Source organism: Rhizobium sp. ARZ01, assembly GCF_014851675.1.
Lineage (GTDB): Bacteria > Pseudomonadota > Alphaproteobacteria > Rhizobiales > Rhizobiaceae > Mycoplana.
This window is the reverse complement of sequence record NZ_JACVAE010000001.1, coordinates 2802290-2917632: the sequence shown is the minus strand read 5'-3', so window position 1 is coordinate 2917632 and position 115343 is coordinate 2802290. Positions and strand designations below refer to the sequence as shown.

General features: G+C 63.3%; 98 protein-coding genes (2 of these 98 running past the window's edge). 51 read left to right on the top strand and 47 right to left on the bottom strand.

The window, feature by feature from the left end:
- The 13 genes from IB238_RS13760 to IB238_RS13700 form a co-directional block, all read left to right on the top strand.
- Window positions 1-1731, top strand: partial view of an aminotransferase class III-fold pyridoxal phosphate-dependent enzyme gene (locus IB238_RS13760; RefSeq protein ID WP_192247096.1) — the 3' portion only. Its footprint begins 1326 nt before the window's first position; only the last 1731 of its 3057 coding nucleotides appear in the window; its start codon lies beyond the left edge, outside the window; it ends in the stop codon at window positions 1729-1731.
- Window positions 1732-1831: 100 nt separating this feature from the next.
- Window positions 1832-2842: an amino acid ABC transporter substrate-binding protein gene (locus tag IB238_RS13755; RefSeq protein WP_192247094.1), complete on the top strand. Its 1011-nt coding sequence runs from the start codon at window positions 1832-1834 to the stop codon at window positions 2840-2842.
- 441 nt (window positions 2843-3283) lie between these two features.
- Window positions 3284-4294 (top strand): TAXI family TRAP transporter solute-binding subunit, encoded by a 1011-nt coding sequence (locus IB238_RS13750; RefSeq protein WP_192247092.1) that lies wholly within the window; start codon window positions 3284-3286, stop codon window positions 4292-4294.
- A gap of 69 nt (window positions 4295-4363) precedes the next feature.
- Window positions 4364-6424 carry a TRAP transporter permease gene (locus IB238_RS13745; protein ID WP_192247090.1) on the top strand — a complete coding sequence of 687 codons (2061 nt, stop codon included), beginning with the start codon at window positions 4364-4366 and terminating at the stop codon, window positions 6422-6424.
- 135 nt (window positions 6425-6559) lie between these two features.
- Complete coding sequence (locus tag IB238_RS13740; protein WP_192247088.1) at window positions 6560-7012, top strand: YqaA family protein; 453 nt, start codon at window positions 6560-6562, stop codon at window positions 7010-7012.
- A gap of 182 nt (window positions 7013-7194) precedes the next feature.
- Entirely contained in the window at window positions 7195-7530 is a 336-nt protein-coding gene (locus IB238_RS13735) for a hypothetical protein (protein WP_246723546.1), read from the top strand.
- A 137-nt stretch (window positions 7531-7667) separates the two neighbouring features.
- The gene (locus IB238_RS13730) at window positions 7668-8123 is read left to right on the top strand and encodes a DUF411 domain-containing protein (RefSeq protein WP_192247086.1); all 456 of its coding nucleotides are present in this window, start codon (window positions 7668-7670) and stop codon (window positions 8121-8123) included.
- A gap of 242 nt (window positions 8124-8365) precedes the next feature.
- Window positions 8366-9112, top strand: a complete 747-nt coding sequence (locus IB238_RS13725; RefSeq protein WP_192247084.1) for a transporter substrate-binding domain-containing protein — start codon at window positions 8366-8368, stop codon at window positions 9110-9112.
- Between the two features lie 71 nt (window positions 9113-9183).
- On the top strand, window positions 9184-10839 hold the full coding sequence (locus IB238_RS13720; protein WP_192247083.1) for an amino acid ABC transporter permease: 1656 nt from the start codon (window positions 9184-9186) through the stop codon (window positions 10837-10839).
- Window positions 10820-11539: an SDR family oxidoreductase gene (locus IB238_RS13715; protein WP_192247081.1), complete on the top strand. Its 720-nt coding sequence runs from the start codon at window positions 10820-10822 to the stop codon at window positions 11537-11539. The genes IB238_RS13720 and IB238_RS13715 overlap by 20 nt, the downstream gene beginning before the upstream one ends.
- A 16-nt stretch (window positions 11540-11555) precedes the next feature.
- Window positions 11556-14588 carry an aminotransferase class III-fold pyridoxal phosphate-dependent enzyme gene (locus IB238_RS13710; protein ID WP_192247078.1) on the top strand — a complete coding sequence of 1011 codons (3033 nt, stop codon included), beginning with the start codon at window positions 11556-11558 and terminating at the stop codon, window positions 14586-14588.
- Window positions 14589-14610: 22 nt separating this feature from the next.
- Window positions 14611-15645 (top strand): LacI family DNA-binding transcriptional regulator, encoded by a 1035-nt coding sequence (locus IB238_RS13705; RefSeq protein WP_192247076.1) that lies wholly within the window; start codon window positions 14611-14613, stop codon window positions 15643-15645.
- 114 nt (window positions 15646-15759) lie between these two features.
- Window positions 15760-17772, top strand: coding sequence for a beta-galactosidase (locus tag IB238_RS13700; protein ID WP_210333579.1), 2013 nt, complete (start codon window positions 15760-15762; stop codon window positions 17770-17772).
- 42 nt (window positions 17773-17814) lie between these two features.
- Here the strand turns inward: IB238_RS13700 and IB238_RS13695 are convergent, their stop codons facing one another.
- A complete protein-coding gene (locus tag IB238_RS13695; protein WP_192247074.1) occupies window positions 17815-19041 on the bottom strand; it encodes an ROK family transcriptional regulator in 1227 nt (408 codons plus the stop codon).
- Window positions 19042-19252: 211 nt separating this feature from the next.
- Here IB238_RS13695 and IB238_RS13690 point away from each other — a divergent pair, with 211 nt between their 5' ends.
- The 6 genes from IB238_RS13690 (at window position 19253) to ugpC (IB238_RS13665) (ending at window position 25410) form a co-directional block, all read left to right on the top strand.
- Window positions 19253-20491: an extracellular solute-binding protein gene (locus tag IB238_RS13690; RefSeq protein WP_192247072.1), complete on the top strand. Its 1239-nt coding sequence runs from the start codon at window positions 19253-19255 to the stop codon at window positions 20489-20491.
- A gap of 177 nt (window positions 20492-20668) precedes the next feature.
- Entirely contained in the window at window positions 20669-21553 is an 885-nt protein-coding gene (locus IB238_RS13685; RefSeq protein WP_192247070.1) for a sugar ABC transporter permease, read from the top strand.
- Window positions 21553-22398, top strand: coding sequence for a carbohydrate ABC transporter permease (locus IB238_RS13680; protein WP_192247068.1), 846 nt, complete (start codon window positions 21553-21555; stop codon window positions 22396-22398). The genes IB238_RS13685 and IB238_RS13680 overlap by 1 nt, the downstream gene beginning before the upstream one ends.
- A 2-nt stretch (window positions 22399-22400) precedes the next feature.
- On the top strand, window positions 22401-23417 hold the full coding sequence (locus tag IB238_RS13675; protein WP_192247066.1) for an SIS domain-containing protein: 1017 nt from the start codon (window positions 22401-22403) through the stop codon (window positions 23415-23417).
- Entirely contained in the window at window positions 23417-24346 is a 930-nt protein-coding gene (locus IB238_RS13670) for a PfkB family carbohydrate kinase (RefSeq protein ID WP_192247064.1), read from the top strand. Before IB238_RS13675 ends, IB238_RS13670 begins: the two co-directional genes overlap by 1 nt.
- Window positions 24343-25410 carry a sn-glycerol-3-phosphate ABC transporter ATP-binding protein UgpC gene (gene ugpC / locus IB238_RS13665; RefSeq protein WP_192247062.1) on the top strand — a complete coding sequence of 356 codons (1068 nt, stop codon included), beginning with the start codon at window positions 24343-24345 and terminating at the stop codon, window positions 25408-25410. The genes IB238_RS13670 and ugpC (IB238_RS13665) overlap by 4 nt, the downstream gene beginning before the upstream one ends.
- A 73-nt stretch (window positions 25411-25483) precedes the next feature.
- Here ugpC (IB238_RS13665) and IB238_RS13660 read toward each other — a convergent pair whose 3' ends face one another.
- The 10 genes from IB238_RS13660 to IB238_RS13615 form a co-directional block, all read right to left on the bottom strand.
- Window positions 25484-26611 (bottom strand): P1 family peptidase, encoded by a 1128-nt coding sequence (locus tag IB238_RS13660; protein ID WP_192247060.1) that lies wholly within the window; start codon window positions 26609-26611, stop codon window positions 25484-25486.
- Between the two features lie 63 nt (window positions 26612-26674).
- Window positions 26675-27943 (bottom strand): glycerate kinase, encoded by a 1269-nt coding sequence (locus IB238_RS13655; protein WP_192247058.1) that lies wholly within the window; start codon window positions 27941-27943, stop codon window positions 26675-26677.
- Between the two features lie 6 nt (window positions 27944-27949).
- The gene (locus tag IB238_RS13650) at window positions 27950-28267 is read right to left on the bottom strand and encodes a Dabb family protein (RefSeq protein ID WP_192247056.1); all 318 of its coding nucleotides are present in this window, start codon (window positions 28265-28267) and stop codon (window positions 27950-27952) included.
- A gap of 9 nt (window positions 28268-28276) precedes the next feature.
- Window positions 28277-29932: a GMC family oxidoreductase N-terminal domain-containing protein gene (locus IB238_RS13645; protein ID WP_192247054.1), complete on the bottom strand. Its 1656-nt coding sequence runs from the start codon at window positions 29930-29932 to the stop codon at window positions 28277-28279.
- Window positions 29933-30095: 163 nt separating this feature from the next.
- Complete coding sequence (locus tag IB238_RS13640; RefSeq protein ID WP_192247053.1) at window positions 30096-30896, bottom strand: 3-ketoacyl-ACP reductase; 801 nt, start codon at window positions 30894-30896, stop codon at window positions 30096-30098.
- On the bottom strand, window positions 30893-32401 hold the full coding sequence (locus tag IB238_RS13635) for a GMC family oxidoreductase (RefSeq protein WP_192247051.1): 1509 nt from the start codon (window positions 32399-32401) through the stop codon (window positions 30893-30895). Before IB238_RS13635 ends, IB238_RS13640 begins: the two co-directional genes overlap by 4 nt.
- Window positions 32402-32410: 9 nt before the next feature.
- On the bottom strand, window positions 32411-33526 hold the full coding sequence (gene ugpC, locus IB238_RS13630) for a sn-glycerol-3-phosphate ABC transporter ATP-binding protein UgpC (RefSeq protein ID WP_192247049.1): 1116 nt from the start codon (window positions 33524-33526) through the stop codon (window positions 32411-32413).
- 4 nt (window positions 33527-33530) lie between these two features.
- Entirely contained in the window at window positions 33531-34412 is an 882-nt protein-coding gene (locus IB238_RS13625) for a carbohydrate ABC transporter permease (protein WP_192247047.1), read from the bottom strand.
- Window positions 34409-35290, bottom strand: coding sequence for a sugar ABC transporter permease (locus tag IB238_RS13620; RefSeq protein ID WP_192247045.1), 882 nt, complete (start codon window positions 35288-35290; stop codon window positions 34409-34411). Before IB238_RS13620 ends, IB238_RS13625 begins: the two co-directional genes overlap by 4 nt.
- A 267-nt stretch (window positions 35291-35557) precedes the next feature.
- Window positions 35558-36772, bottom strand: a complete 1215-nt coding sequence (locus IB238_RS13615) for an ABC transporter substrate-binding protein (RefSeq protein WP_246723659.1) — start codon at window positions 36770-36772, stop codon at window positions 35558-35560.
- Window positions 36773-37151: 379 nt separating this feature from the next.
- On the opposite strand from IB238_RS13615, the gene IB238_RS13610 reads away from it, so the two are divergent.
- The gene (locus IB238_RS13610; protein WP_348648234.1) at window positions 37152-38204 is read left to right on the top strand and encodes a LacI family transcriptional regulator; all 1053 of its coding nucleotides are present in this window, start codon (window positions 37152-37154) and stop codon (window positions 38202-38204) included.
- A 44-nt stretch (window positions 38205-38248) separates the two neighbouring features.
- Here IB238_RS13610 and IB238_RS13605 read toward each other — a convergent pair whose 3' ends face one another.
- From IB238_RS13605 to IB238_RS13585, 5 genes are read right to left on the bottom strand one after another with little or no spacing between them, the layout of a single operon-like run.
- Window positions 38249-39757: an aldehyde dehydrogenase family protein gene (locus IB238_RS13605; protein ID WP_192247041.1), complete on the bottom strand. Its 1509-nt coding sequence runs from the start codon at window positions 39755-39757 to the stop codon at window positions 38249-38251.
- Window positions 39757-40536 carry an enoyl-CoA hydratase/isomerase family protein gene (locus IB238_RS13600; RefSeq protein ID WP_192247039.1) on the bottom strand — a complete coding sequence of 260 codons (780 nt, stop codon included), beginning with the start codon at window positions 40534-40536 and terminating at the stop codon, window positions 39757-39759. The genes IB238_RS13605 and IB238_RS13600 overlap by 1 nt, the downstream gene beginning before the upstream one ends.
- Window positions 40529-42142 carry an acyl CoA:acetate/3-ketoacid CoA transferase gene (locus IB238_RS13595; protein WP_192247037.1) on the bottom strand — a complete coding sequence of 538 codons (1614 nt, stop codon included), beginning with the start codon at window positions 42140-42142 and terminating at the stop codon, window positions 40529-40531. The genes IB238_RS13600 and IB238_RS13595 overlap by 8 nt, the downstream gene beginning before the upstream one ends.
- An 8-nt stretch (window positions 42143-42150) precedes the next feature.
- Window positions 42151-43152, bottom strand: a complete 1002-nt coding sequence (locus IB238_RS13590) for a Gfo/Idh/MocA family oxidoreductase (protein WP_192247035.1) — start codon at window positions 43150-43152, stop codon at window positions 42151-42153.
- Complete coding sequence (locus IB238_RS13585; RefSeq protein ID WP_192247033.1) at window positions 43149-44195, bottom strand: LacI family DNA-binding transcriptional regulator; 1047 nt, start codon at window positions 44193-44195, stop codon at window positions 43149-43151. The genes IB238_RS13590 and IB238_RS13585 overlap by 4 nt, the downstream gene beginning before the upstream one ends.
- 560 nt (window positions 44196-44755) lie before the next feature.
- Here IB238_RS13585 and IB238_RS13580 point away from each other — a divergent pair.
- Window positions 44756-45922, top strand: coding sequence for a dihydrodipicolinate synthase family protein (locus IB238_RS13580; protein WP_192247031.1), 1167 nt, complete (start codon window positions 44756-44758; stop codon window positions 45920-45922).
- Window positions 45923-45984: 62 nt separating this feature from the next.
- Here IB238_RS13580 and IB238_RS13575 read toward each other — a convergent pair whose 3' ends face one another.
- The 4 genes from IB238_RS13575 to IB238_RS13560 all read right to left on the bottom strand — a co-directional run bounded on the left by IB238_RS13575 (window position 45985) and on the right by IB238_RS13560 (window position 51202).
- Window positions 45985-46779 carry an inositol monophosphatase family protein gene (locus tag IB238_RS13575; protein ID WP_192247029.1) on the bottom strand — a complete coding sequence of 265 codons (795 nt, stop codon included), beginning with the start codon at window positions 46777-46779 and terminating at the stop codon, window positions 45985-45987.
- A gap of 36 nt (window positions 46780-46815) precedes the next feature.
- Entirely contained in the window at window positions 46816-47874 is a 1059-nt protein-coding gene (locus IB238_RS13570; RefSeq protein WP_192247027.1) for an ABC transporter ATP-binding protein, read from the bottom strand.
- Window positions 47871-50093 (bottom strand): iron ABC transporter permease, encoded by a 2223-nt coding sequence (locus IB238_RS13565; protein WP_192247025.1) that lies wholly within the window; start codon window positions 50091-50093, stop codon window positions 47871-47873. Before IB238_RS13565 ends, IB238_RS13570 begins: the two co-directional genes overlap by 4 nt.
- Window positions 50094-50182: 89 nt before the next feature.
- Complete coding sequence (locus IB238_RS13560; protein ID WP_192247799.1) at window positions 50183-51202, bottom strand: ABC transporter substrate-binding protein; 1020 nt, start codon at window positions 51200-51202, stop codon at window positions 50183-50185.
- Between the two features lie 194 nt (window positions 51203-51396).
- Between IB238_RS13560 and IB238_RS13555 the strand changes: the two genes are divergently transcribed.
- Window positions 51397-52407, top strand: coding sequence for a substrate-binding domain-containing protein (locus IB238_RS13555; RefSeq protein WP_192247023.1), 1011 nt, complete (start codon window positions 51397-51399; stop codon window positions 52405-52407).
- Between the two features lie 30 nt (window positions 52408-52437).
- On the opposite strand, the gene IB238_RS13550 is transcribed toward IB238_RS13555, so the two are convergent.
- The 4 genes from IB238_RS13550 to IB238_RS13535 form a co-directional block, all read right to left on the bottom strand.
- Entirely contained in the window at window positions 52438-55638 is a 3201-nt protein-coding gene (locus IB238_RS13550) for an efflux RND transporter permease subunit (protein ID WP_192247021.1), read from the bottom strand.
- Window positions 55635-56597, bottom strand: a complete 963-nt coding sequence (locus IB238_RS13545) for an efflux RND transporter periplasmic adaptor subunit (protein WP_192247019.1) — start codon at window positions 56595-56597, stop codon at window positions 55635-55637. Before IB238_RS13545 ends, IB238_RS13550 begins: the two co-directional genes overlap by 4 nt.
- 16 nt (window positions 56598-56613) lie before the next feature.
- Window positions 56614-56814 carry a DUF2892 domain-containing protein gene (locus IB238_RS13540; RefSeq protein ID WP_192247017.1) on the bottom strand — a complete coding sequence of 67 codons (201 nt, stop codon included), beginning with the start codon at window positions 56812-56814 and terminating at the stop codon, window positions 56614-56616.
- A gap of 175 nt (window positions 56815-56989) precedes the next feature.
- Window positions 56990-57418: a TIGR01244 family sulfur transferase gene (locus IB238_RS13535; protein WP_192247016.1), complete on the bottom strand. Its 429-nt coding sequence runs from the start codon at window positions 57416-57418 to the stop codon at window positions 56990-56992.
- Between the two features lie 272 nt (window positions 57419-57690).
- Here IB238_RS13535 and IB238_RS13530 point away from each other — a divergent pair, with 272 nt between their 5' ends.
- Together IB238_RS13530 and IB238_RS13525 are read left to right on the top strand one after the other, a co-directional pair.
- Window positions 57691-58983 (top strand): FAD/NAD(P)-binding oxidoreductase, encoded by a 1293-nt coding sequence (locus tag IB238_RS13530; RefSeq protein WP_192247014.1) that lies wholly within the window; start codon window positions 57691-57693, stop codon window positions 58981-58983.
- Between the two features lie 14 nt (window positions 58984-58997).
- A complete protein-coding gene (locus IB238_RS13525; protein WP_192247012.1) occupies window positions 58998-59363 on the top strand; it encodes a DUF5368 family protein in 366 nt (121 codons plus the stop codon).
- Window positions 59364-59504: 141 nt separating this feature from the next.
- Here the strand turns inward: IB238_RS13525 and IB238_RS13520 are convergent, their stop codons facing one another.
- From IB238_RS13520 to IB238_RS13505, 4 genes are read right to left on the bottom strand one after another with little or no spacing between them, the layout of a single operon-like run.
- Window positions 59505-60215 (bottom strand): ABC transporter ATP-binding protein, encoded by a 711-nt coding sequence (locus tag IB238_RS13520; protein ID WP_192247010.1) that lies wholly within the window; start codon window positions 60213-60215, stop codon window positions 59505-59507.
- A gap of 4 nt (window positions 60216-60219) precedes the next feature.
- A complete protein-coding gene (locus IB238_RS13515) occupies window positions 60220-61353 on the bottom strand; it encodes an ABC transporter permease (RefSeq protein WP_192247008.1) in 1134 nt (377 codons plus the stop codon).
- Window positions 61350-62513 carry an efflux RND transporter periplasmic adaptor subunit gene (locus IB238_RS13510; protein WP_246723545.1) on the bottom strand — a complete coding sequence of 388 codons (1164 nt, stop codon included), beginning with the start codon at window positions 62511-62513 and terminating at the stop codon, window positions 61350-61352. The genes IB238_RS13515 and IB238_RS13510 overlap by 4 nt, the downstream gene beginning before the upstream one ends.
- On the bottom strand, window positions 62510-63121 hold the full coding sequence (locus IB238_RS13505; protein ID WP_192247006.1) for a TetR/AcrR family transcriptional regulator: 612 nt from the start codon (window positions 63119-63121) through the stop codon (window positions 62510-62512). Before IB238_RS13505 ends, IB238_RS13510 begins: the two co-directional genes overlap by 4 nt.
- A 307-nt stretch (window positions 63122-63428) precedes the next feature.
- Here IB238_RS13505 and IB238_RS13500 point away from each other — a divergent pair, with 307 nt between their 5' ends.
- A complete protein-coding gene (locus tag IB238_RS13500; protein WP_210333489.1) occupies window positions 63429-63725 on the top strand; it encodes a metalloregulator ArsR/SmtB family transcription factor in 297 nt (98 codons plus the stop codon).
- An 83-nt stretch (window positions 63726-63808) separates the two neighbouring features.
- Here IB238_RS13500 and IB238_RS13495 read toward each other — a convergent pair whose 3' ends face one another.
- Window positions 63809-64750 (bottom strand): helix-turn-helix domain-containing protein, encoded by a 942-nt coding sequence (locus IB238_RS13495; RefSeq protein WP_192247794.1) that lies wholly within the window; start codon window positions 64748-64750, stop codon window positions 63809-63811.
- 284 nt (window positions 64751-65034) lie between these two features.
- On the opposite strand from IB238_RS13495, the gene IB238_RS13490 reads away from it, so the two are divergent.
- The 8 genes from IB238_RS13490 to ung all read left to right on the top strand — a co-directional run bounded on the left by IB238_RS13490 (window position 65035) and on the right by ung (window position 74436).
- Window positions 65035-66783, top strand: coding sequence for a hydantoinase B/oxoprolinase family protein (locus IB238_RS13490; RefSeq protein WP_192247002.1), 1749 nt, complete (start codon window positions 65035-65037; stop codon window positions 66781-66783).
- Between the two features lie 22 nt (window positions 66784-66805).
- Window positions 66806-68890: a hydantoinase/oxoprolinase family protein gene (locus tag IB238_RS13485; RefSeq protein WP_192247000.1), complete on the top strand. Its 2085-nt coding sequence runs from the start codon at window positions 66806-66808 to the stop codon at window positions 68888-68890.
- A gap of 4 nt (window positions 68891-68894) precedes the next feature.
- Window positions 68895-69626 (top strand): ABC transporter ATP-binding protein, encoded by a 732-nt coding sequence (locus tag IB238_RS13480; protein ID WP_192246998.1) that lies wholly within the window; start codon window positions 68895-68897, stop codon window positions 69624-69626.
- Window positions 69626-70351 carry an ABC transporter ATP-binding protein gene (locus tag IB238_RS13475; protein WP_192246996.1) on the top strand — a complete coding sequence of 242 codons (726 nt, stop codon included), beginning with the start codon at window positions 69626-69628 and terminating at the stop codon, window positions 70349-70351. The genes IB238_RS13480 and IB238_RS13475 overlap by 1 nt, the downstream gene beginning before the upstream one ends.
- Window positions 70348-71256 (top strand): branched-chain amino acid ABC transporter permease, encoded by a 909-nt coding sequence (locus IB238_RS13470; RefSeq protein ID WP_192246994.1) that lies wholly within the window; start codon window positions 70348-70350, stop codon window positions 71254-71256. The genes IB238_RS13475 and IB238_RS13470 overlap by 4 nt, the downstream gene beginning before the upstream one ends.
- 16 nt (window positions 71257-71272) lie before the next feature.
- The gene (locus IB238_RS13465) at window positions 71273-72325 is read left to right on the top strand and encodes a branched-chain amino acid ABC transporter permease (RefSeq protein WP_192246992.1); all 1053 of its coding nucleotides are present in this window, start codon (window positions 71273-71275) and stop codon (window positions 72323-72325) included.
- 43 nt (window positions 72326-72368) lie between these two features.
- Window positions 72369-73550: an ABC transporter substrate-binding protein gene (locus tag IB238_RS13460; RefSeq protein ID WP_210333487.1), complete on the top strand. Its 1182-nt coding sequence runs from the start codon at window positions 72369-72371 to the stop codon at window positions 73548-73550.
- A gap of 190 nt (window positions 73551-73740) precedes the next feature.
- Window positions 73741-74436: a uracil-DNA glycosylase gene (gene ung / locus IB238_RS13455; protein ID WP_192246990.1), complete on the top strand. Its 696-nt coding sequence runs from the start codon at window positions 73741-73743 to the stop codon at window positions 74434-74436.
- Between the two features lie 3 nt (window positions 74437-74439).
- On the opposite strand, the gene IB238_RS13450 is transcribed toward ung, so the two are convergent.
- The 6 genes from IB238_RS13450 to IB238_RS13425 form a co-directional block, all read right to left on the bottom strand.
- On the bottom strand, window positions 74440-75393 hold the full coding sequence (locus tag IB238_RS13450) for a nucleoside hydrolase (protein ID WP_192246988.1): 954 nt from the start codon (window positions 75391-75393) through the stop codon (window positions 74440-74442).
- Between the two features lie 29 nt (window positions 75394-75422).
- Complete coding sequence (locus IB238_RS13445; protein ID WP_192246986.1) at window positions 75423-76661, bottom strand: FAD-binding oxidoreductase; 1239 nt, start codon at window positions 76659-76661, stop codon at window positions 75423-75425.
- A 165-nt stretch (window positions 76662-76826) separates the two neighbouring features.
- Window positions 76827-77690 (bottom strand): metal ABC transporter permease, encoded by an 864-nt coding sequence (locus tag IB238_RS13440; RefSeq protein ID WP_192246984.1) that lies wholly within the window; start codon window positions 77688-77690, stop codon window positions 76827-76829.
- Window positions 77687-78517, bottom strand: coding sequence for a metal ABC transporter permease (locus IB238_RS13435; RefSeq protein ID WP_210333577.1), 831 nt, complete (start codon window positions 78515-78517; stop codon window positions 77687-77689). The genes IB238_RS13440 and IB238_RS13435 overlap by 4 nt, the downstream gene beginning before the upstream one ends.
- Before the next feature lie 32 nt (window positions 78518-78549).
- Window positions 78550-79431 (bottom strand): manganese/iron ABC transporter ATP-binding protein, encoded by an 882-nt coding sequence (locus IB238_RS13430; protein ID WP_192246980.1) that lies wholly within the window; start codon window positions 79429-79431, stop codon window positions 78550-78552.
- 2 nt (window positions 79432-79433) lie between these two features.
- Window positions 79434-80330, bottom strand: a complete 897-nt coding sequence (locus IB238_RS13425; RefSeq protein WP_192246978.1) for a metal ABC transporter substrate-binding protein — start codon at window positions 80328-80330, stop codon at window positions 79434-79436.
- Between the two features lie 287 nt (window positions 80331-80617).
- Here IB238_RS13425 and IB238_RS13420 point away from each other — a divergent pair, with 287 nt between their 5' ends.
- Window positions 80618-81292, top strand: coding sequence for a hypothetical protein (locus IB238_RS13420; RefSeq protein WP_192246976.1), 675 nt, complete (start codon window positions 80618-80620; stop codon window positions 81290-81292).
- A gap of 171 nt (window positions 81293-81463) precedes the next feature.
- On the opposite strand, the gene lysS is transcribed toward IB238_RS13420, so the two are convergent.
- From lysS to IB238_RS13395, 5 genes are all read right to left on the bottom strand, one after another.
- The gene (gene lysS / locus IB238_RS13415; RefSeq protein ID WP_192246974.1) at window positions 81464-82960 is read right to left on the bottom strand and encodes a lysine--tRNA ligase; all 1497 of its coding nucleotides are present in this window, start codon (window positions 82958-82960) and stop codon (window positions 81464-81466) included.
- Window positions 82961-82970: 10 nt separating this feature from the next.
- On the bottom strand, window positions 82971-84440 hold the full coding sequence (gene gltX, locus IB238_RS13410) for a glutamate--tRNA ligase (RefSeq protein ID WP_192246972.1): 1470 nt from the start codon (window positions 84438-84440) through the stop codon (window positions 82971-82973).
- Window positions 84441-84635: 195 nt separating this feature from the next.
- Window positions 84636-86408, bottom strand: coding sequence for an SLC13 family permease (locus IB238_RS13405; protein ID WP_192246970.1), 1773 nt, complete (start codon window positions 86406-86408; stop codon window positions 84636-84638).
- Window positions 86409-86726: 318 nt separating this feature from the next.
- Window positions 86727-87488, bottom strand: a complete 762-nt coding sequence (locus IB238_RS13400; RefSeq protein WP_192246968.1) for a TerC family protein — start codon at window positions 87486-87488, stop codon at window positions 86727-86729.
- 154 nt (window positions 87489-87642) lie between these two features.
- Complete coding sequence (locus IB238_RS13395; protein ID WP_246723544.1) at window positions 87643-88365, bottom strand: TetR/AcrR family transcriptional regulator; 723 nt, start codon at window positions 88363-88365, stop codon at window positions 87643-87645.
- Between the two features lie 152 nt (window positions 88366-88517).
- Between IB238_RS13395 and IB238_RS13390 the strand changes: the two genes are divergently transcribed.
- Both IB238_RS13390 and IB238_RS13385 read left to right on the top strand, forming a co-directional pair.
- On the top strand, window positions 88518-89717 hold the full coding sequence (locus tag IB238_RS13390; protein WP_192246964.1) for an HlyD family secretion protein: 1200 nt from the start codon (window positions 88518-88520) through the stop codon (window positions 89715-89717).
- Between the two features lie 165 nt (window positions 89718-89882).
- Window positions 89883-91415, top strand: a complete 1533-nt coding sequence (locus IB238_RS13385; RefSeq protein WP_246723657.1) for a DHA2 family efflux MFS transporter permease subunit — start codon at window positions 89883-89885, stop codon at window positions 91413-91415.
- 5 nt (window positions 91416-91420) lie between these two features.
- Here the strand turns inward: IB238_RS13385 and IB238_RS13380 are convergent, their stop codons facing one another.
- The gene (locus tag IB238_RS13380) at window positions 91421-92305 is read right to left on the bottom strand and encodes a PhzF family phenazine biosynthesis protein (RefSeq protein WP_192246961.1); all 885 of its coding nucleotides are present in this window, start codon (window positions 92303-92305) and stop codon (window positions 91421-91423) included.
- Window positions 92306-92426: 121 nt separating this feature from the next.
- Between IB238_RS13380 and IB238_RS13375 the strand changes: the two genes are divergently transcribed.
- Window positions 92427-93542 (top strand): metallophosphoesterase, encoded by a 1116-nt coding sequence (locus IB238_RS13375; RefSeq protein WP_192246959.1) that lies wholly within the window; start codon window positions 92427-92429, stop codon window positions 93540-93542.
- A gap of 22 nt (window positions 93543-93564) precedes the next feature.
- On the opposite strand, the gene IB238_RS13370 is transcribed toward IB238_RS13375, so the two are convergent.
- The gene (locus tag IB238_RS13370) at window positions 93565-94662 is read right to left on the bottom strand and encodes a hypothetical protein (RefSeq protein ID WP_192246957.1); all 1098 of its coding nucleotides are present in this window, start codon (window positions 94660-94662) and stop codon (window positions 93565-93567) included.
- Between the two features lie 272 nt (window positions 94663-94934).
- On the opposite strand from IB238_RS13370, the gene IB238_RS13365 reads away from it, so the two are divergent.
- From IB238_RS13365 to IB238_RS13345, 5 genes are all read left to right on the top strand, one after another.
- Window positions 94935-95999, top strand: a complete 1065-nt coding sequence (locus IB238_RS13365) for a LacI family DNA-binding transcriptional regulator (protein WP_192246955.1) — start codon at window positions 94935-94937, stop codon at window positions 95997-95999.
- Window positions 96000-96008: 9 nt separating this feature from the next.
- Complete coding sequence (xylB, locus tag IB238_RS13360; protein WP_192246953.1) at window positions 96009-97463, top strand: xylulokinase; 1455 nt, start codon at window positions 96009-96011, stop codon at window positions 97461-97463.
- A gap of 43 nt (window positions 97464-97506) precedes the next feature.
- Complete coding sequence (gene xylA / locus IB238_RS13355) at window positions 97507-98817, top strand: xylose isomerase (RefSeq protein WP_192246951.1); 1311 nt, start codon at window positions 97507-97509, stop codon at window positions 98815-98817.
- A 350-nt stretch (window positions 98818-99167) separates the two neighbouring features.
- The gene (locus tag IB238_RS13350; protein ID WP_192246949.1) at window positions 99168-99548 is read left to right on the top strand and encodes a VOC family protein; all 381 of its coding nucleotides are present in this window, start codon (window positions 99168-99170) and stop codon (window positions 99546-99548) included.
- A gap of 119 nt (window positions 99549-99667) precedes the next feature.
- Window positions 99668-100138: a cupin domain-containing protein gene (locus tag IB238_RS13345; protein ID WP_192246947.1), complete on the top strand. Its 471-nt coding sequence runs from the start codon at window positions 99668-99670 to the stop codon at window positions 100136-100138.
- Between the two features lie 63 nt (window positions 100139-100201).
- Here IB238_RS13345 and IB238_RS13340 read toward each other — a convergent pair whose 3' ends face one another.
- Window positions 100202-100636 (bottom strand): DUF2721 domain-containing protein, encoded by a 435-nt coding sequence (locus IB238_RS13340; RefSeq protein WP_192246945.1) that lies wholly within the window; start codon window positions 100634-100636, stop codon window positions 100202-100204.
- 159 nt (window positions 100637-100795) lie between these two features.
- On the opposite strand from IB238_RS13340, the gene IB238_RS13335 reads away from it, so the two are divergent.
- Entirely contained in the window at window positions 100796-101455 is a 660-nt protein-coding gene (locus tag IB238_RS13335; protein ID WP_192246943.1) for a hypothetical protein, read from the top strand.
- Window positions 101456-101536: 81 nt separating this feature from the next.
- Here the strand turns inward: IB238_RS13335 and IB238_RS13330 are convergent, their stop codons facing one another.
- Complete coding sequence (locus IB238_RS13330) at window positions 101537-102568, bottom strand: LacI family DNA-binding transcriptional regulator (RefSeq protein WP_192246941.1); 1032 nt, start codon at window positions 102566-102568, stop codon at window positions 101537-101539.
- 169 nt (window positions 102569-102737) lie between these two features.
- Here IB238_RS13330 and IB238_RS13325 point away from each other — a divergent pair, with 169 nt between their 5' ends.
- The 4 genes from IB238_RS13325 (at window position 102738) to IB238_RS13310 (ending at window position 107687) form a co-directional block, all read left to right on the top strand.
- Window positions 102738-104264, top strand: coding sequence for a sugar ABC transporter ATP-binding protein (locus IB238_RS13325; protein ID WP_192246939.1), 1527 nt, complete (start codon window positions 102738-102740; stop codon window positions 104262-104264).
- Window positions 104265-104327: 63 nt separating this feature from the next.
- Window positions 104328-105338 carry an ABC transporter permease gene (locus tag IB238_RS13320; protein ID WP_192246937.1) on the top strand — a complete coding sequence of 337 codons (1011 nt, stop codon included), beginning with the start codon at window positions 104328-104330 and terminating at the stop codon, window positions 105336-105338.
- 114 nt (window positions 105339-105452) lie between these two features.
- Window positions 105453-106403: a substrate-binding domain-containing protein gene (locus IB238_RS13315; protein WP_192246935.1), complete on the top strand. Its 951-nt coding sequence runs from the start codon at window positions 105453-105455 to the stop codon at window positions 106401-106403.
- Window positions 106404-106634: 231 nt separating this feature from the next.
- A complete protein-coding gene (locus IB238_RS13310) occupies window positions 106635-107687 on the top strand; it encodes a sugar phosphate isomerase/epimerase (RefSeq protein ID WP_192246933.1) in 1053 nt (350 codons plus the stop codon).
- 2 nt (window positions 107688-107689) lie between these two features.
- On the opposite strand, the gene IB238_RS13305 is transcribed toward IB238_RS13310, so the two are convergent.
- Complete coding sequence (locus IB238_RS13305; protein WP_192246931.1) at window positions 107690-108325, bottom strand: CatB-related O-acetyltransferase; 636 nt, start codon at window positions 108323-108325, stop codon at window positions 107690-107692.
- 186 nt (window positions 108326-108511) lie between these two features.
- Between IB238_RS13305 and IB238_RS13300 the strand changes: the two genes are divergently transcribed.
- A complete protein-coding gene (locus tag IB238_RS13300; RefSeq protein WP_192246929.1) occupies window positions 108512-109696 on the top strand; it encodes a Gfo/Idh/MocA family oxidoreductase in 1185 nt (394 codons plus the stop codon).
- Window positions 109697-109884: 188 nt separating this feature from the next.
- Here the strand turns inward: IB238_RS13300 and IB238_RS13295 are convergent, their stop codons facing one another.
- Window positions 109885-110682 (bottom strand): DUF1194 domain-containing protein, encoded by a 798-nt coding sequence (locus tag IB238_RS13295; protein WP_192246927.1) that lies wholly within the window; start codon window positions 110680-110682, stop codon window positions 109885-109887.
- A gap of 133 nt (window positions 110683-110815) precedes the next feature.
- Window positions 110816-111253, bottom strand: a complete 438-nt coding sequence (locus tag IB238_RS13290) for a cytochrome c (RefSeq protein WP_192246925.1) — start codon at window positions 111251-111253, stop codon at window positions 110816-110818.
- Window positions 111254-111930: 677 nt separating this feature from the next.
- Between IB238_RS13290 and IB238_RS13285 the strand changes: the two genes are divergently transcribed.
- The 3 genes from IB238_RS13285 to IB238_RS13275 form a co-directional block, all read left to right on the top strand.
- The gene (locus tag IB238_RS13285) at window positions 111931-113511 is read left to right on the top strand and encodes a DUF1254 domain-containing protein (protein ID WP_246723655.1); all 1581 of its coding nucleotides are present in this window, start codon (window positions 111931-111933) and stop codon (window positions 113509-113511) included.
- A 426-nt stretch (window positions 113512-113937) separates the two neighbouring features.
- On the top strand, window positions 113938-114966 hold the full coding sequence (locus tag IB238_RS13280) for a DUF1254 domain-containing protein (protein WP_192246923.1): 1029 nt from the start codon (window positions 113938-113940) through the stop codon (window positions 114964-114966).
- A gap of 279 nt (window positions 114967-115245) precedes the next feature.
- Window positions 115246-115343, top strand: the start of a protein-coding gene (locus tag IB238_RS13275) for a metalloregulator ArsR/SmtB family transcription factor (RefSeq protein ID WP_192246922.1). The gene runs 220 nt beyond the window's last position; the window shows 98 of its 318 coding nt (coding positions 1-98); the start codon lies at window positions 115246-115248; its stop codon lies off the right edge, out of view.

Sequence of the window (115343 nt, the reverse complement as noted above, 5' to 3'; positions counted from 1 at the left end):
CATCTCGGCCTCGACCTGTTCATGGCCGCCGGCACCAAGCTTTACACCCCGATAGCCGCCACGGTGAAGAGCGTCGAGATCGAAGAAGATCCGCTCGGCTACGGCTGCCTGATCGCGCTCGAGCATCGGCCGGAAGGCTGCCCGCCGTTCACTACCCTCTGGGGGCATCTCGCCCATGAGGCGATGAACCGGCTGAAGCCGGGCGATCGTCTCGAAGCGGGCGCGCTGGTCGCCGAAATGGGCGCGCCGGAGGAAAACGGCGGCTGGGCGCCGCACCTGCACCTGCAGATCTCCACCGACACCAGCCTGTCGGCCACCGCGATCCTCGGCGTCGGTGAGGAGCGCTACCTCGACGTCTGGGCCGAGCTTTTCCCCGATGCGAGCGCCTTTGCCGGCATCGCCCGCGAGTTCTACGAGCAGCAGGGTCGGTCGCATGAGGAGATCGTCAGGCTGCGCAAGGAGTTGCTGGTCCCGAACCTATCGATTTCCTACGACAAGCCGATCAAGTTCGTGCGCGGCGAGGGCGTCTGGCTGATCGACGATCGCGGCCGGGCCTATCTCGATTGCTTCAACAATGTCTGCCACATCGGCCACGCCCATCCGGCCGTGGTCGAGGCGATGGCGAGGCAGGCGGCGACGCTCAACACCAACACCCGCTACCTGCACGACAACATCGTCGCTTATGCCGAGCGGCTGACGGCGACGCTGCCGAAGGAGCTGACGGTCGCCGGCTTCGTCAACAGCGGCTCGGAAGCCAACAGCCTGGCGCTCCGGATGATGCGGGCCCATACCAGTCGCGAGAATGCCGTCGTCATCGATTGGTCCTATCACGGCACGACGCAGGAGCTGATCGACCTCAGCCCCTACAAGTTCCAGCGCAAGGGCGGCAAGGGTAAGAAGCCGCACATCCATGTGGCCTGCGTGCCCGACAGCTACCGTGCGCCGGCCGACTGGCCGCTCGAGGAGCACGGCAAGCGCTACGCCGAAAGCGTCGCCGAGCTGATTGCCGCGATGCAGGCGAAGGGCGAGGCCCCCGGCTTCTTCATCGCCGAGTCGATCCCAAGCGTCGCCGGTCAGGTGTTCCTGCCGGAGGGTTATCTCAAGGAAGTCTATCGGATGGTCCGCGAAGCGGGCGGTGTGTGCATCGCCGACGAGGTGCAGGTCGGCTTCGGCCGGGTCGGCAGCCATTGGTGGGCGTTTGAGACCCAGGGCGTCGTGCCCGACATCGTCACCATGGGCAAGCCGATCGGCGACGGCCATCCGCTGGCCGCGGTGGTCACCACCCGCAAGATTGCCGACAGCTTCAATAACGGCATGGAGTACTTCAACACCTTCGGCGGCAACCCGGTCTCCTGCGCCGTCGGGCTTGCGGTTCTCGACGTCATCGAGGGCCAGAACCTCAGGCGGAACGCGCTTGAGGTGGGCAATCACCTGATGGCCGGTTTCCGCGACATGGCGAAGCGCTACGAGACGATCGGCGATGTTCGCGGCATGGGTCTTTTCCTCGGCATTGAACTGGTGACCGATCGCAAGACCAAGGCGCCGGCGACCGATGTCGCGCGGGCGGTCTGCAATGGCGCCCGACAGCGCGGCATCCTGATGGGTACCGAAGGCCCGCATGACAACGTGCTGAAGATGCGCCCGCCGATGATCTTCAGCATGCGCGACGCCGATCATCTGCTCGCCGTTCTCGAGGAGACTTTCGCCGACGTCGCGAGAACGCAAGGCTAGACCCGAACGACGCCACCGCTCAAAACCTTACAGCCGCGAGGGGACATCCCCTCCCGGCCGGGACGACGCATGCGAAAAATCAACCAAGGAGGAGGACCACATGAAGATCAGAGTTCTGGCAACGGCTGTAGCGGCGCTTGCCGCCGGTACGGCTGCCAATGCAGGCACACTTGACGTCGTCAAGCAGCGGGGCGAACTCCGTTGCGGCGTCAGCCAGGGCGTGCTCGGCTTTTCCGTGCCGGACAAGAACGGCGCCTGGAGCGGCTTCGACGTTGATTTCTGCCGCGCCGTTGCGGCCGCGACGCTCGGCAATCCGGACAAGGTGGCCTATGTGCCGCTTTCCACGAAGGACCGTTTCACGGCGCTGCAATCCGGCGAGGTCGACCTGCTCTCGCGTCAGACGACCTGGACCCTCTCGCGCGATTCCGATCTCGGCATGAGCTTCGTTGGCGTCAACTATTATGACGGACAGGCTTTCATGGTCAGCAAAGAGATCGGTGTGAAGAGCGTCAAGGAAATCTCCGGCGCCTCGGTGTGCACGGAAACCGGCACCACGACCGAACAGAACATGGCCGACTATTTCAGCGCCAACAAGATCGAATACGAGGTCATCGCCTTCGAAAAGCCCGACCAAACGATCCAAGCCTTCAACACCGGCCGCTGCGATGTCTATTCCACCGATGCCTCGGCGCTCTATGCCCAGCGCCTCACCCTCAACGACCCTGACCGTTTCGTCGTGTTGCCTGAGGTGATCTCCAAGGAGCCGCTTGGCCCGGCCGTCCGCCAGGGCGACGACCAATGGTTCAAGATCGTGCGTTGGACGCTCTTCGCGCTGATCGAGGCCGAGGAAATGGGCATCACGAAGGAGAACGCTGCATCACTGCTTGAGGACGGCACTGTCATCCAGAAGCGTTTCCTCGGCATCGAAAACGAAGCCGGTAAGTCGCTCGGTCTCGATCCCAAATGGGCCTATCAGGCAGTATCCGTAGCAGGCAACTACGGAGAGATTTTCGAGCGCCATCTCGGCAAGGATAGTCCGCTGAAAATCGACCGCGGCCTCAACCGGCTTTGGAGCGACGGCGGACTGATGTACGCACCGCCGGCTCGCTGATATCGGCAGGCACATAGAAGGAAGAGCGCCGCCCATTCACCGGCACGGTCTGGGCGGCGTTCTGAAACATCCCAACCTGGCTTTATGGCATGCCGGGTGTTGACCAGATCGGCATCGATGGCAGCCTGGTCAGACCTGAATTGCGACCTGTATTCGTGGATGGCGTGGGCGGTAAATAGCTGCAATTTCAGCATCTTCTCGGAAGATTTACACGACCCTGACGCTGGACGACAGGGGGCTTGTCTGAATGTCGTTGGACTTCTGACAATGGCGATTACGCCCGGCGTATATCTCGTCAAGCTGATAAGATGCGCAGATCATCTCAATGCCGTGGAAACATCCTTCCCGGGCTGGACCCGCTTCAACCTTTCTGACTAGTGTCCGCGAATGACCGCCGGAAAGGTGGTGTCGACGACCAATGGTTCTTGCTGGGAGAAATACATGAAACTCTTTTCGTTCAAGGCGATGGCTGGCGCGGCGCTTGCCGTGGGCATGATGTTCCAGGGGGCCGCCGCCCAGGACATCCAGTTCTTCCGCATTGGCACTGGCGGCACCGCCGGCACCTATTACCCGATCGGAGGCCTGATTGCGAACGCCATCTCGAACCCGCCCGGCTCGCGTGCCTGCGACCAGGGCGGCTCCTGCGGCGTGCCTGGCCTGATCGCCACCGCCGTTGCCTCGAACGGCTCGGTCGGCAACGTCAACTCGGTCAAGGGCGGCACGCTTGAGGCCGGCTTCAGCCAATCCGACGTGGCCTATTGGGCGCAGACCGGCACTGGCCTGTGGGACGGCCAGCCAGCAGTCGAGAATCTGCGGCTGATCGCCAATCTCTATCCCGAGAGCATCCATCTGGTCGCGCGCAAGGATGCGGGCATCGCTTCGGTCGCCGATCTGAAGGGCAAGAAGGTCTCGCTCGACGAACCGGGCTCTGGCACGCTGGTCGACGCCAAGATCATCCTCGAAGCCTTCGGTCTGTCGGAAGCCGATATCACGCCCGAATATCTCAAGCCCGATCAGGCCGCCGACCGCATGCGCGACGGCGCGATGGATGCCTTCTTCTTTGTCGGCGGCTATCCGGCGGGTGCAATTGCGGAGTTGGCCAGCCAGCATGAGGTCGTGCTGGTGCCGATCACCGGTCCCGAGGTGGACAAGCTGCGTGAGACGTTCAGCTTCTTTGCGACCGACAACGTCCCTGCCGGAACCTACAACGGGCAGGATGCCGACGTCGCGACGATCTCGGTAGGGGCGCAACTGGTGGCCTCGGCCGATCTGTCGGAGGATCTGGTCCATGGCATCACCCAGGCGCTGTTCAACGAAACCACGCAGAAGCTCTTCGCTGCCGGTCATGCCAAGGGCAAGCACATCACGCTGGACAATGCTGTCAAGGGCGCGGGCATCCCGTTCCACCCCGGCGCGGAGAAGTTCTACCGCGAGGCCGGCAAACTGAAGTAAGGGCCTGAGGCTCTTTGGGGACGCGGCATGTCCGCGTCCCACCTATAAACATGCTTCAGGGGGAATTGCATGACCGATCAGACCCGCCAACTGTCAGAGCAGGAACTGAGGGTTCTCGAGGAAGAATTTGATCCCGAGTCTCGGTTTCGTACGGTGCTTCGGCCCGTGGCGATACTGGCGGGGGTTATCATGTTCCTGCTGTCGTCCTATCATTTCTATACCGCCGGATTCGGCATCCCGCGCGCCACCGTCCATCGCGGTTTGCATATGGGCGTCACGCTGTTTTTGGTCTTCCTCAGCTTCGCGGCCTTCAATCGGGGCCGGACCAGAACCACGGGTTTTGTGATCCTCGGCTTGCCGGTCATCGACTGGCTCTTCGCAATAAGCGGGGCGATCAGCGCCTTATATGTGCCCTGGATCTACGATCAGTTGCAGTTCCGTATCGGCAATCCCAACCAGTTGGATATCGTCATGGGGACGGTGCTGCTGGTGACACTGCTGGAGGCGGTTCGCCGGTCCATGGGGTGGCCGCTGCCCGTCATCGCGATCCTGTTCATCTGCTACGCGTGGTTCGGGCGGGCGATGCCGGGGATATTCGTGCATCCCGGCGCTGACTGGTCGGGGATCATCAACCATCTTTACCTGTCCTCGCAGGGTATCTACGGCACTGCGCTGGGCGTGATCGCAACTTACGTATTCCATTTCGTGCTGTTTGGCGTGATGGCGCAGAAAATCGGGCTGGGGCAGCTGTTCATCGACCTGGCCACGGCGGTGACCGGCCGTTTCGCCGGCGGACCTGCCAAGGTCTCGGTGATTTCCTCGGCGCTGCTGGGCACGATCTCCGGCTCGTCCATCGCCAACACGGTGACGACGGGCGCGCTGACCATCCCGGCGATGATCAAGATCGGCTTCAAGCGCCACTTCGCCGCTGCCGTCGAGGCCGCTTCATCCACCGGCGGCCAGATTACTCCGCCGGTGATGGGTGCCGTAGCCTTCCTGATGGTCGAGTATCTGGGCGTGCCCCTGCGCACCATTCTGATCGCTGCCATCGTGCCTGCCTTCATGCATTTCTTCGGCGTGCTGGTGCAGGTGCATCTGGAGGCTAAGCGCCTCGGCATTCGTGGCTTGCGGCAGGAAGAGTTGCCGAAAGCCTGGAAAGTGTTGCGCGAGGGCTGGCTGTCGGTGTTCCCGCTGCTGCTGCTGGTCTGGATGCTGATGTCCGGCCGCACGGCCTTCCTCTCGGCCTTCTGGGCGATCACCGCCTGCATGGCGGTCTATGCGATCCAGACGGTGAGGGCCTCTGGCCCGGTCGGCGGCGCGAAGGAATGGGCGGCCGGCATCTTCGAAGGCTTCGTCTCGGGCGCCAAGAGTTCCCTTTCAGTCACTGCCGCGGCGGCGCTGGTGGGGGTGGTGATCGGCGTGGTGACGTTGACCGGCATTGGCTTCAAGATCGCCTTCATGGTCACCAGCATCGCGCAGGGCTGGGCAGGCTCGGTGCATGAGACCCTGTCCTTCCTGCCCTTCGAGTTGTTCAGCCTGCAGACGCTGGCGCTGCTGTTCACGCTGATCATGACCGCCGTGGTCTGCATCCTGATGGGCTGCGGCATCCCAACCACGGCGAATTACATCATCATGGTGGCGGTAGCCGCGCCGGTGCTGGGCATGATGAATGTCGAGCCGCTGGTGGCGCATTTCTTCGTGTTCTACTACGGCGTGCTGGCGGATGTGACGCCACCGGTGGCGATGGCGGCCTATGCGGCCTCGGGGATCGCCGGAGCGAATGCGTTCAAGGCGGGCAACACCGCTTTCCGGCTGTCAATGGGCAAGGCGCTGGTGCCGTTCATGTTCGTGTTTTCCCCCTCGCTGTTGCTGGTCACGCACGGCTTTACCTGGGGCGCGTTCCTGCTGACGTTCAGCGGGGCGGTGCTTGGGATCATCGCGCTGTCAGCGGCCATCACCAACTGGCTTATCGGCCCGCTGTCGTGGATCGAGCGCCTGCTGCTTACGATCGCGGCGCTGCTGATGATCGCGCCGGAGCTTGTTTCTACGCTGATCGGCGTGGCAATGCTGGCGCTGATCGCCCTGCGGCAGACGCTCGCAGGCCGCGCACCCGCGTCGAGCACAGCCTGAACGACTTGCCTCCGCCGCTCCATCGGCGGAGGCCGCTTTTGTCCCCGCCTGCCGCAGGTGTTCCGCGCCGCTCTACTTCAGCGGATCTTGGAAGTATGAGACAACGGGTGCCAAATTGACTGCGGAAGAGACTTGATGATTGGCTTGGGCGCATATTTCGGCCTGTTTTTTGCAGCCGTTGGCGCTGCGACCGTGCTGCCGCTCCAGTCGGAGCCCCTTCTTGTCGGCCTGCTGGTGTCCGGAGAGTTTTCCACTTTCACCCTCGTGCTGGTCGCGAGCCTTGGCAACATTCTCGGCGCGGTTTGCAACTGGTTTCTCGGGCGTTTCATTGATCGCTTTCGCGGTCGCGCCTGGTTTCCCGTCAGCCAGCCTTCGCTCGAAAGGGCTGGCGGATGGTATCGCCGATACGGGCGTTGGTCACTCCTTCTGTCATGGATGCCACTGTTCGGCGACGCGCTGACCGTGCTCGCGGGTGCGCTACGTGAGCCGCTGTGGTCATTCCTGTTGCTGGTGAGCGTTGCCAAGACGGGACGCTATGTTGTTCTCGCCGCCGCAACAATGGGGGCACAATCGGCGATCGGATACTAGCGCGGCTTGTCGGACATAAGCCGCCCATCTGCATGGCTCAAGCTACGCTGCTCGTTGCCTTCATTATTGAACGTTCGGTGCTTGCGGCTGTCGGTCGCAACGATCGCAACCGGCTTCCCTCTGATGTCGCCGCGTGTCATTCTGCGACTATGTTCGCAGTTGCGCTCCGACGATTCCTGTTGTTGCTGGCTCTGCTCGGGATCGTGCTCGGCCCGGCGAACGTCAGTGCTGCTGTACGAGCAGTGACGCTTCCGGCGGACATGCAGCAGAATGCCATGCCGGGGATGACCGGGCACGATGATATGTCCTGCTGCCCGGACGAGCAGCCGGGACAAAAGGGCGACTGCGGCAGTTCCTGCCCCCTGGCGCTTGTCTGCTTCTCGGTCAAGCTGGCCTGCCAAAGTGACGTGCCCTGGTCTGTCCGGCGAACGGCGCGCCCCGTCCTGCATGGCCTGCTGAAGGATATCCAACGTCCGTCGGCTCTCGTCGAACCGCCTACTCATCCGCCCAAGGCCTGATCTGTTTCTAACCGTTTGTCGGCTGCGCTCCCGTGCCGCCGTGTCGAGCATCGCCGTGTCTACGACACTGGGTCTTGACCTACGGAAGTGGGTACCAGCCAAATGATATGCCTCCAGATACGAATGGAGAAATGAAGATGAAAAGAAGACAGTTCTTGTGCTCGGCCGTCGCAGTCGGTTCGCTCTTGCTGGTGGGGTCGGCTCGAGCCGCCCGCGAAAGCATGGTGGTCTACAAGGACCCGAACTGCGGATGTTGCGAGGCCTGGGCGGAGGCGATGAAGGCGGCCGGGTACTCAGTGACGATCGAGAACGTCGATGATCTCGACGCGATCAAACAGCGGTACGCAATTCCGGCGCAACTGCACGGCTGCCATACGGCTATCGTCGCGGGGTACTACCTCGAGGGCCACGTTCCTCTCGAGTCCGTCACAAGGCTGCTTGCCGAACGGCCTGCCATCGTCGGGCTTGCTGTGCCCGGAATGCCGGCAGGGTCGTTGGGCATGGGCGACGATCCCCGCGCCACCTATGATGTCCTGGCCGTGGCGAAGGACGGATCGAGCACGGTCTATCAGGAAGTCAGGCCGAAAGGTTGACGTCACTAAGGGCGCAGCCTGCGTTAGCGAGGCACCGCCGCGGAGTAGTGCCTCGCTCTGAATTGCGCAATAAAAACGTTTTTATTCCCTATTGAAAACGTTTTTATTGCCTGTTAGCGTTTTATGGCGGGGATAGAGAGAGGAGCGGCGGCTGCCAGCACTGTCGTCCCGGCTGGAGGCGATCGGGCGGGCTGAGGATGACCTGTTTGCGATCGGGCCATGTGCTAACGGAGGAGGAAAGAATGAAAAGACTGGTTGCCACTTTTGCCCTTGCCCTGTTTGCGGCGAGCGCTGCGCATACGGCCGATCTCGGGGGCAAGCTGCTCAAGATCGGTTCCGATACGACTTCGCCGCCGATGGAAAGCGTCGATCCGGCAACGGGCCAGATCGTCGGCTTCGACGTCGACGTCGTCAATGCGATCTGCGCCAAGATCAACTGCCAGGCCGAGTTCGTGACAACGGGCTGGGACGGCATCTTTGCAGCACTCGATCAGGGCAGCTTCGATCTGGTCGCATCCGGTGTCTCGATCACCGATGAGCGCAAGAAGGCGATGGACTTCTCCGATCCGTACATCGTCAACAGCCAGGCCGTGCTGACGCGCGCCGAGGATCAAAGCCTGACGCTCGATGAGTTCAAGGCGCAAGGCCGCAAGCTTTCCGCTCAGGCCAACACCACGGATGCGCAAGTCGCCGAAGGTGTGGTCGGCAAGGAAAACGTTGTCGCCTATGACAGCTTCAGCGCCGCGATCATCGCGCTGAAGAACAAGGACGTCGATGGCGTCGTGATCAACGGTGCCAATGCCGCCGCCTATGAGCGGGAATTCGCAGGCGAGCTTGTGACCGCCATCAGGGACCTGGAATCCGACCCGCTTGGCCTCGTCTTCCGCAAGGGCGACGAAAACGTTGCCGCTTTCAACGAGGGGCTGAAGGCGATCAAGGACGACGGTACCCTCGATCAGCTGATCAACAAGTACTGGGGCCTCAAGTAAGCTCAGCCGTCTGGAGCCGGCACACGGCCGGGCTCCAGACCCAACGTTCCTGATCGTGCCCGGAGACCGGAATGTCCTTCGTTCGAAGCATCAGGCCCAGCAATCTGGTGATCCTGGCCGCGCTGCCCTTCATCGTCTATCTGTTCGCCTCTTCCGCAGACTACCAGAGGTCCCTCCGCGCCATTCTCGGGGTCGAGCCCGGATCGTCGGCGTTCGTGCCGGGGTTCCTGCTGCTGGCGATCGCGTTTTCGTCCGGTTTTGCCGCCCCCATCCTGTTGCGGGCGAAGGCGATGCGACCACGGCTTGCGGCGGCAGCAGCGCTGATCGGCCTGATCGCGACCGTGCTCATCATCACGGGCGATGCGGTCCATGCGTTCATGTCCTCGGTCGTTGCCAACGGCGTCGATCCGTTCAAGTCCAACCTGGTGGTCAAGGGGGTGACGCCGCGCCAGTTGACGGAAGCCGCCGAGACGATGGTCCGTGGCGTCGAGGCCTGGTTGTGGCCGGTCTACGCGGTGTTCCTTGTTCTGGGGCTGGGCCTTCTTTTTGTCGGTTCGCGGTCATCGGCTACACCTGAAAATGCAGTGCGGAAAGCCGGTGCATGGACGCTGGGCCTGGTCAATGGGGCCGGGCTCGTCTTCATCTTTCTCTTTGCCCACATCGCTTTCGCATCGGGCCTCGCCACGACCATTCGCGCCGCGATAGCAGCCTATATACTTGCGGCCATCCTCGGGCTCGTTTGGGTCGGACTGTTAAAACTGCGCTATACGCGGCGGGGGCTGCTGTCCTTTGCGGCGATGACGGCGATCCTTGCCGGCCTCTCGGCATGGTTCCTGCTGCAGCCGCGTGACGCCTATGTGCTGGCCGGCACGCTCAACGGCAAGATCGGCATCGTCACCGGCACGCCGTCGGGGCTGATCGGTGCCGTTCGTTTCGGCCAGTACGAAGGCGCCCCGCAGACCGAAACGCCAGTGCGCACCTTCGTCGGTCCCGCGGAAGCGATTGCCGCCGTGGCGAAGAAAGAGGACGTCAGTGGCGCGCTGCTGCCCGCCGCGACGGTTCCGGCGGAATGGCCGGTGCTGTGGCGTGTCGAGGCGCTCAACAACGGCGATCGCGCCGCTGGCATCACCCTTGTGGTTCTCGCCATCATCACCGGCCTTTTGACATTCGGCGGCTTCCTTCACCGGCGTCATCCGCTCTCGGTCGGATCGGAATTCATCGTCGACACGATCCGCGGCATCCCGATGCTGGTCATCGTGCTCTATGTCGGCCTGCCCCTCAGCGGCGCACTGAAGGACGCAACCCAAGGCATCTTCGATCCGCCGAACCTGATGCGCGGCATCGTCGCCATGGCGTTGGCCTATTCCGCCTATCTCGCCGAGATCTTTCGGTCGGGCATAAATGCGATCCCGGTCGGCCAGATCGAGGCTGCGGCCAGCATCGGGCTGAACCGCTGGCAGACGGCCCGCCTCATCATCCTGCCGCAGGCCTTCCGCATCGTCATCCCGCCGCTTGGCAACGAGCTGATTGCGATATTGAAGGACACATCGCTGCTGTCGATCCTTTCCATTCGCGATATCACGCAGCGAATGCGCGAGTTCCAGTCGGCGAGCTTCCTGCCGTTTGCGCCGTACAATTCGGCGGCGATCCTCTACATCCTGCTGACGCTGGCAGCGGCAAGCCTCATCAGCCTCATCGAGAAGAAATATGACATCAAGCACCGCTGAACCAAGACGTGGCGGTACGTCCGGCCGCCGGACAGTCCTTGTCACCGGCGCCTCAAGGGGGCTCGGTCGCGCGCTCGTCGATGTTTATGCACGAGAAGGCTGGAGCGTGATCGCCTGCGTTCGATCGGCGCCACCAGCGCCGACTGACTCCATCGTCTACGAGCAGCTCGACGTATCCGATCCGGCGTCGATTGCCGCGCTGGGGCGGAAGTTGGATGGCCTTGCGATCGACGTGCTGATCAACAACGCGGCAATTCGCGGCGATACCGGCGGACTGCCGTCGTTGGACACCGAGGATTTCCTTGCGGTGATGCGGGTAAACGCGCTTGCGCCGCTGCTGATTGCCCGCGAACTGCGCGCCAATCTGGCCGCTAGTGGACGCGGCATCATCGCCAATGTCAGCAGCCGCGCCGGCTCGCTCGCCGAAGGCACGATCGATGACGAGGACGGCGACTATGCCTATCGCTGCTCGAAGGCGGCATTGAACATGGCGACGGTGAAGCTTGCGCAGGATCTGCGCGCGGACGGAATTGCGGTCATATCGCTGCATCCGGGCTGGGTGCAGACCGACATGGGTGGCGAAGGGGCGTGCGTCGATGCTACGGACAGCGCAGCTGGCCTGATAGCGATCATCGATCGGACGGACATGGCCGCTAGCGGAACGTTTCGCGCTTATGACGGGCGCCACGTAAGCTGGTAATGGAGTCGGTACTGAAATGACGGACGCAAGAAGTGAAGCCGGCCATGAATTCGAGGCGATCGGCGCGCTCCTGCGCGACAGCTATGCCATGGCGGGCGAGGTGTCGGCCCTTCCAGGCGAACACGACCTCAACTATCGTATCCGCAGGACCGACGGCGCTACGTTTCTGCTCAAGCTTCATGCGCCGGGCGCACCGCTCGATCTGGCAATGCAAATGGCCGTCCTCGACCACCTAGCGAATGTCGCGCCGGATCTGCCGATCTCGCGTGCGCTGCCGGGTGTGAACGGTGCCGCGATCACGACGGCGCGCGTGCGCGGGGAGCGCATTGCGCGCCTGTTGACCTGGCTGCCCGGTGAGGTCTGGTCGCGCTCGGCTGCGCGCGTTGATGAGAGCGTGGCAACGCTCGGTCGCTTGCTCGGTGAGCTGGACAGGAGCCTTGAGAGCTTCAGTCATGCCGGTGCGGTCCGCCACTACGCCTGGGATATCGGACGTGCCGGCATGCATCTGGAAAATGTCGATCTCATCGAGGACGATGACAAGCGCCAGGCCGTCCGCTCCATACTCGCGCATTTCGTCGAGAGCGTGCTGCCGCGCCTCGAAACCTGCCCCCGACAGGTCATCCACAATGACGCCAACGACTACAACGTGCTGCTCGATGCCGCGGGGCGTGTTAGCGGTCTGCTCGATTTCGGCGACATGGTCGAGACATGGCGGGTGATCGAGATCGCCGTCGCCGGCGCTTATGCGCTGATCGGGACTGCGGATCCGGTCGACACGCTTTGCCGCCTCGCGGCCGCCTACCACGCGGTGAACCCGATCAACGAGGCCGAGGCAGAGGTCATCTTCGACCTCGTCCGCACGCGCTACGCGGTCAGCATGTGCATGGCCGCCAAGCAGATCCGCGACAATCCGGAAAACACCTACCTCCTGGTCAGCCAGGAAGATGTGTGGCGCGAACTGCTGCGATTGCAGCGGGAAAACCGGTCGATTGCCGTCGCCCGGATTCGTGACGCCTGTGGCTTTTCCCCCATCCCGCACGCCGCTCGCGTCGAACGCTGGCTGGAACGACACGCACACACATTTTCCCCGATCATCCGGCCAGAGGTGGCAAAGCCGAAGGTGCTTGCGCTGGACCTCACCGAGAACGGACCGGACGCGCGGGGGTGGGCCAAGCTCGACGCTGTCGCGGCCGAGAACTTGATTGACAAGCGCGTTCGCGAAGAGGGGGCCGCCTTCGCCATCGGCCTCTACGGCGAAGACCGCGTCATCTACAAGGGCGATGCCTTTGAAACCGCGTCGGCCGGTGCGCGGCGCACCGTGCACCTCGGCGTCGACATCTTCGCCCCGGCGCTGGAGCCCGTGCATGCGCCGTTTGATGGAAAGGTCGCGTTCATCCACGACGACGCGGTCGATTTCGGCTTCGGTCCGACCGTCCTTCTCGAGCACCGGACGGACGAGGGCGACGTCTTCTGGACGCTCTACGGCCACCTTTCCCGGGACAGCGTTGCAATACTCTCCATCGGGCAGCCGATTGCCAAGGGCGAGGCGTTCTGCGCCTTTGGAGCAGCCTCGGAGAATGGCAACTGGGCGCCGCACCTGCATTTCCAGATCGTCACGGATCATCTCGGGCTCTGCGGACGCATGCATGGCGTCGGCGTGCGCAGTCACTGGCAGGTCTGGCGCGAGGTCAGCCCTGATCCGAGCGTCATCTTCGGCTTTTCCGTGCCCGCCTCTGTCATCGTCGCGCGCGACAAGGACTTTCTTGTCCGCGAACGCCATCGGCGGATCGGCCGCTCGCTGAGCATCGCCTATTCTGCCTCACCGTTGAAGATCGTCAGCGGCGAGGGGGCGCACCTGATCGATGAAGAGGGCACGCGCTGGCTCGACATGGTCAACAACGTCTGCCACGTCGGCCATTGTCACCCGCGTGTCGTCAAGGCGGCGCAGGCCCAGATGGGCAGGCTCAACACCAATTCGCGCTACCTGCACGACTCGCTGGTCGAGTACTCCAGGCGGCTGGCCGCTCTCTTCCCCGATCCGCTCAATGTCTGCTTCTTCGTCAACTCCGGCAGCGAGGCCAACGACCTGGCGCTTCGCCTGGCGCGCGCCTACACCGGCAACCGCGATATCATCACGGTCGACCACGCTTATCACGGACACCTGTCGAGCCTGATCGAAGTCAGCCCCTACAAGTTCGCCGGCAAGGGCGGCGAGGGCCGGCCTGCGCATGTGCGCATGGCCGAGATGCCCGATCTCTATCGCGGTCGTTTCCGTTACGGCGATGAAGATGCGGGGCGCAAATACGCCGAGGACGTGCTCAATCAAGTTCGGGAACTGGCAGCCGCCGGCCGCCGGCCGGCGCTGTTCTTCAGCGAGGGCATCCTCGGAACCGGCGGACAGCTGACGCTTCCTGCTGATTATCTGAAGGAAGCCTATGCGCATGTGCGCGCCGCCGGCGGGCTGTGCCTGGCAGACGAGGTGCAGGTCGGCTTCGGCCGTGTCGGCAGCCATATGTGGGCGCACGAAATGCAAGGGGTGGTGCCTGATATCGTCACCATGGGCAAGCCGATCGGCAACGGCCACCCGATGGCCGCGGTCGTCACCACCGAGGCGATCGCCGCCTCCTTTGCCAACGGCATGGAATACTTCAACACCTTCGGCGGCAACCCCGTCTCGGCCGAGATCGGCCTTGCGGTACTCGACGTGATCCGCGACGAGCGGCTGATGCACCATTGCCGCGTTGTCGGCGACCGGCTGATGGACGGCGCCCGGGAACTCGCCACCCGCCATGCGATCATCGGCGACGTTCGCGGCCACGGCCTCTTCAACGGAATCGAACTGGTACGGGACCGGCAAACACTGGAACCGGCGGCGCAGGAACTCGACCATGTGATTGCGGAGATGAAGCACAAGCATCGCATCTTGCTCAGCAGCGAGGGCCCCCATCACAATGTCCTCAAGGTCAAGCCGCCGGCACCGTTTAGCACTGAAGACTGCGACTACTTCCTGAATGCGCTGGGCGACACGCTCTCCAGCCTGAGTTACTAACGAGACGATGAGCCGAAACGCCATGCAAAGGCCGACGATCAAGACTATTGCGCAGGAAACCGGGCTGTCGATCGCCACCGTTTCCAAGGCGTTGAACCAGTCCCCGCAGGTGCGGCTGGAAACGCGCGCTGTCGTGATGGCTGCGGCGGAACGGATCGGCTATCAACTCAACGTGCACGGGGTCCAGTTGCGCACGGGCAAGACCTACCAGGTCGCCGCCATCATGACTGCGCCGGGGCCGAAGGAAAACGAATGGGAGGGCGTCGAGTACGCCCAACTGCTCAGCGGCATTTCCTGGGCTTTGGAAGACAGCCCTTATCGGGTGTCGCTCTATGCAGTCAGGAATTTCGAGGAGAGCCAGGCCGTTGTCGAGCAGATCGTGTCGCTGAAGAAGGCCGACGGCATCATCATTACCGGCACTCGCCCCGACGACCCGCGCATCCGCACGATGCAGGAAGCCGATTTTCCTTTCGTTACCTATGGCACGAGCATTCACAACGCGCCCCACGCCTATGTGGATACTGATAACGAGCAGGTTATCCGTGTGTCGATGGCTCGCCTTGTCGAGCGCGGCCATCGGCGCATTGCGCTGCTCAACCCGTCCGCGGAACTGACGTATGGGATCACCCGCCTCTATAGCTACAGGCGTGTACTGGAGACCGCGGGGCTGTCCTACGATCCGGCGCTCGTCGCCAATGGCAGCCTGACGCCGGCCTATGGGCGCGAAATCGTGCTCGAAATGTCGCGGTTCGCAGATCCGCCGACGGCCTATATCTGCGCCAACGAAGCCAGCGCCCTTGGCGCCCTTTCAGGCTTCCACGAGCGCGGTCTCGTGCATGGGCGCGATGCGGTCGTCAACGCCACGGACGACCTCAACGTCAGCCAGTACTTCGCGCCGCCGATCACCACTTTCTACCTGCCGATTACCGAGTCTAGCGCGCTGCTCGGCGCCTATATCCTGCGTCGGATGGAGGGCGAGGCGCCGGAGGCCCTGCAGACATTGCTCATGCCGAACCTCGTCGAGCGCTGCGACGATCGGCTCAACCCGGAACGCTGAACTGAAACCGCTCGCCACTGTTTTCGGCGAGAGAGGATATAAACGTTTATATCTGCGGCGAGAGCCCAGATGTGCCGGCTGGAACCGGCCAAGAGAATGATGAAGGACGAGATCTTGCACATGCCCCTGACCAAGCCGAACCACTTCAATGCCGACGAGCAGGCCGCCGACATGCTGGAGCTTGGCGTCTGCTACTACCCGGAGCAGTGGCCGCGGGCAAAGTGGGAGGAGGACGCGCGCCGGATGGTCGAACTGGGGCTCGCATGGGTGCGCATCGGCGAATTCGCCTGGGCCCATATCGAACCGCGCCCGGGCGAATTCCACTGGGAATGGATGGACGAGGCGATCGAGGTGCTAGGCCTTGCAGGCTTGAAAGTCATTTTGGGAACGCCGACGGCGGCGCCGCCGAAATGGCTGGTGGATCGCCACCCCGATATCCTGCCGGTCGATGCGAAGGGCGTGGTGCGGAAGTTCGGCGCACGTCGGCACTACTGCTTTTCGAGCCGCCGTTATCGTGTCGAGTCCGCCCGCATCGTCGAGGCGATGGCCGGGCGCTACGGCAACAATCCGTTCGTCCACGTCTGGCAGACGGACAACGAGTATGGCGATCACGACACGATCTACAGCTACTCTGACGAGGCGCAGCGCGCCTTCCGGGAATGGCTTGCAGCCCGCTACGGCACCGTCGAGGAACTCAATCGCGCCTGGGGCACGTCGTTCTGGGCGATGCACTACAATAGCTTCGGGGAAGTGGACCTGCCTTACAATCTCGTCGAGGAGCCGAGCCCGACCCATCTCGTCGATTTCATGCGCTTTTCCTCTGACCAGGTGGTGAGCTTCAATAAGGCCCAGGTCGACATCATCCGCCGGCATGCCCCGGGCCGCCCGGTGACGCACAACTTCATGAACCAAAACACTGACTTCGATCACTACAAGGTCGGCGACGACATCGATATCGCCTCGTGGGACGTCTATCCGATGGGTGGGTTGATCAATGGCCGTCTCAGCGCAGAGGACAAGGCCCGCTATCTTCGCGTCGGAGACCCGGACCAGACGGCCTTCCACCATGACCTCTACCGGGCCGTTGGCCGGGGTCGGGTCTGGGTGATGGAGCAGCAGCCGGGCCCGGTCAACTGGGCGACGCACAACCAATCGCCGGCGGACGGCATGGTGCGGCTATGGACCTGGCTCGCCTATGCGCACGGCGTCGACATGGTCTCCTACTTCCGTTGGCGGCAGGCGCCGTTCGCGCAGGAGCAGTTCCACGCCGGCTTGCTGCTGCCCAACAGCGCGGAGGATCAGGGCTATCTCGAAGTGGCGCAGGTCGCGGCGGAAATGAAGCGTCTGCCGAAGGGGGAGCTCAGGGGCAGGGCGCAAGTTGCCATCGTGCTCGACTATGAATCCCGCTTTGCGACGCGCGCGCTGCCGCAGGGGAGGGGCTATCTGGCGTCCGCGATCGCACTCGACTGGTATTGCGCGGTTTCGCGTCTCGGCGTGGACGTCGACTTTATCGGCCAGCATTCCGATCTCAACGGATACAAGCTGGTGCTTGCGCCCGATCTGGTCATTGCCGATCCTGCCTTCGTGACCCGGCTCGCAGCGTCGGGCGCCAAGGCCATGTTCGGCCCGAGGAGCGGCAGCAAGACGCGCGACATGCACATCCCCGAAGGCCTGCCTCCGGGGCCGCTGGCCGAACTTCTCGATCTGTGCGTGACGCGCGTCGAGTCGCTGCCCGATTTCCATCGCGAGACCGTTCTCTATGGCAATACCAGTCACCGGGCCGGCGCTTGGCGCGAGACCGTCCGGACAGGCGAAAAGGTGCTTGCGACCTTCGAGGGCGACTATCGCACCGGGTCGCCGGCGATGGTCGGCAACGACAAGGCGCGATATCTGGCGACGCTGGCGCAAGGCGATTTCTTGCTGAAACTCATCGGCGACACGCTGACCTGGGCCGGTGTCGAAACTTTGCCGGACCTCGGAGACTTGCGGATCGCCCGGCGTGGCAAGCTAAATTTCGCGTTCAACTACGGCAGCGCGACCGCGAGCGTGCCGGCGGCGTCGGACGCTACTTTTCTCGTCGGCGGAAGAGAGCTCGACCCTGTCGACGTGGCGATCTGGACGGAGTGACAGGACTGGCCGGTTGGCGGCGTGACCCACCTCACCGTGCCGTCAGGCGACCGCATCCTCGCTACGCGCATCTTTCATGATGGCCGAAAATCTTGGGTCGAAGGCGCGGCCGATCGGTTCGGCGGCGGCGCCGAGTGCGACCGACCATGGATCCGTCATGCCGAGCTGAAGGCGGGGCAGGGGGCGTCCGGGCCGGTCCGCGACGGATGGCGGCAAGGGTTCGATGGCCGCCAGCAGTCGGCGGGCAAGCGGTTCAGGCGCACCGCCGCACAAGATGATGGTCTGCGGGTCGAAGATCGTCTCGATCAGATGCACGCCCCAGCGCAAGTCGGCTGCGGCAAGCGCGATCCATTCCATGATGCGCGGATCGTCGGCTGCGGCGAGCTGAGCAATCTTGTCGTAGACGCCATGCGAAGCGGGGCTGATATCGAGGTGCTGGTAGAGCGAGGCAAGCGAGGCACGGTGCTCGAGCGCGGTCCGCTTCGGCCCGGCGGGCGAGAGCAGGGCCATGCCGATCTCGCCGGCATTTCCGTTCGCGCCGCTGTAGAGTTCCGAGTTGAGGATCAGGCCCGCACCGATACCATAACCGAGATAGAGGCAGACGGCGTGGTCGAGACCATGGGCCGCACCCACAATGCGTTCCGCCGTGGCACAGGCGGCGGCGTCGTTTTGCAAGCCGACATTGAGTCCGGTACCGTCGGCAAGCGTTTTCAGGAGCGGGAACTTCTGCCAGGCCTGCATCATCCACTGGTCGTTGTCGGCGCCATCGATGCCGAAGGGGCCGGGCATGGCGACGCCGAGGCCGACAAGGCGTTTTTCCGATTCCGCGGCGATCTGCGAAAGGTCGTCGCGGACCTTCGCGATCAAGTCGAGCACCACTTTTGCGCCGCTGGCCGGACCGTTTGGCGGCAGGTCTGTTTCTGCCCTGGTCAGCACCGTGCCAACCAGATCGACCGCAACCGCCCGCGTCACATGCCGATCGATCTGTAGCCCGATCGCGAACGCTCCTCCCGCCACCAGCGCGTAGGGCGTCGAGGGTTGTCCGCGGCCCTTGCGAACGGTCTCCTTCGGCACCACCAGTCCGTCGCGTTCCAGTTCCTCGATGATGTTGGAGACCGTCTGCTTTGTCAGCCTAGTCGCGCGGGAAAGGTCCGCCCGGGAAAGCGCGCCGTTGACCCGCAGCGCATCGATCATCACGCGCCGGTTATGGGCACTCGTACCTTCGTGGTTGGTGCCGCTCATGGCACGGATCGGACGGGGATCGGTCATCGCGCAATTCCTCTTGACAGGAATAAAAGACTGGGAAAGATTTAAGTCAAGGCATTTGACTTAATGAGGGGTCGAAAGAACTCCAGGGAACATGGCCGGTGGATCCGGCGAAATTGACCGTAGGATTCGGCACCGCAATTCGGGGTGCCGTCGGTGCTGCCGTCATCACGGCGCCACCATGCTGATCGCGATCGAAACTAGGAGGCTAGACATGTCGAATTCCATCACCAAGGCCCTTATCGGGGCGGCGCTGCTGAGCGCCTCCTTCGCCCATCATGCGCTGGCAGAAACCACGCTGAACGCGCTATTCATGGCGCAGGCCGCCTATAGCGAGGCGGACGTGCGCGCCATGACCGAGGCCTTTACCAAGGCCAATCCGGACATCAAGGTCAATCTTGAGTTCGTCCCCTACGAAGGCCTGCACGACAAAACCGTGCTGGCGCAGGGTTCGGGTGGCGGCTACGATGTTGTGCTGTTCGACGTGATCTGGCCGGCGGAATACGCGGCCAACAACGTTCTTGTCGACGTTTCCTCCCGTATCACCGACGATATGAAGAAGGGCGTGCTTCCGGGCGCCTGGACGACCGTCCAGTATGACGGCAAGTCCTACGGCATGCCCTGGATCCTCGACACCAAGTACCTGTTCTACAACAAGGAGATCCTGGAGAAGGCAGGCATCACGGCGCCGCCGAAGACCTGGGATGAACTGGCCGAGCAGGCGAAGATCATCAAGGACAAGGGCATTCTGCAAACGCCGATCGCCTGGAGCTGGTCACAGGCGGAAGCCGCGATCTGCGACTACACCACGCTCGTCAGCGCCTATGGCGGCGACTTCCTGAATGACGGCAAGCCGGCCTTCCAGAGCGGCGGCGGTCTGGACGCGCTGAACTACATGGTGACTAGCTACAATTCGGGCCTCACCAACCCGAACTCCAAGGAATTCCTGGAAGAGGACGTGCGCAAGGTCTTTGAAAACGGCGAAGCCGCCTTCGCGCTGAACTGGACCTACATGTACAACCTCGCCAACAGCGGCGCGGACAGCAAGGTTACCGGCAAGGTCGGCGTCGTTCCCGCCCCGGGCGTTTCCGGCAAAAGCGAGGTGTCGGCCGTGAACGGCTCGATGGGTCTCGGCGTTACCAGCGTCAGCAAGCATCCGGACGAGGCTTGGAAGTACATCGTCCACATGACCTCGCAGGACACGCAGAACCAGTATGCCAAGCTCAGCCTGCCGATCTGGGCCTCATCCTATGAGGATCCGACCGTGACCAAGGGTCAGGAAGAGCTGATCGGCGCTGCCAAGCTCGGCCTTGCCGCCATGTATCCGCGCCCGACGACGCCGAAGTACCAGGAGCTCTCGACCGCCCTGCAGCAGGCGATCCAGGAGGCGCTGCTGGGGCAGGCTTCCGCCGAGGACGCGTTGAAGTCGGCTGCCGACAACAGCGGGCTTTGAGACAAGGCAGATCAAACGCGGGCGGCGGTCGTCGCCGCCCGTTCTCACAGTGGGTACCTCGCCTCAGGCGGATGGACCGAGTTTTGACAAGACCGCGCCAACCGTGATTCTCTTTCGGAACCAAACTGGTCCGACGGACCGCTACAGGCCGCATTGACGACTGGGAAGGCTTGCCCGATGTCCGGCACCTGGATGACGACCCGAGCATGGCTGCTTCTGGCGCCGCTGCTTGTGGTCATGATCGCTGTGATCGGCTGGCCGCTCGTCGATACGGTCGGGCTGTCCTTCACCGACGCCAAGCTCGTCGGCACCGCCGGCAATTTCGTCGGCCTCGACAACTACACGAAGATGCTGTCGAGCTCGAACTTCCAGCGCACCCTGGTGACGACCACGTGGTTCGCCATCATCTCGGTCGCCGCCGAAATGGTGCTCGGCGTGCTCGCAGCGCTGCTGCTGAACCAGGAGTTTCGCGGCCGCGCGGCACTTCGGGCCCTGATGATTTTGCCTTGGGCGCTGCCGACCGTTGTCAACGCAACGCTGAGGAGGCTGATCTACAACCCCGAATACGGCGCATTGAACGCGGCGCTGACGCAGATCGGCCTGCTCGACAGCTATCGCTCGTGGCTTGGCGAGCCGGGCTCGGCTCTGACGGCGCTGATTGTCGCTGATTGCTGGAAGAACTTTCCGCTGGTCGCATTGATCGCACTTGCCGCCCTGCAAGCTGTGCCACGCGACATCACCGCCGCCTCGCTCGTCGATGGCGCCGGTCCGTTTTCCCGCTTCCGCTTCGTCATCCTGCCCTATCTCGCCGGTCCCCTGATGGTGGCGCTGGTGTTGCGCACGATCGAGGCCTTCAAGGTGTTCGACATCATCTGGGTGATGACGCGCGGCGGTCCGGCCAACAGCACGCGTACGCTTTCCATCCTCGTCTACCAGGAGGCATTCTCGTTCCAGCGCGCCGGCTCGGGGGCGTCGCTGGCGCTGATCGTCACGCTGATCGTCACGGTGTTGGCGCTCGCCTATGCCGCGCTGGTACGCAGGACGGCGGGGAGGGCTGCCTGATGGAGCGCAAGAGCCTCGCCTTTTCCATCTTCATCCATCTGGCGGCTCTACTGCTGGCCGCAGTCATCCTCGCGCCGCTCGCCTGGCTGTTCGTGATGAGCATCTCGCCGGCCGCCGATCTTTCCGCCAAGCCGCTGCGCTGGTGGCCGCAGACGGCCGATTTCTCACGCTACCAGTTGCTGCTGTCGACCGTGCCGAACAGCGCCGGTGCCGCATTTACCGCGTCGCTCCGCAACAGCCTGATGGTTTCGGGCATGGCGACCGTTGCGGCAATCGCGCTTGCCATTCCCGCCGGCTGGGCCGTGTCCCGCACGCCGCGGATCGGATGGTCGCTGTCGCTGGTGATCGCCACCTACATGCTGCCGCCGGTAGCGCTCGCCGTTCCCCTGTACATGGGCCTCGCCTACTTCGGCATGCTGAACAATGTCTTCGGGCTGGCGCTGGTCTATCTGACGATCCTCGCGCCGTTTACGACATGGCTGATGAAATCCGGCTTCGACACGATCCCGCGCGAGATCGAGGCCGCGGCGATGATCGACGGTGCCGGCTTGTGGGAGACGCTTCGCATCATCATGCTGCCGCTCGCAGCACCTGTCATGGCGACGTCGGCGCTGTTTGCCTTCCTGCTTGCCTGGGACGAGTTCTTCTACGCGCTGCTGTTCACCTCCGACCAGCGCGCCAAAACCCTCACGGTCGCCATTGCCGATCTCGCCGGCGGCCGTGTCTCCGACTACGGACTGATCGCGACTGCCGGTGTGCTCGCCGCCCTGCCACCGGTGCTGATCGGCTTTCTCATGCAACGGGCCCTGATTTCCGGGCTGACCAGCGGCGGCGTCAAGGGATGACGATGACTGACCAGAAAACCCGCCCTGCCGGGCTTGTCGCGATCGACCGCGAAATGGCGCGCCAGCGCGCCGATGGGATAGCCTCCTTCCACGATATGGGCGAGATGGCGGGGCAGGTCGCCGCCTCGTTGCGGAAGACGGGCCAGCTGCTGCTGCTCGGCATGGGCGGTTCGCATGCGGTCGGCCGTGCCGTCGAGCCGCTTTATCGCGCGCTCGGGATAGACGCGATCGCGCTGCCGCTCTCCGAGCAGCTCGCCCAGCCGCTGAGGCTTGCGGGCAGGACGATCCTGATCACGTCGCAATCGGGTGAAAGCGCCGAGGTGTTGCGCTGGTTCGGTGAGACCGGCGGGACGCCGGAGACCTTCGGGCTGACCCTTGAGGCCGGTTCGTTCCTGGCGAAGCAGGCGCCCTGCCTCGTCGGGGCAGGCGGTACGGAGCTCGCCTTTGCCGCAACGCGCAGTCTGACGATCAGTTTTGCCTTGCACCTCGCCGTTCTCGCAGCCCTCGGCGACGATCCGACCGCCGCGCTCGCCGCCCTTGCCGACACGCAGGAGCCGGATGTCGCCGCGGCGGTCGCTGCACTCGCAAGCGTTTCCGCTGTCGTCACCTCCGGCCGCCGCCTGCAGGGCGCCGCCGAGGCGCTGGCGCTCGGCTTCACCGAGCTTTCCCGGCGTCCCTGCTTCTCGCTGGAAGGCGGGCAGTTGCGCCACGGGCCGATGGAGATGCTGGGGCGGGATGTCGGTGTTGTGCTCTTTCGTGGCGAAGATCCGACCGCCGACCTCGTCACGGCTATGGCCGCCTCTGCGATCGAGACCGGTGCGCCCGTGGTGATCTTCGATTCCTCGGGACAGGCTGCCGTTTCCGGTGCGGTGACGCTGTCTTTCAAGCCTGCGACCGGCCTCGCGGCAACGCTGGCCATGTTGCCAGTGGCGCAACGGCTGATGATCGCCTTCGCCTGGGAACGAGTGGAGGATGTCGGAACCCCGGTGCGCACCACCAAGATCACCCGGAGCGAATGATGCGGCCGCTTGCTGTCATCGGCAACGTCAATGTCGACCTGATCCTCGGGCCCGCGGCGCCATGGCCCAAGGCCGGGACGGAGATCATCGTCGATCACGATGAACTGCGTGTCGGCGGATCGGCGGGCAATGCGGCGCTTGCCTGGGACGGGCTCGGCGTTGACTTTGTCATCGCGGCCAATGTCGGCTCCGACCAGTTCGGTCGCTGGCTCAAGGAAGGCTTTGGCGCCCGTGCTGACAAATGGGCGGTGCGGCCAGAGCAGACGACGCTTTCTGTCGGCATCACCCATCCAGACGGCGAGCGGACCTTTTTCACCACGCGCGGTCATCTGGCGCGCCTCGACCTTGCCGATACTTTGTCGATGCTGGACGGCCGGGCACTCGCCGGCGGTTACGCACTTCTCTGCGGCTCGTTCCTGACCGACGACCTGACGGCAGATTATCCGGCCTTCTTCGACTGGGCAGATCGGCACGGTATCGCGGTTGCGCTCGATACCGGCTGGCCGCTTGAGGGCTGGACGCCGGCAAACTGTGATTCCGCCCGCGCCTGGCTTTCGCGCTCGCGTATCGCGCTTCTGAACGAGGTAGAGACAACGACACTTGCCGGCGTCGAAGAGCCTGCTGCTGCGGCACGGGCGATCAAGGCGCTGATGCCGGAGGACGCGATTGTCGTGGTCAAGCGCGGCCCCGATGGTGCGATTGCGGTCGCCAGTGACGGTGCCTTTGTCTCGCAGCCGGCACCGCGGGTAGAGGTGATCGACACGATCGGCGCCGGAGACGTGTTCAATGCCGGCTTCCTTGCGGCACTTGCAGCGGATGAGCCGCTTGCCGACTGCCTGAGGGCCGGAACGCATCTTGCCTCGCGGGCCATTTCCACCCTTCCCCGCAGCTATGGCGGGTCCATCCATTTCGGGGAGACGACGCCGTGAGCGCGCTGGAAATCGTAAACGTCCGCAAGGCCTATGGCGCAGTCGAGACACTGAAGGGCATCGATATCACGCTGGAAAACGGCGAGTTCCTCGTGCTGCTGGGTTCGTCCGGTTGCGGCAAGTCCACCCTGCTCAATATCATCGCTGGCCTTGCGGAGGCGACCGGCGGCGACGTGCGGATCGGCGGGCGCTCCGTGCTCGGCGTGCATCCGAAGGACCGCGACATCGCCATGGTGTTCCAGTCCTACGCGCTCTATCCGAACCTTTCCGTCCATCGCAACATCGGCTTCGGGCTGGAGATGCGGAAGGTGCCGGCGGCCGAGCGCGATAAGGCGGTCAAGGAGGTGGCGAAGCTTCTGCAGATCGAGAACCTGCTCGACCGCAAACCTTCGCAGCTTTCCGGCGGACAGCGCCAGCGCGTGGCGATCGGCCGTGCACTGGTACGCAAGCCCGAGGTCTTCCTGTTCGACGAGCCGCTTTCCAACCTTGACGCCAAGCTGCGCATGGAGATGCGCACGGAGCTGAAGCGCCTGCACCAGATGCTTCAAACGACGATCGTCTATGTCACTCACGATCAGATCGAGGCGATGACGCTGGCCACCCGGATTGCGGTGATGCGTGATGGGCGGATCGAGCAACTGGCAACGCCCGAGGAGATCTACAACCGACCGGCAACACTCTATGTCGCGACCTTTGTCGGTGCGCCGCCGATGAACCTTCTGAACGTGACGGTGAAGGCAGACCATCTCGTCTTCGAGGACATCGCCTTGCCGATGCCTAGCATGCGGAAGGCGAAGACGAGGGAAGGCCAGCGCCTTGTCCTCGGCATCCGGCCGGAGGCGTTGCAACTTGGCGCTGGCTTAGGCCCGTCTATCGCGGCAAAGGCGGAGGTGGTCGAACTGACTGGACCGGAACTCGTCGTCTCCGCCAGTGTCGGGAGCCAGCGGATCATGGCCTGCCTGCCACCCCGCACACGGCTCGAGGCCAGTCAGCCGCTGGCGTTGTCCTTTGACGCCGAGGCGATGCATCTGTTCGACGTGGACACCGGCAGGCGGATAGACTGAACGTTTTACATCACTGGTCCGCTAACGGCGTGACAGCGGGCCCGCGCCTTGAGCCCTTGGCAAAGCTGCGTTCCTACGCCATGCGTCCAAACTGGCGCATCAGCTTCACCAGCGGCTCATGCGGGATCGCCTCGATCAGGAAGCGGTCGTGAGCCGTTCCGCCCAGGGTTTCGGCTGCCAGCATGGCGTTGACAATCGCCTCGTCGACGCTGTCGACTGCGGCGAGGTACACCGGATCGAGATGCTCGTCGTTGACGATATCGAGATTGATCAGATGCGGCGCGCGATAGGCCATTGGTTGCGGATTGGCGGTGGAGAAGGCCAGGAAGATGTCGCCGGAATTGTTGCCGCCGGGCGTGCCGTTGCGGCCGATGCCGATCGCCGCACGCCGTGCCAGCCGCTTCAGTTGGTGCGGCGCCATGGGCAGGTCGGTGGCAATCACGACAATGATCGAGCCGCGTTCCTGCATCTGGCTTTGCGGCGTGCCATCGCGCATGTGCTGCCCGACAGGAACGCCGCAGATCGTCAGCCAGTCGCGCCGGCCGTGATTGGCCTGCACCAATGTTCCGATCGTGTAGTCCTGCCCGCCAAACGAAACGATGCGCGAAGCCGTGCCGGTGCCTCCCTTGAAGCCATAAGTGATCATTCCGGTGCCGCCACCGCAGTTTCCTTCCTGCACCGGGCCGGAGGCGAGGCCGCCGAGCGCGGCAAATACGTCGGCCTCCGTTAGCGGTAAGCCGTTGATGTCGTTGAGGACGCCGTCATAGGTCTCCGCGATCACCGGCATCAGCCAGAGAAAATCGTCGCTGTCATAGGTCGAGGCATAGCGCTCGAGCATCCATTTGACGGTTGCGTGATGCGTCATGCCGACGGCGTGGGTGTTGGAGATCATCACCGGGCCAAGGAAGGTGCCGCCATCCTCGATCCAGTGCGTCCCGGTCATCTCGCCATTGCCGTTGAAGCGATGGATACCGGCATAGACGGGGACCGGGGTTGGCGAGGCGGCATGGGGCAGGATCGCGGTAACGCCTGTGCGGACGGGACGCTTGCGGCCGGGCCGCGGCGTGTCTTCCACAATCGTGCGGAAGCCGACTTCGATGCCAGCGACATCAGTGATGGCGTTGAATTCGCCTGTACGGCCGGAAAAGGGCAGGCCGAGATCGCGGGAGCGGGATTTGGAACGGTGTGGGGTGTGGGTCATGCTTGAGGCCTAGCGAGGCAATGCAAGAGAAGCAAGGGGCATTGTCCGGGCCAGATGGCCGGCTCATAGGATCAGGATTGCCCGGAAGTCGTTCACATTGGTGCCGGTCGGCCCGGTGTGGAAGATGTCTCCGATTGCGTCGAAGGCGCTGTAGGCATCGTGCCCGATCAGGCGCGCGCGCGGATCCTCGCCGGCGGCGCGCATGCGCGCAATCGTGCCACCGTCTGTGAAGGCACCGGCATTGTGTTCCGAACCGTCGCGGCCATCGGTGTCTGCCGCCAAAGCGTGGACGTTCTCCAACCCGTCGATGGCACTGGCGAACGAGAGCAGGAACTCGCTGTTGCGCCCACCCTTGCCATAGCCTTCATCGCGGATTGTTACCGTGGTCTCGCCGCCGGACAGGATCAGGACGGGCTCCGTAAACGGGCGTCCGCGCATGCGCACCTCGCGGACGATCGCTGCATGCATGAGCCCGATGTCGCGCGCTTCACCTTCGATCGAATCCGACAGGATCACCGTGTCGATGCCGGCCGCGCGCGCCTGGATAGCGGCCGCCTCCAGCGAGACGCGGGCAGAGGCGATGACGTGATGCTCATGACTGGCGAAGGCGGTGTCGTCCGGGCCGGGTGCTGCGGCTTCTGCCGAATTGAGATGCGCCATCACGGCTTCCGGCAGCGCCATGCGGTATTGACGGATGATTTGAAGGGCATCCTGCCGCGTCGAGCCGTCCGGCACCGTCGGGCCGGAAGCGACGTGCGCCGGGTTGTCGCCGGGAATGTCGGAGACGATCAGGCTGACGACCCGCGCCGGTGCCGCTGCATGTGCCAGGCGGCCGCCCTTGATCCGCGATACGTGCTTGCGCACGACGTTCATCGCCGAGATCGGCGCGCCGGAGGCGAGCAGCGCACGGTTGACGGCGATTTCGTCTTCGAGCGTCAGGCTCCCGGCGGGTGCCGGCAACAGCGAGGAACCACCGCCAGAGATCAGCGCGATAACGAGGTCGTCTGCGGTGAGGCCCCGCACCCGGTCGAGCAGGCGCTTTGACGCCGCAAGACCGGCCGCATCGGGCACCGGATGGGCTGCCTGCAGCACCTCGATCTGCCGGCAGGCGGCGACAGGACCGTGCTGGGCGACGGCGGCGCCTTCGAGTGGTCCGTCCCACAGGCTTTCGAGGGCGGCAGCCATCTGGCTCGCAGCCTTCCCGGCACCGACCACCACCGTACGGCCTTTAGGTTTTTCCGGCAGGTGGGCGCGGATCGCCGAGAGCGGATCTGCAGCTTTCACGGCGGTGTCAAAAAGGGAGGCCAGAAAGGCGCGGGGATTATTGAGCATGAAGCATCAATCGTCGGTTTCGAGATCATACACAAGGATGCCTCGTGCTCCGTCCAGTGCTGCGGCAACGATCTTCGCTCCCGTCTTCCTGTGTTCTTCGTCGGCGAGATAGGCGTCGCGGGCGAAACTGTCATCGAAATCTACAATGAAGCCGTCGGAAAATCCCTTGTCCATACCCGCTTCCGGGCTGACGTTCGTGCCCACGTGCACGGCGAGCAGGCCGGGTAGCCGGCCCTTCAGCGCTGCGATCTCATCGAAGATCTCTGCTTTCTGGGCAGGGGATATGGTGGGTTTGAATCGGATGAAGACGCAGTGGCGGATCAAGGCGGGCTCCTATCGGATGTCGGTGCGGGCGCGCGGCCGCGTATCGTTTCGTTCATAGGCGAAAATCTGCGGCGAAAGCGGCTGAAAGTCACGGATAATGTCGGAGCCCTTCTCTCCGACCATGATCGTGGGGGCGTTCGTGTTGCACGAGGGTACGCGCGGCATCACGGAGCTGTCGCAGACGCGCAGTCCCTCAAGGCCATGCACCCTCAGGTCCAACCCGACCACGGCGTCCGATCCGGTGCCCATCTTGCAGGTGCCGACCGGGTGGTGGTCGGTCTTGGCGTTTGCGCAACCGTAATCGAACAAGTCCTCGTCGGTGATATGTTTGGGACCGGGCAGGCGTTCGGCGAGCACGAACGGCTTGAGTGCCGCTTGGCTCATGATCTCGCGCGCGATCTTCAGCCCCTCGATCGACATCTTCCGGTCGTGCGGATCTTCCCAGTAATTCGGATCGATCAGGGGAGCCTTGGCCGGGTCGGCGCAAGCAAGCCGGACGGTGCCGCGCGAGCGCGGATGCAGGTAGGCCGAATTCAGCGTGACGCCGGCGTTCTTCAGCCGGGCCACGCCCGCCTCGATGCCGGAACCGAGGCCGAGATGGAACTGGATGTCGGGTGAGCGGGCTTCCGGATGGGCGTACCAGAAGCCGCCGGTCTCGAAGAGCGAGGAGGCAACGGGGCCGGAGCGGAACAGCACGTATTGCAGCCCGGCCCAGAGCGTCCGGTGGAGTTTCGCCACGTTGTCATAGGTGTGGTCGCCCGTGCATTCGCAGATGACGAACAGGTCGAGATGATCCTGCAGGTTGGAGCCGACGCCGGGCAAGTCGTGCTTCACGGCGACACCGGCCGATTTCAGGTGGTCGGCCGGGCCGATACCCGATTGCAGCAGCAGCTTCGGCGAGCCGATCGCGCCGGAGGAGACCAGCACCTCGCGCCCGGCCCGGATGGTTTCGACCCCGCGCGCGGTGACGACCTCCACACCGACGGCGCGCGAGCCTTCTAGCACGATGCGGGAAACACGGGTGCCGGTGCGGATCGTCAGGTTCTTCCGGTTCTTGATCGGCGAGAGATAGGCGAGTGAGGCCGAGGAGCGGCGACGGTTGCGCTGGGTCAGCTGATAGAATCCGACGCCGGCTTGCTGGCGGCCGTTGAAATCGTGATTGTAGGGGATACCCAGTTCCTGCCCAGCGCGGATATAGGCGTCACAGATCGGGAGACCGGAGACTGGCATCGAGACGCCGAGCGGTCCGCCATAGGCATGGTAGTCGTCGGCAAAGTGCTGGTTGTCCTCGGCGCGCTTGAAATAGGGCAGCACAGAGCGGTAGTCCCAGCCCTCGCAGCCGTCCTCGCTCGCCCATATATCGTAGTCGACGGCGTTGCCACGGGTGTACAGCTGGGCATTGATGGTCGAGCCGCCGCCGATGACCTTGGCCTGCGTATAGCGCAGCACCCGCCCCTTCATGTGCTTTTGCGGCACAGTCTCCCAGCCCCAGCTGGCCACACCCTTTGTCATCTTGGCAAAGCCCGCCGGCATGTGGAACAACGGGTTCCAGTCCCCGCCTCCGGCCTCCAGCAAGAGCACGCGCACCGTCGAATCTTCGGAAAGCCGATTGGCGAGCACGCAGCCTGCGGGACCGGCGCCGGTGATAATGTAGTCGTAAGCCATGCACGTTCCCTCAAGAGTTCGCTTCGGTCCGGGGACCTGGTCAAGGCCCGCTCCCCCTCATGCGCCTGCCGGCACCTTCTCCCCGCAGGGGGGGAGAAGGACATGCGCCGCGCCGCTTCTTCTCCCTCTTCCCGCTTGCGGGGAGAGTGGGGTGAGGGGCAATTCACAGCCGCCCGATCGACAGTCCCCCGTCCAGATCGATCACCGACCCCGTGGCGAAGGCGAAGCGGCCGGAGGCGAGCGCTGCGACGGCAACGCCGATGTCGCCCGGCTCGCCCCAGCGCTTCATCGGCACCAACCCGCTTTCGATCAGCGTGTCGTATTTCGTCGAAACCCCGGCGGTCATGTCGGAGCGGATGATGCCGGGACGGATTTCGAAGACGGCGATGCCGGTTTCGGCCAGTCGCAGTGCCAGCCCCTGGCTGAAGGCGGCAAGCCCGGCCTTGGTCATGCAGTAGTCAAGCCGCTCGGGCGAACTCATGCTGGCCGAGACGGAGGTTATGTTGACGATCGTGCGCGGCCCGGCGGTTGGCGCGGCCAGCATCGCCCGGGCGACGGCCTGGGTGAAGAACACGGTGCCGCGCAGGTTGGTGGCGATGATGGTGTCGAAATTCTCCGGCTTCAGGTCGAGGAAGTCACCGCGTACGATCGAGGCGATGCCGGCATTGTTGACCAGGCAGTCGATGCGACCGAACGCGCTCAAGATCGCTTCGACCGTTGCCGCGTGGCCGGCAACATCGGCCAGGTCTGCCTTGAAGTAGGCAGCCTTTGCCCCCGCCTGTCCAAGGTCGGCGAACATCTGATCGGTGCTGGCGTCCGCCTCGTCGATGCCGGTTATGGCAAGGTCGAAGCCTTCGGTGGCGAGCGCCTTGGCGATGCCGAGCCCGATGCCCCGACGGCCGCCGGTGACGATGGCGAGGGGCCGGGCAGCGTGGCGACGTAGCGAGCGAAAGGAGGCCGTCATGCTGCAAGCTCCTGCATTCGGATGTGATCGGCGACCCGCAGCGCCTGGGCGGCGACGGTCAGCGCCGGGTTAACGGCGGCGGAAGTCGGCAGGAAGGAGGCATCGACGACGAAGAGATTGGCATGGTCGAAGGAACGGCAATAGACGTCGAGCGGCGCGGTGGCCGGATCGGTGCCGATGCGAACGGTGCCGCACTGGTGCGAAGGTGTGCGCTTGTCGAAGGCGCGCGACAGCACGATCGGGAAGCCGGCCTTCTTCAGCATGGCCTTGAGCTTCGCCACAAGGTCGAGATGAGCATCCCAGTTCGTGCGGGTCCATTTCAACACGATCCGGTCGCCTTCGACCGTTATCCGGCTTTCGGGATGCGGCAGGTCCTCACTCATGGCGTAGAAATCGATCGCGTGCCGCGAGACGCGCTCAAGCATCCATTCCGGTACTGACGGCATGTTGGCTTTCAGGATCGTGCCGGAGATGCGACCGAGCAATTGCACGTTGCCGAGGGGCGGCCCAGTGGCGCCGTCCGACAGGTAGAAGTCGTTGAAGCCGAAGGTCTTCTGGTAGACCGAGTCGTTGCGATAACGCGGCGAGATGGCGATCACCGCGCTTGAATTGTGGTTCATGAAGTTGCGGCCGACCTGATCGGACGAATTGGCAAGACCGCGCGGAAAATCTTCACTCGCGGAGCGCAGCAGGAGCGCTGCGGACTGCACCGCGCCGGCCGCCAGTATGACGAGCTTCGGCGAGACGCTGTCCTCGTCGCCGTCCATGATGTAGCGGACGGTGGTGATCGACCGGCCGTGTGGAGCTGCGTGGAGGTGGGTGACGCGGCTGCCGGTCTGTAGCCTAACGTTCGGATGCTTCAGCGCTTCGGTCAGGGCGGTCGTCTCGGCGTCCATCTTGCCGTCATCGGCATTCGGATGGGCGTCCCAGGGCGTCCTCGCCTTCTTCAGCCAGCGTTCGATATCGACGCCGAGCGGCAGCGCGTAGGGGTGCATGCCGGCAGCCTTCAGCCGCTTGCGCACCATCGCGATCGCCGGCTCGTCGGGAACCGGCGGAAAGGGGTAGGGGGCCGAGTGCGCAGGCTCAGTCGGATCCTCGCCAAGCGTGCCGCGCACCTGGTAGAGCCGCTCGGCTGCCGTGTACCAGGGCTCCAGTTCCTCGTAAGGAAAGGGCCAGGCCGGCGAGATGCCGTCTCGGTGACGCATCTCCAGAAAATCCTCGCGTCGATAGCGGACGAGGACGGCGCCGTAGAATTTCGAATTGCCGCCGACATTGTAGTAGTTGCCAGGATTGAAACCCGTGCCATCGGCCTCGTACCAGGTCTCGTCAGGGCGGAAATGGCCGCGCTGGAAGATCGCGCGCTGGTCGCGGTTCTCCGGCCGATCCTCGATGCGCTCTCCCGCCTCGAGGATCAGGATGCGGGCGCCGCTCGGCGCGAGGCCGGCGGCCACCGTGGCCCCGCCGATGCCCGAGCCAATGATGACGATGTCTGGCTGAGGGGTCATGTCGTCGTCTCAGGCGATACGGCGCTGGCTGTCGGGGTCGAAGAACACCGCCTTGTCGAGGTTGAAGGCGAGCCGCGCTTTCTGCCCGGCGGATATGCGCGCATCGGCCCGCAGACGCGCAACAATCTCCTTGCCGCCGAGGTGTGTCACGGCGAAAGTGTCGGCACCCGCGGGCTCGACCACCTCGATCAGGCAATCGCCCTCTGCGATTGTGCGGGCGTTGTGGTCGGCGCCCTCGGGATCGGTCAGCGCCTCGGGGCGGATGCCGAAGACGACCTCCCTGCCGCGATAGGCGCCAAGCCCCTGCGGCGCATTGTCGACGACGAGCTTCAGCGGTTCGGCCTCGGGCCGGGCAAGCGAGACCGCCAGTGCGCCTCCATCCCCTTCGATCTTCGCCTTCAACAGGTTCATCGCCGGCGAGCCCATGAAGTCGGCGACGAACATGTTAGTCGGGTTGTTGTAGATCTCGGCGGGCGTGCCGAACTGCTGCAGTACGCCGTCCTTCAATACCGCGATCTTGGTCGCCAGCGTCATCGCCTCGATCTGATCGTGCGTCACGTAGACGATCGTCGTCTTCATGCGCTGGTGCAGGCGCTTGATTTCGGTGCGCATGTCGACGCGCAGCTTGGCGTCGAGGTTCGACAGCGGCTCGTCGAACAGGAACAACTTCGGATCGCGCACCAGCGCCCGGCCCATGGCGACGCGCTGGCGCTGGCCGCCGGAAAGCTGGCCCGGTTTGCGATCGAGCAGATGGCTGATCTGCAGCATGTCGGCGACCTGCTTGATCGCCTTGTCGCGCTGTTCCTTCGGTACGCCGCGGATCTCCATGCCGAACGCGATGTTCCCGGCGACCGTCATGTTCGGATAGAGCGCGTAGGACTGGAACACCATGGCGATGTCGCGCTTGGAGGGGTGCAGGCCCGCGACCGAGCGGCCGTCGATGGCGATGTCGCCAGACGTGATCGGCTCCAGCCCGGCGATCGTGTTCAGAAGCGTGGACTTGCCGCAGCCCGACGGGCCGACGAGCACGAGGAAGCCGCCCTGCTCGATCTCCAGGTTGATGTCTTTCAGGATTTCCAGCGCGCCGTAGGACTTGCGAAGGTTGCTGATCTTGAGAAACGCCATTGCATTATCCTTTCACGGCACCGGACATCAGGCCGCGGACGAAGTAGCGGCCGGAGACGATGTAGACGATGAGGGTGGGGAGCGCCGCGAGGATCGCGCCCGCGAAGTGGACGTTGTATTCCTTTACGCCGGTCGACGAGGAGACGAGGTTGTTGAGCGCAACCGTCATCGGCGTGGAGTAGGGGCCGGAGAAGGAGGCGCCGAACAGGAAGTCGTTCCAGATGTTGGTGAACTGCCAGATGACCGAGACGACGATGATCGGCCCGGAAGAGGGCAGGAGGATGCGGCGGAAGATCTGTAAGAAGCTCGCGCCGTCGATCTGCGCGGCCCGTACCAGCTCGGTCGGAAACGCCTCGTAGTAATTGCGGAAATAGAGCGTCGTAAAGCCGATGCCGTAGATGACGTGCACCATGATCAGCCCCCAGATGGTGCCGGCGATGCCGATGAGGCCAAGCATGCGGGCCATCGGGATCAGCACGATCTGGAAGGGAATGAAGCAGGAAAGAAGCAACATGCCGAAGAAGACGTTGGAGCCGCGGAATTGCCACTTCGTCAGCACATAGCCGTTGAGCGCGCCGATGATCGTGGAGATCGCGACGGCGGGGACGACCATCAGGATCGAGTTGAGGAAGAAGGGGCGAAGCCCCGTCGGCTGCACGCCGATCTGTGCCGTCGACCAGGCCGACAGCCACGGCTCGATCGTCCAGGTCTGCGGCAGGTTCAGCATGCCGCCCTGGCGGATCTCGTCCAGGGGTTTCAGCGAATTGACCAGCATCACGTAAAGCGGCAGCAGGTAGTAGACGGCGAAGATGATCAGCGCCGTGTAGATCAATGCGCGCGTCAGACGGCCGTGGCTGATGACGTTTTCGGGGCTTGCAGCGCTCATCGGCCTTTGCCTCCGCGGATTTCGGAATAGAGATAGGGAATGATGATCGAGAAGATCATGATCAGCATGATGATGGCGGACGAGGCGCCGATCCCCATCTGGTTGCGGGTGAAGGTGTAGGAATACATGAAGGTCGCCGGCAGTTCGGTCGCCTGCCCAGGCCCGCCGCCGGTCAGGGCGATGATCAGGTCGTAGGCCTTGATGGCGAGATGCGCGAGCACGACGAAGGCGGAGAGGAACACCGGTCGCATCAGTGGGATAATGATGCGGCGGTAGACCGTCACGGTCGATGCACCGTCGATCTGGGCCGCCTTGATGATCTCGTTGTCGACGCCGCGCAGGCCGGCGAGGAACATTGCCATGACGAAGCCGGACGACTGCCAGACGGCAGCGATAACGACGCAATAGATCGCGTAGTTGCGGTCCTTGATCCAGTTGAAGGAAAAGCTCTCCCAGCCCCAGAGGTGCATGGTGTTCTCGAGCCCGATGCCGGGATCGAGGAACCATTTCCAGGCCGTGCCGGTGACGATGAAGGAGAGCGCCATCGGGTAGAGATATATCGGCCGCAGCACCCCTTCGATGCGGATGCGCTGGTCGAGCAGGATCGCCAGCCCCAGCCCGAGCACCGTGCAGATGACGATGTAGAGCGAGGCAAAAATCGCCAGATTGCTGATCGCCCGCCACCAATGCGGCAGCGACCACAGCCGGACATAGTTCTGCAGGCCGACGAAATTGTAGGACGGCAGCATCTTGCTGTCCGTCAGCGACAAAAGGCCCGTATAGGCGATGAAGCCGTAGACGAACACCAGGACTATGAGGAAGCTGGGGGCGAGCACGAGCTTTGGCAAAAGCTCCTGCAGACGCGAGCGGCTATCCATGTTCGATACCACCGTATTTGTGTCGTTCACATGCGAGGGAGTTTGCCCCTCATCCGCCTGCCGGCACCTTCTCCCCGCGGGCGGGGAGAAGGCAGACGCGGCGACGTCTCCGTTCCCTCTCCCGCTTCCGGGAAAGGATGACAGCGACAATTACCACTCCGCGCACTTCGATAGCCACCAATGGGCGCGACGTCCGCCGCTTGTTCCTTCTCCCCGCTTGCCGGGAGAAGGTGGCCGCAGGCCGGATGAGGGGCAGAACCCTGTGGCTTACTTCGCGCCTTCCACGGCCGTGACCAGTTCCTTGGTGGCTTCTTCGGAGGAGATTTCACCGTTGAACTGGCGGGTCACGACGTCATAGATCGCGTTCTTGACGGCCGCCGGGTTGGCGTGGCCATGGGCCATCGAGCCGAAGAGCGTGCCATTGGCGTTGGCTTCGGCGAGGTCCTTGATGCCCTTCTTGCCGCAATCGTCGAAAGCGGTGTCCGGAACGTCGGTGCGGGCCGGGACCGATCCCTTGACCACGTTGAAGGCCGACTGGAACGTCGGGCTTTCAATGGCCGAGGCCATGGCGAGCTGCGCCGGAACCTTGTCTTCCGCGACCTTGAACATGACGAACACGTCGGAGTTGAAAGTGACCGAGCCCTGCGTGCCGGGGAACCGCATGCACACGAAGTCCGTGCCAGGCTTCTTGCCGGCCTTCAGGAACTCGCCCTTGGCCCAGTCGCCCATGAACTGCACACCGGCCTTGTCTTCGATGACCATGGCGGAGGCGAGGTTCCAGTCACGACCGGAGAAGTTGTCGTCGACATAGGAGCGCAGCTTCGTCATGCGGTCGAAGGCTTCCTTCATCTTGTCGCTGCCGAGAGCGGCCGGATCGAGATCGATGAAGGCGGCCTTGTAGAAGTCGTTGCCGAGCGACAGCACGACCGCGTCGAAAATCGTCGCGTCCTGCCAGGCCTGGCCACCATGGGCCACCGGCGTAATGCCTTGGGCCTTGAAGTTGTCGAGCAGCGCGACCAACTCGTCCCAGTTCTGCGGCTCCTTGCCGCCCGCTTTGTCGAGTGCCGCCTTGTTGATCCACATCCAGTTCGTGGAGTGGACGTTGACCGGAGCTGCGATCCAGTGACCGTCATACTTGGCGAACTGCTGCAGCGCCGTCGGGATCACCTTGTCCCAGCCTTCCTTGCCGGCGATGTCGTCAAGGTTGCCGAGTGCGCCTTCCTTGGCCCAGTCGAGAATGTCGAAGCCGAGCATCTGCACGGCTGTCGGCGCATTGCCTGCCGTAACGCGCGCACGAAGCACAGTCATGGCTTCCGTGCCGCCGCCGCCTGCGACCGGCATATCGGTCCAGGTGATGCCCTTGGATTCGAGGTCTTTCTTCAAAACGTCGAGAGCAGTCGCTTCACCGCCGGAGGTCCACCAGTGCAGCACCTCCACGTTCTCCGCAGCGCGTGCGGAAACGCCGCCGCCGAGTGCCATCATCACCGCGGCGATCGCGGTCGTCGTTACAAACTTGCGCATCGATTTCCTCCCGTTTTGCAAGTTTCGAAGGCGGGATCCTCCTCCCGCCGGTCCCTGTCGCCGCCGGCCCTCCGGCGAAGACGTTGGAGCCACGGCGTTCAAGCCGTTGGCTCAATTTAAAACGTTATAAGTCCCGCTAAGTCAAGCGCGCCGCCGCTTCTGCCGCTAGTCCTTCAAGATACCATGAATTTCCAAGGTTAACCGCCGTGCTGCGACGCCGGCGTGTTGTTGTGCAAGGCAGACAGACAAATTTAAAACGTTTGCAGTGCAGGATTGCTTCCGGTCCGGCCAGTTTGTAAGGTGCCGCCGAAATTGCGACCCCAAGCTGAAGAAAATCGACGTGCCACGCCGCGAGATATTCTCCGAAAACGAATTGACGAAATCCGGATCGCGCGGCGGCAAGCCGACGTTGAAGACGATCGCCGACATGACTGGCCTTGCGGTCACCACCGTATCCCGCGCGCTCGGCAATGCGCCGCAGATTTCCGAAGCGACCCGCAAGCGGGTGCATGAAGTGGCAAACGAGATCGGCTACCTGCCGGATCGCGCCGCCCAGCGGCTGAAGACGGGACGCACCAACGTCATTTCCGTGCTGCTCGATCCGCATGAGGAAATCCTCGGCTTCGGCACCTCGGTCATCCACGGCCTGGCGCGTGCCCTGCAATCCACGCCTTACCATCTGATCGTTACGCCGAACTTCCTCGAGGCAAACAGTGTCGATGCCGTCAGCTACATCATTCGTAATGGCATGGCCGACGGTTTGATCCTGTCGCGTACTGAGCCCTTCGATCCGCGCGTCAGGCTGCTTCTGGAGAATGGTTTTCCCTTCGTCACCCATGGCCGAACGGAGTTCACCACGCCGCATGCCTATGTCGATTTCGACAATTTCGCCTTCGCCTACGAAGCGGTTCGCCGCCTGATAACCAAGGGGCGGCGGAAGGTGACGATCATCCCTCCGCCGAAGCAATTGACCTTCTGCCAGCATATGCTGCACGGCTTCATGACGGCGGTGCGCGAGGCCGGTGTCGCCTTCGAGGTGCCGGACACGGTCGATCTCGACTGCCCGGCCGACCAGATCCGCGATCATATCCGCCGTCGCACGGCGGGGGTCGATGCACCGGACGGACTCGTCTGTCCGGGTGAAGTTTCGGCGCTGGCGACGATCACTGGCATGAGTGATTGCGGGCTCATTCTCGGCGTCGAGTACGATATCGTCGCCAAGCAGACCTCGCATCTTTTGACCCAGATCCAGCCGAAGGTCGAGACGATCTACGAGGACCTGACGGCTGCCGGTGAGGCGATGGGAGACATCCTCCTGCGGCGCATCGCCGGCGAGGACGCCGCCGACCTGCACTTGCTGCAGGTACCGCAACTGGGCTTTCCAACCCCCTGACGGGGCGCTGGCGCCACCTGCGATCAGGGTTGGAACGTGCCGTGTCATCGCGGCATCCACCAGTTCGTGCGTGCACCGATATGCATGTTGAGCGTCTTGGTCTCGGTGTAATCCTCGACCGCATGCCGGCCGAGTTCGCGACCGAGGCCGGACTGCTTGTAGCCGCCGAACGGCAGTTCCGAGGCGCCGTCCATGAAGGTGTTCATCCAGATGGTGCCGGCGCGCACGCGGCGGCCTATCGTCAGGCAGGTGTCGAAATCGCGGCTCCAGACGCCGGCGGAAAGCCCGTAATCGATCGCGTTGGCGATCCGGATCGCCTCCTCGGTCGTCTCGAAGGTCAGGACGGAGAGGACCGGCCCGAATACTTCTTCGCGCGCCACCGCCATTTCCGGCTTGACGCCGGTGAGGATCGTCGGCGCCATGAACTGGCCGAGGCCGAGATCCAGGGCCTCGCCGCCAAGCGCCACACCAGCGCCGGCATCCCGCGCACCGGACACGTAGCCGGCAATCTTTTCCAGGTGCTGCGGCGTGATGATCGCGCCGACCTGCGTCGTCGGGTCGAGCGGATCGCCGACCTTCACCTTCTTCGACAGTTCGGCGATGCGGGCTGCCACCTCGTCGGCGATGTCGCGGTGCAGGATCAGTCGCGAGCCGGCGTTGCAGCATTCGCCGGCGTTGAAATAGGCGCCGAAGACGGCGGCGTCGACGAATTCGTCGAGATTGGCGTCGGGGAAGACGATCTGCGGGTTCTTGCCGCCGAGCTCGAGCGAGACCTTCTTCAGCGTCTGCGCAGCGTTCGCCATGGTCAGGCGGCCGACGCCGGTCGAGCCGGTGAACGAGACCATGTCGACATCAGGATGCGTCGTCATCGGCGCGCCGACTTCTGGGCCGGTGCCAGTGATGATGTTGGCGACGCCCGAGGGTATGCCGGCCTCGGCCAGGATTTCGCCGAGAACCAGCGTCGAGCCGGAGGTGAGTTCCGACGGCTTGACGACGGTTGTGCAGCCGGCCGCGAGCGCAAACGGCAGCTTCTGGCTGACGATCAGGAAGGGGAAGTTCCACGGCGTAATGATCGAGACGACGCCGATGGCCTCGCGCAGCACGACGCCGAGCGTACCCTGCCCAAGCGTGTTGTAGCTCTCGCCGTGCAGGTCGCGGGCGAGTGCCGCGGCATAGCGCCAGATGTCGACGGCGCCGCCGAGTTCGCCCTTGGCCTGGCTGATCGGTTTGCCGGATTCGATGGCGTCGAGATGGGCGAGTTCATCGGCGCGCGCGGCGATCAGGTCGGCGGCCTTCAGGAGCAGGTTGGAGCGTTCCGCGCCGGTCATGTTCGGCCAGGGGCCGTTGTCGAAGGCGCGGCGGGCGGAGGCGATGGCGCGCTCGGCATCACGCCTGGTGCCGGCCTGGTAGCGGCTGACGGTGACGCCGTGCCCCGGGGCGACGCGCTCCAGCGTCGTGCCGCCTTCGGTCTCAACCCAGTTGCCGTCGATGAGCATGCGGAAGCCGCGCGGCTGGTGATTATCGAGCGCCTTCGGCCGCACAGTGGCTGTCATCACCATTCTCCCTTGAAATCGGCGGGGCGCTTTCCGGTGAAGGCGGCGACGCCCTCCTTCAGGTCCCCGGTCTTGGCGACGAGGATGGAGCCAAGGGCTTCCACCGCGCTGCCATTGTCCTCGCCGTTGGCCACAGCGATCATCAGTTTCGAAATCTCGGTCGCGGCCGGGCCGCGGGCGGCGATGCGGGCCGCGTAGTCGCGTGCCGCCTCGACGGACGTGCCGGTCTCGACGACCTGGTCGACGATGCCGAGCTTCTCGGCCTCGGCCGCCGTCAGCACCTCGCCGCCAAGCAGCATGCGCCGCACAGCTTGCGCGCCAAAACGCTTCACCAGCCGCTGCGTGCCCGACCAGCCGGGCACCATGCCGAGCCCCGCCTCCGGCAGGCCGATCTTTACCTGGCTTTCGGCGATGCGGATGTCGGCGGCGGCGGCAAGCTCCAGTCCGCCGCCGAGCGCATGGCCGTTGACGGCGGCGACCAGCGGCATGCGCAGGCTCGCCAGCCGCTCGAAGACGCGATGGCCGAAGCGCACCCAGGCGTGGCCGAATTCGTTCGGCTCCATGCCGGCCCAGGCGCGGATGTCGCCGCCGGCCGAGAAGGCCTTGCCTTCGCCGGTGACGATGGCGACGCGCACGGCGGCGTCCGCCTCGACCGCGTCGCAGGCGGCGGACAGTTCCTTCAGCATGTCGATGTCGAAGGCATTCAGCTTCTCCGGCCGCGCCACGGTCAGGGTGGCGATCGGGCCGTCGATACTGATCCGGATTCGCGGCTCAGACATGTTCGGCTCCCTCGAGCGTGCGCTCACGCTTGCGCGGCAGGGTCAGGCCGAGCGCCGCCTCGTGGAACAGGGACGCATCCATCGTCTTCAACACGTCGGAGACGATCAGCGGGAATTCCGACTGGTCGAGGATATGGGTCTGGAGGTCGACGCCCGGGGCGATCTCGGTCAGCACGATGCCCCTGGCCGTCAACTTCATCACGCAGCGCTCGGTGACATAGGTGATGTCCTGGCCCTGCTCGATGGCGCGGCGGCCGGAGAAGGTGACGTGCTCGACCTCGTTCACCAGCTTCTTCAGCTTGCCCTCCTTCTCGATGACGAGCCGTCCATCCGCAACGGCGAGCTTCGCCCCCGCGTTGAACATGCCGGAGAACACGATCTTCCTTGCCCGCGCGGTGATGTCGACGAAGCCGCCGGCGCCGGCCGTCACATGCGGGCGGAACGAGAGCTTGGAGACGTTGACCGAGCCGTCGCGGCCGATCTCGAGGAAGGAGAGCAGCGAGGCGTCGAAGCCGGCGCCCTGGAAATAGGTGAACTGGTAGGGCGAGGGCATGAAGGCGTCGGCATTCGAGGCGCAGCCGAAGGCGAAGTCGAGCAGCGGCACGCCACCGACCGCGCCCTGCTCGATCACCCAGGTGACGGCGCCATGCAGGCCTTCCTCCAGCAGGATGCGCGGCACGTTGGCGGAGATGCCGAAGCCGAGATTGACGCAGCTTCCTGCCTCGAGCTCCTGCGCGACGCGGCGGGCGATCACCTTCTGGATGTTGAACTCCGGGACGCGGAACGTGTCGATCGGGCGCATGATCTCGCCGGAGATCGCCGGATCGTAAAGCGTCTGGGTCGTCTGCTTCTGGTCGTGGTCGACGACGACATAGTCAACCAGCATGCCGGGCACGCGTACGTCGTGGGGGCGCAGCGAGCCGGCCTTGGTGATGCGCTTGACCTGGGCGATGACGATGCCGCCGTTGTTGCGGGCGGCGAGCGCCTGGTCGAGGCCGCCGAGATAGGCGCCCTCGTGCTCATAGGTGAGGTTGCCGCGCTCGTCGGCGGTGGTGGCGCGGATGATCGCCACCTGCGGCACGATCGCCGGGAAATACAGCCACTCCTCGCCCTCGAACTCGACCGTCTTGACGACCGGCTCGGCGGTCGCCTTGTCGTTCATCGCGCAGCCCTGGCGGGACGGATCGACGAAGGTGTCGAGGCCGACCTTGGTGAGCACGCCGGGACGCTTGGCGGCGGCCTCGCGATGCATGTCGAACAGGATGCCGGAGGGGATGTTGTAGGCCGGGATCTCGTTGCCGGTAACCATCTGCCAGATCAGCGGCGGCTCGGCGGAGGAGGGGCCAGACGGATAGGAACCGCCGATGATCTTCGCGAGCAGCCCCTTCCTGGCGATGTAATCCACGCCCTTGATGCCGCTCATGTCGCCGGCGGCGATCGGGTGCAGGGTGGTGATGTTCTTTGGATGCCCGGTTGCCCCAAAACGCTCGCCGATCGCCTTCAGCATCAGGTCCGGGCAGCCGAGGCCGGACGAGGACGACACGGAGACGATGGCGCCGTCGGGGATCAGTGCTGCGGCTTCGGCGGGGGTAATGTGCTTACTCATCATACTGCTCAAAGCCCTGATACGATCGTGACAGCTCTGCCGGTCTTCGCGGCCTCGACGACGGCAAGGCCGGTTGCCAGCGACCAGACGCCGTCTTCGCCGGTGGCGGCGGGTTTGCCCTTGCCGGCGATCGCGGCATGGAAGGCGGCAAGCGCCATCTCGTAGAGATTGCGGTGGTCGAGCGGCAGATCCTGCTCGCCCTCGGCATTGCGCAGCGTCACGGTGCCGACGGCACGCTGGGTCATGACGTTGCGGCCGATCAGCGAGCCGTCGGTGCCGTGCACCTCGAGCCCGGTCTCGGCAAATTTGGTGGTGAAGCCGTCATGGAATTGGGCGATCACGCCGGACTTGAAGCGCAGCACGCCCATCACGCCGTCCTCGAGGCCGGCCTGGCCCATGCCGCCCATCTGCGAAAAGGCGATGGCCTCGACAGGGTCGTCGCCGAGGATGAAGCGCAGCGTGTCGGTGTCGTGGACGGTGATGTCGAGGATGACGCCGCCGCCGGCCTCCGGCCGCTCGAGGCGCCAGCCCTGCAGGTGCGGCGGCAGGTAGACGGCGTGAAAGACGCGGGCGGCCAACGGCTTGCCGATCCGGCCCGCCGCGATCGCATCGCGCATGGCGCGATGGGTGGCGGCGTTTCGTAGATGGTGGTTCGTCGCCATAACGACGCCGGCGTCGTTGGCCACCTTCACCATCGCCTGCGCATCCTTCAGCGACGTCGCCAGCGGCTTTTCGCAAATGATGTGCTTGCCGGCGCGGGCGGCGGCGATCGCCTGGTCGCGATGCAGCTCGTTGGTCGTGGAGATGTAGACGGCGTCGACCTGCGCATCGCCGACGAGATCGGCAGTGGTCGTGACGGATTTGCCGATGCCGTGATCGGCGGCATACTTACGGCCGCGTTCGGCGCTGGTGCTCATGACGGAGACGATCTCGCCGCCCGTGGCGCGGATCGCCCCGATCACCCATTCATGCGCGATCGTGCTCGCGCCGATCAGACCCCATCGCGTCATCCGATGTTCCTCCGTCCCAGGCCCCTGGTGGAAGCGCCGCAGCTCTGGCGCACCACCAGCCGCACCGAGGAGACAATCGCTTCGGCTTCCACCCGGCCGGAGTTGATCTGCTTCAGGAGCATCTGCGCCGCCCGCCGACCCATGCCTTGCGGATCGACGGAAACTGTCGTCAATGCGGGTACAGCCGATTCTGCCTCGATCACGTCGTCGAAGCCGACCACGCCGAAATCCCGGCCCGGCTCTTGCGCGCGGGCACGCAGGCCGTCGCAGACGCCGAAGGCGACCGCGTCGTTGAAGCACAGCGCTGCCGTCGGTCGCTCGGCGATCAGCATGGCGCGCTCGATCGCCGCCACGCCGCCGGCACGCGACGGTGCGGAATTGACGATCAGCGTCTCGTCTGTGCCGATGCCGGCGTCGTTAAGCGCGTCGCGGTAGCCCTGCACGCGTTCGCTGGAGACGGTGGTGTCGGAGAAGCCGCCGAGAAAGGCGATGCGGTGGTGGCCGAGCGATATCAGATGCTCCGTCGCCTCGCGTGCGCCGGCATAATTGTCAGATGTGAGCGAGGAGACCTTGGCGCCGGCGATGTTTCGCACGACAACGACAACCGGAATTCCGGCGGCTGTCAGCGGCTTGAAATCGGCGGCATCGGTGCCGCGCGCCGGCGAAATGATCAGGCCGGAAACGCCGTGCTCGCGCATCGAGGCGATCACCTCGCGCTGGCGATCCAGGCTCTCGCCGGTGTTGGCCAGGAACTGCACGAAGCCGGCCGACTGCATCACCATGTCCATGCCGACGGCAAGCTCGGCGAAGAAGGAATTGGTGAGGTCGTTGACGACGATGCCGACGATCCTCGAGGCGGCGGTCTGGCGCAGGTTGGCGGCGCCGCGATTGTAGACATAGCCGAGTTCGCGGATGGCGGCATTGACCTTGGCGCGGGTCTGCTCGTTGACCAGCGGGCTTGCCTGCAAGACGAGCGAGACGGTCGACTTCGACACGCCGGCGGCGCGTGCAATATCAACAACGGTCACCCGGCTCTTCGTCACGATTTCCTCGCTTGCGGCCTTTTCTTTGTCCGCGCTAACGAAAGGACATTAATTGGAACGATCCAAATATGTCAAGCGGCTTGCCGGAGAGAGGTGGTCGGGCGAGGGTGAAGCGAACTGCCCTGGGCGGGTGAACGGAGCGTCGACCGTTTTGTTTCCTGCGGCATTGACAGGCGCGGCATGCTGTGTGTTCGTGCTGGGCTTTTCGGGCATCGTGGTTCGCTAGGACTTGCTTCCCTCGGTCGCCATCTTTAGGCCCTATTCAGGGATATGTGGTTAAAAATCAAGCAATAACTGTCGCTTACCGGAGTCTTCGCTCCGTATGATCCGGCGGGTCGGGCGTGGCAGAGGGCGGGACTGGGTCGTCCGTAGCGAGTGGCGATCGGCACTGCTGCGGGTGTAAGCCGAGGTGCATTCCTGCACAAACGCTTCAGGATTCCGGTGCCAGCAAAATCGTCGCTAACATCTCTCTATTCTCAGCCAAGCTTCACCGTCTCTCCGGCTCTTGAAATTTGGAACGATCTAAATTATTGACGATCGGAACCGTGGAGGAGATTTCCATGCCGACAGTCAGCCTTCCGAAGGCAGACGGCACGACCGATCGTTATGCGCTCGATGGAACGCCGACCGCCCGCCCGTCTGCGCCGCCGGCTTTTAGCCGCATCGCCTATGCCGCAGCTCATGTCGTCTCCGATCCCTGGAAGGATATGCGCCCCTGGGAGGAGCCGGCGATCGATTGGGATAAGACACTGGCCTTTCGCCACCATCTCTGGTCGCTCGGCTTCCGTATCGCCGAGGCGATGGATACGGCCCAGCGCGGCATGGGGTTGAACTGGGCCGGCGCGCAGGAGCTGATCCGCCGCTCGCTTGCCGAGGCGCGGACGGTTTCGGGCGCCGATCTCGCCTGCGGGGCGGGCACCGACCACCTAGCGCCGGCCAATGCGCGCTCGCTCGACGCCGTGATCGCCGCTTACGAGGAGCAGGTCGGCTTCGTCGAGAAACACGGGGGCCGGGCGATCCTGATGGCGAGCCGGGCGCTGGCGCGGTTGGCGACCTCCCCGGACGACTATCGCAAGGTCTATGGCCGTATCCTCGGCCAGGCGAAGGACAAGGTCGTGCTGCACTGGCTGGGCGACATGTTCGATCCGCAGCTTGCGGGTTACTGGGGTTCGGAAAATTTCGAGGGCGCGCTGGAAACGGTGCTGTCGATCATCGAGGAGAATCAGAACAAGGTCGAAGGCATCAAGATCTCGCTGCTCGACAACGCCAGGGAGGTGGCGCTGCGCGACCGGTTGCCGGAGGGCGTACTCTGCTTTACCGGCGACGATTTCAACTATGCCGAACTGATCGAGGGGGACGGACGAAAATACAGCCACGCGCTACTTGGCATCTTCGACGCGGTGGCGCCGCAGGCGTCGAAGGCGCTCGCGTCACTGACGGCCGGCGATGTCGCCACTTTCCGCGCCGTGATCGAGCCCACGGTGCCGCTATCGCGAAAAATCTTCGAGGTGCCGACGCAATACTACAAGGCCGGCGTCGTGTTCCTCGCCTGGCTCAACGGCCATCAGAACCATTTCACCATGCCCGCCGGACTGCAGTCGTCTCGCGGCATGCTGCACTATGCCGACATCTTCCGCCTCGCCGACCGGGCGAACGTGCTGGACCAACCGGACCTTGCGGTGGCGAGGATGAAAAGCTTTCTGGCGGTGCATGGACTGGCGGATTGATGCAGGCTCGGGCGAGGCCGGCAGCGGTGGCTACTGGCCCCCGCTGCCGGTTGGGCCGTATTCTAAATTCCCGCTATGCGTTTCAGATCGTCGATGGCACCGGGAGCGGCTGCAAGCACCGGGCCTCCCTTTTCCAGGGATCTGCCTTCGCCCGGGAACGGCAACACCCAGCCGCCCGCCTCTTTCACCAGGCAGTATCCCGCCACGCAGTCCCAGGCGTGCATGTACTGCTCGTAGTACCCGACCAGGCGGCCGGACGCGACGTAGGCGATCATGAGCGCGCCGGAACCGTTGCGGACGAAGGTGCCCCCTGCGGCCAGCAGGGCTTCGATGATCCTTGCGACGGACGCCGGCGTCACATGGCCGTTCGCGCCGATGCCGGTGACGGCGTTGCGGATGTTGCGTGAGGGATCGAGCGAGAGAACTTTGCCGTTCAGTTTCGCACCAAGGCCGGCAGCGGCAGCGTAGAGTTCGCCAAGGCAGGGTGCGGAGATGACGCCGACAACCGGCTCGCCCTCGTGCAGCAAGCCGATCGAGACGCACCAGCTCGGCATGCCGTTGACGAACGGGCTCGTGCCGTCGATCGGGTCGATCACCCAGGTATAGCCCGACCGGCCGGGCTCCAGCCCGTACTCTTCGCCGAGCACGCCGTCATTCGGATAAACCTCGGCAATGCGGCTGCGGATCAGGGTCTCGACGTTGCGGTCGGCGATCGAGACGACGTCCTGCGGATCGCTTTTCGTCTCGATGACGAGCGTTTCCCGCCGGTTGAAATAGTCGAGCGCGAGGGCGCCGGCGTCGTCAGCCATGGCTTCGGCAAAGGCGAGGCGGGCCTGAAGATCGGTGTTGGCAAGCATTTTTGTCATAGTCCTGGATGGTCAGAAGATTGGCGGTCAGCCGATGATTGCGACGCCGCGTTCCTTGAAGCCGATGGCGACGTTGGTCGAAGGAGCAAGGGCGCGTTCCACGGCAGGATCGACGACAAACAGGGTTCCTGCGGTGGTCTCCACCTCGTACTCGACATGGTCGCCGAGATAGGCGGCGTGTGTGATCCGCCCGCGGTAGGACCCTTCATGGGTCGGCTGTAGGGTGATCGCATTGGGCCGGACGGCGAGCTTCGCGGGTCCCGTGCGTGCGTTGTGTCCGGGTACGAGGTGTGTGAGTTCCTCCACCCGGATCGTCGCCTTGCCGTCATCTACACCGACGACGTCGCAGTTGACGACGTTCGCTTCGCCCATGAAATCAGCGATGAAGGCCGAGGCGGGCGTTTCGTAGAGATCACGCGGGGTACCTTCCTGGGCGATAACGCCGTCCTTCATGACGATGATGCGGTCAGACACGGCCAGCGCCTCGTCCTGATCGTGCGTGACGTAGACGGCGGTGAAACCGAGCCGCTGTTGCAGTTCGCGGATTTCGGTGCGGACCCTACGGCGCAGCCGGGCGTCGAGGTTGGAAAGCGGCTCGTCGAGGAGCAGCACCTGCGGCTCCAGCACGAGCGCGCGGGCCACGGCGACGCGCTGCTGCTGGCCGCCGGACAGTTCTGCCGGCAGGCGCTGTCCCATGCCTGCCAGCCCAACCAGCTTCAGGCCTTCCTCGGCCCGTTCGCGCGCTTCCTTGCGCTTCAGGCCGGAGGATTCGAGGCCGTAAGCCACGTTGTCGAGCGCGGTCATATGCGGAAACAACGCGTAGGACTGGAACACCATCGAGACGTCGCGCTCGTTCGCCGGCAGCATCGTGACGTCCCTGCCGCCGATCAGGATGCGGCCGGAGGTCGGGTGCTCGAGGCCTGCGAGCATGCGTAGCGTCGTTGTCTTGCCGCAGCCGGACGGTCCCAGCAGCGTCACCAGCGTTCCCGGCTCGATCGTCAGCGACAGGTCGGGAATGGCGGTGAAGGTGCCGAATTGCTTGCGGACGTTTTCGAAAACGACGGAGCCGGTGCGCTCGGTTTTCATGCGGTTTTCTCCCGATGGACAGGGGCCGACGAGGTCGCGGGGGCGACGCGATTTTCGCGCCGCAGCCGGCGCTCGCCGACGAGGAACTGGAAGCCGGCGATAACGACGAGCATCACCAGGATGAGCATGGAGGAATAGGCGATCGCCACGCCATATTCGCCGTTCTCGACAAGGCCGACGATGTAGGACGTCGCCATGTTGTATTCGGCGCTGACAAGAAAGATCACGGCGCTGATGGAGGTGATGGCGCGCACGAAGGAGTAGACGAGCGCGGCGGTGATCGCTGGCCTCAGCAGCGGCAGGATGACCTTGCGGATGGTGCGGAAGCTGCCAGCGCGAAGGGTCAGCGACGCTTCGTCGAGGCTGCGGTCGAGCTGGCTCATTGCCGCCACGCCGCCGCGCACGCCGACCGGCATGTTGCGGAAGACGAAGCAGGCAATCAGGATCATCGCCGTTCCCGTCATCTCCAGCGGCGGAAGGTTGAACGCCATGATGTAGCTGATGCCGATGACGGTGCCAGGGATGGCGAAGCTCAACATCAGCGCGAACTCGAACAGGTTACGCCCGACAAAGCGCTGGCGCACGATGAGATAGGCGGTCAACAGGCCGACGGCGGCCGTCAGTGGTGCTGCGAGGAGCGATATCTCCATCGTGGTCCAGAACGAGTTCCAGGCAACCCCGGTCCAGGCGATCGCGCCGTCGCGGAATTCTATCGAGAACGCCTTGGCGTAGTGGTCGAGCGTCAGCGAATTGTCGAGGCCCCAGGTCTTCACGAAGCCGCCGGCGAGGATCATCACGTAGACAACGATTGTGAAGGCTGCCCAGGGAATGACGAGCGCATGGACGCCGATCGAGACGGAGCGGGGGAGGGCGGCATGGGCGCCGCTGTCGCCCTTGCCGGTGACGGTGGCGAAATTCTTGCCGGAGAGCCAGAGCCGCTGCGCCAGGAAGGCCGACAGCGTGAAGCAGAGCAGGATGATCGCCAGCACCGCCGCGCGTGACGGATCGTTCTGCGAGCCGACGACAGCGAAAAAGATCTCCGTCGACAACACGCCGTGGCTGCCTCCGAGCACCATGGGATTGCCGAAATCGGCCATGCTCTCGATGAAGGCGATGAGGAAGGCATTGGCGAGGCCGGGCTTCATCAGCGGCATGGAGACGCGCCAGAAGGTGCGCCAGCGGTCGGCCCGCAGTGTCTGCGAAGCTTCCTCCATCGACGGGCTGACGCCCTCGACCACGCCGATCAGCACGAGGAAGGAAATGGGCGTGAAGGACAGGACCTGCGCGATCCAGATGCCAGTGAGGCCATAGAGCCAGCGGCCGGGTTCGATGCCGAACGCCGCGGATAGGCCCTGGGTGACGACGCCGGAACGCCCGAATAGAAGCGTCAGGGCAAGGCCGACGACGAAGGGCGGCGTGATGATCGGCAAAACGGTCAGAAGCCGGAGCGCCTTCTTGTAGCGAAAACCCGTACGTGTGGCGAGAAGGGCGAAGGCGAGGCCGAGGACGGTCGCCCCGGTTGCGGTCATGACAGCCAGCCAGAGGGTACGCCAGGCAACACCGCAACGTGTGCCGCCGATCACGCAATCGAGGCTCCAGATCGACGGGTCGATAATGTTGCGGGTAAAACCTTCCGGATTGAAGGAGCCGTCAAAATCCTGGAAGGCACCGACCAGCATGCTGCCGACGGGATAGAAAACAAAGATCGCCACGAGGAAGACGAGCATCGAGATTGCGGAGACGACGAAGACGTCGCCTTTCAATACGCCGCGATCGGCAAGCCCGAAGGAAAACAGCAGGACGAAGCTGATGCCGACGAGCACAGCGCCTGCGCCCATCGAGGGCTGACCGTCGGCAAGCGGTCCGAACAGGGTTTCGCTGATCGTCCAGGTCCAGCCCGTGAAGCCGATCGCCAAACCCTGCAGGGCAAGGAAGGCGATGCCGAGCGCGCCGATCCAGGCAAAGATCTTGCCGCGCCGCATCGGATCGCCGACGAAGCGTGCGGCAATGGCCAAGACGAGCAATGCGGCGACGGGGGCGAGCCATGTGCGACCATGCAGCATTTGCAATAAGCCGGGGGCTTCGGCGGCACCGGTCGGGAAGCCGCTGAGCCAATCGAGACCGAAGAAGCCGCCCTCGATCCTGTACCACGGCAGAAGGAGAAAGCTGGCGGCGCAGAGGGCGAGGACGATATCCAGATTGCGGCTGCGATTGCTCATGCAAGGTCCTTCGCTTCACGTCATGAAGCGTTGCGAATGGGCTGATTGCGCGGGAGCATTGGATGCCCCCGCGCATAATGTGAACGGGATCAGTTCGCGTTGGCGCCGATCTCGCGGTCCCAGCGCTCAAGCAGCGCCTTGCGCTTGTCCGGGTCGCCATAGGTCTTGAAGTCGTAGTCGATCAGCTTGATGTCCTCGAACTTCGGGGCTTCCTTCGGCACCTCGGCGGTCTTGTTCGACGGAAGCTGGAAGGACTTTGCATCTTTCATGCGCGACTGTACCGGAGCGGTCAGCGCCCAGTCGTACCACTTCTTGGCGTTGTCGAGGTTCTTGGCACCCTTGATGATCGACATCGAGCCGATCTCGTATCCGGTGCCCTCGCAAGGCGCGATCGATTTGACCGGGAAGCCTTCCGCCGTCTGCGACACCGCGTCATGCATGAAGACGATGCCGAGGCCCGTTTCGCCGCGCGCTGCCGCCTTGACGGGTGCCGAGCCGGACTTGGTGTACTGCGAGACGTTGTCGTTGAGTTTTTTCAGGTAGTCGAACGCCTGGTCCTCGCCCATGATTTGGACCAGCGAGGCGAGCGCCGTATAGGACGTGCCCGAAGAGTTCGGGTTGGCGATCTGGATCTCGCCCTTGAGCGAGGCGTCGAGCAGATCGGCCCAGCACTTGGGTTCTTTCAGGCCCTTCTTGGCGAAGATGTCGGTGTTGTAGCCCCAGCCGAGCGCGCCGGCATAGACGCCGACGGTGCGGTAGCCGGCGCTTTCGGCCTGCTTCACGGCCCAGTCCTGCAACTGGTCGAGCATCGGAGACTTGTACTCGAGAGTCAGGTCCTCGGACGCGGCCTGCAGATGCGGGTCACCCGTGCCGGCCCACCAGACGTCCGTCTTCGGGTTGCGGGCCTCGGCGCGGATCTTTGCATAGGTTTCGCCGGACGACAGGCGCACCATGTTGACGGCGATGCCCGTTTCCTTCTCGAAATCGCCCTTCATCTGTTCGCAGATGACCACGTCGGCCGAGCAGATCAGATTGAGGTTCCCTTCCGCATGAGCGGAAAAGGCAAAAAGAGATACACCTGCGGCCAAGCCGGCTGCGGCCAATTTCATCGTATTCATATTTTCCTCCCACTGTGCCGGCGCCTCCACGCCGGACGCTGTTGCAAGCGTGTGCAAATGCTGCATGAAGCATTTTTTTCTGTCAACACCTTTCATTCTTTTTCAGCTCTTTCTGAGCGGCAGCCGACTTGCACAGGATTGCAAACTGATGCAGATTCCGCGCAAAGGAGCAGGTATTATCACCGATGACGCAGAAGGTTTTCGTCAGCGCGCAGGAAGTAGCGGAGCGGGCAGGTGTGTCCCGCTCGGCGGTGTCGCGCACCTTTACGCCCGGTGCCAGCGTGTCGCCAGAGACGCGCCGCAAGGTGCTGGAGGCGGCGGAGACGCTCGGCTATCAGGTCAATCAGCTGGCGCGCGGATTGATGCGCAACGAGAGCGGCATTGTCTGTCTCGTGGTGGCGGACCTCGGAACACCCTATCGTTCGAACCTGATCAGGTCGCTGACCGACAAACTCCAGAATGCCGGCAAGGTTGCGATGGTCGTCAACACCGACCGGTCGGATGACAGCGTCGATCTGGCCCTGCGGCAGGCGATCCGGTACCGCGCGGACGCCTCGATCATCCTGTCCGGCATGCCGGACCAGTCCATCGTCCAGCTTTGCGAGAAGAACGGGCAGCGGCTGGTGCTGATCAACCGCAACGACGACCGGGAGGGGACGCTCAAGATCAATCTGGACGATCGTGAGGCCGGCAGCCAGGTGCTCACCGCCTTTCTGCGCGCCGGTTGCCGCACGCTTGCGTTTGCCAATTCGCTGGCGGGAACGCCGAGCCTCATGGCGCGGGAGAAAGGCTTCGTGGAGGCGGCGCGCGCGGCGGGCGTCGAGGTGGTGGTCGAGCGGTCTGGACCGACCGGCTATGAGAGCGGGCGTTTGCTGGCGCAGAAGCTTCTGACCCGCAAGCAACGTCCGGACGCGGTGTTCTGTGCCACGGACCTGATCGCCTGCGGGTTCATGGATGCCGCCCGCCACCAGTTTTCGATCTCAATACCCGAGGATCTTTGCATCGCCGGGTTCGATGACATCGCCCAGGCGTCCTGGATCTCCTACCAGTTGACGACGTTCGCCCAGCCAGTAGAGGCGATCGCCAGTGAGGCGGTCACCTGGATCGTGGAGGCGGCCGCCGAGGGGGCGACGCGCGGCAACTCGGTCAAGCTGCATGCCGAGCTTGTCTGGCGCGAAACCATCCGCGGCCGCTGAGCTTCCCCGCTAGATCGTTGGTCCAAACTATCAGGTTCTCAACACGCGATAGATGGCCGGGATGACCAGCACCGTCATCAGCGTCGAGGACGCGAGACCGAACAGCAGCGAGATGGCCAGCCCCTGGAAGATCGGATCGGCCAGGATAACCGCCGCGCCGATCATCGCGGCAAGTGCTGTGAGCAGGATCGGCTTGAAGCGGATCGAGCCCGCCTCGATCAGGATCTCCGTCAACGGCCGGCCGTCGGCATCCGCGTGGCGGATGAAGTCCACCAGCAGGATCGAGTTGCGCACGATGATGCCGGCAAGCGCGATGAAGCCGATCATCGAGGTGGCCGAGAACGGCGCCGCAAACAGCCAGTGGCCGCCGAGGATGCCGATGAAGGTGAGCGGGACCGGCGTCAGCACGACCAGCGGCACCTTGAACGAGCCGAACTGCGCCACGACGAGGATGTAGATACCGAGCAGCGCCACCATGAATGCGGCTCCCATGTCGCGGAACGTGACCCAGGTCACTTCCCATTCGCCGTCCCAAAGCAGCGTGACGGCGCTTTCGTCTTCAGGCTGGCCGTGCAACGAGATGGTGGGTTTGGGCAGGCCGGTCCAGTCTTGCGCGTCGAGTGCTTCCTGCACGGCGAGCATGCCGTAGAGTGGGGCTTCATACGCACCGGCGAGTTCGGCGGTGACCATCTCGGCGGCGCGGCCGTTATGGCGGAAGACGGGAAAGGAGGCGCGCTCCTCCGCGACGCGCACGACGTCACCGAGTTCAACGACACTGCGATCGCCCGGCAATACATTGGCCGGTATGGGCGTGGTCAGGAAGCGCTCATCAAGCGTGCGCTCCCCCTTCGGCCGCTCGACCCGGATCGGGATCGGTTGCCTTCCGCCGCCGCGATGCGAATAACCGATGGTCGTCCCGCCATTGAGAATGGCGACGGTGTCGAAAACGTCCCCCTCCCGGACCTGGAACAGTTCCAGGTCGTCGGTCGAGATCGTCATGCGCAGGCGACGCGCGGCCGTTCCATAGGAATTGTCGGTATCGACGATGAACGGCACGGCGCGGAATGCGGCCTCAACCCGCTCTGCGACCTTGCGGCGGGTTTCACCGTCGGGGCCGTAGATCTCGGCCAAAAGCGTCGCCATCACCGGCGGACCGGGCGGCGGCTCCACGACCTTGAGGCTGGTTCCGTCGGGCATCGCCACCTTGGCGATCCGCTCGCGCAGGTCGAGAGCGATGTCGTGGCTGGAGCGGCTGCGCTCGCCCTTGGGCAAGAGGTTGATCGCCACCTCGCCCTGGTGCGGTTCGGTGCGATAGAAGGAGTGCCGGACAAGACCATTGAAATTGAAGGGCGCTGCGGCACCCGCATGGGCCTGGGCGGACCGAACCTCGTCCATCTCCAGCGTGATCCGCGCCACTGCCTGCGCCACTGCATCCGTGGCCTCCACCGACGCGCCCTCGGGCAGGTCGATGATGACGGAAAGCTCCGACTTGTTGTCGAATGGCAGCAATTTCACCGTGACGTCCTTGGTATAGAACAGCACCAGTGAGCCCAGCGTCAGCACACCGACGGCGAGAAGGAAGGTCCAGCTTCTGGCCTTGGACGACAGGATCGGCCGCGCAACCGCTGCATAGATGCGCCCGAGCAACCCGCCATGCGCGTGGTCGTCATGGGCATGGACCGGCTTTCCCCCCGCGACCTTCAGCATCAGCCACGGCGTTACCGTCACGGCGACGAAGAAGGAAAAGATCATCGCGGCGGAAGCGTTGGCGGGAATCGGGCTCATATACGGCCCCATCATTCCCGACACGAACAGCATCGGCAGAAGGGCGGCGACCACAGTCAGCGTCGCCACGATGGTCGGATTGCCGACCTCCGCGACCGCTTCGACAGCGGCCTTTGACCGATCGCGACCGTCGCCCATGCCCCAGTGCCGGGCGATGTTCTCGATGACGACGATGGCATCGTCCACAAGGATGCCGATCGAGAAGATCAGCGCGAACAGCGAGACACGGTTGAGCGTGTAGCCCATCACCCAGGACGCAAACAGCGTCAGCAGAATGGTGACCGGGATGACGATCGCGACCACCAGCGCCTCGCGCCGTCCGATCGCGAACCAGACAAGCAGAATGATCGACACCGTGGCGAGACCGAGGTGGAAGAGCAGTTCGTTGGCCTTCTCGTTGGCGGTCTCGCCGTAGTCGCGCGTCACCTCGACGGCAATCTCCTCGGGGATCAGCGTTCCCTGCAGTTGTTCGACCCGGTGCAGGATCGCCTTAGCGACGGTCACGGCGTTCGAACCGGCGCGTTTGGTGACGGCAAGCGTCACGGAGGGCACGCGGACGAGACCGTCTCCGCCGTGTGTGACGGTCGAGACGAGTGCATCGCTGGTATCTGTGGCGAAATCGACCGCGGCGACATCGCGCACATAGACCGGGCGATCGTCGCGTGAGGTGAGAAGCAGATTGCCGATTTCAGCCGGGGTGGTCAGCGTTTCGCCGGCGACCAGTGTGATCTGTTCGCCGTCCTGGCGCAGCCGGCCTGCCGGAAAGGCGCGATTGGCGTTGCGAACCGTGTCGACAAGTTGCTGGAGGGTGACGCCGTAGAGGGAAAGCTTCGACGGATCGGGTGCGATGCGGATGACCTCATCGGTTGCGCCCACCAGATAGGAGAAGCCGACATCCTCGATCTTCGACGTCTCCGTCTTCAATTCGCGGGCGATCCGCGTCAGATCGTTCGGGGTAATGTGGTTGGCCGCCTCGGGCTTCGGCGAAAGCGTCAGCGACACGATTGCCACGTCGTCGATTCCCCGGCCGACGATATGGGGCTCCGGCACGCCGACGGGAATGCGGTCCATGTTGGCACGCACCTTGTCGTGGACACGAAGCACGGCGGCATCCGCCGAGGTTCCGACAAGAAAACGGGCGGTCACCAGAACACTGTCGTCGTGGGTCTGCGAGTAGACATGCTCGACGCCGTCGATCCCCTTGACGATCGCCTCCAGCGGTTCCGTGATGAGTTTGACGGCATCATCCGCCTTCAGTCCGTCGGCGCGCACCAGAATGTCGACCATCGGCACCGAAATCTGCGGCTCTTCTTCGCGCGGCAAGGCAAGCATTGCGAGAAGGCCGAAGACGAAGGCCGCGATGAGGAACAGCGGTGTGAGCGGCGAAGCGATGAAGGCACGCGTCAGCCAGCCGGCCAGACCAAGCTTGTTGGAGGCGGGGGTCATGGCGTGCCAACCTTTTCGCCAGCGGAAAGGCCGGTCAGTATCTCTACCGCCGGTTCGCTCGCGTGTTCCAATCGTTCCCCCGGGACCACCGCACGAAGAACAGGCTTGCCCTCGTCGAGGACCGTGACGAAATCGATGCCCGAGCGTGTTTCGATCGCCGAAGCCGGGACAAGCAGTACATCCCTCTGCCCGACCGGCAACTGCACGAGGACACGCGCATTGACGAACGTTTCGTCCAGGTCCGCGACCTCGACATCGGCCACGACGCGGCCGCTCTCGATGCGGGGGTAGATCTTGGCGAGCCGGCCCGACATCTCGGCGCCTCCCGCCTGGATGCGGATGCTCGAATTCAGGCGCAGCATGGGCGCATGGCGTTCCGGCACGGCCAGCCGCAGGAAAAAGCCACCGCTACCGACCGTCGCAACGGTCTCGCCGGCCATCACGACAGCGCCGCGTGTCGTGGGCACGGTCAGCACGCGCCCGGCGGCAGGCGCCAAAACTTCGCCCTCCTGTTGCTGCCGGACGACGACGGAGCGCTGCGCCTCGGTGGCCGCGATCTGGTTCGTCGTCACGTCCAGCTCCGCCTGAAGCTGCTCGAGCCGCTGGACCGTGATGACACCGGCTTCGATCAACGATTTTCCGCGGCTGAGTTCGGACCGGGCCCGCTCCTGTTGCGAGCGCAGGGCGGCAAGCTGGGCGTCGTAGGACGAGATCTGGTACGTGATCTTGTCGTCACGGATGAGGGCAATGCGCTGACCCGGCTCGACGGTGTCCCCTTCGCTGACGAGCAGCTTGGTGATCGTTCCGCCGATCCGAGTCCGTGCAGGGACGAGGTCTCGCGTCTCCACACGGCCGTAGACCGGCTTCCATTCCGTGACGGCGGTCGGCGTTATCGTGATTTCGCCGGCAAAAACCGGACCGGCCGCCAGAAGGGCGGCAGCGAAGAGGATGTAGCGCATTGATGACTCGCGTTCTTTAGAAGGCAGCCCCGGACTTGATGCCGAGTTTCTTGAAGAGCTTGGCCGCCGGGCAGAACCCGGTGAAAGCGGATTGCAGCAGGTTCGCGCCGACAAACACGGTCAGCCAGACGAAGAGCGGCGAGACCCAGACGGTGAGGGCGACGGACAGAAGAACCATGAAGCCGGCGAAGGCGAAGATGGATTTATCGAGAGACATGATGGTGATTTCTCCAGTTATGATGCATTTGCGTATATACGGAGCGTAGTAGGTATATGCAAGTGCGCGCGGAGTGGCGCGAATAGCGTGCAGGACGCGGGGCCAGCCTTCAAATTCGCGGCTTCGTAGGAAGAAGGCATTTCCGTCATCGCGCCAGTTGAAGATGCTGACTGCGTCAGTAGCCGCGCGCATTGAGCCAGGCGACAGCGCCTGAGAGATCCAATCCGAGTTTCCCGCCGAAAGCGGTGGCTTCGGCCTTGCTCAGCCGGCCATTAAGGACTTCGCCGATTGCCCAGAGTGTCAACGACCGGGTCCCGGAGCGACAGAAGGCAAGCACCGGGCCGCTACTTGCCGCAATCGCGCGTTGGAACGCACGTATCGTCGTTTCAGCAATGTCTTGGCTGCGCACCGGGATGTGTTCGCAGGAGAGTGCGGCTTGCGCCGCGGCTTCCGCAATCGCTCTCGCCCTGGGTTGGCAGAAGTCCTCGCAATCCGGTCTATTGTTGATCAACGCCGTAAAGCCGGCTGCCGCCAGCGCTTCGACATCTTTCGGGCGGATCTGCCCGCACACCCACAGTCGTTCGTTGATCCGGATGGGTTCCATTTTGGCAACTCCCTTCAGCGGACAAGTGTTGAAACAGAAAGCCGCGCGGCACCGGTATCCGCAAAGGGTCATGCTTCGGCGACGTGCATCGCATTCAGTCTGTATATACATAGTTACGAAACTACGATGTGTCGACTATAAAGGCAGTGCAGCCCTTAGCCTGATCCGCCCATGCTGCATATGTCTGGGGGAGACATATCAATCATGAGCGGTACCGAACGGACATCGCTACCGTTGGTGGCTGCTAACAAAATGACTTGAGGGAGGGGAATTTGCATAGAAGACAGTTTCTCGTTGGGGCGGCGGCCGTCGCCTCGGCAGGTTTTGCCGCGCCGCAAGCGCAGGCGCAAACATCGTCTGCCAAGGCGAAAATCGTCATTGCGGGAGCGGGGGCAGCCGGCCTGTCGCTCGCTTCCCGGCTACGCCGGCAGATGCCGCAGGCGAGCATCACAATTCTGGACGCACGCAAGGAGCACTATTTTCAGCCGGGGTACACGCTGATCGGCGCCGGTCTCTGGGATCCGGCGAACGTCACCTTCCGCAATGCGGATTTCATTGCGTCCGGCGTCGAATGGATCGAGGAGGGCGTCGCCGAGTTCGATCCAGAGGCGAACACGGTGGTTGCGACCTCCGGGCAGCGCATCCAATACGATTTTTTGTTCGTCGCGACCGGCCTCAAGCTCGACTACGCCCGCATCGAGGGAATGGACGAATCCCTGATCGGCAAGAACGGCATCGCCTCGATTTATGCCGGGCCGGAAGCTGCGGCCGCATCGTTCCGCTCGATCGACGCCTTTGTCGACAAGGGTGGCGTCGGCCTGTTCGGCCGTCCGCCAACAGAAATGAAATGCGCTGGTGCACCGCTGAAGATGACGTTCATCACGGACGACCGGGCGCGTCGGAAGGGCAGACGCGATGCGGTGCAACTTGTCTACAACGCCCATAGCGAAGTGGTCTTCACCGTTCCGCCCGTCGACGTCCGCGTGAAGGGCATGTTTGCCGAGCGCGGCATTTCGGTCAATCCCTCGCACGTTCTTGTCGGCATCGACGCCGGTGCCAAACGGGCAACCTATCGCACGCCCACCGGCAACGTGACGCTGGACTACGATCTCATCCACGTCGTGCCGCCGATGTGCACGCCGGACGCGGTCAAGAACAGCCCGCTACCCTGGCAGGAGGGCGCCTTCGCCGCCGATGGCTGGATCGAGGCCGACAAGGGCACGCTTCGCCATCCGCGGTTCGCCAATGTCTTCTCGGTCGGAGACGTGGCGGGCGTACCGCGCGGCAAGACTGCGGCCAGCGTGAAATGGCAGGTCCCCGTCGTGGTCGACAACCTCGTCGCCGAAACGTCCGGGCGTGAACCCACTGCGCGCTACAACGGCTACACGTCCTGCCCGATGGTGACAGCCTACGGCAAAGCCATGCTGATCGAGTTCGACTACGACGGCAATCTCACGCCGTCCTTCCCCTTCATCGCTCCGCTCGACGAACTCTGGGTCTCCTGGGTGATCGAAGAGAAGGGGCTCAAGGGCGCCTACCGCGCCATGTTGCGCGGGCGCGCCTAGGGAGGATAAGACCAATGGAAGATTTCAACCCAGTCACCCTGTACTTCATCCTCCACGAAACGATCGGTTCTTGGCTTTGGCCGCTTGTCGTTTTCGCGGCCACCCTTGTTGTCGGCATTCTCGTCGGCACAATTCGGCTGCGCCGCGCCGGCCGGTCACCGAAGCGCCCGGTTATGGCAGCGCTCGCAGGCGGTACGCTCGCAACTGCGGTTGCTCTGCTTCTCACGCCGGGCTGGACCCTCGCCGACTTCGGCTCCCTGACAGGGCCGATCGATTACCTGCTGACGCTCCTGCTTGCTCTCGTGCCGGGAGCAATTGTCGGCGCCGTTCTCCTGCTGGCAGCGCTGAATCGATGTGCAGCCAAGGCCGCGAAAGCCTAGGCGAGGTTTTGGCCATCGCAGACGACGGGTCTGCGATGGCGTGTTTTCCGCCGGTGCGTGAGTGATCTGTCGAAGTGCAGAAGTGCTTGACGGTCCGCGACCGCTAAACAATGGGGCGGTCAGATCTGCCGACTGCGCATGTCATGCGCTCGCGTCTGTTCCTTCCAGGCGTCCGTCGCGCAGATGATAGAGCCGATCGAACCGATCCAAGATCTTCTCGTCATGGGTGACCGCGACGATGCAGGCATCCTGTTCCGCCGCAAGCTTGCGCAGCAGATCCATGACGATTCCTGCTCGCTTGGAGTCGAGCGCTGCCGTCGGTTCGTCGGCGAGGATGATGCGCGGGCTGTTGGCGAGTGCGCGGGCAATCGCCACACGCTGGGCCTCGCCACCGGAAAGCAGCGCCGGCATGGCGTCCTTGCGGTGCCCCACTTCGAGATAGTCGAGCAGTTCGACGGCGCGCCGTTTCGCCTCCGCAGCCGGCATGCCGGCAAGCTGCAGCACGAGGGCGACATTGTCCTTGGCATCGAGGAAGGGAAGGAGATTGTGGAACTGGAAGATGAAGCCGATCTTGTCCAGCCGAAGGCGCCTCAGGTCACCTCTCAGCCAGCGCTCGTCATAGACGGTTTCGCCATCCAGCCACACGCGCCCTTTGCTGGGGTCGATGATGCAGCCGATGATGTTGAGGAGCGTGGTCTTGCCCGATCCGGACGGGCCGAGCAGTGCCACGACCTCGCCGGATCGAACCTTGAGATCGACGCCGCGCAGTGCGTCGACCCGGGTCGGGCCTTCGCCGTAGTGCTTCGATATCGAGGCAAGATCCACGATCGTACAATTTTCGTGTCCGGCCATGATGTCATCCTCCAAGTGCGGTGGCGGGATCGACCTTCAGTGCGGCGCGAACCCCGAGGCCGCTTGCCATGACGCAGACGAAGAAGATGATGCCGGCAAGGGCGGCGGCATTGATCGGCTCGAGCAAGACCCGCCGCGGAAAGAAGTCCTTGGTCAACAGGATCAGGATCATGCCGAGGCCCCAGCCCACGGCGCCAAGCGCGATCGATTGCTGCACGATGAGGCCGACGATGGTGCGATCGGGGGCGCCGATCAGCTTCAGCGTGGCGATCTGTTTCAATTTTTCCATTGTCATCGTGTAGATGATGAGTGCGATCACCACCGCGGAAACCGTTAGAAGGATGCCGAGAAACAGGCCGATCTGTCGGCGGGCTCGATCGACGACCGAGCGGAGCAGCAAATCTTCCTGTTCGGCCTGCGTCATGGCTGAAAGGTGCTTCCACTGGTGCACGGTGCGGGCGACGGCATCCACGTCGGCATTGGGCTCGATGCGGGCGATCACTGCCGCGACGGTATTGCGGTTCTCCAACACTTCGCCGCGTGCCGACTGCACCCGGGCGGCAGAAGGTGCGAGTTGCGACTGGAGCGTCTGCGCATCGGCGAGCGTGATATAGACGGCTGGGTCGCCGCCGGAGTTCATTGCATCCTCTACGAGGCCGACGACCTCGAACCGGTCACGCCCCAACCTGATCCGGTCGCCGACGCTGAGTCCGGATTTGCGGTCGGCGACGGCTTCGAAATGACTGCGCTGGATGCCGCGCCCTTCGACAACTCTTTGCGGTTCGCCGGGGCGACCCGGCTGGTGCCCGATCACATAAAGCCTGAGCGTTGTGCCGGCGAAGGGCGCCTCGACCGTCTGGTAGGAAATGCTGCCGGCTTCTTCCACGCCGTGAAGCCGGGCGACGGCGTCCCGCGTGGTGCCAGGAATTTTCGAGGACTCGGCGAACGGGCCGAGCCGCCCAGCCTCCACCACCCATAGATCCGCCTGCGGAGCCCGGACGATGTTGAGCGCGTCGGCCACGAGGCCGTTGTAGATCCCCATCATCGCCAGGACGACCGCCATCAATAGCCCAAGCCCGAGACAGGTAAGCACGAAACGGAAGAGATTGTGACGAACATCGCGATAGGCGAGGTTCATGGCCGGCTCTCCTCGGCTGCACGCGCCATGCGCCCCTCCGCCAGTCCCTTGGCGGGCACGGTGACGATCCGTGCTCCATCGGGCAGTTCGCTGATGACCTCGACGCGTGCGTCCTGGGTGCGATGGCCAAAGATCAGCGAGGCGGAGGAGAGCTTGCCGTCCTGAACAAGGAAGACCCGACCCTGATGCCCGTCGAAGCCGGCAATCGCGTCCTCCGGCACCAGCAATGCTTCGGGCCGTTCGGCAACAGTGATCACGACCTCGGCCTGCTCCCCAAGAAAGGACTGCTGAGGACAGCTGTCGCACGTGACCCAGACCCGGCGCTCTTCGTTGACCCGGTCGCTTTCGATGCCGATCCTTGCGACCTTGCCGGTGTAGCCATCGTGCGGCATCGAGCGCAGGCGGATTTCGGCTGGCTGCCCAATTGACAGCGCGCCTGCCCGTTCCTCGTCGATATAGGCGAGCACCCAGACGCTTTTCGGATCCATCAGCGTGTAGATCACGTCGCCGGCCCGAACCACCGTGCCGGCTTCGACATGACGATCGACGACGACTGCGTCATATGGGGTCTTCAGCAGATGCTGTTCGAGCACTGCGGTCTCGTAGTCGAGCGCCGCCCTTGCATCGGCCGCTTCCGATTGAATGACGTCGATGTCAGTTCGGGCTACAGTGAGTTCCGCAGCAGCGACTTCGACGTCGCGTTTGGCTTCTTCGGCAACCTGCCGGGATATGACGTTGCGGCCCAATAGCTCTTGCTGGCGGGCATCGGCCGCCCGGCGTTGGGCGAGAACCGCCGCAGCCTTTTCCACATTGGCTTCAGCCTTGCCGAGATTGGCCGCCGCTGCGTTGATTGCGGCGTTGGCACGCGCGACCTTTGCCTCCTGCGCTCTCTGGTCCAGACGTGCCAGAACTTGGCCACTGGCCACCACGTCGCCGTCATCGACCGACAGTTCTGCCAGTTCCGCCCCCACCTCGAAGCCGATCTTCGACAGGATGCGTGCTTCGACCGTCCCCAATCCGTAGACCTGTATGGTGACATTCCGTTCCAGTGCCGCGACGGGCACTGAGATGGGCCGGTTGCTGGCGAAAACAAAAGCGAGGCCCGCCACGCCGGCGAGCGCCGCGACCAGCCCGACCTTCACAACTTTACGGCCCATCATGCGCTTTTCTCCTGCGAGATCGGATCTGCAAACAACTTCATCTGAATCGCCAATAAACGTGCTCCTTCCGGCCGAAGGGCAAAGCCGCGTGCGCCCAGCGACCAGCGCATCGCAAGGCCCTGGATGAGTGAAATGAGCAAGACTGCGCCGTCGATGGGATCGAAGTCCTTGCGCACAGTGCCGGCCTCGCGCGCCTGGCGGAGTTCGGCTCCAAGGTTCGCATGAAAGGCGGCCATCAACCCGGCGAAGGATTGGCGCAACTCGACGTTTTCGACCTGAAGCTCGCGCGAGAACAGTATGGCAGGGATTGCCGGACTGGACTCGATCATACAGAGTTGGGCATCGACCAGCGCGGCAATGCGCGACGCCGGCGGGAGGTCGGGGGCAAGCGCCTCGTTCCATGCCGCCATCATTCGGTCTTGAATATGCTGGGCGACCGCCAGCCATAGCGCCTGCTTGGTGGGATAGTGTCGAAAGATTGCCGGTTGCGTCAGCCCGACTGCTCCTGCCACCGCCTGTGTGGTCAGCCGGTCCGGGCCCAGTTCATCTGCAAGCCTCAAAGCGGTCGCCAGGATCTCTGCCTTGCGTTCCTCCGCAGACTTTCGCATACGTCACCTCGTAGTTAGTTATCGATAACTAACTACGATTGTTGAAGCGCGTCAATCGAAGACTGGGTACACGCGGCGGTCCGTCGCAGGTGGAGGGGATTTCGGCATGCCGCATGCGCTGACTCAACGATTGGCCGACACAGCAATCCCGGCGATGAATACCCATCTCTGAGCACGGCGCAACCGGGCCTGCGGTCCGCGGGCGGTCGTCCGCAGACCTTCATTTCATATTGACGATATGCAAATCATATTGACGATATATGCAAATAAACGTAGATGCATAAGCGTGAAACTAGATGCTGATTTAATGCAAGCCGCAGCCGATGGGGCGAGCGAGCTTTTGAAAGCGATGTCGAACCGACACCGCTTGCTGATCTTGTGCCAATTGGTCGATGGCGAGAAATCGGTCGGTCAACTTGCCGAGCTCCTGGGTATTCGGGATTCGACGGTCTCGCAGCACCTCGCGCTCCTGCGCAAGGACCGCATCGTCGCCGGACGGCGGGACGGGCAGACCATCTGGTATCACATCGAAAGCGATCCGGCCCGCAATGTCGTCGAGGCACTCTATCTGAGCTTCTGCCCTCCCGGCGCTACGGCGCAGTAGAAGCGTCGCCCAACAAAAGCCGGTGTCCATCCATCCTATCGCAGACATTCCCGTCGCCGCCGGTCGATTGGTGCGCCTGATCTCTACTCGCTTTGACCCGCACGAAACGCCGACGGGGTTCTTCCAAACATCGCCTTGAACAAGCGCGAGAACTGCGCATGGTCGGAGAAACCGAACCGATACGCGACATCGGCAATTGCTCCCGAATTCGGCATGAGCAGCAAGTCGCGCGCGGCGGAAAGTCGGCGTTCACGGATGAACTGGGAGACCGTGCTGTTCGCATCCGAAAACAGTTCGTGCAGGTAGCGCTTGGATATGCCGCAGGCGTTGGCCACCATTTCAGGCGACAGGGCAGGGTTTGAGAGATTGCGCTCGATCACTTCTTCGGCGCGACGAAGGTGCGCGGTGCGGACCGAGGACTTGTGGTCGTGACCGACGGTCGATTGCCCGTCTATTGCAAGCGCCAGCAGCTCGATCAGCTGGCGACCGAGAACCTGCGTGGCTTTCTCATCTGCGATTGGGTCAGATTGCAGCAGTCGCGCCATGTTGCTGAGCAGGCCGCCGACGCCAGCAAATCCGTCGAAAACGCGCGCGCAATACTGATCGGGATTGCGGAGCTTTTCCGACAGCATTGGCTTTGCCACTTTCAGCACGCACAGGTCGTTCGCAGCCGCATAGGAGAACCGGTAGGGTTCGTCGCCTCGCTCCAGGATAAAACCGCCGGGGTCGCAGCGCACATCGCGGCCGAGCTGGTGGAACTCGACCGGGCTGTTGCGCGGGATGGTGATCAGATATTCCTCGCCGCTGGCATCGGCAATGTGCCGGCGTCGGCGCTCGTATTGCATCGGCTCGGTCTGCAGTCGCGACAGCGAAACGTCGCCGAGCGACCGCTTTTCCAACCGCCCTTGAAACGACGCCGCATCGCGGAAGGTCAGGTGCAACGGAAAGTAGGTATCCGCGATCACGGTCGACCAATGGCTGGCACGTTCGCCCGACGGCAGATGCTCCGTCTTGTAGACATTCACCTCCAAGACAATACCCTCCCAAGTATTGTTTGTCCCTTTTGGGTAATCGCTGGCTTTCCCCGATGCAAGGGGATTCGATGCTGTCGGACGGATGGTGCGCTCAGCGACAAACGATTGTGCGCCCTGATGCAAGACCACGACCCCGGCCAGGTGACAGCCTGACACCCAGCAATCAAGAAGCCGGAAAATCGGCACGCAAAAGGGGGGTACACCATCGTCTGCCTATGGGCGGACCCTTGACGCGTGCGTGGCATTTGCCGGCTGCTCAAGGGAGGAAAAGGACGATGACAACCCGGAAGGTCGATCCCATCACTTTGTCTGTGGTGCGGGGCGTGCTGGAAACGACCCAGCGCGAGATGACGCTGACGCTGGAACAGACGGCGCGGTCGTCGGTGTTCAATCTGGCGCACGACTATTCGACGGCGCTCTTCAATCATACGCCGGAAATGATCCTGCAGGGGCAGGACATCCCGATCCATCTCGGCTCGCTGATCCCGGCGATGAAGTCGGTCGCGAAATTCTTCGACGGCGTCATCCACGAAGGTGATCTGATCCTTCACAACGATCCGGCCTATGGCGGTTCCCACATCATCGACACCTGCATGTACTACCCCGTGTTCTACGAGGGCGAGCTGGTGTTCTGGACGGTCTGCAAGGGCCATCTCACCGACATCGGCGGGCCGGTGCCGGCGGGCTACAACCCGGCAGCGACCGAGATTTTCGCCGAAGGCCTGCGTATTCCGCCCGTAAAACTCTGGGACAAGGGCAAGCCGCGCCATGACGTGATGAACCTGCTTCTGACCAACATGCGTGCCCGGCGCGACCAGGAAGGCGACTTCAACGCCCTGATCGGCGCCTGCCAGGTGGGCGCCCGCGCGCTCACGGGATTGATGGACAAGTACGGCAAGGAGACGGTGCAGGAGTGCATTGCCGAGTTGCTCGATATGGCCGAGGCGCATATGCGCAAGCTGATTTCCAGCGTGCCGGATGGCACCTACAGCGGCACGGCCATCCTCGAGGATGCCGGCCACGGCTTCGGCGATTTCGAGATCACCGCGACCGTTACGGTCACTGGAGACAGCTGCAACATCGCCATCTCCTCGCCGCCGCAGGTGCCCTATTTCATCAACAGCTACGAGGGCAACAGCCACTCGGGCGTCTATCTCGGCCTGATGATGTTCGCCCAACTGCCGCCGCCCTACAACGAGGGGCTCTATCGCTGCGTGACGACCGACATGGGTCCCAAGGGCACGCTGTGCAACGCGAAATCGCCGGCGCCGCACATGAACTGCACCACCACGCCGATGGAAACGCTGACCGACGCCGTCCGCCTCGCCTTCGAGCAGGCCGCCCCCGACAAGGTGTCGGCGAGCTGGGGCCACGCCAACGGCTGTAACATCGCCGGCTGGGACAAGCGCCACGACGAGGAGTACGTCACGATGGTGCTCGCCTCGATCATCTCGGGCGCCGGCGCAACTGCGAGCCAGGACGGCTGGCACGCGTGCGGACCGGAATGCTGCTTCGGTGCGCTCACCTCGGGCGATATCGAGATGCTGGAACACAGTTATCCGATCATCATCCACCGCTACTCGCTGATGGAAGACTCCGGCGGCGCCGGCAAGAACCGCGGCGGCTCCGGCACCTGCTGGGAGGTCGAGCCGCTCGATACGCCGATGACGCTCGTCACCTTCGGCGAGGGTCGTCGCATCCCGGCCATGGGTGCGGCTGGTGCGAAATCCGCCATGGTCGCCCCCAAGGTCGGGCGGCTTGAGATCACCCGCAACGGCGAGACGCAGGTCATCACCGACAACGTGATCGAGACCATCCAGCCCGGCGAGCGCGCCGCCAACCGCAACCCCGGCGGCGGTGGCTTCGGCAATCCGTTCGAACGCGATGTCCAAAGGGTCGTCGACGACGTGCGCAACGGGCTCGTCAGTATCGAGGGCGCCCGGCTCGACTACGGCGTCGTGATCGCCGACGCCGAAACGCTAGACGTCGATCAAGCCGCCACCGCTGCGCTTCGTGCCGCCTGACACAATTCAAAGGATCAAGACAATGCAGAACCAGTATCGCCTTGGCATCGATGCCGGCGGCACCTTCACCGACTTCATTCTGGCCGACCGCAAGGGCGACGTGCGCATCTTCAAGGCGCTCTCCACCCCGCAGGATCCGACGCTGGCGATCCGCAACGGATTGAAGGTGATCGAGGAAGAGACCGGCATCTCTCCGCGCGAGATCGTCTCGAACGCCGACCTATGCATCAACGGCACGACCGTCGGCCTCAACGCGCTGATCACCCATACCGGCGCGAAAACCGGCCTGATCGCCACCATGGGCCATGAGGATTCCATCGAGATCCGGCTTGGCCACAAGGAAGACGGCTATCGCTACGATCCGGAATACCCGCCGGCGACCATGCTCGTGCCGCGCTATCTGCGCCGCGGCGTTCGCGAACGTGTCATCTCGACCGGAGCGGTGCACACGCCGCTGAACGAGGAGGATGTCCGCGAAGCCTGCCGTCACTTCCTGCGCGAAGGGGTCGATTCCGTGGCGATCTCGTTCGTCTGGTCGGTCCTCCACCCAGAGCATGAAGTCCGCGCCGCCAGGATTGTGCGCGAGATGATGCCGGATGTTCGCCTGACCGTCGGCAGCCAGCTCTATCCGCAGGTGCGCGAATACACCCGCACCTCGACGGCGATCGTCAATGCCTATCTCGCCCCCATCCTGCAGCGCTACGTCAACGCGGTGGATCGCTATTTCCGCGAGCTCGGCGCTCGCAATCCCGTGCGTTATTTCCAGTCGAACGGCGGTTTGGCGCTTGGCTCGGTCGTGTCCGACCAGTCGGTCTACGCGATCAATTCTGGTCCCGCCTCCGCGCCGCAGGCTGCCCTCTACATCGGTGACCCGTGGGGCGAGAAGAACATCATTACGGTCGACATGGGCGGCACCTCCTTCGACATCACGCTGACACGCGATGGCCGCGCCAACGTCTCGAAGAACATCGACTTCCTGCGTTACCGCATCGGCATGCCGATGATCCAGGTGGAGACGCTTGGCGCCGGCGGCGGCTCGATTGGCTGGATCGACAGCATGGGCCTGCTGCAGATGGGACCGCAGTCGGCGGGCTCCGAACCCGGCCCCGCCTGCTATGACCAGGGCGGCCAGAAGCCGACGACGACCGATGCCAATCTGGTCCTCGGCTATCTCAATCCCGACGGTCTCGTTGGCGGACGTCTGCCGCTCAACATCGCCAAGGCGCGCGAGGCAATCCAGACGCACCTCGCCGATCCGCTCGGCCTAACCGTCGAGCAGGCCGCCTTCGGCATGTTCACCATCGTCAACAACAACATGGTCAACGCCATTCGCCGTGTGTCCGTCGAGCGTGGCTATGATCCGCGCGATTTCGTGCTGAACTGCGCCGGCGGTGCGACCGGCGCACATATCACCGCGCTCGCCCGCGAAATGGGTATCCGCAAGGTGCTGATCTCCAAGCTCGCCTCGGGTCTTTGCGCCTTCGGGCAGATCATTTCGGACGTGAAGTACAACTATATGGCCCCGGTCGCCGCCCGCCTCGAAGGCGCGGAGACCGCTTCCCGGCTCGATGGCCTGTTCAAGGAACTGGAAGCCCGCGGCGTCAAGGACCTCAGGGAAGACAGCTTCACCGAGGATCGCATCAGCATTCGCCGCTCGCTCGACATGCGCTATGTCGGGCAGGTGCATGAATGCACCGTCTATGTCGACCCGTTCGACATCGACGAGGCGGCGCTCGAGCGGCTCAAGGCGGCGTTCCATGCCCGCCACGAGGAGCTCTACACCTACTGCGAACCGCAGAGCGCCGTCGAAGTGGTCAATGTCGAAAGTGCCATCTCGGGGCGTGTGGACCGGCCGAACCGCATGAGCATCGCGGCCGGCAACGGTGCCCACTCGGCTCTGAAGGGCACGCGCGAAATGATCTTCCTCGCCTCGGGCGTCGCTCACGAGACGCCGGTCTACGACGGGGCGTTGCTCGGCGCGGGCGACGAGATCACGGGGCCGGCCGTCATTCAGGAAGTGACCACGACGCTGGTGATCGAACCGGGCTGGATCGCTCGTCTCGACGAAACTGGCACCTATGTCGTCACCCTGACGGACGAGGGCTGAACCCATGGCGGGATTGGCGTTGGACACGGTGGGGGTCGCCTTTGGCGGCTTCCACGCCCTGAGCGGGGTCAGCCTGTCTCTGGAACCAGGACAGGTTCTGGGGCTGATCGGCCCCAATGGCGCGGGCAAGACCACCTGCGTCAACGTTCTGACCGGGTTCCAGCGTCCCGGCACTGGCCGGGTGCTTCTGTCCGGCCGCGACGTGTCCGGCCTGAGCGCCCATGCGCTTCGCCGCCTCGGCGTGGCGCGCACCTTCCAGGCCGGGCGCCTGTTCACCGGCCTCGACGTTCTGGACAACCTCGCGGTGACCGGGGTCGGTCTCGGTAGCTCCCGTCATGCCGCAGAGGACGAGGCCTTGCGGCTCCTGCAATGGATGGGGCTGGAGCCGCTGCAAAGTCGCTCCGCTGCCGGTCTGCCCTATACCGACGAGCGACGGGTGGCGATTGCTCGCGCGCTGATGTTCCGTCCCGATTTCCTCCTGCTCGATGAGCCGGCGGCGGGCATGTCGGAACCAGAGGCGGCCGATCTCGCCAACCTAATTCGCCGAATCGCTTCCGAACTCGGCATCGGCGTGCTGCTCATCGAACACAATGTCGGGCTGGTGCTGTCGGTTTGCGCCCATGTCGTGGTTCTCGACGGTGGCCGGGTCATCGAGGCGGGCGACCGTAGGCGCATCCTGGCAAGCACCGCCGTGCGCGAAGCCTATCTCGGCGCCGAACATAAGGACGCGGCGTGATGTCAAAGCTCGGCGTGTTCGATCTCTCCGTTCGCTACGGCAAGCTTGTGGCCCTGAACGAGGTGTCGTTTCAGGTGGCCGAAGGTGAGCGTGTGTTCATCTCCGGCCCGAATGGCGCTGGAAAATCCTCCCTGCTCGGCGCGATCTCCGGCGCGGTCCGAGCGGCCCACGGCCGGATCGAGATGGATGGCGACATTCTCTCCGGCCGTGCGCCGGAGGCGATCGCCCGGCGAGGGCTATCGATGGTTCCCGAAGGTCGGCGCATTTTCCGGGCGCTGACCGTGCAGGAAAACCTGATGGTTGGTACCGGGCTCAGGCGCGACCGAAACGCCGTGCCGAACGACCTTGCGGCGATCTATGACGCCTTCCCGATCCTCGGCGAACGCCGTCACGCCAATGCTGGCGCGCTTTCGGGTGGCCAGCAACAGATGCTGGCGATCGGCCGCGCATTGATGACCAATCCGAAGCTGATGCTGGTCGACGAGCCGTCGCTCGGCCTCGCACCGAAGGTGGTTGACGAGGTCTACGAACGCCTCGTGCAGCTCCAGGCGCAGCGCGGCCTGACGCTGGTGATCGTGGAGCAGAGTTCGACCCGCGCCGCCCGGGTCGGCGGCCGGATGATCCTGATGCGTGGCGGCCGCATCGTCGCCGATGGCGACGCGGGGGCCTTTGCAGCCGAGGATCTGCTGACGGAAGCCTATTTCGGCCAGGAGAGCGCCGCATGAGCCTGCAACTCGCTTTCGACGCGCTGGCGCTCGGCGGCATCTACGCCGTCGCCGCCCTCGGCATCGCCATGATCTTCGGCGTGATGAAGCTCGTGAACTTCGCCCACGGCCAGTTCATCGCCTTCGCCGTGTTCGCGCTGATCGTGCCGTCGACGGATGCGACGGCGGTGATGGGGTTGGGCCGTGCACCCGCCCTGGTGCTCGTACCGGCTATTCTTCTGGTCGGAGCGGCGCTGGCTGTCGCGTCCGAGTTCGTCGTCTTCCGCCCGCTGCGCAACGCCAACCCGGTCGCATTGATGGTCGCCAGCTTCGCGCTTGGCGTGGTGATCCAGAGCGGTCTTCTCGCCGCTTATGGCGGGCGTCCGAAATCCGTCAGCCTGTGGCCGGAACTCGGCAGCCCCGTCGCCGTGCAAGGCGCGCAGGTGCCGCTCTTGCAGATCATCGTCATCGGCGCCGTGCTGATCGTGCTGGGCCTGCTCGCTGTGATGCTGAAGAAGAGCCGGATCGGGCTCGAGATGCGCGCGGCTGCGGAGGATTTCGGCATGGCGCGTTTGCTCGGCGTGCCGGCGAACGTGGTGATTTCCTGCGCTTTCGCGGTATCGGGCGCGCTTGCCGCGGCGGTGGCGCTGGTGCTGGTGGCGCAGACCGGCGTGGCCGATGTGCGCATGGGCGGGCAGATCATGCTCGTCGCCTTCATCGCAACGGTCGTGGGCGGTATGGGCAGCCTGCCGGGCGCGGTTGCCGCGGGGTTTGCGATCGGCGCTGCCTCGGTGCTGCTGCAGGCGGCACTGCCGGTCGAAGCCCGGCCCTTCCGCGATGCCTTCCTGTTCGGGCTGGTCATCCTTGTTCTGCTCGTCCGGCCGCAGGGGCTGTTTGCCTCCGCCGCCGCCAAACCGAGAGTCTGAACCCATGAGCGCACCTATGACTGATCATCGCGCCCGCCGGATCGCGGCCCGCACCACGCCGGTCCTGCTTTGCCTGCTGCTGCTTGCCTTCGTTCTTGTCGCAACCGGTCTCGGCGACCGCGCCATGGGACGGATGGCGGCGGAAACCCTGATCCGGGTGACGCTGGTAGTGGGCTTTTGGATCTTCGCCGGCAATTCCGGCGTCATCAGCTTCGGCCATGCCGCCTTCGCCTGCGTCGGCGCCTATGTGTCCGCCTGGCTGACATTGAACCCGCAGATGAAGTCGCTGCTTCTGACCGGGCTGCCGGAATGGCTGGCGCAGGCCCATTGGCCCGTGCTGCCGGCAGCGCTGGCTGGGGGCGCGGTCGCCGCCCTTCTGGCGCTTGTCACGGGAGCGGCCATCCTGCGGCTCTCCGGCATCGCCGCGTCGATCGCAACTTTCGCCTTCCTGGCGATGATCAACACCATCTGGGCCAACTGGACGCCGGTGACCGGCGGCACGTCCTCCGTCGTCGGCCTCGCCCGCTACACGAACTCGTGGGTGGCGCTCGGCTGGGCATGCGCGGCAATCGTTGCGGCGGCCGTCTACGGCGCTTCGGCGTCGGGCCTTGCACTCCGCGCAAGCCGCGAGGACGAGGTCGCAGCCTCGGCGAGCGGCATCGACCGTTATCGTCATCGGCTGCTGGCATTTACGATTTCCGCCTTCTTCTGCGGTATCGGCGGGGCGCTGCTCGGCCATTTCATCGGCGTTCTCAACCCCGATAGCTTCTATCTGAGCCTGACGTTCCTGATGCTGGCGATGCTGGTGGTCGGCGGCATCGGCAGCCTGTCGGGTGCCGTCGTGGGCGTCCTGGTCGTGTCGCTCGCCGTCGAGGCGCTGGTGCGGCTGGAAAAGGGCTTCACCATCGGCAGCGCCCAGTTCTCGCTTCCCGCGGGCTCGCAGGAAATCCTGATCGGCATCGCCATGATCGTCGTCCTGGTCTTTCGGCCGGCCGGCCTGATGGCGGGGCGCGAATTGGCGCTGCCCGCCCGGTGGATCGGAGGACGCCGGCGGGAGGCGCGTCGCTGACAACAAACAATACCGAAATCAACATGTCCTGGAGGAGACAGTAATGATAAAGGGAACAAGACTGACAACCGCCATGCTGGCCGGCGTTCTGGCCGCATCGTCGGCTTACGCTGACGACATCCACGTGGGCTTCGCCGTCGCGAAATCCGGCTGGATGGAGGCCTACGACACACCGGCGGCCACCGCCGCAAAGATCCGCATCAACGAGATCAACGCTGCCGGCGGCCTGCTCGGCAAGCAGATCAAGTGGACCGAGGCCGACACGCGCACCGATCGCGCGGAAGCGTCCAAGGCCGGGCTGCAATTGCTCGACGAGGGTGCCCAGATGATGGTCGTCTCGTGCGACTACGATTTCGGCGCACCGTCGGCTCTCGTTGCCGAGGGCGAAGGCATGAACTCCTTCTTCCTGTGCGCCGAGGATGTGAAGGCCGGTATTCAGGGCGTCGGCCCCAACAGCTTCTCCTCGTCCGTTCTTGCTCCGGTGCAGGGCGCGACGATGGCGGAATGGGCCTACAAGAAGCGCGAGGCCCGCGAGGCCTATGTGCTGCTCGACACTTTCATCGAATACAACAAGGGCATCTGCACCGGCTTCGACTGGATGTTCCCGCGTCTCGATGGCGCGAAGATCGTCGGCACCGACACGTTCAAGAACGACGACGCGTCGATTGCCAGCCAGATCACCCGCATCAAGGCCCTTCCCGAGGAGCCCGACGTCATCATGCTGTGCTCGGTGATGCCGGGCGCTGCGGCCGCAGTCCGCCAGATCCGCGCGGCCGGCATCAACTCGCTCATCCTCAACGGCTCTGCGGTCGACGGCTCCTACTGGCTCGACGCGACGCCGGGTCTGTCTGGCTTCGTCGTGCCGGTACAAGGCTCGATCTATGGCGACGACCCGCGCCCCGAGGTTGAGGCCTTCAACAAGGCCTATGAGAAGGTCGCCGGAGCGCGGCCGGCCAGTTCCTACGCCTATCCCGGCTATGTGCTGATCGATCTCTGGGCCAAAGCCGTCGAGCGCGCTGGAACGGTCGACGGAGCGGCGGTCACGGCGGAGCTGGAAAAGATGGCCGATGAGCCCACCGCGTTCGGCCCCCGAACCTTCACCGGCGAACTGCACCACCAGAATACCGCGCTGATGCAGATCATCGAGATCACTGGCGGCAAGCCGGCGCGGGTCGACGAGTGGCGGATCAGCGAGGCGGTCCCGCTGGATACGCTTCTGAAGTAGGCGCTCGTATAGGAGCGTCTCAACTGTGGTCCGCGGGGCGTACACGCCGCGTTCGCCTCGCGGCCACTCTTGGCGTCTTGATGCAAGCATGTGGAAGAGCCGCACACAGCGGTTGATACAGCCGCCGGCCGATTTCAGTTTCCGTGGTCATGCGCTATCCAGACGAAAGGCGCATTACGGAGAGAGCGGGATGGCTATAGCGGATGTCCAGATCGGAGAAAGCTGGAGGGCGCCGCTCTCGGTGGAGTTCGACAGCCCCTACATGGCGGGACTGAAGAGTTTTCTTGTCCGCGAGAAGGAACAGGGCAAACGCATCTTTCCGAAGGGCACCGAATATTTTCGCGCACTCGACCTGACGCCGCTGGATGACGTCAAGGTCGTGATCCTCGGCCAGGACCCATACCATGGGGAAGGCCAGGCGCACGGGCTTTGCTTCAGCGTGCTGCCGGGGGTGCGCATCCCGCCGTCACTCGTCAATATCTACAAGGAGATCGAGGCCGACCTCGGCATTGCACGTCCGCGCCACGGTTTCCTCGAACACTGGGCACGGCAGGGCGTGCTCCTGCTCAACAGCGTGCTGACGGTGGAGATGGGCCGCGCCGCCTCGCATCAGGGGCAGGGCTGGGAGCGCTTCACCGACGCCGTGATCCGCGCGGTGAACGAGAGCGACATCCCGGTGGTCTTCATGCTCTGGGGTTCCTATGCCCAGAAGAAGGCTGCTTTCGTCGATCAGAACAGGCATCTTGTGCTGTGGGCGCCGCATCCCTCGCCGCTCTCTGCCCACAGCGGCTTCCTCGGTTGCCGGCATTTTTCCAAGGCGAACGCGTTTCTGGAAAATCGAGGGCGTCAGCCGATCGACTGGCGTCTTCCCGTCAATCCGGAATAGGCGTCAAGCGGGGCGTGAGAGCGTCTCGGCGAGCAGTGCCAGTACCGCTTCCGCGTCGATGCTGATGCAGGCGTGCTGGCTTGGCAGATCGTCCCAGTTGCCGGGCGGGAAGGCACGACCATCCGGCTTCTGGATCGTCTGGCCATCAGCAATGCCGCCGGCGACGACGCGGATCGCGCCGGAGCGGGTGGTGAACAGTTCGGGCGTGACGAGATAGACACAGGCGCAGCTGTCGTGCACGACCATGCCGTCTTTCACGTGGCGGCCGTAGAAGTCGATGTAGAGCTGCGAGATATCGGAAAGCAGCTTTGCGCGCGCACCGCCTTTCTCGACGATCTTGTCGAGCAGCGTGCGCGTCATCACCGTCTTCATCGTCACGTCGAGACCGACGACAGTGACTTTCCACGGCGCGGTCATCACCACATCGGCCGCTTCCGGATCGCCGTGGATGTTTGCTTCGGCTGCGGGCGTGATGTTGCCGGGCACGTCGAAGGCGCCGCCCATGATGATCACCTGCTTTACCAGGGCGGCAATGCCGGGATCTTCTTTCAGCGCAAAGGCGAGGTTCGACATGCGGCCGACGGCGATCAGCGTCACCTCGCCGGGGTTTGCCCGCACGGTGTCGATGATGAAGCGGTGGGCAGGACGCGGATCAATCGGCAGGTCGATGGTTTCCGGTACGTCGATGTTGCCGAGCCCGTCATGGCCGTGGATCATCACTGGCCAGTCGGTCGGGTTGCGCATCGGATTGAAGGCCTTACCGTCGCCCTTGACGACGGGTGCCGGAATGTCCCATTCCCGTTTCAGGAACAGCGCGTTGCGCGTCGTCGTCTCGACGGAGGCATTACCGAAGACGGTGGTGATGCCGATCAGGTCGATCTCAGGGTGCTGGTGCAGGAACAGCAGCGCCATGGCATCGTCGATGCCGGGATCGGTGTCGAATATGACCTTGTGCATGGAAGCGATCCTCTTGGTTCGGGCGCGGCCTACTGGAACCGGCGGATCGAGAAGGCGTCGAGTTCCGGGCTGGCTTGGCCGGCGAAAAGATCGGCCACATGGCGGCCGGTCGTGGCCGAGAACGTCAGGCCGAGATGGCCGTGCCCAAAGGCAAAGGCGATGCGCGGATCGCCCGGGTGCAGGCCAATGACGGGTACGGAGTCTGGCGTCGAGGGCCGGCGACCCATCCATTCGGTGCCGCCTTCTTCCGGCAGATCCGGCACGTAGCGGCGCATCTTCTTGCGCATGGCGGCGGCGCGCGCATAGTTCGCCGAGGCGTCGGGTTTTGCCAATTCGACCGCGCCGCCGACGCGCAGCATGTTTTCGAACGGCGTGGCAACGAAACCATGCTCCTCAAAGAACACCGGCATTTCCAACGACACCCGCGGGTTGACGAAAGTGGTGTTGTAGCCGCGCTCGGTCTCGAGCAGCACGTGAAGACCGACCCGCTCGACGAGCGGCTTGGACCAGACGCCGGCAGCGACGACAACCTTGTCGAAGAGATGGGTGTTCTGCGCCTCGGTGCGCACCGATATGCCCTGGTCGCTCCACGCGATCGAGGAGACTGCGGCATCAATAAAGGCGGCGCGTTCGCGGATCGAAGCCTGGAGCCGGCGTAGGAAGGTGAGGGGATACTCGAAGGTCTGGTATCCTTCGTTGAAGACGGCGCCGGCAAAATTGCCCTGCAATGCCGGGACGCGGCGGCGCGCCTCCGTCGCATCGAGTTTTTCGACAGCGAAGCCGCCGAGGAGCCGCGCATTTTCCACTGCGCTGGCGAAGGCCCGGTCGCGGGCGGTTTCGGTGTCGAAGATCTTCAGGGCGCCGGTCTTGCGGATGTGGCCGGTGATGCCAGCCATTTTCGCCATCGCGCCGTGATCGGCCGCTGCGGTCTGCATCAGGAAGGTCAGTGCCTGGCGGGATCGCTCGACCTGCGCCGGCCGGGACGCGAGCAGAAGGCGCGTCAGCCAGGGCATGAGCGAGGGAAGGTCCCTCCAGCGCACGGTCAATGGCCCAAGCGGATCTAGAAGCCATTTCGGTGCGGCCAGTAACATGCCGGGGTGGGCGATCGGATTGATCCCGGGAATGCCAAGAAGGCCGGCATTGCCGACGGAGGCCGGCAGGCCACCCGCGTCGCGCTCGATGACCGTCACCTGGTGGCCCCGGTCGAGAAGATGAAGCGCTGTGGCGCAGCCGATGATGCCGCCGCCGACGATGCCGATATGTGCCATGCCAGTCCTGCTAAGTCCGCGCGGTGGCGCGCCTGAAGTGGCGACCACCCTCCTGATTGGCGCGGACGATAGACGGAAAAGAAAAGCCTGTCGACCGCGCCCGGACCTGCCGCGCACAACTTGGGCCTGACGGCGCGATGCCCTGTGGGGAGATCGTTTGCGCCGTCAGCGGCCTGTAGTTTGCCCTGAAGCCCCTCTCGCAGTCTCCCGGTTGCGCAGGGCCTGGATGATGAAGGCGACGATGAAGAGAACCGTCATAAGGACGACGATCGTGGGGGCGGGGGCGCTGTCGAGGAAGAAGCTGAGATAGATGCCCGCAAGCGAGGCACCGACAGCGATAGTGACCGCGGTTGCCAGCATGGTTCCGAATCGCCGCGTCAATAGGGCCGCGATCGCGCCTGGGGCCACGAGCATGGCGACCGACAGAATGATGCCGACCGCCTTGAGCGCGCCGACGACCACCAGCGAAAGGACGGCGAGCAGGCCGTAATGCAGCAGGCGGACGGGCAGGCCGATCGCCGCGGCATGCTGTCGGTCGAAGGTCTGCACCAGTAGGTCCTTGCGGAAAAACAGGATGAAGGCGGCGCAGGCCAGCGCAATCAACGTGGTTTCAAGCAAGTCGGACGCCGCAATCCCCAGCATGTCGCCGAAGAGGATGTGGTCGAGGTGGACATCGGTTTCGATCGCCACATAGAGCACGATGCCGAGCCCGAACATGCCGGAGAAGACGATGCCGAGCACCGTGTCCTCCTTCACCCGGCTGTTGTTGCGGATGTAGCCGGCGGCCAGCGCGCAGAAGAGGCCGGCGACGAAGGCGCCGACGGCAAAGGGCAGGCCGATCACATAGGCGATGACGACCCCCGGCAGCACAGCATGGGAAACGGCGTCGCCCATCAGCGACCAGCCCTTCAGCACAAGATAGCAGGAGAGCAGCGCCATCGGCACGGCGATCATCAGCGTCACGGCAAAGGCGTATTGCATGAAGCCGAGGCGGAAGGGCATCAGGGCGAGGTCGAGGAAGTCGCTCATGCCGCGCCTCCCCTCTGCTCGATCGCAAGCCTTCCCTTGCGCCGAAGCGCGAGCATGCCGTGCTTCGGGGCGAAGAGGAAGGCAGTGAGGAAGGTCAGCGTCTGCAGCACGACGATGATGCCGCCTGTTGCCCCGTCGAGGAAATAGGAAATGTAGGCCCCCGCGAAGCTTGTGCCTGCGCCAAGCAAAGCGGCAATGACGATCAGGCGCTGGAAGCGGTCAGTCAAAAGATAGGCGGTGGCGCCGGGGGTCACGACCATGGCGATGACGAGGAAGGCGCCGACCGTCTGCATGGCAGCGACCGTGGAGGCCGAAAGCAGCGTGAAGAACAACAGCTTCAGCGCCAGCGGCTTGAGCCCGATCGAGCGGGCATGGTTCTCGTCGAAGAACGTGACCATCAGGTCCTTCCACTTCACAAGCAGGATCAGCAGCGTCACGCCGCCGATGATGGCAAGCTGCAGCGTGTCGGAGGGCGTGATGGCAAGAATGTTGCCGAGCACTATCGTCTGGATGTTCACCGAGGTCGGCGAAAGCGAGACCATGAACAGGCCGACGCTGAAAAAGGAGGTGAAGATCATGCCGATGATCGCATCTTCCTTCAGCTTGGTGCGGTGATTGAGGAACAGCATGGCGCCGGCGGCAAGCCCGCCGGACAGGAAGGCACCGGCCGAGAACGGCAGGCCGAGCATGTAGGCGCCGGCGACGCCGGGCACGATCGAATGCGAGAGCGCGTCGCCGATCAGCGACCAGCCCTTCAGCATCAGGTAGGCGGAGAGGAAGCCACAGACGCAGCCAACGAGCGCGCTGACCCACATGGCGTTGACCATGTAGTCGTAGCCGAATGGTTCGAGAAGGGTGCTCACCGTTCCGCCTTCTCCGGTTCCGCCGGCGTATTCTTCTTCTCGGCGTAGATGACGAAGGGCCGCTCGTCGTCGGTGATGACCTTGACCTGGCGCGGATCCTCGTCTTCGTGCAGGTCGTGACCGGCCAGGATGAAATGGCGCAGGACGCCGCCGAAGGCGCGTTCGAGGTTGGCCTCGTTGAAGGTTTCGGCTGTCGGGCCGGAGGCGATCACCGTGCCCTTGACGAAGACGGTGCGGTCGCAGAAATCCGGAACGCTGCCGAGATTGTGGGTGGAGACCAGCATGACGCGGCCTTCGTCGCGCAGCGTGCCGAGAAGTTGGATGATCTGCTCCTCCGTGGTGACGTCGACGCCGGTAAACGGCTCGTCCAGCAGGATAACCTGCCCTTCCTGGGCGAGCGCGCGGGCGAGGAAGACGCGCTTGCGCTGCCCGCCGGAGAGCTCGCCGATCTGGCGCTTACGGAAGTCGCTCATGTTGACCCGAGCGAGGGCCTCCGAGACCATTTCGTGGTCGCGCTTCGTCGGGATGCGCAGCCAGTTCATGTGGCCGTAGCGCCCCATCATCACGACGTCCTCGACGAGAACGGGGAAGGTCCAGTCGACCTCTTCGGCTTGCGGCACATAGGCCACGAGGTTTTTCTTCAGCGCCTCGCGCACCGGCATGCCGAGGATCGTCACCTTGCCGCCGGCCAGCGGCACGAAACCCATGATCGACTTGAACAGCGTGGACTTGCCGCTGCCGTTGACGCCGACGAGCGCGGTGATTGTGCCCCTCGGCACAGAGAAACTCGCGTGCTTCAGCGCGGTCACGCCGGTGCGGTAGGTGACCGTGACGTCCTCCGCGACGATACCGTCGGCCGGTTTTTTTCTGCCTCCCATCATCATTGCGAGAGGCCTTTCACAATTGTCTCGGAGGTCACGCGCAGAAGGTCGAGATAGGTCGGCACCGGGCCGTCGGCCTCGCTGAGGCTGTCGACATAGAGCACACCGCCGTAGGCTGCACCGGTTTCGGCAGCCACCTGCCGGGCCGGCTTGTCGGAGACGGTGCTTTCGGAGAAGACGACGTGGATGTTGTGCTCGCGCACCGCGTCGATCACCGCCTTCACCTGCTTTGGCGTGCCCTGCTGGTCGGCGTTGATCGGCCAGAGGAAGAGTTCCTTCAGACCGAAATCGCGGGTGAGATAGGAAAACGCGCCCTCGCTGGTGACGAGCCATCGCTTGTCTTCCGGCAGCTTGCCGAGTTCGGCCTTGATCTCACCGGAGAGCGCCTTGATCTTCTCGCCATAGGCCTTGGCATTCGCCCCGTAGATGGCGGCGTTGTCCGGATCGATCGCGGCAAGCGCCTTGCGGATATTTTCGACATAGATCAGCGCGTTGTCCGGCGACATCCAGGCGTGCGGGTTCGGCTTGCCGGAATAAGGCCCCTCGGCGATGCCCATCGGCGTGACGCCGTCCGAGACGACGGCGCTCGGCACGTCACTGAGATTGGCCAGGAATTTTTCGAACCAGCGCTCGAGGTTGAGCCCGTTCCAGAGCACCAGTGTCGCGTCCTGAGCCTTGAGGATATCGCGCGGCGTCGGCTGGTAGTTGTGAATCTCGGCGCCCGGCTTGGTGATCGATTCCACGACTGCGGCGTCACCGGCGACGTTTCGGGCCATGTCGGCGATGATGGTGAAGGTCGTGATGACTTTGGGTTTTTCCTGCGCCGCAACCGCTGCGCTCCCTCCGAACGTTACGAGCGCTGCGAGGAGGGTTGTCTTAACAAGGCCAAGAATCATGCGAAATCCCAATACGCTTTTGCAAATGAGTTGCAATAAAATATAGACGGCAAAATTCCGCTGTCAATGCAATTGCAAATCATTCGCAAGGGCGATGCCGCCGCGCGTGCGTCCTCAGCGCCACGACGCGTTAACCATTCGAAGCAACAATGAAGCCTCGCCGCCGGATATCGGCCTCGTTAAGCCATTCGTTAAGATTTCGGCAACGCCCGCCGCCCTAGGGTGCTTTGAGGTCTTGCGTACGCGCTCGAGCCTTGCGTTTTCACTATAAAGAGTTGTGCTTCACGGTGAAGTTCCTCCCCTCGAAACTGCGCCTGCCGAAGAAGGTGCTGATCCTCCTTACCGGTGTGGTCGTGCTGACTGGCGCATCGGGTGCGGTGGCCGCGTTTGTCGGCCGCGACGCGATCCTCGGACCGCGCCCGGAGAAAATCTCCGGCGTTGCCTGCACAAACGTCCTCACGGTGCGCCAGGAACAGGACGGCCAGCAGTGGATAAGGCACTACATCAGGGCGAAGGCCGAAGACGGTGACGTGCGGGTCAGGACGGCGCTGCGGGTTGCAGGTGCGCTTTCCAACAGGGAGAAGGCGGATCTCTATCAGGTCGTGCTGCTTGACGAGGCCGGTCCTGCTCAGCGGGCGGACATGCGAGGTCGCGCGATCGGCGCGGAAGTGTTGTTCTCACGCGATCCCGGCAAGATTTCCGGCATGACGGCGCCGTTCCAGGCGAGTTATGCCGAAGGCACGGCCGCTACGAACGGCGAGTTCTACGGCGAGCGCAAGGCGCTCGACCTCGATGAAATCAAGGGCATCGTCACGGCGATGGTGGAACGCACCGATTGCGTCGATCCGCCGCCGGAGGGCGAGGAAACGACGGCCGGTGCTCAGGGTGGCGAGACCGCCGAAAAACACGCCGCCGCGTCCGCTGATGCAGGCTCGCACGAGGTCGCGGCGAGCGCGCACTGACGCTCAAGCTTGACGAAAGCCATTACTCTCCGTCATGCCGGCCTTGAGCCGGCATCCAGCCGCCGCGCGCTGCGCGGCGAAAAGATTCAACATTTTGGCGTTTTCAGGGCCGCAGACGCGGCGCTGCTGGACCCCGGCTCAAGGCGGGGCGATGGAAGCAAATGTCGGAACTTAGTCGTTCTTCGCCCGGCGGGCCGGGAAGAGGATGACGTCGCGGATCGACGGTGCGTTGGTCAGAAGCATGATCAGGCGATCGACACCGATGCCGAGGCCGCCGGCCGGCGGCATGCCCTGGTCGATCGCGTCGAGGAACTCGTCGTCAAGCTGCTTGGCCTTCTCGCCGCGCGCATGCGCCTGCTCCAGCTGCTCGACCATGCGGGCGCGCTGCTCTTCCGGATCGTTCAGTTCGGAAAACGCATTGCCGAGTTCCCAGGTGTTGCAGTAGGTCTCGAAGCGCTCGACGAGGCGCGGCTCGCCCGGCACTTCCTTGGCGAAGGGCGAGATGTCCTTCGGGAAGTGGGTGACGTGGGCCGGCTGGATCAGCGTCGGCTCGACCTTCTCCTCGAAGATGAAGGCGAGGCACTCGCCCCAGGTCCAGTCCTTCTCGACTTCGAAGCCGGCGGCCTTGGCGGCGGCGCGGGCTTCCTCGTCGGTCTTGATCGACAGGAAGTCGATGCCGGTCGCTTCCTTGACGGCGTCGGGCATCGGTACGCGGCGGAAAGGACCCTTGAAGGAGATTTCCTTGTCGCCGTAGGCAAACTCGGTCGAGCCGTGGACCTTGATCGCAAGTTCGGCGAACAGCCGCTCCACGAGGTCCATGACGTCCTCGTAGTCGGCATAGGCCCAGTAGCACTCCATCATGGTGAATTCAGGGTTGTGCCGGGTCGAGACGCCTTCGTTGCGGAAATTGCGGTTGATCTCGAACACCTTGTCGGTCAGGCCGGAGACCAGCGTGCGCTTCAGGTACAGCTCCGGCGCGATGCGCAGGAACATGTCGAGCTTCAGCGTGTTGTGGTGGGTCTTGAAGGGCTCGGCCGTCGCGCCGCCATAGACCGAGTGCAGCATCGGCGTCTCGACTTCCATGAAGCCGTCGTTCTCCATGAAGCGGCGGATACCGGAGACGATCTGCGAGCGCTGCTGGAAGCGAAGCTTGGATTCCTCGTTGGTCATGATGTCGAGGTGGCGCTTGCGGTAGCGGATCTCGACGTCGGAAACGCCGTGCCACTTCTCCGGCATCGGCAGCAGCGACTTCGTCAGCATGGTGATCTGCTGCGCGTTGATCGTCAGCTCGCCGCGCTTGGTGCGGCGGACGACGCCGGTCACGCCGATGATGTCGCCGATATCGACCATCGGCAGCAGCGCGCGCGCTTCGTCGGGCGTCGTGTCCTTGTGGCTGAAGATCTGCACCTTGCCGGAGGCGTCATGGATGTCCATGAACATGCCCGAGTTGCGCGAGGAGTAGACGCGGCCGGCAACGGTGACAACGTCGCCGCTCTCGGTATCCGGCTCCAGGTTTTCGTATTTTTGCGCCAAATCCGCATTGGTGATCGTGCGATGGAAATGGGCCGGGTAGACGTCGCCGATCTGCTCGCGCAGAAGCTCGAGCTTCTGGCGGCGCACTTCGGTGGCGTCGGAGGACAGGGCGGTTTCGGTCTTGTTGTCGGTCATCGTTCTGTCCTTACTTTCCGCTGCCAGCCATCGAAGCCACGACCTGGGCGGCGACCTTCAGGCGCTGGCGCACGACCGAGCGGCCGAGGATGGCCATGGAATCAAAGAGGGGCAACGAGCGCGACGAGCCGGAGACGGCGACGAACAGCGGCGCCAGCACGACCTTCAGCTTCTTGCCCATGCGGTCGGCGATCGCGCGCAGTTCCGCTTCGATGCTTTCCACGTTCCACTCGAAGATCTTCTCCAGGTCCGGCTGGACCGTGTTGAGGATCTCCAGGATTTCTTCCGGCGTCGACTTCACCTTGGCGAAAGCCTCGGGCGTCAGGCCGAGGTCCGACTTCAGCAGGAAGCCGGCAAGATCCGGCAGCTCGCCGAGCTTGGTGATGCGCGACTGCGACAGCTTCAGGCCTTCCTTCAGCCGGTCGTTCTCCATCGCCCAGGTCAGCACCCGGGCTGCGAATTCCTCTTCCGAGAGCTTTTCGCGGAGCCAGCGGCCGTTCAGCCAGTCGAGCTTCTGGATGTCGAAGATCGCGCCGGACTTAGACAGGTTGTCGGGATCGAACTTTGCGGCAAGCTCGTCCATCGTCATCAGTTCCTCGCCTTCGGCGATCTGGATGAAGAACAGGCCGAGGAAGTTCATCAGCGCCTCCGGCATGTAGCCGAGCGCAGTGTAGTAGGAAATCGAGGTCGGGTTCTTGCGCTTCGACAGCTTCGATTTGTCGGCGTTGCGCATCAGCGACAGGTGCATGAACACCGGCGGCTCGAGGCCGAGATACTGGTAGATCAGGATGTGCTTCGGTACCGAGGCCAGCCACTCCTCGCCGCGGGCGACGTGGGTGATCTTCATCAGATGGTCGTCGACGACGTTGGCCATGTGATAGGTCGGCATGCCGTCGGCCTTGAGCAGGACCTGCATGTCCACCGACTCCCACGGGATTTCGACCTCACCGTAGACGCCGTCGACGAACTTGCAGGAACCCTCGGTCGGGATCTTCATGCGTACGACATGCGGCTCGCCGGCTTCGACGCGCTTGGTCACTTCCTCGGCCGTCAAGTTGAGGCAGAGGCCGTCATACTTCGGCTGCTTGCCTTCGGCGCGCTGCGCCTCGCGCATCCGCTCCAGCCGCTCGGGCGTGCAGAAGCAGCGGAAGCCGTGGCCGTTCGCCTCGATCTTGCGGACGTAGTCGAGATAGATGTGCTTGCGGTCGGACTGGCGGTAGGGACCATAGAGGCCGCCGACGTCAGGGCCTTCCGCCCATTCCAGGCCGCACCATTTCAGCGCGTCCAGCACCTTCGTTTCGAATTCCGGGGTCGAGCGGGTCGCGTCCGTGTCCTCGATGCGCAGGATGAACGTCCCGTTGTGCTTCTTGGCGAACAGGTAGTTGAACAGCGCAATGTAGGCGGTGCCGACATGCGGCTCGCCGGTGGGGGAGGGGGCGATGCGGACGCGTACGGGGGCGTTGGTTGCGGAGGTGTTCATGTGTCTTCGGCCCGGTCGAATGCTGTGATGCCGTTCGCCGGAGGAATTCCCGCGTGATCGGCTCATGCTTTATGGGAGGGAAAGCCCGATTTGCCGCCAAAATTGCGGCGAAGGCGGAGTTTTCCATTTGGCAGGGGTGAGACCATATTCGATCCGGCGCGTCAAGGGATTGTGGCCAAGGGAGTGTCGCCTCTTCTAGCGTACGGGCCAGACGTAGAGCAGGGACGGTACGCTGACGACGATGATCAGTAGCGACAGCGGCAGGCCGAGGCGCGGGTAGTCACTGAAGCGATAGCCGCCCGGACCGAAGACGAGCGTATTGCATTGATGCCCGATCGGGGTGAGGAAATCGCAGCCGGCGCCTATGGCCACTGCCATCAAAAAGGCTTCCGGCCGGTAGTCGAGTGCTGCGGCGAAGCTGACGGCGATCGGCGCCATCACCAGCACGGTGGCGGCATTGTTGAGGAACGGGGTCACGGCCATCGCGGTCACGACAATCAGCGCGAGTGCACCGTAGGCCGGCATGCCCGAGGCGATGCTGCCAAGCCAGCCGGCGATCAGTTCGCTGCCGCCGGTGGTCCTCAGCGTGTCCGAGACGGGGATGAGGGCTGCGAGCATGATGAGGATCGGCCCGTCTACCGCCCGGTAAGCGTCAGCAAGCGGGATCACGCGGAAAAGCAGCATGGCGATCGCGGCGGCGAAGAAAGCGGTCGCGACCGGCACCGCTCCCGTCGCGCTCGCGAGCATGGCCGCGGCCAGGATGATGACCGGCACCATCGCGCGCCGCCTTGTGCCGAGCAGGATTTCGCGCTGGGCCAGCGGCAGAAGGCCCAGTTCCTGCAGGGTAGCGGGCAGCGTTTTCATTCCGCCCTGCACCATCAACACGTCGCCGGGGTCGAGCCTCACCTCGCTCAGACGCTCCGTCAGCCGCTTTCCCTGCCGGCTGACGGCGAGCAGGTTGATGCCATAGCTGTGGAACAGTGCCAGCCGCCGGGCCGACAGTCCGACCAGGCGGGAGTCGTTTGCGACGACCGCCTCGATGGCTGCGATCTCCTCGCCAGGTGCCGGTATCTCCTTGATCGGCTTGCCCGAAAGTTCGAGGCCCGCGGCTGACGTGACCCGATCGAGCGCGATCGGCGTTCCTTCCAGCAGGATCGTGTCGCCGACCTGAACGGTCACGTCCGGCAGCGGCGCCATGTGGCGACCATTGCGGATGATCGCCGTGGCGGCGATGTCGCCTTCGCCGGGCTTGAGGACGGCGTTCAGCAACTTGCCGACCGCGCTGGATTTCTCCGTCACGGTGGCGTCGGAGGAATAGGTGGCGAAGTCGAGTGCTTCGTCAAGCGACGGATTCTGGTTGACCCGCAGCGGCACGAGGCGATTGAAGGCGAGGAGGAAAAGGCCGCCGGTGACGGTCAGAATGCCGCCGACGGGGGTGAAATCGAACATGGTGAAGCTGTTGCCGGTGATTTCCTCGCGCATGCGCGAGACGACGATGTTCGGCGAGGTACCGATCTGCGTCATCAGCCCGCCGAGAAGTGCGGCAAAAGCCATCGGCATGAGGTAGCGGGATACAGCCACGCCGGACCGTCGGGAGAATTGGAAGGCCATTGGCATCATGATGGCGAGCGCACCGATGTTCTTGATGAAGGCCGACATGACCGCAACTGAGATCAAGAGCAGCGCCATCTGCGGTGTGAAGGAGGACAGGCTCGGAAAGAAGCGCTGTACGGCCGTGTTGATGATGCCGGAGCGGGCAACGCCGGCGCTGACCACCAGCGCGCTGCCGACGATAATGACGATGTCGTCGCTGAAACCCGAAAAGGCCTTGTCGTAGGGGACGATTCCGACGGCGATCGACACAAGGAGGGCGAGACAAGCGACGATGTCGTAGCGCACCCGATCCCAGATGAAGCCGGCCATCATTAAGACGATCACCGAAAACGCCAGGATCTGCTGTGTCGTCATGGGGCTCCCCGATCATCCGCGATCCGGTGCAGACTTGCAGACGTCCATGGAAAATTCCAGCCAGAACGAAAGGTTCCGGAACTTTTCGGATTTATCACGGTTCTCGATTTAAGAGGCGTGGCCGTGCCAACCGGACATGACGGAGATGGAGAATGCGGGGATTTTTCCGGTTTCTCCCAGCAGCCAACGAAAGGGCAGTCGAGCACCTTACCCGTCCGGCCCGCGCCTCCGCCACTCACTGAGCTTCCCAACGACTAAGGCCGGCGATTTGGATCGCCGGCCTCTATTCAGTTCATCGAAGGCTATCGCTTCACGTCATCAATGCAGCGTCTGAGCTTCAGCCTTCTTCCGCAGCCGTGCATTGCGCGAGAACATGTTGAGCACTTCGACCAGCGCCGAAAACGCCATGGCGGCGTAGACGTAGCCCTTGGGAACATGGAAGCCCATGCCTTCGGCGATCAGCGTCGTGCCGATCATCAAGAGGAAGGCGAGCGCCAGCATGACGATGGTCGGGTTCCTCTCGATGAAGTTGGCAAGCGGGGTAGCTGCCAGCAGCATCACCGCGACCGCGACGACGACGGCGACGACCATGATCGGCAGGTGCGGCGTCATGCCGACGGCGGTGATGATGCTGTCGACGGAAAAGACGAGGTCGAGCAGCAGGATCTGGCCGATCGACGCGCCGAACGAGACGGCTGCCGCGCTGGTGGCAAAGAAGTCCTCGCTGTGATCGGCGGGATCGACATTGTGGTGGATCTCCTTCGTCGCCTTCCAGACGAGGAACAGACCGCCGGCGATCAGGATCATGTCCTTCCAGGAGAAGCCGTGGCCGAAGGCCTCGAACACAGGCGTCGTCAGCTTGACGATCCAGGCGATCGTGCCGAGCAATGCCAGCCGCATGACCAGTGCCAGCCCGATGCCGATACGGCGGGCGGCTACGCGATTTTCCGGCGGCAGCTTGTTTGTCAGAATCGAGATGAAGATCAGGTTGTCGATGCCGAGCACGACCTCCATGACGATCAGCGTCACAAGGGCAATCCAGGCTTCAGGGCTCTGCATCAGGACAAGAATGCTGTCCATCCAATCTTCCTCTCCGGTTCGGAACGTTATTGACGTCCGTATGTATGGAGAATCAGTGGTGTTACAAGGCAGCGGTTGCAGCGAAAACGCGAAAAAGCTTGCCACCGGGCGCATTTATCTGCGGAGCGGCAGTTGGATTTCAATCGGCGGAGTGTCATTGACGAAGGCCGCCGCCCTTGCGCTCGCGAGCGGAAGGAGCTTCGGTCCGTTCAGTCCCGTAGGCCGCGAGGAAAACCTTGATGCCGCTGTTGACGATCCGTTCGATCTCTTCGGCTGGCGGCGGCGTGTCCATCGTGCCGAAGAGGCGATACTTGAACATGCCGACCGTTGCCAGTTCCAGGAACTGCCTGGCTGCGAGCTCGGTGTCATCGATGGCAAGCGCGCCGAGAGCGACCTGACGGTCCATGAAGCCTTTCAGCACCGAAACCGGGTTCATCGGCGTTGCCGAAAGGAAGGTGCAGGCAAGCGCGGGCATGCGCTGGTTTACGGCAATGACCATGCGCATCGCCTTGATCGTGTATTCCGCCGTCAAATGCTTGGCGAAGAGAACGCCAAAGTTATGCAGGGCCTCTCTGACCGTCACATCTGCGTCGAGGGCATGACGCGCAGACTCGGTGATCCGGTATCGCTCGCGCTGGATGAGCTCGGCGAACAGGTCTTCCTTGTTCTCGAAGTACACGTAGATCGTGCCCTTGGAGACACCGGCCGCCCGGGTAATGTCGTTCATGCTCGCGGCGTCGAAGCCCTGTTCCATGAAGACGCGCTTGGCACCGTCGAGAATCTGCTCGCGCTTGACCGGGTCCTCGCCGGCAGCACGCCGTCCGGGTGGGACGCTGGGGCATGTCTCGTCGCAGGCTTCCGTTAACTTAGTCTCCATCGCGCCTTGCAGAATTTCCTCTTGTCTCATGCTTTTCGAACCGCGCGGTTCGATTTCATCTTGATATGGATCAGATTTGGTATTATGTCAAATCGAACTGAACGGTTCAGTTCGATATTTTCCCTAGCCTAGCGCCAGTTTCGGGTAGACACATGTCAGTCTCTAAGACTTCGAGCAATGCCAAGGTTCGTCCGGTCGATGACGATTTCGTCGCAGACGCGCAGCCGGTGGCCGAGGCGCCTTCGGCGCCCGCACCCCTTGAAGCGGCGCCTGCGGCGGCACCCGCTGGGAAGGTTGGCGGCAAGCGCCGCGTCGTGCCCGTCCTGATCATGGCGCTTCTCGCTGGCGGCGGCTGGTACGGCTACGAATGGTTTACGAACGGCCGTTTTATGGTTTCCACCGATGACGCCTACATCGAGGGTGACATTGCGACGATATCACCGAAGGTGACCGGCTATGTCGCCAAAGTGCATGTTGCCGCGAACCAGGCAGTCAAGGCAGGCGATGTGCTGGTGACGCTGGATGACGGCGACTATGCAAACGCGCTGGCGCAGACGAAGGCCCAGATCGGCACGGCCGAGCTCTCGCTGCATCGTATCGATGCCCAGATCGACGGCGCCAAGGCCAGCCTTGCCCAGGCGGAAGCGCAGAAGACGGCCCTTCAGGCAGCCGTGCGCGGTGCCGAGATCAACCAGGGCCGTGCAAGCACGCTGCAGTCCAAGGCCGTAGGCACGGCCGCCGATCTCGATACCGCCAATGTCGCACTCGACCAGGCACGAGCCAATCTTGCGGGCGGCGAGGCGACGATCGTTTCTGCCAAGGCCAACGTCGCGCTCCTTGAAGCGCAGCGCAAGGAAACCGAAGGTACGATCCGTACGCTGGAGCTCCAGCGCGACAAGGCCGCGCGCGACCTTTCTTTCACAGCGCTGAAGGCGCCCTATGACGGTGTGGTCGGCAATCGCGCGGTTCAGGTCGGCGATCTCGTATCGCCGGGCCAGCGGCTGATGGCGCTGGTGCCGACGCGCGAACTCTATATCGAGGCGAATTTCAAAGAGACGCAGATCGAGCATCTGGTTCCCGGCTCCAAGGTCGGCGTTCATGTCGATGCCTATGACGACGACCCGATTGTCGGCACGGTGGAATCGATCTCTCCGGCATCTGGTTCGGTCTTCTCGCTGCTGCCGCCGGAAAACGCGACTGGCAATTTCACCAAGGTTATCCAGCGCGTGCCTGTGCGCATCGCGTTGCCCAAGGAAGCGCTCGACAGCGGACGTCTCAGGGCGGGCCTGAGCGTTGTCGTCGATGTCGATACCCGCACGGCACCCGAGGCAGGCGCCGCAGCGGCAAAGTGAATGCTGCGCGCCTCGGCGGGGCGCGCGGCGTTCTCTCAATCTCAACACCATGATCTCCAGGGCGTGTCCGCGCCTGGGTGACGTTTGACGCCGGAGCCGGCCATGTCTGCCACAACTGCCCTACAAGGCACGCCTGCACGGCCGGCGCCTCCCGCGACCGACGCCATGGACCCGAAGCGGCTGATCGCCTTCTTCGCCATGGTGGTTGGCATGTTCATGGCGATCCTCGACATCCAGGTCGTGTCGGCCTCGCTTTCCGAGATCCAGGCGGGCCTGAGCGCCGGCTCGGACGAGATCGCCTGGGTGCAGACGTCCTATCTGATCGCCGAAGTGATCATGATCCCGCTTTCGGGCACGCTCGCCCGGATCATCTCCACCCGCTACCTGTTCACCATTTCGGCTGCCGGCTTCACGCTTGCCAGCATTCTTTGCGCGACCGCGACGAACATCGAGCAGATGATCGTTTACCGCGCGATTCAGGGGTTTATTGGCGGCGGCATGATCCCGTCCGTCTTCGCAGCCGCCTTCACCATCTTCCCGCCGTCGAAGCGTCCGATCGTCAGCCCGATCATCGGCCTGATCGCGACGCTCGCGCCCACCATCGGCCCGACTGTCGGCGGCTATCTCAGCCATGCCTTCTCCTGGCACTGGCTGTTTCTGATCAACGTCATCCCCGGCATCATCGTCACCATCCTCGCGTGGAACTTCATCGATTTCGACAGGCCGCAGCTGTCGCTGATGAAGAAATTCGACTGGTGGGGCCTTCTCGCCATGGCCGTCTTCCTGGGATCGCTCGAATACGTGCTCGAAGAGGGCAATGCCAAGGATTGGTTCAATGACGAGCACATCGTCATGGGCACTGTCGCCTCGGTCACCGGCGCGATCTTCTTCTTCTACCGTGCCTTCAAGGTCGAGTTTCCAGTGGTGGACCTGCGGGCCTTCTCCAACCGGAACTTCGCCTTCGGCTCGATGTTCTCGTTCATCATGGGTATCGGACTTTACGGCCTGACCTATCTTTACCCGGTCTATCTCAGCCATATCCGCGGCTACGATTCCCTGATGATCGGCGAGACGATGTTCGTTTCCGGCCTTGCGATGTTCTTCACCGCGCCGGTTGCCGGCATGCTGTCGAGCAGGCTGGATCCCCGCGTGCTGATGGCGATCGGCTTCATCTCCTTCGGCACCGGAACCTACATCATGACCGGGCTGACGGCGGATTGGGACTTTTACGAACTGTTCATTCCGCAGATCCTGCGCGGCGTCGGGTTGATGCTGTGCATGGTGCCGATCAACAATATCGCGCTCGGCACGCTGCCGCCGGCCCGCATCCCCAATGCCTCCGGCCTTTACAATCTGACGCGAAACCTCGGCGGCGCCGTCGGCCTTGCGGTCATCAACTCGATGCTGACCACACGGCAGGACGTTCACTTCATGCGGCTGCGCGAGCACATCGACTGGGGCAACCCTGCTGCGGTCGAGCAGTTGAAGAACATGACTGCGAACTATTCCGCGCACGGACTCGATGGGGCGACGGTCGCGATCAAGCAGATGGTCGGGCTGGTCCAGCGGCAGGCGATGATCATGTCGTTCAGCGACGTGTTCCTGTGCCTGACCCTGCTGTTCGCCGGCATGCTCGCCTGCGTCGTGATGATCAAGAAGCCCGAGGCCCGCGCAGGCGGTGGTGGCGGCGGGCACTGATCGGGCTATACGCTCAGCATCCCGCTCATCACCGGCACGCAGGTGCCGCCGATCCGCACGGTCGCATCGTTGTCGACCTCGACGGAGAGGAGGCTCGGCCGCCCCATGTCGATGCCCTGAGCAACCTCGAAGCGCTGCGGTGCATTCTTCTCGAGCCTTGCGAGGAGAGCGCAGGTCGCCGCGGTGGCGCTGCCGGTCGCCGGGTCTTCCGGCAGGCCGTCGAAAGGCGCGAACATGCGGGCGGTGAAATCGACCGCGCCGTCCTCTTCCTGCAATTGACGGCAATAAAGATAGATCGCGTCGGCCCCGTCTGCCGGCAGGATTGCGGAAAACGCCGCTGGGTCGGCCTTGGCGCGCTTTAAGGCTGCCCGCGTCGCGATTTCGACGACGAGGAAGGGCAGGCCGACCGAGGCGATGCAGGGCTGGTGCACGCTGATTGCGATATCCTCCACCGCAAGCGACAGGCACGCGGCAACGCTCGCCGGTGCAAAACTGCGCCCCACGGAAAGCGTCTGTGGCGCCGTGAGCTGCACCGCATCGACGCTGCCTTGCGTGCGCAGGATTCGCGCCCGCACGAGCCCGGCCGCTTCCTCGAAAACGAGTTCTTCTGCCGGCTCGGCGCCCTGGATGGTTGCCAGCGCATAGGCCGTTCCGACATTGGGGTGCCCGGCAAACGGTACTTCCACCGTGGGCGTGAAAATGCGCACATGCGCCGTGTGCCGCTCGTCCCTCGGGCGCAGCACGAACGTCGTTTCGGAATAATTGAATTCGCGGGCGATCGCCTGCATCTCTTCGCCCGTCAACCCATCGGCATCAAGCACGACGGCGAGCGGATTGCCGCCGAAGCGGGTTCGGGTGAAGACATCGAGCGTGTAAAAGGGCAGCTTCATCGTCCGTCTCCAAAGAGACGGTGGTAGCAAGTTCGCCGGGGCTGCTCAAGGAACCTTGGGTGCTGTACGCCTGCGCGATCCTGTTCCAGAATGCGGCCCGTCTTTCGAACCGGAGATCCGCATGCCTTTTCATCCCACGCGCCGTCATGTTCTGAGCGGGGCCGCTGGTCTCGGTCTCTCTCTTGTCTTGCCGCGCGCATCGCTTTTCGCGCAGAACCCGTGGCCGGCGACCGACGCCACGTTCATCTTCGCCGCCGACGTGCATGCCTGCCTGGTGACAGCCGACACGCTCAGCCCGCATTGCGAAGAGGAGGGCAAGACCGACGCCAATCTGGTGCGCCATGTCCGCGCCATCAACGCCATCGAGAAGAAGGATTGGCCTCGCGCCATCGACGGCATCGACACCGGGCTTGAGAATGCCGGCAAGCCGATCGGCCACCCGCTCGGCGTCATTCTCGGCGGCGACATGACCAATGACGGTGGCGGCCAGTTGAAGGTTCCGGGCGTGGGCTGGCAGCTGCAGCAATTCGCCAGCCGCTATCGGCAAGGCCCCGGCCTCGATCAGGTGAACTATCCCGTCTATGCCGGCCTTGGCAATCACGACCTCGATCAGAATGGCGTGCCGCCGCATATCGACTTCTACCGCCGGGAAATGCGCGACTATGTGGAGCTGAACCATCGCATGTCGGTGTTCTACAAGCCGCCCGTGCCGGTGACCAATTTCCACGTTCCCTCCGACAACTACTCCTGGGACTGGGGCGGCCTGCATCTGGTGCAACTGCAACGCTTCGGCGGCGACGCGACCAAGGGGGCCGTCAGCGGCCTGACTTGGCTTCAACAGGATCTGGCCTCCTATGCCGCCGATGGCCGTCCCGTCATTCTCTTCCAGCATTATGGCTGGGACCCGTTCTCAATCGAGCGCTGGGATCCTTCGGCGATGACCTTCGATGATCAGGGCACCGGCGCACCGCACTGGTGGACCGACAAGGATCGTCAGGCCATGCTCGACACGCTGAAGGGCTACAACGTGATCGGCATCTTCCACGGCCACGAGCACGAAGTTCCGCTGATCTACCGCCGCCAGGGCATCGACCTGTTCAAGCCGATCGCCGCCTACATGGGCGGCCTCGCCATCGCCCGCGTAACGAACCAATTGTTCGAGGTGGTCCTGGCCAGAGCCTATGGCGACCGCGGCGACATCGTCTTCACGCATGCGTTCAGCAAGCCGTTAGGTTGACGGTGGATCGTTCGAAGGGGCCTCACACCACTGGCCGAGCCGGCGTTGCGCAGAGCCTCAGCTGTTTCGCTATCCATGGATATGATGTTTGGATGTACCAGCGCATCGAATAGCGCACGAATTCATGCCGCGTATGCGCGGTAAAGCTTCCGAAGCGCCGATAGAGTTCCGCGCCTCCTTCGGTTGCCGCGTCGGTGTCGAGCTCCATGCCGTTGCGCGCCGCCGTCGCACAGCCCTCCAAGATGAGCAGTTTTGTTCCATGCTGATGCCCGCGCGGATCGTAGGTAATTCTAAATAGTTTGACCAACCCGTCCCCACCCCACGTGAGGGCAACGGCCGCCTCGATGCTGTTTGGATGCGGGTCCTTCGCCGTCGCCTTGCGTCGCGCCGCAATAAGGCGGGCCTGCGGCGGATTACGGCTGACGGCGTTGGCAAGGAGCGCCTGATCGAGTGCCGGGCTGCAGTAATTCCGTTCCCCCGCCATTTCCAGATTGTTGACGAAAAAACGAACGAATTCCACCGGCGAAATCTCGATGACATCGAGGTCCCTCTTGGCGGCACGCAGCATGGTCCTGACGCGGCTGCCTTTCATCGAGGCGATTAGATCGTCACCGTCGGTGGGGGGCGAATAGCCGAATGTCGTCTGCGGCCATGTCCGGAAACCGGCGCCACCGAATGCCCTCTTCAGGATGCCGATGTCTTTGGCATGGGGCCCGGCTATCAGGCCGAACATCACGTTGCCCGGAAGCTGCGCTATCAGTTGCCGGACGATGCGAAGCTTCTGCTTTTCATCAGCGCTTTTATCTGCGACAAGCCTGTGCAAGTAGGACGAGGGCGCATGCCCCCCGCGCCGCATCCCGCTCTCGTCGGCCGCCGCAAAATACTCCAGTGCACCAACAACTGTGCCGTGTCTCATGACACGAACTTGGCGCAGCATCCCGTTTGCGCCAGTGTCTATGGTAACGGCCGTGGTGCCGTGAACAATATGACTGATACCAGAATAGACCAGCTTGTTTAGGGCAAACTGAACCTGCTCGCGGAGAACACGTCTCCACATCGGGTGACGCTTGCCAGGTCGATGCAGCCAGCGAACCTGGATCCTGCGGAGAACTTCCTGCATAACAGTGTCCGTCCAAAGCCGGATGTTGCTAGGAGAATTGGGGTCAAGTCAAGGACGCAGGTTCTTCGTCAGCTACTTCTGCATGCGCTGCCTTGGCGTTGCCGCTTCGGTTGCCTCGCCGACGAGAGAATGACAGTTTCCACTGCGACAGTATTTCAGCGATGCTTCAATTTGAACTTCGCGGGCGGAGAAGCCGCCCGAGATCATCCACCCGCCAATTTTTGATTTACGTACATCAAAAAAATCTCTAAGGGTCGTCGCTGGAGGAAATCATGCGACCGACCGTTCACGACATCGCGGCTAACGCGGGCGTCAGCCTGGCCACCGTGGACCGCGTTCTCAATGCCCGCCCCGGCGTGCGCGCGGTGACGCGGGCGAAGGTGGAAGCGGCGATCCAGAGTCTCGGCTATGTCCGCGACGTGGCCGCCGCCAATCTGGCCAAGAGTCGCGTCTATCCGTTGGTCTTCATCGTTCCCGAGGGCGAGAACCCCTTCATGCGTGGTCTGGAGGCGGAGGTGCGCGCTGCTGTCGGCCGTTCCGCTTTCGAGCGGACGCGCATTTCCATCGTCAATGTGCCGCCATTCGACGCATCGGCACTCATTGACGCCATCGATGCAGCCATCGCCGACGGCGCGGTGGGCATCGCTGTCGTCGCGGTGGATGCGCCGGACGTCGCTGCGGCCATCGGCCGAGCCGGCGCGGCGGGCATCCCCTTCGTCACTCTGGTCTCCGATCTTGCGACGTCGGGGCGCGATCATTTCTGCGGCGTCGACAACGTGGCCGCCGGCCGCACCGCCGGTAGCCTGATGGCGCGCTTCCTTGGCACCCGACCGGGACCGGTTGCCGTGCTTGCCGGTTCGATGCTTGTGCGCGACCACCGCGAGCGACTGGAAGGGTTTCGGGCTGTGATGGCTGGAGCCAGTGGCGGGCGGGCGGTGCTTGGCGTCTTGGAAGGGCAGGACGATCCGATGCTCGCGGGTGCGCTGATCGCCCAATGCCTGAAGGACAGTCCCGGCCTCGCCGGCATCTACAGCCTCGGCGCGGGCAATAGCGGCCTTGTCGAGGCCTTGTCCGCCGCCGGACGGGACGACCTCTGCGTAATTGCCCACGAGCTGACGCCACCGACGCGCGCCGGGCTGGAGCGTGGCCTCATCGATGCGGTGCTCAACCAGGATGCCGGTCACGAGGTGCGCAGCGCCATCCGAATCCTGCGCGCCAAGGCTGACGGCCTACCGGTGGTCGAGGCGCAGGAGCGGATCCGCATCGACATCTTCATCAAGGAAAATCTGCCGCCGGAAGGCGGCGAAGCCCGGCCGCTGCAGCCGGACGAAGCGTAGGAGCTCGCCATGTATCTCGGTTTGGACCTCGGCACGTCGGGGGTAAAGGCGATGCTGATCGATGGCGACCAGCGGATCGTCGCCTCGGCCAGCGGCGCGCTCGATGTTTCGCGCCCGCATCCTGGCTGGTCGGAACAGGACCCGGCCGACTGGATCAGTGCCACCGAAGAGGCGATCGATGCGCTGAAGGCGTCCCATCCGGCCGAGCTTGCGGCCGTGCGCGGCATCGGCCTGTCTGGCCAGATGCATGGCGCGACCTTGCTTGACAAGCACGACCAGGTGCTGCGTCCCTGCATCCTGTGGAACGATACCCGCAGCCATCGCGAGGCGGCGGCCCTCGACGCCGATCCACGCTTCCGCACTATTACCGGCAACATCGTCTTCCCCGGCTTCACCGCGCCGAAGCTCGCCTGGGTGAAGAACAACGAGCCGGATATCTTCGCCAAGGTTCGTTGGGTGCTGCTGCCGAAGGATTATCTGCGCCTATGGCTGACCGGCGAGCACATGTCGGAGATGTCCGATTCCGCCGGTACCTCATGGCTCGACACCGGCGCGCGAAAGTGGTCGCCGGAGCTTCTCGCCGCCACTGGCCTGGAGGAACGGCAGATGCCCGATCTCGTCGAGGGCACCGACAGCGCCGGCACGCTACGCACCGATCTCGCCGCGCGCTGGGGACTCGGTTCGGGCGTCGTCGTGGCCGGCGGGGCAGGGGACAATGCGGCGTCGGCCTGCGGCATGGGCACGGTCAAGGACGGCGCGGCCTTCGTCTCGCTCGGTACGTCGGGCGTGCTCTTTGCCGCCAACGGCAGCTACCTGCCAAACCCGGTAAGCGCCGTGCACGCCTTCTGCCACGCACTGCCGAACACCTGGCACCAGATGGGCGTGATCCTTTCGGCCACCGATGCGCTAAACTGGCATGCGCGCGTCACCGGCGCATCCGCTGCAGACCTGACGGCCGAACTCGGCGACTCGCTGAAAGCCCCCTCCGGCGTCACCTTCCTGCCCTATCTCTCGGGCGAGCGCACGCCGCACAACGACGCTTCAATCCGCGGCGCGTTTGCCGGCCTCGGCCACGAGAGCGACCGTGCCGTGCTGACGCAGGCCGTGCTGGAGGGCGTGTCCTTCGCCATCCGCGACAGCCTGGAAGCCTTGCGCCTTGCCGGCACGGAGCTGACGCGGGTGACCGCGATCGGCGGCGGCTCACGCTCGCGCTACTGGCTGAAGTCGATCGCCACCGTGCTGTCGCTGCCCGTCGATGTGCCCGCTGACGGCGATTTCGGCGCGGCCTTTGGCGCCGCTCGACTCGGCCTGATCGCGGCGACCGGAAGCAATCCGGTGGCAGTCTGCACGCCGCCCGCAACCGCCGAGACGATCGAGCCGGAAGCGGCCCTCACCGGGGTATACGAGGCCGCCTACGGCCGCTTTCGCCGGCTCTACCCGGCGATCCGCGACGCGATGGTTTGAGCAGGCGCCTGTGAAAACGAATTTGGAACCAAGGAGGACACCCATGAGCACCGGCTTTTTCGGCGATACGCCCAAGATCAAATACGAAGGCCCTGAGAGCACCAATCCGCTCGCCTTCCGCCACTACAACAAGGACGAGGTCGTCCTCGGCAAGCGCATGGAAGACCATCTGCGTTTTGCCGTCGCCTACTGGCACACCTTCGTCTGGCCGGGCGGCGACCCCTTTGGCGGGCAGACCTTCGAGCGCCCCTGGTTCAAGGATTCGATGGAGGCCGCCAAGCTGAAGGCCGACGTCGCCTTCGAATTCTTCCAATTGCTCGGCGTGCCGTTCTACTGCTTCCATGACGCCGACGTGCGCCCGGAAGGCAAGAGCTTCGCCGAGAACACGAAGAACCTCAACGAGATCGTCGACTACTTCGAGAAGAAGCAGGCCGAGACCGGCGTGAACCTGCTCTGGGGCACGGCGAACCTCTTCTCCAACCGCCGCTACATGGGCGGTGCTGCGACCAACCCGGATCCTGATGTCTTCGCCTTCGCGGCGGCGACCGTAAAGACCTGCATCGACGCCACCCAGCGCCTCGGCGGGCAGAACTACGTGCTGTGGGGCGGCCGCGAGGGCTATGAGACGCTGCTCAACACCGACATGAAGCGCGAGCTCGATCAGCTCGGCCGCTTCGTCAACCTCGTCGTCGAATACAAGCACAAGATCGGCTTCAAGGGTGCGATCCTGATCGAGCCGAAGCCGCAGGAGCCGACCAAGCACCAGTACGATTTCGACGTCGCCACCGTCTACGGCTTCCTGAAGAAATACGGGCTGGAGAACGAGGTGAAGGTCAATATCGAACAGGGCCATGCGATCCTTGCGAACCACTCCTTCGAGCACGAACTGGCGCTGGCCAACGCGCTCGGGATCTTCGGCTCGATCGACATGAACCGCAACGACTACCAGTCCGGCTGGGACACCGACCAGTTCCCGAACAACGTGCCGGAGATGGCGCTGGCCTTCTACCAGGTGCTTGCCGGCGGCGGCTTCAAGACCGGCGGCACCAATTTCGACGCCAAGCTGCGCCGCCAGTCGATCGATCCGGAAGACCTCCTGATCGCCCACATCGGCGGCATGGACTGCTGCGCCCGCGGCCTGAAGGCGGCGGCGAAGATGATCGAGGACAAGGCGCTGTCGAAGCCGCTCGAAGAGCGCTATGCCGGCTGGAGCGTGCCGGAAGCGAAGAAGATGCTCGACGGCGGCTTCTCGCTCGAGGAGATCGAGGCCTGGGTGCTGAAGTCCGACCTCAACCCGCAGCCGAAATCCGGCAAGCAGGAGCTGCTGGAGAACGTCGTCAATCGCTACGTCTGATGCGCGGTTGATCTATCGAATGGGGCCGGGAGAGCGAAAGCATCCGGCTTCGTTTGTCGACCAACCGGCACCTGCCGACGTCCGACTTTCCGTCATCCCTGCCTTGAGCCGGGATCCAGTGCGCGAGCGCCACCCCGATGGCCTCGGCCGCACGGGAAATGTCTGGCGGAACCCGCGGCGACCGTTGGGCTGGGAAGGGCAGGGTCCGCTCGTTCGTGGGCCCGACCCGGCTTCTGTGCTAATGTTGGCATCTTCTGTCCCGGGCCTTTGCCGTTTCGATGCTTTTCGATCCTATGTCGTGATGGCCGCGTGGTCAGGCTAGATCCCCGCCCTAAACGGGAGGAAAGTGAATGCCGGAGACCGTCAATGTCCGCTACATGGTCGATGACGTGGAAGCCGCCATCGCGTGGTATACCAGCCATCTCGGCTTCAAGATTCTGTCAAACCACGCGCCCGCTTTTGCCGACGTACAGCGTGGCGCCTTGCGGCTCCTGCTGAGCGGGCCGACGAGTTCGGCGGGCCGGCCGATGCCGGATGGCGAGCGGCCCAAATCCGGCGGCTGGAACCGCATTCATCTCATCGTCGACGACCTGCCTGCCGAGGTGGAGCGCCTGCGCACTGCCGGGGTGCAATTCCGCAATGAAATCGTCACCGGGCCCGGAGGCGCGCAAATCCTGTTGATCGACCCGTCCGGTAACGTCGTCGAACTGTTTCAGCCGGTGCGCGGATAACGTCGATCGGATCACCGAGGATGCTTGCTTGGAGGTATCTGGCGGACGTATTCTGGGCGTTTCGCGGGCCTGCCCAGCGTGCTGCCGAGGTGATGGCCCGGCAACGGAGGGAGGTTATCATGAAAATCGCATCGACTTTGGTTGTCGGCTGGATCGGCCTCTGCGGGATTGCTTCCCTTGCCTCGGCAGAGGATGCGCACACGATGCTCGCTCCCAACGACGTCAAGTGGGGCCCGGCCCCCAAGGTCCTGCCTGCCGGGGCCCAGGCGGCGGTCTTGTTTGGCGATCCTACCAAGAAAGGTCTGTTTGCCCTTCGGCTGAAAGTGCCCTCGGGTTATGCGGTCCCACCGCACACGCATCCAGTGGATGAGGTCGTCACGGTCATATCCGGGACGACCAATCTAGGCATGGGCGAAACCGCCGATCGGAGCGCCACCATGGCGCTGCCGGCAGGCAGTTTCTTTGCCTTGTCGCCCGAAACCGCACATTTCGCTTATTTCGATGAGGAGACTGTCATCCAGATCACCACCAATGGTCCATGGGGCATCAAATATGTCAACCCGGCGGACGATCCGCAAAAGTCGCAATAGCCCGTCACGGCCTTTAAGGCCAACTGTCCCGCCGTGAAGTACGGCGGGATGGGCGGTTCCCACTCAATGATGATCCAGTTCGCTCAGGGAAAGACGGACGTCCTGCAGAAATCGAAACAACGACGCCAACAGGAAGCAGAGGGCAACGATAAAAAGAAGCCCCGCACCAGGTTCGTGACGGAAACCCATGAACGCAAACAGAAAGCCGATCAGAAGCAGGGCTGTTATGCCAATGCCCGCAACGATAGCCAGGCTCAGAGCGCTGTTAAGCAGCTTTTCCCGACGTTGCAGGCGCACAATATCTGACTTCAACCAGTGTCGTGCGCTGTCGGCATCGGAAATCTGATTCAGCTCCCTGATCCTCTCGGTCACGCCGCGTAGGCGGCCAATCAAGATCGCCGCGAGAGCTGCAACGGCGTTGAGCAAGAAAGCAGGCGCGACAGCGTGCGAAATCATTGTCGAAAGCTGTTCGGCATTAAACGATAGCTCGAGGGGCATCGGCATTGCCTGCAAATATAATAGATCTCCGGCAACGCTACTTGAGCAGCAAAGCATTCGCAAATGGATTGCCGACAACGGCCTCTCATCTGCTCTTGGTACCTGGATTGCCAGGTGCTACGCTCTGCGGCGAGGGACACGCGTCGAACCGAGGGCTTCATGTCCATCCCGGCTCATTCAATTCCCGTAGAGCCTCGCTGGCCGTCGGCACTCGCACTGTTGGCGGTTTTTTGCATTGTGGAGGCTCTACCCCACCATGTGTACGTGATACCGGAGTGGGTGGCATACGGCGCCGTGGCCATGGTGCTCGTTCCGATGATTGCGGTAGCATTGCAACCTGGCAACGACGTGTGGAGGCGACTGGAGCGGAACTCGATTCTGCTGTTTGCCGCAATTTATGCCGCGAACACCACCGCTGAACTCGCTGATATGATCGGCATCATTACAATCCATCCGCCAGAGACGCGCGCTGTTTCGCTCCTATCCTCATCGCTGTCGATCTGGCTGGTGAATGTACTCACGTTCTCGTTTCTCTACTGGCAGATCGATCGCGGCGGACCTTACCAACGTGCACTCGCCACCACGCAAAAGCCGGACTGGTTGTTCCCGCAAATGGCGTCACCTGAGGTGGCATTGCCGAATTGGCAGCCAAAGTATGTCGACTATCTCGCTTTGGCGTTCAACACCGCAACCGCCTTCAGCCCGACAGACGTCTTGCCGTTATCCCGACGTGCCAAGGCGCTGATGATGCTTGAGAGCGTCATTTCACTTCTCACGCTCGTCATTGTCGCGGCGCGTGCGGTGAACGTGCTTCCGTAGGTCGCTACAAAGCGCAGCCGTTGGAGTACTGTCTTTAAAATCGATGGTGGCGGGATTGGTTTGGTGGCGGCGGTTCGAGCGTCAGCGCTTCTTCCACAGCCTTGACGGCGCCGCGACGGAGTTGCGCACTACGAGGTCCGGCCGGAGCAGGATTTCCGTCTCGGCCGGGGTGCCATCAGACAGCATCTCCAGCAGCAGCGCCATGGCGCTCTTGCCGATCGCCGTGCGCGGCTGGCGGATCGTCGTCAGCGACGGCGTCATGAAGCTCGCCTGCGGAATGTCGTCGAAGCCGGTGACGGAGAAGTCGCGGGGGATGTCGTAGCCGCGCGCCTTCAGGCCGATCATGACGCCGAGCGCGGTCTGGTCGTTGACGCACATGAAGGCCGTCGGCAGGTCGTCGCGCATGAAAAGCTGTTCGAGCGCCAGCCGGCCGCTTTCGATCGTGCCGTCGCCTTCCTGCACGATCCGTCCCTGCCTGGAAACGCCCGCCGCATCGAGGCCGGCTTCGTAGCCGGCGCGGCGCCGGTTGTGGGCGAGCTTCGTGCGCGAATCCCCGATGAAGGCGATCTTGCGGTGGCCTTCGGCGATCAGAAGATCAACCGCTTTGCGCGCACCCTCCACGTCGTCGACGCCGACATAGGGAATGCCGCCGTTGAAGACCGGCTCGAACACGCCGACGCAGGGCGGCAGGCGCGCCGTCATCGCCTGATGGCCGAAGGGCAGGATGCCGGTGAACAGGATCAGCCCGGCCGCCTGGTTGGAATTGAGGAACTTCAGGTATTCCAGCCCGCGCTGCGGCTCGTTCTGCGTGTGGCCGATCAACACGCCATAGCCGTGCGCGCGCGCCTCGTTTTCCAGGCCGACGAGGATGTTGGAAAAGTTCGGGTCGCCGATGTCGGGCGCCACCACGAGGATCATGTTCGACCGGCCGAGCCTGAGGCTGCGGGCCATTGCGTTGGTGGTGTAGCCGGTGATCGCAATCGCCTGGTCCACCTTCAGCCGCGTCGATTTTGCCACCTTTTCCGGAGTGTGGATCGCCCGCGAGACCGTCGCGATCGACACTTCGGCGATCCGCGCGACGTCTTCGATGGTTGCGGGAGAGGAATTCGACACTGCGTTCTGCCTCGGGCTGATTTGCGGGCGACACTACACAGACTTGTCCAGCGGTCAAACCGCGCCACGCAAAAATATCCGGACAACCGGCAATGTAAACCTTTACATTTGCCGATGTAAAGGTTTACATCGTCTACAAGCGGTGGGGAGAGCCGCACGGGAGGGTTTCATGATTTCGGATGCTGCCGACGGGGCTCCTGTCGTCTTGTCCGCACGGCGCATCAGCAAGTCCTTCAGTGGTGTGCAGGTGCTGTTCAGCGTCGACTTCGAGCTGCGCCAGGGCGAGATCCATGCGCTGATGGGCGAGAACGGCGCCGGCAAGTCGACGCTTGTGAAGATCCTCTCCGGCTTCGAGCAGCCCACCTCGGGCGAGATCCTCCTTGACGGCCAGGCTGTGAAGCTGCCGCCGAACGGTGCCGCCGAAGCGCTCGGCATCGTCATCATCCATCAGGAATTCAATCTGGCAGAACACCTGACGGTCACCGAGAGCCTGTTTCTCGGCCGCGAGGTGACGAGATTCGGGGTGCTCGACCGCAAGTTCATGCGCGCGGAGACGCGCCGCGTCCTCGATCTGCTCGGCTCGCATGTCGACGAGAACGCGAGGATCGGCTCGCTGTCGATCGCCGAAAAACAGATGGTCGAGATCGCCAAGGCGATCAGCCGGGATGCGCGCATCATCTTCATGGACGAGCCGACGGCGGTGCTGTCGCGCGAGGAGACGAACTTCCTGTTTCGCCAGGTGCGCAAGCTGCGCGAGAAGGGCACGAGCTTCGTGTTCGTCTCCCACAAGCTCGACGAGGTGATGGAGCTGACCGACCGCGTCACCGTGCTGCGGGACGGCCAGTGGATCAAGACCTCGCCGACGGCAATCCTCGATGGCGAGGCGATCGCGCAGCTGATGGTCGGCCGCGAACTTTCCAGCCTCTATCCGGCCAAGACCGAGCCGGACGTGGACGAGGAAGTCCTGCTGCGGGTGGATGCGGTGTCCACCGGTTATGTCCGCAATGCGAGCTTCGAGGTTCGCAAGGGCGAAATCCTCGGCTTCTCCGGCCTGATCGGGTCGGGCCGGACGGAACTGATGGAGGCGATCGTCGGCCTTCGGCCGCGCCTTTCCGGCGACGTCTTCGCTGCGGGGCAGTCCCTGCAGTCCGGCGACGTGCACGCGGCGAACAGGAATGGCCTCGCCTACATGACGAAGGACCGCAAGTCCAAGGGCCTTCTCCTGAACGCCGGCATGAAGGCGAACCTGACGCTGCAGTCGCTGGAGCGCCATACCAGGCTTGGCTACCTCGATCCGGCGAGCGAAACCGCGGCCCTGGCGAAGGCCAGGCGGCGCTTCGACATCCGGGTGCGCGATCCCAATGTCGTGGCGCGGCGGATGTCCGGCGGCAACCAGCAGAAGCTGCTGCTTGCCAAGGTCATGGAGACCGATCCGCAGATCATCATCATCGACGAGCCGACACGCGGCATCGACGTCGGCACCAAGCAGCAGATCTATCACTTCATCTCCGCACTCGCGCGCGACGGCCGCTCGATCGTCGTCGTGTCGTCGGAGATGCCCGAGATCATCGGGCTCTGCACGCGCGTGGCGGTGATGCGCGAAGGCCAGATCGTCGGCATCCTCGAAGGCGACGAGATCTCCGAGCACGAGATCATGCGCTATTCCGCAGGCCTGAAGAAGAAGGCGGCGGCCTGAGGCTGCGCCATCGGCCGCAAAAGATAATCCCCGCTTGTGCGGGACGGGAGGTTGGACTTGGACATGAGCGTAAACGAGGAAAGCAGCCAGGACGGCATCCGCCGCCGCAGCTGGCGGGACGTGGACCTGAGAGCCGTTGCTCCCTTTGCGGCGCTGGCCCTGCTCCTGATCGTCGGAGCCTTGGTCAACCCGAACTTCATCGGCATCAACAACCTCGCCAATGTCGCCACCCGCAGCGCCTTCATCGCCATCATCGCGGTCGGCGCGACCTTCGTCATCTCTGCGGGCGACCTCGACCTTTCCGTCGGCGCGATGGTGGCGTTCGTCGCCAGCCTGATGATCCTGTTCATGAACTCCGGCGTGATCGCCGACCCTGCCCTGATGCTGACGGCCGCGATTGTCTTCACCGTCGTCACCGGTGCCGCCTGCGGGCTGGCCAATGGCCTGATCACCACCGTCGGCAAGATCGAGCCCTTCATTGCCACGCTTGGCACGATGGGCATCTATCGCGGCCTGACGACCTGGCTTTCGCAGGGCGGGGCGATCACGCTGAAGGAGCCGCAGCTGCAGGAAATGTACCGGCCCGCCTATTTCGGTTCGATCCTTGGCGTGCCGGTGCCGATCGTCGTCATCCTTGCTGTAACGTCGATTGCCGCCTTCATCCTCTACCGCACCCGCTATGGCCGGCATGTCGTCGCCGTCGGCTCCAACAGCGACGTCGCGCGATATTCCGGTATCGCGGTCAATCGCGTGCGCACCATCGCCTTCGTCATCCAGGGCCTGTGTGTCGCCGTCGCCGTGTTGCTCTACGTGCCGCGCCTCGGCTCCACCTCGGCCACGACAGGTATTTTGTGGGAGTTGCAGGCGATCACCGCGGTCGTCGTCGGCGGCACGGCGCTTAAAGGCGGCGCGGGCCGTGTATGGGGCACCATCTGCGGCGCCTTCATTCTCGAACTGGTCGGCAACATCATGCTGCTGTCCAATTTCATCAGCGAATACCTGATCGGCGCCATCCAGGGGGCGATCATCATCATTGCCATGCTCGTCCAGCGCTCGCTGGTGCGCAAAGCGTAGGACCAGGCAATCCGGCAAGGGCGCGAAGCACGTTTGCCGGAATTGTGAGGAAGGAACGCCGGGCTTACAGGTCTCCCGGCAATGGAAGTCTGACCTGATTTTGGGAGGAACCTAATGCGCAAGAAACTACTGGGCCTGACAGTTGCAGCCGTTGCTGCCTTTGGCGGCATCGGCCACGCACAGGACAAGAACGTCACGATCGGCGTGTCGATCCCGGCCGCCGACCACGGCTGGACCGCTGGCGTCGTCTTCCATGCCGAGCGTGTCGCCAAGCAACTGATGGAGAAGCACCCGGGCCTGAACGTCATCGTCAAGACCTCGCCGGATCCGGCAAGCCAGGCAAACGCGGTGCAGGACCTCGAGACGCAGGGCATCGACGCGCTCGTCATCCTGCCGACCGATCCCGATCCACTCGTCAACGCCATCAAGGAAGTGAAGGGCAAGGGCACGTTCGTCGCGCTCGTCGACCGCGCTCCCTCGGTGAATGACAATTCGGTGCGCGATCTCTATGTCGCCGGCAACAATCCGGCGCTTGGTCAGACCGCCGGCGAGTACATCAAGGCAACGACGCCGGACGCCGAAGTCGTCGTCATCCGCGGCCTGCCGATTCCGATCGATCAGCAGCGCCAGGACGGTTTCGACAAGGGCATCGAGGGCTCGAACGTCAAGGTTCTCGACCGCCAGTACGGCAACTGGAACCGCGACGACGCCTTCAAGGTCATGCAGGACTACCTGACCAAGTACCCGAAGATCGACGTGGTCTGGTGCCAGGACGACGACATGGCCGTCGGCGTACTGCAGGCGATCGAGCAGGCCAAGCGTACCGACATCCAGTATGTCGTCGCCGGCGCCGGCTCGAAGGACATGATCAAGAAGGTCATGGACGGCGACAAGATGATCCCGGTCGATGTTCTCTATCCGCCGGCAATGGTTGGCACAGCGCTCGAAATGACGGCCGCCAACTTCTACGGCCAGGTGCCGGTGCGCGGCGTCTACACGATCGACGCGACGCTCGTCACCAAGGACAACGCCAAGGACTACTATTTCCCGGAATCGCCGTTCTGATTTCAAACAGCATCGTTTCGCCCGGGCCGTTAGGTCCCGGGCGAAACCATTCCTCGGCCTGAATTTTCCACACAAGCGGGCCATTGCCCGTGGGCGAAAACATCAATAGCTTGGCGCCTGCAACGTTGCAGATGCCCTGGCTTCGGGCGAAATCGCGCCCGCGACACTTGAATTGGCATTGAAATAATGACGCGGCCGTAAGGCGACGCGTGCGATGGGAGGAAGCATTCAATGAAGACGATCAAGGGACCGGCACTGTTTCTCGCCCAGTTTGCCGGCGACGCGGCACCGTTCAACTCGTGGGACTCGATTACCAAATGGGCGGCCGACATCGGCTACAAGGGCGTTCAGGTACCAAGCTGGGACGGCCGGCTGATCGACCTGAAGAAGGCCGCCGAATCCAAAACCTACTGCGACGATTTTAAAGGCAAGGCGCGCGAGAACGGCGTCGAGGTCACCGAGCTTTCCACACATCTACAGGGCCAACTCGTCGCCGTGCATCCGGCCTATGACGAAGCCTTTGACGGCTTTGCCGCCCCCGAGGTGCGCGGCAATCCGAAGGCGCGACAGGAATGGGCCGTCAATCAAGTGAAGATGGCACTGACGGCGTCAAAGAACCTCGGCATCGGTGCGCACGCGACGTTCTCCGGCGCGCTCGCCTGGCCCTTCGTCTATCCGTGGCCGCAGCGCCCCGCCGGTCTCGTCGAGACCGCCTTTGACGAGCTTGCCCGCCGCTGGAAGCCGATCCTCGACCATGCCGAGGACTGCGGCGTTGACGTCTGCTACGAGATTCACCCGGGCGAAGACCTGCACGACGGCATCACCTACGAGATGTTTCTGGAGCGCACCGGCAACCATGCCCGCGCGTGCATGCTCTACGACCCCTCACACTACGTGCTGCAGTGCCTCGACTATCTCGACAACATCGACATCTACAAGGACCGCATCCGGATGTTCCACGTCAAGGACGCGGAGTTCAATCCGACCGGCCGGCAGGGCGTCTATGGCGGCTACCAGGGCTGGGTGAACCGGGCCGGGCGCTTCCGCTCGCTCGGCGACGGTCAGGTCGATTTCGGCGCGGTCTTTTCCAAGATGGCGGCGAACGACTTTTCCGGCTGGGCCGTGGTCGAATGGGAATGCGCGCTGAAGCATCCCGAGGACGGCGCGCGCGAGGGCGCCGAATTCGTCAAGCACCACATCATCCGTGTCACGGAGAAAGCCTTCGACGACTTTGCCGATGCGGGCACGGATCAGGCGGCGAACCGGCGCATGCTGGGAATCTGACGTCAGGCCGATCGCAGCGCGGCCAGATCGGCAGTTTCGAGCGCAGCGATGTTGCGCTCGATCTGCTCAGGGTCCCAATCCCACCAGGCAAGTTCGAGGAGGGCGGAAATCACATCATCGCTGAAACGCTTGCGAACGGGGACCGCGGGATTGCCGCCGACGATCGTGTAGGGAGCAATGTCGCGCGTGACGACCGCGCCGGCGGCGACGATCGCGCCCGGGCCGATCGTGACGCCAGGCATAACCAGCGCGCCGTAGCCGATCCAGACGTCGTGGCCGACGACCGTGTCCTTGTGGGGCAGATCGGCATAGCCGCCGGTCCCGGCAAGGTCGAAGACGCGGAAGGGATAAGTCGTGTAGCCGTCCATCGGATGGTTCGCCGAACTGGTGATGAAGCGCACGCCGTGGGCGATCTGCACGAACCGGCCGATCACCAGCTTCTCCGCACTGAAGGGAAAAAGATAGGGCGCCAGCGTTGCGGCCCAGTCGTCGGGGCAGGTGAAGTCGCTGGCATAGGAATAGTCGCCGACCTCCATCCTGGGGTGATCGATGACGTTGCGGAGATAGACGGTGTTCCGGATGACGGTGCCGTCGGGCGTCGTGATCGGGTGGGCAAGAAGCGGGTTGAGCAATGGCATGAAGGCGTTCTCTCAGGCAGCGATATAGATGGGTCACAGAGCTTGCGCTTTGCTCCATGATTGAAGCGTCTCGAAGGAGCCTGGCCTCCCTTTCCATTCGAGGGCTCCCAGGGGGCGGAGCCCGATCTAGGCACAAAGTTTGAAATGATCCAACCCCTTGAGGGGGAGAGGCAAGGAGGAAACAGCATGGCAATCGAAGGAAGCATGAGCGAGACGCGGGAACGGCGGATCAGGCTCGGCATGGTGGGCGGCGGGGCCGGCGCCTTCATCGGCGCGGTGCACCGCATCGCCGCAAGGCTCGACGATCACTATGAACTCGTGGCGGGCGCGCTGTCGTCTACGGCGGAGAAATCGATCGCCTCGGGCCGCGAGCTCGGGCTCGATCCGGCCCGCTGCTACGGCAGCTTCAAGGAGATGGCGATCCGCGAGGCCAAGCTGAAGAACGGCATCGAGGCGGTCGCCATCGTCACGCCCAACCACGTGCACTACGAGGCGGCGAAGGAGTTCTTGAAGCGCGGCATCCACGTGATCTGCGACAAGCCGCTGACCTCCACGCTCGGCGACGCGAAGAAGCTGAAGAGGCTTGCCGACGAGAGCGACGCGCTGTTCGTGCTCACCCATAACTACACCGGCTACCCGATGGTCCGTCAGGCGCGGCAGATGGTGAAGGATGGCGTGCTGGGCCAGATCCGTCTGGTGCAGATGGAATATCCGCAGGACTGGCTGACGGAGAACATCGAACAGACCGGCCAGAAGCAGGCGGCCTGGCGCACTGATCCGTCGAAGTCGGGTGCGGGCGGCTCGACCGGCGACATCGGTACCCATGCCTACAATCTCGGCTGCTTCGTTTCCGGCCTCGAACTGGAGGAGCTTTCCGCCGACCTCGACAGCTTCGTCCCCGGCCGCAAGCTCGACGACAACGCCCATGTGATGATGCGTTTTGCGGAGAAGGACGGCGTGCGTGCCAAGGGTATGCTCTGGTGCAGCCAGGTGGCGCCCGGCCACGAGAACGGCCTCAAGGTGCGGGTCTACGGCACCAAGGGCGGGCTCGAATGGGTGCAGGCCGATCCGAACTACCTGTGGTACACACCCTTCGGCGAGCCGAAGCGCCTCATCACCCGCAACGGTGCCGGTTCGGACGCCGCCGCCGCCCGCGTGAGCCGCGTTCCCTCGGGGCATCCGGAAGGCTACCTCGAAGGCTTCGCCAACATCTACACCGAAGCTGCCCGCGCGATCTATGCGAAGCGCAAGGGCACGAAGGTCGATCCGGCCGTGCTCTACCCGACCGTCGACGACGGCCTGAAGGGCATGGTCTTCGTCGATGCCTGCGTGCAGTCCTCGAAGAAGAACGGGGTCTGGGTGAAGGTGTGATCGCCGCGATCTCTTTGTCTCGTTGGCAAAGCCGGCGGATCGGGCCGGATGAAGGTTAGGACATTCAAGGGGGCGTGGCGTGTGCTGCGCTCCCTTGTTCTTTGCTTGCTGCTGCCGAAAGGGATACTCCACCACTGACCTCCGAGGCTCATCGGGAAGCTCGTCTGCACGTTGAAGGGAGGACAAAGCTATTGTCCGATCCGGCGCTCCTGCATTTCCTCGCCGACAAAACAATTGTAGCCCGCGCGGTCGTCGACGCGTTTCAACGGCCAAGGAGACCGTTTCAGGTCGCTTACGTTCGACCCCAGTATCTCGACGATGAGCTTGCGGAAGATAGCAGTCTCAAAATGGCCGATGTCGGAGACTTTTAGCAGAAAGGCGCCATCTCCGCCGATCACACAATTCTCATAGTAGGTGTCGAGATCCGGAATCGAAGCGGCGTCGGGGCGCATCAGCATGATGGGGAGACCATCGATCACGATGCCTTGCGCGACGGTCGAATTGCGGGCGACGGGTGCCGGCACGCCGGCGTTGTTCGGTCCGTCTCCCGAGATGTCGATGACGCGCCGCATTCCCTGGACCGGGTTGATCTGAAAGAGCTTTCTGGAAAATGCAAGGGTGTTGGAAATGGAGGTGAAGGAGATCCGCCTCATCGGTTGCCGGCGCAGTGTTTCGGAAAATTGACGCGCGGTGCTGGGGCCGTCGATCAGTGTCCAGGGGACGATTTGGACCGCAGACCCGCCCCACTCAACGTATGTCACGGCAATTCTGCCGAGAGGTCCGCTCTGGACAGCCTGGATGAGTTCGGGCTGGAGAAAGGCATTCACATAGCCTTGGCGTTGAATTCGCTGTTCATCAATCTCCATTGAGTAGGAGACATCGACGGCCAGAATCAGTTCAAGATCGACGTCAACGGGAGAAAGTTGGCCGGGTGTGCTGCCCCCCAACACGCCAAAGCAAACAAGAAGAGCGCATTGCAGGTTCATCGCAATAACAAGCCCGAACAAGCCCGGTGCGCGACCATATTACGCCTGTTTCTCGCGCTCACAACGCAAGGATGCGCGCCTGGAAGGTTCACGGCCGACGGGCGACTTGAGCAGGCGCGTATGCCTGTAACTGCTACTGTTTCTTCATTCGGAATTTCTCGTGGCATGCGCCGCAATTTGTGGTTACCGCATTGAACTGAACCTTCAATGCGTCGAGATCCTGCGGATTGGCAGCGACCGCAGCGGCCACATCCACTTGGAATTTCTCGGCGGCCGCTTTGAAAGCGGGCATGTCTTGCCAAATTGTCGGGAGGGCGGCCGTGTCTCCGGTTTCACTCCCAGCGGGAAACAATACATCCACGTCGAAACGTTGTGCATTCGCGTTAAGGCCGTTGAGGGCGGCCATGGCAACGGCAGCGTCAAACGGCATTTCTCCCTTGACCATGGGAGCGAGGGTGCCGGCCAGTTTGCCGCGCTCCTTCATGAGAGCCTTACGGTCTGCAATTGGGTCAGCGAAGGCGGCGGAGCCCGTAAGCGCGAGTGCGGCGATGGCAAGAATGAGCGTTCTCATGAGCAACCCTCTTCATTGCGGTTAATCGGCAAGACTAAGCCTGACTAAAGTACACGCAAATAATCCAACCCTCCAATTCACGCTTTCGTGTCGGCATCATGTAGTTCAGCCGGGATTACCAAAGGAAACGCCCTCGGAGCCGTGGGCTGGAACTGGTCAAACTCGATTGGCAGCGGCATGCTCTTTGGTAGTGACTGCTTTTTGGCCTAAAGCAGACGTCAATCGCTCGATCTCGAACCTGGTTAAAGTGGGCGCTTCTGGCCCACGAGGGTACCCTTACTCCAGGGATGTTGGGAATCAAGCTCGTCGAATTCCATGACATTGCCTCCGCAGCGCCTCCCTCCACATCACCCACCGGAAATCACTACTTCAAGTTTTGCTATTGAAAAGTCGGCAATCAAATGCTCATGATAGCGCGTTCATCGGTTCCCATCGGGGCAACAATGCATGGGTCGACTATCTAGTGCCTTCAATGCGACGCCGGGGCTGGATTGCAGAATTAACTCTGCCACGGCGACATCCCATTACTAGCTTTAACACGGCAGTCTGAAACACAACATCGAGCTCCCAAGCGGACGGTCGATGAGCTGTGATGGCGGTTGTCGTGTCCCCAATTTTGAAATTGAGCACCCCACGCGGAGGATACAGTGATCAGGCATTCCATAACCGCAAGCATGATGATCCTTGTCACACAAACGGCAATCGCGTTGGCCCAGACGCCTCCGGCGATACCAGGGTCTATTTCGACGCCAAATGCCGTCGAGACCCCCATAGGCAAGCTGGAATTCAAGGATGGGGTGCCGACAAGGGAAACCGCCGCCAAACTCTACGACAACCTTGACTTCACCTACGCCTACCGCGCCTTCATGGACAACATGCGCGGGGTCAGCATCCGTGCGCTGCGCAATGGGCTACAAAGCATAGGAGTCAAGGAAAACGAGGTCCTCGTCTTCTCCGACCTGATGGATGCCAAATCCCTGTTCCTGACGGCGAATGCCGACACGATCTATGTGATGGGCTACCTCGATCTTGCGAAGGGGCCCGTGGTGCTTGAGACGCCGCCAGACTTCCTCGGAGCCGTACAGGACGCGTGGTTTCGCTGGGTGATCGATGTCGGTGGGCCGGGGCCTGATCGCGGCCAAGGCGGCAAGTATCTGATTGTGCCGCCTGACTACAACGGACCGCTCCCGGACGGCGGTTATTATATCGCCCATGCCAAAACCAACACCGTACTGTGGTTTGGCCGGTCTTTTCTCGACAACCACAGCGATCCAAAGCCGGTCGTCGAGACCATCCGCAAGTCCACCAAGGTCTATCCCTACGAGCCGGGCGGCGTGGGAACGTCGATCGCCGACTTTCTTTCGGGCAAGGCCAAACTCGGGCAGATCAAACCGCCACCGGCGATGGTGTTCCACGAGGGCAGCGGCAAGGTAGTCAACACGATTCCGCCCAACGACTGGAGCTACTTCGAACTGCTGAACGAAGTGGTTCAGAGCGAGCCCGCCACGTCGCTTGATGCCGAATTGATGGGGCCACTGGCGTCGATCGGGATTGTCAAGGGAAAGCAATTTGCTCCGGACGAGCGGATGAAGAAGATCATGACCGAGGCGCTCGCGGCTGCCAATGCGACTTCGCGCAGCTTGTTTATGAGTCCGCGCGATCCGAACTGGTTCTACTATCCCAATTCGTCCTGGTTCAATTTCCTGTTCGACACCGGCTACGAGTTCGAAACACCTATCCCGATGATCACCGTGGAAGGGGTAAAGCCCTATCCACCGACCGGCTATCGGACGATGGATGCGCGCACAAATTTCTTCTACGGAATAACCGGCATTACGCCGGCCATGGCGATGCGTCTGCCAGGGATCGGCTCACAATACCTGCTCGCCACGACGGACGCGGACAAAAACCATTTCGACGGTGCCAAAACTTACAAGGTCACGCTCCCCAAGGGCATCCCGGCGGAAAATTTCTGGTCGTTCACCGTCTACGACAACATGTCTCGTTCGATGCTTGATACGCCGCAGCGCTATCCGCGAGCCGGAAGCCAAAGCTATCCTTCGCCTGCTGCCGAAGCGGCCGCCGACGGCTCCACAACGATCTGGTTCAGTCCGAAGCAACCCGATGGCGTTGCCCGCGGCAACTGGATTCAAACCGATCCGCAAAAGGGTTGGTTCGTGATCCTTCGCCTCTACAGCCCACTGGAGCCCTTCTTCGACAAGTCCTGGCGACCGGGCGAGATCGAAGTAGTGAAGTGACGCGCTAGCGCCAGGAGGCGAGTAGTGCCCGTGACCAAGCCGCCAGAAAGCACGCTAGGTCACGGGGACTACGAGTTCTGGCCGCCGGGCCCGCAAGCTGGTGATGGCATAATTTGGGGTTGCAAGCGCTGAGCTACAGGCGCGGTGACCGCTTTTCAAAGCAGAGTGCTTGGTGATCGCCGAGCGTTCATCTGGTATGCGTCATCAACGAGGTTTGAGCCGCGCAACCTTTCGCGATGGTCGCTTTTGGCGCAACCCGTCACGCCGGCATCGTTTGCAACCACCTGTCTTTCCTTTTTGTGAGGTTCATGCTGTTCTAGCTCACATGTCAGCATGAGGCGCGTAGGCTGAATATAATGCGCGGTGCTGCTTGCCCACTGTAGTAGATGCCGCCCGCCATCGGGTTCACAGTAGTGGAGAACAGCCATGAACACACGCCTGACAACTGTTTCCCTCGCGCTATCGCTTTCATTGTTCAACGGACAGGGCGCTGCCGCGGCCGATCCCACTCCGGTGACCGTGGACAACTTCGTCCGTGCTGAAACTGACCTCTATTTGTCCGGCGCCTATAAGGACGGTGGACTCGGAAAGTTCGTCCATCGCCGCGAGCCGGCCGCGATTGACGATCAGATCGTCATCAGACTGAACCGCGACACCCTATACTCGTCCGCAGTTTTTGATCTGGATGCCGGCCCGGTGACGATTACGCTGCCCGACGCCGGCGATCGTTTCATGTCGATGCAGGTCATCAGCGAGGATCATTACGTGCCGGAGGTCGTCTATGGCGCCGGCAGCTACACCCTCGACAAGGACAAGGTCGGAACGCGATATGCACTGGCCGCTATCCGAACGCTGGTTGATCCTTCCAGCCCCGATGACGTGGCAAAAGTGCACGCGCTGCAGGACGCGATCAAGGTCGAGCAGGCAAGCGCGGGCAGCTTCGAGGTGCCGAATTGGGACGCGGTCAGCCAGAAGAAGGTTCGCGACGCACTCCTGTCCCTGCAGTCGACGCTGCCCGACTTTAGGAGAGCCTTCGGCAAAAAGGAAGACGTCGATCCGATCCGCCACCTGCTCGCAAGTGCTGCGGCCTGGGGCGGCAATCCGGATAGGGACGCGACCTATCTGAACGTCACGCCGCCTGACAACGACGGCACGACGATCTACAAGTTGACGGTCAAGGATGTGCCCGTCGATGGCTTCTGGTCGGTCAGCCTCTACAATGCGGACGGCTATTACGAGAAGAACCAGTACAACGCCTATTCGATAAACAATGTCACCGCCAAGAAGGGCGCGGACGGCGAAGTCGACATCCAGTTCGGGGGCTGCGACGGCAAAATTCCAAACTGTCTGCCGATCATGAAGGGCTGGAACTATACGGTGCGGCTCTATCGGCCGCATGAGGACATTTTGAACGGAAGTTGGAAGTTCCCGGAACCTCAGCCCGTGAAATCGTAGCTCCATCAGAACTGTAGAGTTCGATTATTTCGGCGATCTTTGGCGTCGTCGACTTCAATTCCCAGCCAGCGCCCCGGTGCTCTCGAGCTCGCGATGGCCAAGGAGGAGCCGAACTGCTCCGAGCCTTTCCGTTTTCCTATAGCTTCGCGCTGGTTTTGATCGCCTCATGAGTGAGTTCCATGGTCGGCCGTCTTCAAGCCGATGCTGGAAACCCAATCGTGAACGACGGATATACTGCCGGGCGTTGCAATTAATATAAGCTTGTGCTTATCATTCGTCATGACTTATGATTATCGCCAAATGGCGGCGCTTGCCGATCCTACGCGCAGACAGGTGTTCGAGCTGATTGTACAAAAACCGCGATCGGTGGCGGAACT

Bases quoted from the DNA above. Each gene is read 5' to 3' on its own strand.
- lysS (WP_192246974.1), bottom strand. From the start codon at position 82,960: ATGACCGACAACAAGACCGAAACCGCCCTGTCCTCCGACGCCACCGAA.
- IB238_RS13715 (WP_192247081.1), top strand. From the start codon at position 10,820: ATGACATCAAGCACCGCTGAACCAAGACGTGGCGGTACGTCCGGCCGC.
- IB238_RS13470 (WP_192246994.1), top strand. From the start codon at position 70,348: ATGAGCCTGCAACTCGCTTTCGACGCGCTGGCGCTCGGCGGCATCTAC.
- IB238_RS13370 (WP_192246957.1), bottom strand. From the start codon at position 94,662: ATGCAGGAAGTTCTCCGCAGGATCCAGGTTCGCTGGCTGCATCGACCT.
- IB238_RS13640 (WP_192247053.1), bottom strand. From the start codon at position 30,896: ATGACGGCCTCCTTTCGCTCGCTACGTCGCCACGCTGCCCGGCCCCTC.
- gltX (WP_192246972.1), bottom strand. From the start codon at position 84,440: ATGAACACCTCCGCAACCAACGCCCCCGTACGCGTCCGCATCGCCCCC.
- IB238_RS13325 (WP_192246939.1), top strand. From the start codon at position 102,738: ATGATTTCGGATGCTGCCGACGGGGCTCCTGTCGTCTTGTCCGCACGG.
- IB238_RS13695 (WP_192247074.1), bottom strand. From the start codon at position 19,041: ATGACCGATCCCCGTCCGATCCGTGCCATGAGCGGCACCAACCACGAA.
- IB238_RS13675 (WP_192247066.1), top strand. From the start codon at position 22,401: ATGACTGACCAGAAAACCCGCCCTGCCGGGCTTGTCGCGATCGACCGC.
- IB238_RS13320 (WP_192246937.1), top strand. From the start codon at position 104,328: ATGAGCGTAAACGAGGAAAGCAGCCAGGACGGCATCCGCCGCCGCAGC.
- IB238_RS13595 (WP_192247037.1), bottom strand. From the start codon at position 42,142: ATGAGTAAGCACATTACCCCCGCCGAAGCCGCAGCACTGATCCCCGAC.
- IB238_RS13510 (WP_246723545.1), bottom strand. From the start codon at position 62,513: ATGATGGGCCGTAAAGTTGTGAAGGTCGGGCTGGTCGCGGCGCTCGCC.
- IB238_RS13525 (WP_192247012.1), top strand. From the start codon at position 58,998: ATGGAAGATTTCAACCCAGTCACCCTGTACTTCATCCTCCACGAAACG.
- IB238_RS13335 (WP_192246943.1), top strand. From the start codon at position 100,796: ATGTCCATCCCGGCTCATTCAATTCCCGTAGAGCCTCGCTGGCCGTCG.
- IB238_RS13545 (WP_192247019.1), bottom strand. From the start codon at position 56,597: ATGCGCTACATCCTCTTCGCTGCCGCCCTTCTGGCGGCCGGTCCGGTT.
- xylB (WP_192246953.1), top strand. From the start codon at position 96,009: ATGTATCTCGGTTTGGACCTCGGCACGTCGGGGGTAAAGGCGATGCTG.
- IB238_RS13615 (WP_246723659.1), bottom strand. From the start codon at position 36,772: ATGATGGCACTCGGCGGCGGCGTTTCCGCACGCGCTGCGGAGAACGTG.
- IB238_RS13465 (WP_192246992.1), top strand. From the start codon at position 71,273: ATGACTGATCATCGCGCCCGCCGGATCGCGGCCCGCACCACGCCGGTC.
- IB238_RS13600 (WP_192247039.1), bottom strand. From the start codon at position 40,536: ATGTCTGAGCCGCGAATCCGGATCAGTATCGACGGCCCGATCGCCACC.
- IB238_RS13480 (WP_192246998.1), top strand. From the start codon at position 68,895: ATGGCGGGATTGGCGTTGGACACGGTGGGGGTCGCCTTTGGCGGCTTC.
- IB238_RS13535 (WP_192247016.1), bottom strand. From the start codon at position 57,418: ATGGAACCCATCCGGATCAACGAACGACTGTGGGTGTGCGGGCAGATC.
- IB238_RS13740 (WP_192247088.1), top strand. From the start codon at position 6,560: ATGATTGGCTTGGGCGCATATTTCGGCCTGTTTTTTGCAGCCGTTGGC.
- IB238_RS13280 (WP_192246923.1), top strand. From the start codon at position 113,938: ATGAACACACGCCTGACAACTGTTTCCCTCGCGCTATCGCTTTCATTG.
- IB238_RS13350 (WP_192246949.1), top strand. From the start codon at position 99,168: ATGCCGGAGACCGTCAATGTCCGCTACATGGTCGATGACGTGGAAGCC.
- IB238_RS13460 (WP_210333487.1), top strand. From the start codon at position 72,369: ATGATAAAGGGAACAAGACTGACAACCGCCATGCTGGCCGGCGTTCTG.
- IB238_RS13380 (WP_192246961.1), bottom strand. From the start codon at position 92,305: ATGAAGCTGCCCTTTTACACGCTCGATGTCTTCACCCGAACCCGCTTC.
- IB238_RS13540 (WP_192247017.1), bottom strand. From the start codon at position 56,814: ATGTCTCTCGATAAATCCATCTTCGCCTTCGCCGGCTTCATGGTTCTT.
- IB238_RS13505 (WP_192247006.1), bottom strand. From the start codon at position 63,121: ATGCGAAAGTCTGCGGAGGAACGCAAGGCAGAGATCCTGGCGACCGCT.
- IB238_RS13605 (WP_192247041.1), bottom strand. From the start codon at position 39,757: ATGACAGCCACTGTGCGGCCGAAGGCGCTCGATAATCACCAGCCGCGC.
- IB238_RS13305 (WP_192246931.1), bottom strand. From the start codon at position 108,325: ATGCCATTGCTCAACCCGCTTCTTGCCCACCCGATCACGACGCCCGAC.
- IB238_RS13375 (WP_192246959.1), top strand. From the start codon at position 92,427: ATGCCTTTTCATCCCACGCGCCGTCATGTTCTGAGCGGGGCCGCTGGT.
- IB238_RS13340 (WP_192246945.1), bottom strand. From the start codon at position 100,636: ATGCCCCTCGAGCTATCGTTTAATGCCGAACAGCTTTCGACAATGATT.
- ugpC (WP_192247049.1), bottom strand. From the start codon at position 33,526: ATGGCGTTTCTCAAGATCAGCAACCTTCGCAAGTCCTACGGCGCGCTG.
- IB238_RS13685 (WP_192247070.1), top strand. From the start codon at position 20,669: ATGTCCGGCACCTGGATGACGACCCGAGCATGGCTGCTTCTGGCGCCG.
- IB238_RS13450 (WP_192246988.1), bottom strand. From the start codon at position 75,393: ATGCACAAGGTCATATTCGACACCGATCCCGGCATCGACGATGCCATG.
- IB238_RS13435 (WP_210333577.1), bottom strand. From the start codon at position 78,517: ATGGTCAACGCCATGTGGGTCAGCGCGCTCGTTGGCTGCGTCTGTGGC.
- IB238_RS13490 (WP_192247002.1), top strand. From the start codon at position 65,035: ATGACAACCCGGAAGGTCGATCCCATCACTTTGTCTGTGGTGCGGGGC.
- IB238_RS13365 (WP_192246955.1), top strand. From the start codon at position 94,935: ATGCGACCGACCGTTCACGACATCGCGGCTAACGCGGGCGTCAGCCTG.
- IB238_RS13750 (WP_192247092.1), top strand. From the start codon at position 3,284: ATGAAACTCTTTTCGTTCAAGGCGATGGCTGGCGCGGCGCTTGCCGTG.
- IB238_RS13475 (WP_192246996.1), top strand. From the start codon at position 69,626: ATGTCAAAGCTCGGCGTGTTCGATCTCTCCGTTCGCTACGGCAAGCTT.
- IB238_RS13580 (WP_192247031.1), top strand. From the start codon at position 44,756: ATGCCGACAGTCAGCCTTCCGAAGGCAGACGGCACGACCGATCGTTAT.
- IB238_RS13345 (WP_192246947.1), top strand. From the start codon at position 99,668: ATGAAAATCGCATCGACTTTGGTTGTCGGCTGGATCGGCCTCTGCGGG.
- IB238_RS13395 (WP_246723544.1), bottom strand. From the start codon at position 88,365: ATGGAGACTAAGTTAACGGAAGCCTGCGACGAGACATGCCCCAGCGTC.
- IB238_RS13390 (WP_192246964.1), top strand. From the start codon at position 88,518: ATGTCAGTCTCTAAGACTTCGAGCAATGCCAAGGTTCGTCCGGTCGAT.
- IB238_RS13400 (WP_192246968.1), bottom strand. From the start codon at position 87,488: ATGGACAGCATTCTTGTCCTGATGCAGAGCCCTGAAGCCTGGATTGCC.
- IB238_RS13285 (WP_246723655.1), top strand. From the start codon at position 111,931: ATGATCCTTGTCACACAAACGGCAATCGCGTTGGCCCAGACGCCTCCG.
- IB238_RS13720 (WP_192247083.1), top strand. From the start codon at position 9,184: ATGTCCTTCGTTCGAAGCATCAGGCCCAGCAATCTGGTGATCCTGGCC.
- IB238_RS13520 (WP_192247010.1), bottom strand. From the start codon at position 60,215: ATGGCCGGACACGAAAATTGTACGATCGTGGATCTTGCCTCGATATCG.
- IB238_RS13515 (WP_192247008.1), bottom strand. From the start codon at position 61,353: ATGAACCTCGCCTATCGCGATGTTCGTCACAATCTCTTCCGTTTCGTG.
- IB238_RS13300 (WP_192246929.1), top strand. From the start codon at position 108,512: ATGGCAATCGAAGGAAGCATGAGCGAGACGCGGGAACGGCGGATCAGG.
- IB238_RS13385 (WP_246723657.1), top strand. From the start codon at position 89,883: ATGGACCCGAAGCGGCTGATCGCCTTCTTCGCCATGGTGGTTGGCATG.
- IB238_RS13730 (WP_192247086.1), top strand. From the start codon at position 7,668: ATGAAAAGAAGACAGTTCTTGTGCTCGGCCGTCGCAGTCGGTTCGCTC.
- IB238_RS13440 (WP_192246984.1), bottom strand. From the start codon at position 77,690: ATGAGCGACTTCCTCGACCTCGCCCTGATGCCCTTCCGCCTCGGCTTC.
- IB238_RS13405 (WP_192246970.1), bottom strand. From the start codon at position 86,408: ATGACGACACAGCAGATCCTGGCGTTTTCGGTGATCGTCTTAATGATG.
- IB238_RS13745 (WP_192247090.1), top strand. From the start codon at position 4,364: ATGACCGATCAGACCCGCCAACTGTCAGAGCAGGAACTGAGGGTTCTC.
- ung (WP_192246990.1), top strand. From the start codon at position 73,741: ATGGCTATAGCGGATGTCCAGATCGGAGAAAGCTGGAGGGCGCCGCTC.
- IB238_RS13565 (WP_192247025.1), bottom strand. From the start codon at position 50,093: ATGAGCAATCGCAGCCGCAATCTGGATATCGTCCTCGCCCTCTGCGCC.
- IB238_RS13560 (WP_192247799.1), bottom strand. From the start codon at position 51,202: ATGAAATTGGCCGCAGCCGGCTTGGCCGCAGGTGTATCTCTTTTTGCC.
- xylA (WP_192246951.1), top strand. From the start codon at position 97,507: ATGAGCACCGGCTTTTTCGGCGATACGCCCAAGATCAAATACGAAGGC.
- IB238_RS13690 (WP_192247072.1), top strand. From the start codon at position 19,253: ATGTCGAATTCCATCACCAAGGCCCTTATCGGGGCGGCGCTGCTGAGC.
- IB238_RS13710 (WP_192247078.1), top strand. From the start codon at position 11,556: ATGACGGACGCAAGAAGTGAAGCCGGCCATGAATTCGAGGCGATCGGC.
- IB238_RS13620 (WP_192247045.1), bottom strand. From the start codon at position 35,290: ATGGATAGCCGCTCGCGTCTGCAGGAGCTTTTGCCAAAGCTCGTGCTC.
- IB238_RS13555 (WP_192247023.1), top strand. From the start codon at position 51,397: ATGACGCAGAAGGTTTTCGTCAGCGCGCAGGAAGTAGCGGAGCGGGCA.
- IB238_RS13625 (WP_192247047.1), bottom strand. From the start codon at position 34,412: ATGAGCGCTGCAAGCCCCGAAAACGTCATCAGCCACGGCCGTCTGACG.
- IB238_RS13635 (WP_192247051.1), bottom strand. From the start codon at position 32,401: ATGACCCCTCAGCCAGACATCGTCATCATTGGCTCGGGCATCGGCGGG.
- IB238_RS13290 (WP_192246925.1), bottom strand. From the start codon at position 111,253: ATGAGAACGCTCATTCTTGCCATCGCCGCACTCGCGCTTACGGGCTCC.
- IB238_RS13315 (WP_192246935.1), top strand. From the start codon at position 105,453: ATGCGCAAGAAACTACTGGGCCTGACAGTTGCAGCCGTTGCTGCCTTT.
- IB238_RS13485 (WP_192247000.1), top strand. From the start codon at position 66,806: ATGCAGAACCAGTATCGCCTTGGCATCGATGCCGGCGGCACCTTCACC.
- IB238_RS13310 (WP_192246933.1), top strand. From the start codon at position 106,635: ATGAAGACGATCAAGGGACCGGCACTGTTTCTCGCCCAGTTTGCCGGC.
- IB238_RS13500 (WP_210333489.1), top strand. From the start codon at position 63,429: ATGCAAGCCGCAGCCGATGGGGCGAGCGAGCTTTTGAAAGCGATGTCG.
- IB238_RS13550 (WP_192247021.1), bottom strand. From the start codon at position 55,638: ATGACCCCCGCCTCCAACAAGCTTGGTCTGGCCGGCTGGCTGACGCGT.
- IB238_RS13705 (WP_192247076.1), top strand. From the start codon at position 14,611: ATGCAAAGGCCGACGATCAAGACTATTGCGCAGGAAACCGGGCTGTCG.
- IB238_RS13655 (WP_192247058.1), bottom strand. From the start codon at position 27,943: ATGCTCAATAATCCCCGCGCCTTTCTGGCCTCCCTTTTTGACACCGCC.
- IB238_RS13755 (WP_192247094.1), top strand. From the start codon at position 1,832: ATGAAGATCAGAGTTCTGGCAACGGCTGTAGCGGCGCTTGCCGCCGGT.
- IB238_RS13725 (WP_192247084.1), top strand. From the start codon at position 8,366: ATGAAAAGACTGGTTGCCACTTTTGCCCTTGCCCTGTTTGCGGCGAGC.
- IB238_RS13430 (WP_192246980.1), bottom strand. From the start codon at position 79,431: ATGGGAGGCAGAAAAAAACCGGCCGACGGTATCGTCGCGGAGGACGTC.
- IB238_RS13575 (WP_192247029.1), bottom strand. From the start codon at position 46,779: ATGCTTGCCAACACCGATCTTCAGGCCCGCCTCGCCTTTGCCGAAGCC.
- IB238_RS13680 (WP_192247068.1), top strand. From the start codon at position 21,553: ATGGAGCGCAAGAGCCTCGCCTTTTCCATCTTCATCCATCTGGCGGCT.
- IB238_RS13445 (WP_192246986.1), bottom strand. From the start codon at position 76,661: ATGGCACATATCGGCATCGTCGGCGGCGGCATCATCGGCTGCGCCACA.
- IB238_RS13660 (WP_192247060.1), bottom strand. From the start codon at position 26,611: ATGACCCACACCCCACACCGTTCCAAATCCCGCTCCCGCGATCTCGGC.
- IB238_RS13670 (WP_192247064.1), top strand. From the start codon at position 23,417: ATGCGGCCGCTTGCTGTCATCGGCAACGTCAATGTCGACCTGATCCTC.
- IB238_RS13570 (WP_192247027.1), bottom strand. From the start codon at position 47,874: ATGAAAACCGAGCGCACCGGCTCCGTCGTTTTCGAAAACGTCCGCAAG.
- IB238_RS13295 (WP_192246927.1), bottom strand. From the start codon at position 110,682: ATGAACCTGCAATGCGCTCTTCTTGTTTGCTTTGGCGTGTTGGGGGGC.
- IB238_RS13645 (WP_192247054.1), bottom strand. From the start codon at position 29,932: ATGGCTTACGACTACATTATCACCGGCGCCGGTCCCGCAGGCTGCGTG.
- IB238_RS13590 (WP_192247035.1), bottom strand. From the start codon at position 43,152: ATGACGCGATGGGGTCTGATCGGCGCGAGCACGATCGCGCATGAATGG.
- IB238_RS13425 (WP_192246978.1), bottom strand. From the start codon at position 80,330: ATGATTCTTGGCCTTGTTAAGACAACCCTCCTCGCAGCGCTCGTAACG.